Annotated in this window: 107 protein-coding genes and 1 other RNA gene (2 of these 108 running past the window's edge); 56 read left to right on the top strand and 52 right to left on the bottom strand. The window is 43.8% G+C overall.

From position 1 onward, the window contains the following. The 3 genes from rimM to rplS all read left to right on the top strand — a co-directional run. A protein-coding gene (gene rimM, locus JUE95_RS01045; RefSeq protein WP_203648550.1) for a ribosome maturation factor RimM crosses the window boundary here: on the top strand, positions 1–485 show its 3' portion. 37 nt of this gene lie to the left of the window's left edge; the window shows 485 of its 522 coding nt (coding positions 38–522); the start codon falls outside the window, past its left edge; the stop codon is at positions 483–485. Then, entirely contained in the window at positions 485–1,237 is a 753-nt protein-coding gene (trmD, locus tag JUE95_RS01040) for a tRNA (guanosine(37)-N1)-methyltransferase TrmD (RefSeq protein ID WP_203648549.1), read from the top strand. Before rimM ends, trmD begins: the two co-directional genes overlap by 1 nt. 125 nt (positions 1,238–1,362) lie before the next feature. Then, positions 1,363–1,725, top strand: coding sequence for a 50S ribosomal protein L19 (gene rplS, locus JUE95_RS01035; RefSeq protein ID WP_203648548.1), 363 nt, complete (start codon positions 1,363–1,365; stop codon positions 1,723–1,725). A 107-nt stretch (positions 1,726–1,832) separates the two neighbouring features. Here the strand turns inward: rplS and JUE95_RS01030 are convergent, their stop codons facing one another. Then, entirely contained in the window at positions 1,833–3,254 is a 1,422-nt protein-coding gene (locus JUE95_RS01030) for a C69 family dipeptidase (RefSeq protein WP_203648546.1), read from the bottom strand. Between the two features lie 169 nt (positions 3,255–3,423). Between JUE95_RS01030 and JUE95_RS01025 the strand changes: the two genes are divergently transcribed. The 3 genes from JUE95_RS01025 (at position 3,424) to glpK (ending at position 6,253) form a co-directional block, all read left to right on the top strand. Beyond that, on the top strand, positions 3,424–4,314 hold the full coding sequence (locus JUE95_RS01025; RefSeq protein WP_203648544.1) for a YitT family protein: 891 nt from the start codon (positions 3,424–3,426) through the stop codon (positions 4,312–4,314). Positions 4,315–4,379: 65 nt separating this feature from the next. Continuing rightward, a complete protein-coding gene (gene thmT, locus JUE95_RS01020) occupies positions 4,380–4,568 on the top strand; it encodes a 2-hydroxymuconate tautomerase (protein ID WP_203648542.1) in 189 nt (62 codons plus the stop codon). Between the two features lie 173 nt (positions 4,569–4,741). Then, on the top strand, positions 4,742–6,253 hold the full coding sequence (glpK, locus tag JUE95_RS01015; protein ID WP_203648540.1) for a glycerol kinase GlpK: 1,512 nt from the start codon (positions 4,742–4,744) through the stop codon (positions 6,251–6,253). Positions 6,254–6,301: 48 nt separating this feature from the next. Here glpK and JUE95_RS01010 read toward each other — a convergent pair whose 3' ends face one another. Further along, positions 6,302–8,431, bottom strand: coding sequence for a metallophosphoesterase family protein (locus JUE95_RS01010; RefSeq protein WP_203648538.1), 2,130 nt, complete (start codon positions 8,429–8,431; stop codon positions 6,302–6,304). A 106-nt stretch (positions 8,432–8,537) separates the two neighbouring features. Here JUE95_RS01010 and JUE95_RS01005 point away from each other — a divergent pair, with 106 nt between their 5' ends. Further along, a complete protein-coding gene (locus tag JUE95_RS01005) occupies positions 8,538–9,428 on the top strand; it encodes a helveticin J family class III bacteriocin (protein ID WP_203648536.1) in 891 nt (296 codons plus the stop codon). An 83-nt stretch (positions 9,429–9,511) separates the two neighbouring features. On the opposite strand, the gene JUE95_RS01000 is transcribed toward JUE95_RS01005, so the two are convergent. Continuing rightward, positions 9,512–10,321, bottom strand: a complete 810-nt coding sequence (locus tag JUE95_RS01000; RefSeq protein ID WP_203648534.1) for a Cof-type HAD-IIB family hydrolase — start codon at positions 10,319–10,321, stop codon at positions 9,512–9,514. Positions 10,322–10,470: 149 nt separating this feature from the next. Here JUE95_RS01000 and JUE95_RS00995 point away from each other — a divergent pair, with 149 nt between their 5' ends. After that, positions 10,471–11,823, top strand: coding sequence for an RsmF rRNA methyltransferase first C-terminal domain-containing protein (locus JUE95_RS00995; RefSeq protein WP_203648532.1), 1,353 nt, complete (start codon positions 10,471–10,473; stop codon positions 11,821–11,823). Between the two features lie 53 nt (positions 11,824–11,876). Here JUE95_RS00995 and fni read toward each other — a convergent pair whose 3' ends face one another. The 4 genes from fni to mvk all read right to left on the bottom strand — a co-directional run bounded on the left by fni (position 11,877) and on the right by mvk (position 16,001). Then, positions 11,877–12,917, bottom strand: coding sequence for a type 2 isopentenyl-diphosphate Delta-isomerase (gene fni, locus JUE95_RS00990; RefSeq protein WP_203648531.1), 1,041 nt, complete (start codon positions 12,915–12,917; stop codon positions 11,877–11,879). A 4-nt stretch (positions 12,918–12,921) separates the two neighbouring features. Then, entirely contained in the window at positions 12,922–13,995 is a 1,074-nt protein-coding gene (locus tag JUE95_RS00985) for a phosphomevalonate kinase (RefSeq protein WP_203648530.1), read from the bottom strand. Positions 13,996–14,067: 72 nt separating this feature from the next. After that, a complete protein-coding gene (mvaD, locus tag JUE95_RS00980) occupies positions 14,068–15,054 on the bottom strand; it encodes a diphosphomevalonate decarboxylase (protein ID WP_203648529.1) in 987 nt (328 codons plus the stop codon). Further along, on the bottom strand, positions 15,054–16,001 hold the full coding sequence (mvk, locus tag JUE95_RS00975) for a mevalonate kinase (RefSeq protein ID WP_203648528.1): 948 nt from the start codon (positions 15,999–16,001) through the stop codon (positions 15,054–15,056). The genes mvaD and mvk overlap by 1 nt, the downstream gene beginning before the upstream one ends. Before the next feature lie 325 nt (positions 16,002–16,326). Between mvk and JUE95_RS00970 the strand changes: the two genes are divergently transcribed. The 5 genes from JUE95_RS00970 (at position 16,327) to JUE95_RS00950 (ending at position 23,092) form a co-directional block, all read left to right on the top strand. Then, entirely contained in the window at positions 16,327–19,155 is a 2,829-nt protein-coding gene (locus JUE95_RS00970) for a helicase C-terminal domain-containing protein (RefSeq protein WP_203648527.1), read from the top strand. Positions 19,156–19,208: 53 nt separating this feature from the next. Continuing rightward, positions 19,209–19,715: a cell wall elongation regulator TseB-like domain-containing protein gene (locus JUE95_RS00965; RefSeq protein ID WP_203648525.1), complete on the top strand. Its 507-nt coding sequence runs from the start codon at positions 19,209–19,211 to the stop codon at positions 19,713–19,715. Positions 19,716–19,741: 26 nt separating this feature from the next. Further along, the gene (locus JUE95_RS00960; protein ID WP_203648524.1) at positions 19,742–20,929 is read left to right on the top strand and encodes a pyridoxal phosphate-dependent aminotransferase; all 1,188 of its coding nucleotides are present in this window, start codon (positions 19,742–19,744) and stop codon (positions 20,927–20,929) included. A gap of 21 nt (positions 20,930–20,950) precedes the next feature. After that, the gene (gene asnS, locus JUE95_RS00955) at positions 20,951–22,246 is read left to right on the top strand and encodes an asparagine--tRNA ligase (protein ID WP_203648523.1); all 1,296 of its coding nucleotides are present in this window, start codon (positions 20,951–20,953) and stop codon (positions 22,244–22,246) included. 120 nt (positions 22,247–22,366) lie between these two features. Further along, positions 22,367–23,092, top strand: coding sequence for a DnaD domain protein (locus tag JUE95_RS00950; protein ID WP_203648522.1), 726 nt, complete (start codon positions 22,367–22,369; stop codon positions 23,090–23,092). 94 nt (positions 23,093–23,186) lie between these two features. Here the strand turns inward: JUE95_RS00950 and JUE95_RS00945 are convergent, their stop codons facing one another. After that, positions 23,187–25,511, bottom strand: coding sequence for a transglycosylase domain-containing protein (locus JUE95_RS00945; protein WP_203648521.1), 2,325 nt, complete (start codon positions 25,509–25,511; stop codon positions 23,187–23,189). Positions 25,512–25,535: 24 nt separating this feature from the next. Then, positions 25,536–26,141, bottom strand: coding sequence for a Holliday junction resolvase RecU (recU, locus tag JUE95_RS00940; protein ID WP_268920897.1), 606 nt, complete (start codon positions 26,139–26,141; stop codon positions 25,536–25,538). 187 nt (positions 26,142–26,328) lie between these two features. On the opposite strand from recU, the gene JUE95_RS00935 reads away from it, so the two are divergent. The 6 genes from JUE95_RS00935 (at position 26,329) to JUE95_RS00910 (ending at position 31,039) form a co-directional block, all read left to right on the top strand. Beyond that, a complete protein-coding gene (locus tag JUE95_RS00935; RefSeq protein ID WP_203648519.1) occupies positions 26,329–26,898 on the top strand; it encodes an SLOG family protein in 570 nt (189 codons plus the stop codon). 53 nt (positions 26,899–26,951) lie between these two features. Next, positions 26,952–27,299: a cell division regulator GpsB gene (gene gpsB, locus JUE95_RS00930; RefSeq protein ID WP_203648517.1), complete on the top strand. Its 348-nt coding sequence runs from the start codon at positions 26,952–26,954 to the stop codon at positions 27,297–27,299. A gap of 20 nt (positions 27,300–27,319) precedes the next feature. Next, an RNA gene (gene rnpB / locus JUE95_RS00925) (RNase P RNA component class B) lies at positions 27,320–27,698 on the top strand. Positions 27,699–27,784: 86 nt separating this feature from the next. Then, entirely contained in the window at positions 27,785–28,921 is a 1,137-nt protein-coding gene (locus JUE95_RS00920) for a THUMP domain-containing class I SAM-dependent RNA methyltransferase (protein WP_203648515.1), read from the top strand. Positions 28,922–29,193: 272 nt separating this feature from the next. Beyond that, the gene (locus JUE95_RS00915) at positions 29,194–30,507 is read left to right on the top strand and encodes an ammonium transporter (RefSeq protein WP_203648513.1); all 1,314 of its coding nucleotides are present in this window, start codon (positions 29,194–29,196) and stop codon (positions 30,505–30,507) included. A 46-nt stretch (positions 30,508–30,553) separates the two neighbouring features. Beyond that, positions 30,554–31,039, top strand: coding sequence for an 8-oxo-dGTP diphosphatase (locus JUE95_RS00910; RefSeq protein WP_203648511.1), 486 nt, complete (start codon positions 30,554–30,556; stop codon positions 31,037–31,039). Here the strand turns inward: JUE95_RS00910 and JUE95_RS00905 are convergent. After that, entirely contained in the window at positions 31,010–31,678 is a 669-nt protein-coding gene (locus tag JUE95_RS00905; protein WP_203648509.1) for a CPBP family intramembrane glutamic endopeptidase, read from the bottom strand. The two genes, JUE95_RS00910 and JUE95_RS00905, sit on opposite strands and share 30 nt — an antisense overlap. Positions 31,679–31,852: 174 nt before the next feature. On the opposite strand from JUE95_RS00905, the gene JUE95_RS00900 reads away from it, so the two are divergent. Both JUE95_RS00900 and JUE95_RS00895 read left to right on the top strand, forming a co-directional pair. After that, positions 31,853–32,455: a nitroreductase family protein gene (locus JUE95_RS00900; RefSeq protein WP_203648507.1), complete on the top strand. Its 603-nt coding sequence runs from the start codon at positions 31,853–31,855 to the stop codon at positions 32,453–32,455. 201 nt (positions 32,456–32,656) lie between these two features. Further along, positions 32,657–33,769, top strand: coding sequence for an NAD(P)/FAD-dependent oxidoreductase (locus JUE95_RS00895; RefSeq protein WP_203648505.1), 1,113 nt, complete (start codon positions 32,657–32,659; stop codon positions 33,767–33,769). On the opposite strand, the gene JUE95_RS00890 is transcribed toward JUE95_RS00895, so the two are convergent. After that, a complete protein-coding gene (locus JUE95_RS00890) occupies positions 33,766–34,164 on the bottom strand; it encodes a ribonuclease HI family protein (protein ID WP_203648503.1) in 399 nt (132 codons plus the stop codon). The two genes, JUE95_RS00895 and JUE95_RS00890, sit on opposite strands and share 4 nt — an antisense overlap. 25 nt (positions 34,165–34,189) lie before the next feature. On the opposite strand from JUE95_RS00890, the gene JUE95_RS00885 reads away from it, so the two are divergent. The 7 genes from JUE95_RS00885 (at position 34,190) to JUE95_RS00855 (ending at position 42,054) form a co-directional block, all read left to right on the top strand. After that, a complete protein-coding gene (locus tag JUE95_RS00885; RefSeq protein ID WP_308440882.1) occupies positions 34,190–34,603 on the top strand; it encodes an EbsA family protein in 414 nt (137 codons plus the stop codon). 16 nt (positions 34,604–34,619) lie between these two features. Continuing rightward, positions 34,620–36,278, top strand: a complete 1,659-nt coding sequence (locus JUE95_RS00880; RefSeq protein ID WP_203648501.1) for a formate--tetrahydrofolate ligase — start codon at positions 34,620–34,622, stop codon at positions 36,276–36,278. 173 nt (positions 36,279–36,451) lie between these two features. Beyond that, a complete protein-coding gene (lspA, locus tag JUE95_RS00875) occupies positions 36,452–36,910 on the top strand; it encodes a signal peptidase II (RefSeq protein WP_203648741.1) in 459 nt (152 codons plus the stop codon). Continuing rightward, positions 36,903–37,820: an RluA family pseudouridine synthase gene (locus JUE95_RS00870; protein ID WP_203648499.1), complete on the top strand. Its 918-nt coding sequence runs from the start codon at positions 36,903–36,905 to the stop codon at positions 37,818–37,820. The genes lspA and JUE95_RS00870 overlap by 8 nt, the downstream gene beginning before the upstream one ends. A gap of 89 nt (positions 37,821–37,909) precedes the next feature. Beyond that, on the top strand, positions 37,910–38,446 hold the full coding sequence (gene pyrR, locus JUE95_RS00865) for a bifunctional pyr operon transcriptional regulator/uracil phosphoribosyltransferase PyrR (protein ID WP_203648497.1): 537 nt from the start codon (positions 37,910–37,912) through the stop codon (positions 38,444–38,446). A 28-nt stretch (positions 38,447–38,474) separates the two neighbouring features. Further along, on the top strand, positions 38,475–39,545 hold the full coding sequence (locus JUE95_RS00860) for a carbamoyl phosphate synthase small subunit (RefSeq protein WP_203648495.1): 1,071 nt from the start codon (positions 38,475–38,477) through the stop codon (positions 39,543–39,545). A gap of 4 nt (positions 39,546–39,549) precedes the next feature. After that, complete coding sequence (locus tag JUE95_RS00855) at positions 39,550–42,054, top strand: carbamoyl phosphate synthase preATP-grasp domain-containing protein (RefSeq protein ID WP_203648494.1); 2,505 nt, start codon at positions 39,550–39,552, stop codon at positions 42,052–42,054. A gap of 78 nt (positions 42,055–42,132) precedes the next feature. Here JUE95_RS00855 and JUE95_RS00850 read toward each other — a convergent pair whose 3' ends face one another. Further along, the gene (locus JUE95_RS00850) at positions 42,133–43,851 is read right to left on the bottom strand and encodes an NFACT RNA binding domain-containing protein (protein WP_203648492.1); all 1,719 of its coding nucleotides are present in this window, start codon (positions 43,849–43,851) and stop codon (positions 42,133–42,135) included. A 161-nt stretch (positions 43,852–44,012) separates the two neighbouring features. Between JUE95_RS00850 and JUE95_RS00845 the strand changes: the two genes are divergently transcribed. From JUE95_RS00845 to JUE95_RS00815, 7 genes are all read left to right on the top strand, one after another. Then, entirely contained in the window at positions 44,013–44,453 is a 441-nt protein-coding gene (locus JUE95_RS00845; protein ID WP_203648490.1) for a MarR family winged helix-turn-helix transcriptional regulator, read from the top strand. 142 nt (positions 44,454–44,595) lie between these two features. After that, entirely contained in the window at positions 44,596–45,462 is an 867-nt protein-coding gene (gene fakB / locus JUE95_RS00840; RefSeq protein WP_203648489.1) for a DegV family protein, read from the top strand. A gap of 148 nt (positions 45,463–45,610) precedes the next feature. Continuing rightward, the gene (locus tag JUE95_RS00835; RefSeq protein WP_203648488.1) at positions 45,611–47,305 is read left to right on the top strand and encodes an oleate hydratase; all 1,695 of its coding nucleotides are present in this window, start codon (positions 45,611–45,613) and stop codon (positions 47,303–47,305) included. A gap of 138 nt (positions 47,306–47,443) precedes the next feature. Next, the gene (locus tag JUE95_RS00830; RefSeq protein ID WP_203648487.1) at positions 47,444–48,169 is read left to right on the top strand and encodes an SDR family NAD(P)-dependent oxidoreductase; all 726 of its coding nucleotides are present in this window, start codon (positions 47,444–47,446) and stop codon (positions 48,167–48,169) included. 307 nt (positions 48,170–48,476) lie between these two features. After that, positions 48,477–48,797, top strand: a complete 321-nt coding sequence (locus tag JUE95_RS00825) for an LPXTG cell wall anchor domain-containing protein (RefSeq protein ID WP_203648486.1) — start codon at positions 48,477–48,479, stop codon at positions 48,795–48,797. Positions 48,798–48,931: 134 nt separating this feature from the next. Next, entirely contained in the window at positions 48,932–50,194 is a 1,263-nt protein-coding gene (locus JUE95_RS00820; RefSeq protein ID WP_203648485.1) for a hypothetical protein, read from the top strand. Positions 50,195–50,332: 138 nt separating this feature from the next. Next, on the top strand, positions 50,333–50,599 hold the full coding sequence (locus JUE95_RS00815; RefSeq protein WP_203648483.1) for a hypothetical protein: 267 nt from the start codon (positions 50,333–50,335) through the stop codon (positions 50,597–50,599). A gap of 72 nt (positions 50,600–50,671) precedes the next feature. Here the strand turns inward: JUE95_RS00815 and JUE95_RS00810 are convergent, their stop codons facing one another. Then, positions 50,672–51,193 (bottom strand): helix-turn-helix domain-containing protein, encoded by a 522-nt coding sequence (locus tag JUE95_RS00810; RefSeq protein ID WP_203648480.1) that lies wholly within the window; start codon positions 51,191–51,193, stop codon positions 50,672–50,674. A 211-nt stretch (positions 51,194–51,404) separates the two neighbouring features. On the opposite strand from JUE95_RS00810, the gene JUE95_RS00805 reads away from it, so the two are divergent. The 7 genes from JUE95_RS00805 (at position 51,405) to JUE95_RS00775 (ending at position 58,263) form a co-directional block, all read left to right on the top strand. Next, entirely contained in the window at positions 51,405–52,079 is a 675-nt protein-coding gene (locus tag JUE95_RS00805; protein WP_203648479.1) for a hypothetical protein, read from the top strand. A gap of 639 nt (positions 52,080–52,718) precedes the next feature. Continuing rightward, positions 52,719–53,936, top strand: coding sequence for an S-layer protein (locus tag JUE95_RS00800; RefSeq protein WP_203648477.1), 1,218 nt, complete (start codon positions 52,719–52,721; stop codon positions 53,934–53,936). A gap of 58 nt (positions 53,937–53,994) precedes the next feature. Then, entirely contained in the window at positions 53,995–54,768 is a 774-nt protein-coding gene (locus tag JUE95_RS00795; protein WP_203648475.1) for a hypothetical protein, read from the top strand. Between the two features lie 188 nt (positions 54,769–54,956). Further along, the gene (locus tag JUE95_RS00790; protein ID WP_203648473.1) at positions 54,957–55,628 is read left to right on the top strand and encodes a response regulator transcription factor; all 672 of its coding nucleotides are present in this window, start codon (positions 54,957–54,959) and stop codon (positions 55,626–55,628) included. Then, a complete protein-coding gene (locus JUE95_RS00785; protein WP_203648472.1) occupies positions 55,625–56,539 on the top strand; it encodes a sensor histidine kinase in 915 nt (304 codons plus the stop codon). The genes JUE95_RS00790 and JUE95_RS00785 overlap by 4 nt, the downstream gene beginning before the upstream one ends. Before the next feature lie 265 nt (positions 56,540–56,804). Next, positions 56,805–57,530 (top strand): ABC transporter ATP-binding protein, encoded by a 726-nt coding sequence (locus JUE95_RS00780; RefSeq protein ID WP_203648470.1) that lies wholly within the window; start codon positions 56,805–56,807, stop codon positions 57,528–57,530. Positions 57,531–57,561: 31 nt separating this feature from the next. After that, positions 57,562–58,263: a hypothetical protein gene (locus JUE95_RS00775; protein ID WP_203648468.1), complete on the top strand. Its 702-nt coding sequence runs from the start codon at positions 57,562–57,564 to the stop codon at positions 58,261–58,263. An 86-nt stretch (positions 58,264–58,349) separates the two neighbouring features. Here JUE95_RS00775 and JUE95_RS00770 read toward each other — a convergent pair whose 3' ends face one another. The 4 genes from JUE95_RS00770 to JUE95_RS00755 form a co-directional block, all read right to left on the bottom strand. Continuing rightward, a complete protein-coding gene (locus tag JUE95_RS00770; RefSeq protein ID WP_203648466.1) occupies positions 58,350–59,633 on the bottom strand; it encodes a sensor histidine kinase in 1,284 nt (427 codons plus the stop codon). Continuing rightward, the gene (locus tag JUE95_RS00765; protein ID WP_203648464.1) at positions 59,630–60,337 is read right to left on the bottom strand and encodes a LytR/AlgR family response regulator transcription factor; all 708 of its coding nucleotides are present in this window, start codon (positions 60,335–60,337) and stop codon (positions 59,630–59,632) included. Before JUE95_RS00765 ends, JUE95_RS00770 begins: the two co-directional genes overlap by 4 nt. 287 nt (positions 60,338–60,624) lie before the next feature. After that, on the bottom strand, positions 60,625–61,413 hold the full coding sequence (locus JUE95_RS00760) for a hypothetical protein (RefSeq protein ID WP_203648463.1): 789 nt from the start codon (positions 61,411–61,413) through the stop codon (positions 60,625–60,627). After that, complete coding sequence (locus JUE95_RS00755; protein ID WP_203648461.1) at positions 61,406–62,332, bottom strand: ABC transporter ATP-binding protein; 927 nt, start codon at positions 62,330–62,332, stop codon at positions 61,406–61,408. The genes JUE95_RS00760 and JUE95_RS00755 overlap by 8 nt, the downstream gene beginning before the upstream one ends. Positions 62,333–62,652: 320 nt before the next feature. Between JUE95_RS00755 and JUE95_RS00750 the strand changes: the two genes are divergently transcribed. Together JUE95_RS00750 and JUE95_RS00745 are read left to right on the top strand one after the other, a co-directional pair. After that, positions 62,653–63,402, top strand: coding sequence for a helix-turn-helix transcriptional regulator (locus tag JUE95_RS00750; RefSeq protein ID WP_203648460.1), 750 nt, complete (start codon positions 62,653–62,655; stop codon positions 63,400–63,402). A gap of 80 nt (positions 63,403–63,482) precedes the next feature. Further along, positions 63,483–64,055 (top strand): helix-turn-helix transcriptional regulator, encoded by a 573-nt coding sequence (locus tag JUE95_RS00745; RefSeq protein WP_203648458.1) that lies wholly within the window; start codon positions 63,483–63,485, stop codon positions 64,053–64,055. Between the two features lie 89 nt (positions 64,056–64,144). Here the strand turns inward: JUE95_RS00745 and JUE95_RS00740 are convergent, their stop codons facing one another. Continuing rightward, entirely contained in the window at positions 64,145–64,717 is a 573-nt protein-coding gene (locus JUE95_RS00740; protein WP_203648457.1) for a TMEM175 family protein, read from the bottom strand. Positions 64,718–65,077: 360 nt separating this feature from the next. On the opposite strand from JUE95_RS00740, the gene JUE95_RS00735 reads away from it, so the two are divergent. The 3 genes from JUE95_RS00735 (at position 65,078) to JUE95_RS00725 (ending at position 68,617) form a co-directional block, all read left to right on the top strand. Then, positions 65,078–65,497 carry a hypothetical protein gene (locus JUE95_RS00735; protein WP_203648455.1) on the top strand — a complete coding sequence of 140 codons (420 nt, stop codon included), beginning with the start codon at positions 65,078–65,080 and terminating at the stop codon, positions 65,495–65,497. An 890-nt stretch (positions 65,498–66,387) separates the two neighbouring features. Further along, entirely contained in the window at positions 66,388–67,152 is a 765-nt protein-coding gene (locus tag JUE95_RS00730) for a hypothetical protein (protein WP_203648454.1), read from the top strand. Positions 67,153–67,414: 262 nt separating this feature from the next. After that, complete coding sequence (locus tag JUE95_RS00725) at positions 67,415–68,617, top strand: ATP-binding protein (RefSeq protein WP_203648453.1); 1,203 nt, start codon at positions 67,415–67,417, stop codon at positions 68,615–68,617. Between the two features lie 98 nt (positions 68,618–68,715). Here the strand turns inward: JUE95_RS00725 and JUE95_RS00720 are convergent, their stop codons facing one another. Then, positions 68,716–69,000 carry a helix-turn-helix domain-containing protein gene (locus tag JUE95_RS00720; protein WP_203648452.1) on the bottom strand — a complete coding sequence of 95 codons (285 nt, stop codon included), beginning with the start codon at positions 68,998–69,000 and terminating at the stop codon, positions 68,716–68,718. A gap of 766 nt (positions 69,001–69,766) precedes the next feature. Beyond that, a complete protein-coding gene (locus JUE95_RS00715; RefSeq protein ID WP_203648451.1) occupies positions 69,767–70,522 on the bottom strand; it encodes an SDR family NAD(P)-dependent oxidoreductase in 756 nt (251 codons plus the stop codon). Between the two features lie 155 nt (positions 70,523–70,677). Here JUE95_RS00715 and JUE95_RS00710 point away from each other — a divergent pair, with 155 nt between their 5' ends. Continuing rightward, on the top strand, positions 70,678–71,256 hold the full coding sequence (locus tag JUE95_RS00710; RefSeq protein ID WP_203648450.1) for a TetR/AcrR family transcriptional regulator: 579 nt from the start codon (positions 70,678–70,680) through the stop codon (positions 71,254–71,256). 216 nt (positions 71,257–71,472) lie between these two features. Here JUE95_RS00710 and xerS read toward each other — a convergent pair whose 3' ends face one another. From xerS to JUE95_RS00695, 3 genes are all read right to left on the bottom strand, one after another. Next, positions 71,473–72,558, bottom strand: a complete 1,086-nt coding sequence (xerS, locus tag JUE95_RS00705) for a tyrosine recombinase XerS (protein WP_203648449.1) — start codon at positions 72,556–72,558, stop codon at positions 71,473–71,475. A 64-nt stretch (positions 72,559–72,622) separates the two neighbouring features. Further along, a complete protein-coding gene (locus tag JUE95_RS00700) occupies positions 72,623–74,593 on the bottom strand; it encodes a glycosyltransferase-like membrane protein (protein ID WP_203648448.1) in 1,971 nt (656 codons plus the stop codon). Positions 74,594–74,617: 24 nt separating this feature from the next. Continuing rightward, the gene (locus JUE95_RS00695) at positions 74,618–75,262 is read right to left on the bottom strand and encodes a phosphatase PAP2 family protein (protein WP_203648447.1); all 645 of its coding nucleotides are present in this window, start codon (positions 75,260–75,262) and stop codon (positions 74,618–74,620) included. Between the two features lie 391 nt (positions 75,263–75,653). Between JUE95_RS00695 and JUE95_RS00690 the strand changes: the two genes are divergently transcribed. From JUE95_RS00690 to JUE95_RS00680, 3 genes are all read left to right on the top strand, one after another. Then, positions 75,654–76,523 (top strand): bifunctional 5,10-methylenetetrahydrofolate dehydrogenase/5,10-methenyltetrahydrofolate cyclohydrolase, encoded by an 870-nt coding sequence (locus JUE95_RS00690; protein ID WP_268920896.1) that lies wholly within the window; start codon positions 75,654–75,656, stop codon positions 76,521–76,523. Between the two features lie 115 nt (positions 76,524–76,638). Next, a complete protein-coding gene (gene cls / locus JUE95_RS00685) occupies positions 76,639–78,093 on the top strand; it encodes a cardiolipin synthase (protein ID WP_203648445.1) in 1,455 nt (484 codons plus the stop codon). A gap of 162 nt (positions 78,094–78,255) precedes the next feature. Continuing rightward, positions 78,256–78,855, top strand: a complete 600-nt coding sequence (locus JUE95_RS00680; RefSeq protein ID WP_203648444.1) for a hypothetical protein — start codon at positions 78,256–78,258, stop codon at positions 78,853–78,855. 1,042 nt (positions 78,856–79,897) lie between these two features. Here JUE95_RS00680 and JUE95_RS00675 read toward each other — a convergent pair. The 6 genes from JUE95_RS00675 to parE all read right to left on the bottom strand — a co-directional run bounded on the left by JUE95_RS00675 (position 79,898) and on the right by parE (position 87,460). Continuing rightward, complete coding sequence (locus JUE95_RS00675; RefSeq protein ID WP_203648442.1) at positions 79,898–80,272, bottom strand: hypothetical protein; 375 nt, start codon at positions 80,270–80,272, stop codon at positions 79,898–79,900. An 82-nt stretch (positions 80,273–80,354) separates the two neighbouring features. After that, the gene (gene msrB, locus JUE95_RS00670) at positions 80,355–80,792 is read right to left on the bottom strand and encodes a peptide-methionine (R)-S-oxide reductase MsrB (protein ID WP_203648441.1); all 438 of its coding nucleotides are present in this window, start codon (positions 80,790–80,792) and stop codon (positions 80,355–80,357) included. A gap of 164 nt (positions 80,793–80,956) precedes the next feature. Next, complete coding sequence (locus JUE95_RS00665) at positions 80,957–81,886, bottom strand: manganese-dependent inorganic pyrophosphatase (protein WP_203648439.1); 930 nt, start codon at positions 81,884–81,886, stop codon at positions 80,957–80,959. Positions 81,887–81,936: 50 nt separating this feature from the next. Continuing rightward, the gene (locus JUE95_RS00660; RefSeq protein ID WP_203648437.1) at positions 81,937–82,896 is read right to left on the bottom strand and encodes a LysR family transcriptional regulator; all 960 of its coding nucleotides are present in this window, start codon (positions 82,894–82,896) and stop codon (positions 81,937–81,939) included. A 114-nt stretch (positions 82,897–83,010) separates the two neighbouring features. Next, the gene (gene parC / locus JUE95_RS00655) at positions 83,011–85,455 is read right to left on the bottom strand and encodes a DNA topoisomerase IV subunit A (RefSeq protein WP_203648435.1); all 2,445 of its coding nucleotides are present in this window, start codon (positions 85,453–85,455) and stop codon (positions 83,011–83,013) included. A gap of 19 nt (positions 85,456–85,474) precedes the next feature. Next, a complete protein-coding gene (gene parE / locus JUE95_RS00650; RefSeq protein ID WP_203648433.1) occupies positions 85,475–87,460 on the bottom strand; it encodes a DNA topoisomerase IV subunit B in 1,986 nt (661 codons plus the stop codon). Positions 87,461–87,581: 121 nt separating this feature from the next. On the opposite strand from parE, the gene plsY reads away from it, so the two are divergent. Both plsY and JUE95_RS00640 read left to right on the top strand, forming a co-directional pair. Then, entirely contained in the window at positions 87,582–88,232 is a 651-nt protein-coding gene (gene plsY / locus JUE95_RS00645) for a glycerol-3-phosphate 1-O-acyltransferase PlsY (RefSeq protein ID WP_203648737.1), read from the top strand. A gap of 221 nt (positions 88,233–88,453) precedes the next feature. Further along, the gene (locus tag JUE95_RS00640) at positions 88,454–89,599 is read left to right on the top strand and encodes an RNA-guided endonuclease TnpB family protein (protein WP_203648431.1); all 1,146 of its coding nucleotides are present in this window, start codon (positions 88,454–88,456) and stop codon (positions 89,597–89,599) included. 154 nt (positions 89,600–89,753) lie between these two features. On the opposite strand, the gene JUE95_RS00635 is transcribed toward JUE95_RS00640, so the two are convergent. Continuing rightward, entirely contained in the window at positions 89,754–90,635 is an 882-nt protein-coding gene (locus JUE95_RS00635) for an aldose 1-epimerase family protein (protein ID WP_203648429.1), read from the bottom strand. 184 nt (positions 90,636–90,819) lie between these two features. On the opposite strand from JUE95_RS00635, the gene JUE95_RS00630 reads away from it, so the two are divergent. After that, the gene (locus JUE95_RS00630; protein ID WP_203648427.1) at positions 90,820–91,866 is read left to right on the top strand and encodes a zinc-dependent alcohol dehydrogenase family protein; all 1,047 of its coding nucleotides are present in this window, start codon (positions 90,820–90,822) and stop codon (positions 91,864–91,866) included. Between the two features lie 73 nt (positions 91,867–91,939). Here the strand turns inward: JUE95_RS00630 and hslU are convergent, their stop codons facing one another. The 12 genes from hslU to fakB (JUE95_RS00570) all read right to left on the bottom strand — a co-directional run bounded on the left by hslU (position 91,940) and on the right by fakB (JUE95_RS00570) (position 102,887). After that, the gene (gene hslU, locus JUE95_RS00625; RefSeq protein ID WP_203648425.1) at positions 91,940–93,352 is read right to left on the bottom strand and encodes an ATP-dependent protease ATPase subunit HslU; all 1,413 of its coding nucleotides are present in this window, start codon (positions 93,350–93,352) and stop codon (positions 91,940–91,942) included. A gap of 23 nt (positions 93,353–93,375) precedes the next feature. Further along, the gene (hslV, locus tag JUE95_RS00620) at positions 93,376–93,918 is read right to left on the bottom strand and encodes an ATP-dependent protease subunit HslV (RefSeq protein WP_054655198.1); all 543 of its coding nucleotides are present in this window, start codon (positions 93,916–93,918) and stop codon (positions 93,376–93,378) included. Between the two features lie 20 nt (positions 93,919–93,938). Continuing rightward, positions 93,939–94,850 carry a tyrosine recombinase XerC gene (gene xerC / locus JUE95_RS00615; protein WP_203648423.1) on the bottom strand — a complete coding sequence of 304 codons (912 nt, stop codon included), beginning with the start codon at positions 94,848–94,850 and terminating at the stop codon, positions 93,939–93,941. Between the two features lie 90 nt (positions 94,851–94,940). Beyond that, positions 94,941–97,085: a type I DNA topoisomerase gene (gene topA / locus JUE95_RS00610; RefSeq protein ID WP_203648421.1), complete on the bottom strand. Its 2,145-nt coding sequence runs from the start codon at positions 97,083–97,085 to the stop codon at positions 94,941–94,943. A 169-nt stretch (positions 97,086–97,254) separates the two neighbouring features. After that, positions 97,255–98,139: a DNA-processing protein DprA gene (gene dprA / locus JUE95_RS00605; RefSeq protein ID WP_203648420.1), complete on the bottom strand. Its 885-nt coding sequence runs from the start codon at positions 98,137–98,139 to the stop codon at positions 97,255–97,257. A gap of 40 nt (positions 98,140–98,179) precedes the next feature. Next, on the bottom strand, positions 98,180–98,953 hold the full coding sequence (rnhB, locus tag JUE95_RS00600; protein WP_203648419.1) for a ribonuclease HII: 774 nt from the start codon (positions 98,951–98,953) through the stop codon (positions 98,180–98,182). Then, on the bottom strand, positions 98,946–99,800 hold the full coding sequence (ylqF, locus tag JUE95_RS00595; RefSeq protein ID WP_203648418.1) for a ribosome biogenesis GTPase YlqF: 855 nt from the start codon (positions 99,798–99,800) through the stop codon (positions 98,946–98,948). The genes rnhB and ylqF overlap by 8 nt, the downstream gene beginning before the upstream one ends. A 6-nt stretch (positions 99,801–99,806) precedes the next feature. Then, entirely contained in the window at positions 99,807–99,977 is a 171-nt protein-coding gene (locus JUE95_RS00590) for a hypothetical protein (protein ID WP_203648417.1), read from the bottom strand. A gap of 118 nt (positions 99,978–100,095) precedes the next feature. Beyond that, entirely contained in the window at positions 100,096–100,314 is a 219-nt protein-coding gene (locus tag JUE95_RS00585) for a YozE family protein (RefSeq protein ID WP_203648416.1), read from the bottom strand. Between the two features lie 14 nt (positions 100,315–100,328). Next, positions 100,329–100,958 (bottom strand): YpmS family protein, encoded by a 630-nt coding sequence (locus tag JUE95_RS00580; RefSeq protein WP_203648415.1) that lies wholly within the window; start codon positions 100,956–100,958, stop codon positions 100,329–100,331. 22 nt (positions 100,959–100,980) lie between these two features. Then, a complete protein-coding gene (locus tag JUE95_RS00575; RefSeq protein ID WP_203648413.1) occupies positions 100,981–101,895 on the bottom strand; it encodes a GDSL-type esterase/lipase family protein in 915 nt (304 codons plus the stop codon). Positions 101,896–102,041: 146 nt separating this feature from the next. Then, complete coding sequence (gene fakB / locus JUE95_RS00570; RefSeq protein ID WP_203648411.1) at positions 102,042–102,887, bottom strand: DegV family protein; 846 nt, start codon at positions 102,885–102,887, stop codon at positions 102,042–102,044. Positions 102,888–103,094: 207 nt separating this feature from the next. On the opposite strand from fakB (JUE95_RS00570), the gene trhA reads away from it, so the two are divergent. Continuing rightward, entirely contained in the window at positions 103,095–103,766 is a 672-nt protein-coding gene (gene trhA / locus JUE95_RS00565) for a PAQR family membrane homeostasis protein TrhA (protein WP_203648409.1), read from the top strand. Between the two features lie 71 nt (positions 103,767–103,837). Here the strand turns inward: trhA and JUE95_RS00560 are convergent, their stop codons facing one another. From JUE95_RS00560 to JUE95_RS00515, 10 genes are all read right to left on the bottom strand, one after another. Then, positions 103,838–104,485: a CBS and ACT domain-containing protein gene (locus tag JUE95_RS00560; protein WP_203648407.1), complete on the bottom strand. Its 648-nt coding sequence runs from the start codon at positions 104,483–104,485 to the stop codon at positions 103,838–103,840. A gap of 3 nt (positions 104,486–104,488) precedes the next feature. Continuing rightward, positions 104,489–105,199, bottom strand: a complete 711-nt coding sequence (locus JUE95_RS00555) for an ABC transporter ATP-binding protein (RefSeq protein WP_203648405.1) — start codon at positions 105,197–105,199, stop codon at positions 104,489–104,491. A gap of 2 nt (positions 105,200–105,201) precedes the next feature. Further along, positions 105,202–105,981, bottom strand: a complete 780-nt coding sequence (locus JUE95_RS00550) for an ABC transporter ATP-binding protein (RefSeq protein ID WP_203648403.1) — start codon at positions 105,979–105,981, stop codon at positions 105,202–105,204. Then, positions 105,978–106,937 (bottom strand): branched-chain amino acid ABC transporter permease, encoded by a 960-nt coding sequence (locus JUE95_RS00545; protein ID WP_203648735.1) that lies wholly within the window; start codon positions 106,935–106,937, stop codon positions 105,978–105,980. The genes JUE95_RS00550 and JUE95_RS00545 overlap by 4 nt, the downstream gene beginning before the upstream one ends. 9 nt (positions 106,938–106,946) lie before the next feature. Further along, positions 106,947–107,825, bottom strand: a complete 879-nt coding sequence (locus JUE95_RS00540; RefSeq protein WP_203648401.1) for a branched-chain amino acid ABC transporter permease — start codon at positions 107,823–107,825, stop codon at positions 106,947–106,949. A 103-nt stretch (positions 107,826–107,928) separates the two neighbouring features. After that, positions 107,929–109,125, bottom strand: coding sequence for an ABC transporter substrate-binding protein (locus JUE95_RS00535; protein WP_203648399.1), 1,197 nt, complete (start codon positions 109,123–109,125; stop codon positions 107,929–107,931). 789 nt (positions 109,126–109,914) lie between these two features. Then, the gene (locus tag JUE95_RS00530) at positions 109,915–110,403 is read right to left on the bottom strand and encodes a dihydrofolate reductase (RefSeq protein WP_203648398.1); all 489 of its coding nucleotides are present in this window, start codon (positions 110,401–110,403) and stop codon (positions 109,915–109,917) included. Between the two features lie 11 nt (positions 110,404–110,414). Continuing rightward, on the bottom strand, positions 110,415–111,365 hold the full coding sequence (locus JUE95_RS00525; protein WP_203648397.1) for a thymidylate synthase: 951 nt from the start codon (positions 111,363–111,365) through the stop codon (positions 110,415–110,417). A gap of 19 nt (positions 111,366–111,384) precedes the next feature. Next, a complete protein-coding gene (locus tag JUE95_RS00520; protein WP_203648396.1) occupies positions 111,385–113,268 on the bottom strand; it encodes an ABC-F family ATP-binding cassette domain-containing protein in 1,884 nt (627 codons plus the stop codon). 4 nt (positions 113,269–113,272) lie between these two features. Then, positions 113,273–114,487: a CCA tRNA nucleotidyltransferase gene (locus JUE95_RS00515; RefSeq protein ID WP_203648395.1), complete on the bottom strand. Its 1,215-nt coding sequence runs from the start codon at positions 114,485–114,487 to the stop codon at positions 113,273–113,275. Between the two features lie 215 nt (positions 114,488–114,702). On the opposite strand from JUE95_RS00515, the gene JUE95_RS00510 reads away from it, so the two are divergent. Continuing rightward, on the top strand, positions 114,703–115,343 hold the 5' portion of the coding sequence (locus JUE95_RS00510; protein ID WP_235995066.1) for a YitT family protein. It continues 205 nt past the right edge of the window; only the first 641 of its 846 coding nucleotides appear in the window; its start codon is at positions 114,703–114,705; its stop codon lies beyond the right edge, outside the window.

Below are 115,343 nucleotides of genomic sequence, written 5' to 3'. Positions count from 1 at the left end.
GAATTCGTGGTGAACTGCGGGTGATCGCTATAACCGATTTTCCTGAACAACGGTTTAAGAAGGGCAGCCAGCTGGCGCTCTTTAAAAACGAACTGGACGCTAAACCGGTTGGGACAATCACTATTAACAGTTCCCGTCAGCATAAGGGGTTCATATTAATCACCATTGCCGGCTATGACAACATTAACGACGTCCTGAAGTATAAGGGGATGACCCTGAAGGTTGCAGAAGAAAATCTGAGCGCTAACGACCTGGATGACGGTCAATACTATTACCACCAAATTATCGGCCTTAAAGTCGTGACGGAAGACGGCGAAGAACTGGGCACCATTAAAGAAATAATGGCACCAGGCGCCAACGACGTTTGGGTCGTCAAACGGCCTGATAAAGATGATCTGTTACTGCCAGTAATTGACCAAGTGGTAAAAAAGGTTGATTTGTCAGCGGGACAAGTCACGGTAGAATTAATGGAGGGGTTAGAGTAATGCGAATCGACGTTCTCAGCTTATTCCCCGAAATGTTTGGTCCGCTGCATGATTCAATCGTTGGCAAGGCCCTTGACCGGGACGAGTTAGAAGTGGAAGTTACTGATTTTCGCCAATATTCGACTGATAAACACGGTAACGTAGACGACTACCCATTTGGTGGCGGCGCAGGTATGCTGCTGCAGGCACAGCCGATTTTTGACGCGATGGCTGCCACCCAGGAAAAAGCTCAAAAATTAGGGCACGAAAAGGGCCGGGTGATTTTGACGGATCCGGCTGGTGTCCCCTTTACTCAAAAGGTCGCCGAAGACTTTGCTAGTGAAGATCATTTAACGTTTATCTGCGGTCATTACGAAGGCTATGACGAACGGATCAGAAGCCTAGTTACCGATGAAATTTCCATGGGTGATTACGTGCTGACTGGTGGCGAATTACCGGCCATGGTGATGATCGACGCCGTTTCACGGTTACTGCCTGGCGTTCTTGGTAACGAAGAATCTGCGCCCGGCGACTCGTTTTCTACCGGTTTATTAGAGTATCCGCAATACACACGTCCTGCCGATTTTCGGGGGATGAAGGTGCCCGACGTTTTGATCAGCGGCAACCACCAAAAAATCGATGAATGGCGGGAGATTCAGTCGCTGAAACGGACGCTGCTCAGAAGACCTGATCTCCTGGATCAGCTAGAATTAACCGGTGATCAGAAACGTAAATTGCGCGATATTAAAATTGATTTAGAAGATGAGCAGTAATAGGTTCAAATAACCCTTTACTCAAGTATGTAGATATGATATTCTAGTAATTGGCTGTTTAGCCACATTAACAATATTCCGCTGTCGAGATCGAGTATGAATGTTGATTGAAGGAGAGAAACAACATGCGACAAAACCAATTAATCGAAAAGATCAACCAGGATCAATTACGGACTGATATTCCTGACTTCCGCCCTGGTGACACTATCCGTGTTCACGCCAAGGTTGTTGAAGGAACTCATGAACGTATCCAATTGTTTGAAGGTGTCGTGATCAAGCGTCGCGGTACTGGTATCCAATCAATGTATACTGTTCGTAAGATTTCTAACGGTGTTGGTGTTGAACGGACTTTCCCCGTTCACTCACCACGTGTTGCCAAAGTAGAAGTTGTTCGTTACGGCCGTGTTCGTCGTGCTAAACTTTACTACATCCGTGCATTGCATGGTAAAGCAGCTCGTATCCCAGAAGCTCGTCGTCCTCGTAAGTAGTCGACAGTTTCTGTTAAAAAAACGTTCAAGTTGGCAGTTAGCCGATTTGAACGTTTTTTATTGATTAAAATGGCATCCGTCCGCGAAGACGAATGCCATTTTAAAGTTCACAGGTTTAAATCTTGCTTGTAGCGCAATGGTGAAAATGCGGTTGCCTGAGTAATGAGATTAGCCGTTAACTCACGGTACTTTTTCAACGCTAATTCAGCGTTTTTGGTACTTTCTCGTGTCAGCAGTGCGTTTAATTCGACACCACTCAAAGCCTTAGCTTTTTCATCCGTCTGCATCACCGAGCGGCCGAATTGCTGATTCAGTTCCTGTTGAGTCTGTTTTAATTGTGCGCCAAACTGCTTGTAATGCGGATCGACCAGTACGCCAGCCTGCTTAAAGACCCAGTAGGCACTGTCAGGGCTGTAGGTTCCCAGACCACGCTGATAGTCCGCTGGGGTATCGGTAATTCCGGCGTAGAAGGGAACGTAGACGCTTTGGGCGGCCACACCCATGGCCAGCCAGTGGATACCAGATAATTCCGGCTGCGGGTACTGCCGTAACTGCAAAATGTGGGATTCTTGAGTGGTTGCAAGGCTCACTGGACGGAATCGTTTCCGGTTTTCCACGCTTCCAGCACCAATTGGATCATACGGTGTTTCTTGGAAGTGAGAACTTAAGAAGGCTTTGGCGTCTTCAACCGATAATAATTTTTCAGCTTGTCGTACAAATGGCATGTGATGACTATTGGTAGTCTGTTCAACACTTGGGTTAAACATTTTTTGACCGTACCAGACTCGTGGTAGATTGTAATAGGCGTCCATTTGGCTGTTCGTCCCAAAAATCTCGCGAAAGTTAAACCCTTGCCGTTGTGGATTTAAGGCGTGTTCCCGCACGAATTCTTGAATGTGGGGATGCCACATAAAGTTTTCTGGATCATCAAAATCGATAGTTTGAATCGCCATCTGGTTAGCGATAACCGCGTAACTATCATCCGGAATGCGCTGAGCCACCCAGTAGTGTCCTGAACCAGTCTCAAAGTACCAGGCTTCCTCTCGGTCAGCAAATAAAATTCCGTTGGATTCTGAAGTCCCATAGTGGGCCACAATCGTACCCAAGCGTTTTACGCCTTCACGGGCAGATTTAACGTATGGCAGGGTTACAGTTACCATAGCCTCTTCACCAATGCCGTCCTTGACTAAGGGGTCGGCGGCCAAAACGCGGTCGTTAGCGTACGTACTTTCCGTGGCACTCATGGCCACACCGTACTGGTTAATTCCGTCTTCTTCAAATAAACCGTACTTATCGGTCCATTCGGGTGTCGCGGTATATTTGCAGGCATCCTCCGGTAATGGCATTTTAAAATCATTATCTGTGGATTCAAAGCTAGCTTCAGCCGTTGTAGCTGCTGGATGAACAATAAAGTGTTTGGGCCAGGCTGGACGTGAATCTTCGTTCCGACCGATCATCACTGAGCCATCAACTGACGCCGCCTTACCAATCAAGATACTGGTACAGGCAGAATAAGGTGTATCTGACATACGGATCCCTCCAATAATCATTGCTAAAAGCATTCTATCATAGATTAGACGCAAACATGTTATTTTGATACAGGCTTAAAACAGCAGGCAAGTTGATTAAGATAGGCAAACGCGCGAAACTATGATTAAATTACAGGTACACATCAATTTTTCTGAAAGGACTTTTTTTATGCAGGCAATTATCGACCGTAAAGATTTTGCTATTAAATGCGGCTTAATCGTTGGCTCAGCGTTTATCAACGCCATTGCACTTAATTTCTTCTTGATTCCTGGCAATATTTTTAGTGCAGGGATCAACGGAGTTTCCCAAATTTTATCAATCTTAGCCTTAAAATGGCTTCATATTCACATCAATACTGGTTGGCTGATTCTGTTATTCAACGTTCCCATTGGGATTTTGGGCTGGTTAAAAATCGGTAGAGGATTTACCGTCTACAGTTTCATTACGTCGTTTTTAACTTCTATCCTGGCAGTGCTGCTACCCATTCAGACGTTATCCCACAACCCGCTCCTTAGTGCACTATTCGGTGGTATTTTGACCGGTGTGGGGGTTGCCTACCCGCTAAAATACGGTTTTTCAACTGGCGGTATGGACATCATTGCGGTGATCCTCGAAAAGACAACTGGGAAAACGATTGGTACTTTGATGATTGCCATTAATCTGGTGATCGTTTTGGTAGCTGGAGCCCTCGTCGGCTGGGAAAATGCGATGTACACCATCATTTCGCTGTACGGAATGTCTCGGGTAGTGGATGCTATTCACACCCGGCATCAGAAATTGACCGCCTTTATTGTGACCACAAAAGCGGATGACGTCATCGAAGGCTTGAAGGCGACGCTGATTCGCGGGGTCACTATTTTACCGGCTCAGGGTGCTTACAAACGGCGTCCGGGCGCAGTTTTAATGGTGGTCATTTCCCGTTATGAATTGTACGAACTGGAACACGTCGTGAAAACCGTTGACCCGGGATCGTTCGTTAACTTAGTCAGTACGGTGGACATTGAAGGTAACTTTTACGACGAAACTGAACAATTAAGAGTCAAACAGGCACAGTCTTAGCCAACTTGCTTGAAAAAGGGAAACAGGGTATACTTTTAGCATCTTAAACAAGGGAGGCACTTCAAATGCCAATCGTAAATATTGACCTGATTGAAGGCCGTTCACAAGAACAGCTGAAAAACCTAGTTAAGGATGTTACTGATGCCGTAACCAAAAACACCGGTGCTCCTGCTGAACACGTTCACGTTATTTTGAGAGAAATGGCAAAGAACCGTTACAGTGTCGGTGGCGTTCTTAAGAGCGACGAAAAATAATCGTTAAGGGTGAACGAACCTTCGTTAACCCTTTTTTTGTCAGCGTTGTGTAACCGATTACAGTGCCGATATTATTACTGTTTTAAAGAAATTTAGTTGGCTATTTCACTGTTCTTCGGTATACTATAGAGTGATTAACTATCTTGAGAACGTAAATGAATGGAGACTTAACGATGAATGACGAACAGTATATAATGGCAATTGACGAAGGTACGACCAGTACACGTGCAATTCTATTTAACCGTGATGGTCAGATTGTGGGTCAGGCGCAACGTGAATTCACACAGCATTTTCCAAAGCCTGGCTGGGTGGAACATGACGCTAACGAGATTTGGAGTGCCGTTCAATCGGTGATTTCTGACGCTGTGATCGATGCCCACATCCAGCCTTACAAGGTTCGCGGAATCGGAATTACCAACCAACGTGAAACCACGATCGTCTGGGATAAGAATACCGGTGAACCCGTATATCACGCGGTGGTTTGGCAATCAAAGCAAACGAGTCAAATTGCTGATGAGCTGAAGGAAAAGGGTTATGCTGACTTAATTCACAAAAAGACCGGGCTGGTGATTGACTCTTACTTCTCAGCAACTAAGATTATGTGGATCTTGAAAAACGTTCCGGGCGTCCGGGAACGTGCCGAGAAGGGTGAGCTCTTATTCGGTACGATTGATACCTGGATCCTGTGGAAGCTGACTGGTGGCCGGGTACACGCTACTGACTATACCAATGCTTCGCGGACGATGCTGTTCAATATTCACGATTTAAAGTGGGATCAGGAGATTCTGGATCTATTGAACATTCCGGCTAGCTTACTGCCAGAAGTACATCCATCGTCTTACACTTACGGCTACACGGCTGGTTTTACCTTCTTCGGTCTTCAGGTACCAATCGCCGGAATTGCCGGTGACCAGCAGGCCGCATTGTTTGGTCAAACTGCCTTTGAAAAAGGGTCGGTCAAAAACACCTATGGTACAGGTGCTTTCATTGTGATGAACACGGGGACCGAACCAACCTTATCAAACAAGGGGTTATTAACCACCATTGCTTATGGGATCAACGGCGAAGTCACGTACGCCCTAGAAGGCAGTATTTTCGTGGCGGGTTCAGCAGTACAGTGGATGCGAGACGGGATGCGGCTCTTTAAGCATGCCTCAGAGTCAGAAAAAATGGCGGTTGACGCAAAAACGACAAATGACGTTTACGTCGTGCCGGCCTTTACTGGTCTTGGTGCACCATATTGGGACCAGGAAGTTCGTGGGGCGGTCTTTGGTTTGACCCGCGGTACTACTCGGGAACAGTTTGTTAGAGCAACCCTAGAAGCAATTGCTTACCAGACCCGCGATGTCGTTGATACCATGGCTGCTGATACCGGTATTGATATTAAGACACTCAGCGTTGATGGCGGAGCTGCCAACAACAACTTTCTCATGCAGTTCCAAGCCGATATTTTAAACACCCATATTCAGCGGGCAGCCATTGCCGAAACTACCGCGCTGGGTGCTTCATACCTGGCGGGGCTAGCAACGGGCTTTTGGCAGGATCTTGATGAAATCAAGCGGATGCATAAACCCAGTGAGGAATTTGATCCGCAAATGTCCGAAGAAGACCGTGAAAACTGTTATTCCGGCTGGCAAGCGGCGGTAAAAGCCACTCAACTATTTAAACCTAAAAAACAACTGTAATTCAAAAGAGCACTTTCATCAGAAATCGATGAAAATGCTCTTTTATATTTAGTATTCAAAATAGCCGCGAAAGCCGCGCCAAACTTGGTCGACTTGTTTGTTTTGATTTTGGTAGTACAGGGCATTACCCGTTAACGGTTGCCTATCGGAACGCTTGAAAATCTGCTTGAACGTTGGCCGCCTGGTATCGGTACCGTCACCGAACAGTCGATATTGCCAATTACGAATTCGACCAGCTCGATCTTGCCAGCCATAGCGCAAACGAAATAGTTGCCGCTGCTTAGGGTTGATCACCAGTACATCCCAAGCACCTAAAGTTTTGCTATCTAAGCGGTTAGATTTGCGGCGGTCGGAAATATCACTGGTGGTGGTAATCCAATTGACGCCGTCTTGCTGTGACCAGTCATCAACGTGGGTGTGACCAGACATTACGGCAATGATTTGCTGTTTGTGTTCAACCAAACTGTTATAGACCTTGGCGAAGCTGCCTTGCTGATTATTAGCAAACCAGTCATAGGTCCAAAATGGTTTAACCGCCTGTCGTTCATTGGCTGAGCGAATGGAATCGTGAGTAAAAATAATGACTTGTTCGTCAGACGCCAAGTGATCCAGGGTTTGAGTCAGCCAGGCAGCCTGCTTACTAGCGATTCTTGAACGGCTGTGACGAATATTCTGCAAAATTCCAGTCCAATGAATCCCATTTGGCTGGTCATCGTAATCACGGTCAAAATAAACGTCTGAGCGTGAATCACGAATATCAAAGGTATTGAGCATGATCAGGCTCACAGAAGTGCCAGGTACCCTATATTTGCCATAGAAGTTATGCTGGTCGGCTAACCAGCTGTTATTGAAACCGTTACGCAAATGAGTTGCCATTGGCTCCGTCATGACCTGCTCGGTACGATAACCGTTCAAATAACGTGCAAAGCCCGAATTATCGTCGTGATTACCTTGGGTGATAAAAGTGGGGACCTGATCTCCTTGGACGGCTGACACAGCATCACCAGTATCGATAATTGTACGTGCAAGTGTTTGGTTACCATCAACCAAATCGCCATTCATCACCAGGCCATCAAAATGCTGTTGGGCTGCAAAATGACTGATCATTTGAAGGTCATGAAGCGTCCGTTGACTGTGCGTGGACTGGTGGGCGTCATAGTGGGTGTCATTGATCAAGCCGACAACGATTGAATCAGGCTGTCTGAGTTGATTTAACTGTTCAGTAAGCCGTTGGAGCGCCTTAGTCTCAATCGGGTCAGATGAGCGCAGAACTGCCGTTTTAGCAGCATCGAACACCCAGGGTTCACGCAAGCGGGTGACACTTTTAGAGCCAGTGATTTCATAACCAAAGTAACGTTCAAAGTGTGGGTAGCGACTCATAAAGGGGACGTAACTGTGACGGCCGGCGTGGGTCAGCTGTAACCAGCCACGGTGTCGATCCGCTAATTTGCCAGTGTAATTCACCACCGCGTGACGGTTAAGCGCGCCCACAACGGGAGCGCTTAACTCTGGATGCTGATAAACCTTTATAGCTCGGCGACTGAAGCAAAATTGCCCGTTCATTTTGAAGAAGTTTGGGGTTTCAGAACGAACTTGTTCCGGCAATTTTAATTTTGAAGCAACGATTACGCCATACCGCTTACCAGTTTGAAGGTTGTAATAGGGTAGGAAGCCATGATCTGTTTTTAAATAGGCAATTCCCTGATTTATAAGGATATTGCTATATACAATACTCTCACCTGTATGTAGCAAATTACCACTGTTATTAGTGGCCGTCCATTCCGTGTTAGTCCTAAAGACAAGCGGCTCAGCGGCGACAAAATACTGCTGGCTACTTGAACCAGCAAATTGGGGCTGTCTCATTTTCAATGTCGTTTGAAAAAGCTTCTGATTGCTAGCTTGCCAGTTTGGATTCGTATCATGGCCATATAAAACGTGATTACTCGTCGCCACGCAAAGGTAGCCATGATCAAGGACCAACCAGTAACGGCCATCGCTTTTCAATTTACCTAAGTACGTAATAGCACGATGTGCAGGATAAATTTGTTTCCGTCGGCTTAAACGGTCAGGATGCTCACGACTGACTAAGAACCGGTCAGGAATGAACTTTCCTGTTGAAGGTATCCTCTGCCCATCAATTAAATGCGCTGTAAATGATTGTTTGCTATGTTTCATCATGGTCACCGCCATCTATTTTAAAATCTTATGATATAATCAACATAATGATTATACAGAAATTGCCTTACATTTGGCAGTTATCTGTAACGAAAAGGGAGTTTTTGAAATGCAGTCAACTTTAGCTTATGAATTCCAAGGTTTGGAAGCTCAAACGCCGGTTAACGCTTTTTGTCTTGATCATCAGACGAGCTACGCGGCCCAAACGATCAAACAAGATACCGTTATCACCAGGTGTGATTTAAAGGAAACGCAGGCTATCGCTACGGGCGATAAGATCCAGCTTCGCAACCTAGTTAACGTTCAAAGCCTATCACTAATACGCAGCGCGCCAGCGTTGAGCTTCATCGTGTGCGGTCAACCAACCGATAGTAACGGTCAACTTGGTGCCCCAGAATTATGGTGGGTATCTTTTAATGGTGACGAAAAAGATGTTCAGCCGCACATCTTTAAAATTACCCACCTGGAAAGTGCCAACATCACCGGAACGCCGCTACCAGAACCTGTGATTGGTGCGGTTTCGGCATTATCTAGCGACCGTAGCGAACTGGTCATCATGGTTCTGGACAAAGCACAGCACCTGCAGTGCAGTGTCTATAAACGAAGCCAAGTGGAGAAGTTAATTGAGCAAATGACCGAAAAGGGTGATACTGAAGTTGAGGCTGGCGATTTTAATATGATGGAAGCTGTCTACCAATCCTTTAAACCGACTGCCAAACAGCTGGATCCAGCAACGATCGGCAGCATTCAAAGTATTGCTTTTTCCAACGGCCGAGCCATTTATGCTACCAAGAGCTACGGCGAGCAGCACGCGGTCAGTAAGGGCTTCTGGCTGTTAAAGAACGGTTTTCACGACCAACCGGTTGAACAGTTGCCAGCTCATACTGAATTGACGGGAATTGCTCTTCTTGGTAAGTACGTGTATTTTGGTTTATCACAAGAATCAGACGGTAAATTTCTCAATACAATTCACCATGCAGAAAAGGCACTCTGGAATTAAATCGCTGAATACTTAAAATGTATGATAGCCTAGCATTACTTTCATTAGTAATGCTAGGCTATCATTATGCTTTAACAATTATTTTAAGCTAATTTAAGTGCTTTTGAAAGGTATTCGGCCATTCCATCCTGATCGTTATTGCAACTGGTTACGTCATCAGCAATCGCTTTTAGCTGATCCGTAGCGTTATTCATGGCAACTCCGCGGCCAGCGTATTCAATCATTTCTTTATCGTTGTGCTCGTCACCAAAAGCAATCACGTTTTTGCGGTCGATATGGTAATAGTTAGCCAACCGTTCAACGCCAACCGCCTTTTGAACGCCTTTCGCACCAATTTCCAACACGCTGTTAGGCCCGCCCCAAGGCGCAACATCAACCAAACTGCCAAACCGGTCTTCAATGTAGGTTTGAAGCCGTTTTTGCAACGGCCGGTCAACGGCAATGGTCATGCTAGTAGGATTTTGAGTTAACGTAGCCGGACTTAGTTGCTGGTCATGGGTCAAGACAGCAGGGAAGAAACCAACTTGAGTCGATTCGGTCTGGTGTGCCAGGAAAAGGTGCTTACCTTCTGCCGCAATCATTCGAATGTTAAATTCCCGCTGATGCTGCAATAAATCTAGCACGATATTCCGGTCAAACGTAAATTGATATTCAAATTGCCAATGCTGGTGGGGCATATGCCCTAGACTACCATTGAAATTAATCATTGGCGATGATAAACCCAACTGATCATAGAAGTTTTGAGAAAGCCGATTAGGGCGGCCAGTCACGATACTGACAACGTGACCAGCTTTAATAGCGGCTTTAATGGTGGCAATTGTTTTTGCCGATAACTTTGCTTCACTGTTTAACGTTGTCCCATCTAAATCAAGGGCAATTAATTTTTGAGTCAAGATTACACATCCGTTCTTGTAGATTAATAGATTAAATTTAACACATCCACTGTCTGAAGAGCAAGGAAACCTGGGCGTACAATTGACCGTACTGGTCTGAAAAGGTATACTGCTTTCAGAGAATTATTGCGAAATGAAAGGGATAGATGATGGAATTACCAGCAGCTTTTAAAACGAAATACCAACAATTACTTGGTGATCAGGCCGATGCTTTTTTTGCCAGCTTTGATCAACCAGCAAACAGCGGCTTCAGGGTCAACCCGATGCGACCAGTTCCCGATGACTTGGATCTAACTGATCCAGTACCCTATACGAAATGGGGGTATTACGGTAAAGTCAGTGGTCACACCCTCGATCATCAAAGCGGGGCCGTGTATAGCCAAGAACCCAGCGCCATGTTTGTCGGTGAGGTTGCACATCCTAGTGCCGGCATGCGCGTGCTGGATCTTTCTGCAGCCCCTGGAGGAAAAACGACCCACCTCAGCAGCTTTCTACAGCAAACTGGGTTGCTTGTCAGCAATGAAATCATGCCCAAGCGCGCGAAGGTTTTAGCCGAAAATACCGAACGCTTCGGGTTAAGTAACACGTTGGTTCTCAACGAAGATCCGGTTTCAATTGCTAAAACCTTCCCAGCATTCTTTGATCAAGTACTGGTCGATGCACCGTGTTCAGGTGAAGGCATGTTCCGTAAAGATCCCGACGCCATTAGCTACTGGTCAGCGGACTACCCAGCTGCCTGTGCCAAGCGGCAGCGAGAAATCCTCACCGAAGCAGTGAAAACACTCAAACCGGGGGGCGAACTGGTTTACTCCACCTGTACGTTTGCACCGGAAGAAGACGAACAAATGATTTCCTGGCTGCTGGAAACCTACCCGCAGTTTGAGGTTGTTCCGATTGAAAAAACGGCTGGCATTATTGACGCAAAACCGGAATGGGGCAATGGCGACCCAAGTTTAAAGGGTGCTGCCCGACTTTTCCCTCATTTAATGAGGGGCGAAGGACACTTCGTTGCCAAATTGAAACTGAATGAAGCCGTTAGCGACGTTAAGAAGTTTCACCGGCAGGCATCTAACGTTTCCCGGGATCAATCACACTTGTTTGAAGATTTTGCTGACGAATACCTTAACGTTAAGGTAGATTCGCACCAACTTATGGCGTTCGGCGATCAGTTGTATGTCATGCCGGAAGGAACACCTTCACTTAGAAAATTGAAAGTCGTTCGCCCGGGCCTGCACCTTGGCACCTTCAAAAAGAACCGCTTTGAACCAAGTTACGCCATGGCATTAGCGCTGCGTCCAGGACAGTTTAAATACGAAACGACGATTTCTGAAGATGACTGGAAACAAGTTGTCCATGGTGACACGTTTACCAGTGATAATTTACCAGTCAAAAAGGGGTGGGTTCGACTCTTTTGTAACGGCCAGCCGGTTGCTTTCGGCAAGGCAGTTAATCACACAGTTAAAAATTTCTTTCCAAAGGGATTAAGATTTAAAGCAGAATAGCTAAAAAGCGTTTTAACACCAATTAGTGTTAAAACGCTTTTTGTATACCACAATCATTCTAAAGAAATGAATCTTTGCCGTGCAAATGACTCCAACTCTGGTGAGAAGACCATGGATTGCTTACGAAGATCTTTAACCGTTTTACTGCCAGTCAGCAGCATTAACGCTTTAAAATCTTGAAGCCAATGTAACAGCCAATCCTCCGTTGATGGATAATCGGTGGTAATCAAATGATGCAGAACCTCACCAGCCATTCCAGCAATGTCAGCACCCAAAGCCAAGGCTTTGATCGCGTCTAACGGGGTTTGAATTCCGCCACTAGCGATAATCACGGGCCGAGTGGATAATTTTCGCATTTCAAGTAAGGACTCAGTCGTGGTCAAGCCCCAGTCATCAAGGTAAGCCATTTCTTTTTCTGGCCGTCGAAAGTTTTCAATCTTCGCAAAACTGGTACCGCCGCGACCGCTTAAATCGACGTATTCAACGCCGATAGCTATTAACTTCTGAACGGTCTTAGCAGTCATCCCAAAGCCGACCTCTTTGACAATCACTGGTAAATTAAGTTTGGCTACAATGGCAGCCAGTTGGTCTAACCAGTAAAATTCCCGGTCACCTTCCGGCATAATAATCTCTTGCGCAGCGTTAATGTGCACTTGCAGAGCATCTGCTGAAATCATATCCACCACTGCCTGAGCATCAGCAACGCTATGACCGGCACCGATGTTAGCAATCACCATGCCATCAGGATTATGCTGACGGACAACGGAGAAGGTATCAGCCAACTCCGGTTCTTTTAGCACAACGCTTTGCGACCCAACAGCCATTGGTAAGTGGGTGGCAGCAGCCAGCTGCGCGATTTGCGCGTTTAGCCGGCCGGTCCGCTCACTGCCGCCAGTCATAGCTTCAATCAGAATTGGATAGGCGATTTCCTGGCTCGCAAAATTAGTCGTTGGATCAACATCTGATAAACCTAATTCAGGCAAACTTTGATGCAGGATTCGAACCTGATTAAAACTGCTGGCTTCGCTGGACTGATGAAACTTTTCTGCTAGGGAAACGTGTTCGTCTTTACGATGAGACTGTTGTGAGGTCATAACATCACTCCTCTACGCGATGAACGTTGAAGTTTAATGGAATAATCTGATTTGATGCCCACTTTTGAACGAGTTGTTTTAGCTGTTTATGCGAATCAATAATCGCAATCCCGCAGTCACCGCCGCCAGCGCCGGAAGTTTTAGCGATACCGCCAAATTCTTCGGCAATGTCGCATAACTTTTTAAGCACTGGAGTCTCAATGTGAGCGTGGGTAAACTGATCCAGCTCATTCAGCAGTTTACGGTTTACCGCAATTTCAGCTTGAATGGCATGCAGATCTTGGTTTCTGAAGCCGTCGATCATCCGCTTTAAGCAAGCTTTACTGTTAGTCAAAAAATCTTGATAGGCTTGCTGACGTTTAGCTTTATTCAATGCCACCCGGTCCACGAGATGGGAGGTAGAAGCGGGCGAACCCGTCCAGCCGACCAGCAGCTTCAAATCCTTAGGCGGCGTTAATAATTCAATATCGAGTCCCGGCCAATCCATTGAGAGCATTTCAGCAAAGTTATAGTTCTTTTCAGCGAGCTTTAACCAGTCACGGTCAAAGGAATGATAGGCAATCCAGCCACCATAAACACTTGCTGCGATATCGCCTAAAGAACCGTTACCCTGAACGTGAAAGTGCGCGATTGCTGCTAACTTAAACAATTTATCGTGATTTACCGGTAAGTTGTAAAATTGGCAAAGGGCTTTGATTGTCGCCACGGTGACCGCGGCCGAAGAACCTAAACCGTATTTACGGCCATCGTCACTATCCAGATCACTTTCGACGGTTAAATGATAAATCCCAAGATCTTTGCCCAGTGTCTTAGCATAATCTTCAGTAACTTTAATCGCAGATAAAATATAGTGGAAGGGATTATCCCGATTATCAAAAACCATTTCCCCATCCTCGCGACGCCAGTAAATCGAGTTTTCCTGATACTGACTGGAAACAATACTGCCGATTTGATCAGCGGATTGAATCGTCACCGTCACGAATTGATCCAAGGCAACGATAATAGCGGGGAAACCCGTCTCCACGACGGCATATTCACCTGCAATATAGAGTTTGCCTGGGGCTTTCACAGAAATCAAAACATCATGTCCTTTCATTAGCAGGCTAGAATCTCACGCCGCTAATTCGTTAATAAAGCAATTTTTAAGTTGTTAATCTGAAATTGAAATACCCGCGCCTGGTCGGGTAATGAGTACTTGATCCTTACCAAATACCGTTTGAAAATGCGCTGCGATTCGCTTTGCATCAGCGCCTTGGCAGATAATTTTTACGTTTGGTCCAGCGTCCATTGTAAAGTAACAGGGTATGCCTTGCAAACGTAAGTCTTTAACCATGTTCATCGCTTTAATACTATCGGCATTAAAGTAGGTGAAAGTGGGGTCAGAACTGAGGGTTAAGGCATGCATCCGCATCGCATTCTGCTCGGATGTATGGCCCAGTAAGTCAAAATCCTGATTTTGAATCGCCGTTTTCACAGTCTCAAAATCGGCACGGCTAGCGGCCACCCACGCCGAATAGAATGGGCTGGTCTCAACAGCTAGGCGCATGCCCACCCGGCTGGAAACCTTTTTTTGCTTTGCCGTTAACACTAAAGCAACCACTGCAATATCCCAAGTTGGCTGTTCGTCGATTGGATAGGCGAAGGATGTCGCATCATTGTGACCTTGCTGCCAGGCAACAAAACCGCCAAAAATCGACCGGGTAGCGGAACCCGAACCGCGCCGGGCCAGTCTCGACAAATCACGGCGATTTAAATTCAGACCGGCGGCTTTACTGGCTGCGCCAGCCAAGGCGGCAAACCCTGATGCCGAAGATGCCAAACCGGCAGCGGTGGGAACAAAGTTCTGAGTAACCACTTTAGCTCGATCATCAATGTTGGCAAGATTTCGCACTAAATTTAAAAAAGTCCGCACTTTCACACTGCTGTCCGCAGACAGTTTTTCACCGTCAAAAACGACTTCATCCGCCGCCAAATCAGGTAAAAACTCCACGGAAGTTTGGGTATAAAATTCATCAAGGGTAATGGATAAACTGTCGTTTTGCGGAATGATCAGTTCATTATCTAATTTACCCCAGTATTTAACCAAGGCAATATTAGTATGTGCCTTGGCCGTAATTGGATGGTCTGCGATTACCATTATTTGGTTTCCTCACTTTTTAAAGGCTGAACCCATGATTGAGCAACTCCGTAATTAGCCAGAGCTAACCGAATCCGAGTTGCCGTTGATTCATTTGCAGCGAGGCAGATCATGCATCCGCCCATGCCGCCACCAGTTAATTTGGCGCCTAAAGCACCATTTTCACGCGCAATGGCAATCATTTCATCTAACCGTTCATGGCTGACACCAAGCCGTTTCAACTGAACTTGAGCCCGGTCAAAAACGGTTCCTAAGTCGGACAGACGATCATTAGCAAGCGCCGTTTTAGCCGCGTAGGTTAATTGGCCTAAACCCTTAATGGCCTGGTCAGCTAATTGCGGATCAGATTCACGCAACTGAGCTACTGCCTTGACCGCTAATCCAGTCTGACCATGGATACCGCTGTCGGCTACAACCAGGTAGCCATGCATATAAAACGGAATGGTCACCGGCTGCGTGCCAGCTACAAACCAGATGGGGTTCTCAGCACTGGCAGTTGCCACGTCAATTCCACTGGGGTTACCATGAATAATTATTTCGGAAATGTTAGCATCAGCCAGCAATTGTTCGTGTGATAAGGGCTGTTCCAAAAACTGGTACAGTGCCCGAATGATGGCTACCGCTGTGGCAGCTGACGAACCCATGCCGCGTTCAGCCGGCAGGTGACTGTTGATTGCTAAATCAAAACCAATATCAGCAGCATTAAAACGTTTCAGCAGTTCATCAATTAGATGATTGATCCCCGTCAGCTGCTTGGGACCTGCCTGCCGCACACCCGTGTAGTAGCGACTAACCAGCTGCTGGACACCATCTGCTCGAAAAGTTAACGTGACGTTTTCACGAACGGCAGGCAGCGGCAAAGCAATCGCAGGCTGATGGTAAACCACACTGTGTTCACCAATTAATATGATTTTTGCGTGACTGCTGCCACTAGCCGGTGTATCCACAAAAAATGCTCCCTTCAAACTCCAATTATGAATTTTCAAATGAATAATGGTCCTTTTGAATGATTACAAACACATGGTATCATACGACAAATAGGCGCTTGTTACAAGATACCGCGAGCCTGCGCCACCAAAAATCAGGTAAATTTAATTGTTTGTTAAGAATAGGCAGGATGATGGTCACCAATCAATTATTTTTTGACTTAAAACCAGAAAGTTCATACCCGCAGATGAATAAAACTCTTTCATATATAAACGCCGGCTTCCCCCTGTAAACCAAGTGTAGTATGATAAACGGAGAAAGATAATAGAGAATTTGGTGAAATTAATGGATGCAAATACAATATATGCCGTCGTCGATATTGAAACGACCGGTACTAACGTTGCTGAAGGCAACCGAATGATTCAATTTGGGTGCGTGCTGGTACAAAATGGTAAAATTATTAACCATTTCAATACAGACGTTAATCCACAAACTTCAATTCCACAATCCATTCAGGCATTAACCGGGATTACCGAAGCCCAAGTCAAACGGGCACCCCTGTTTGATGATGTCGCTGGAACTATTTACAGCTTGCTGTCTGACACGGTTTTTGTGGCACATAATGTTAATTTTGACTTTCCGTTTGTTAACGCTGAGCTAGAACGGGTAGGTTATCCAAAGCTGGATATTCAAGCAATCGATACGGTGACTTTAAGCCAGATTTTGTTGCCCACGGTGCCCAGCTATCGGCTGCACGATCTGACTTCGTATTTAAGCATTGAACATGATCATCCGCACACTGCTAACGATGATGCGTTAGTGACGGGTGAATTGCTGATCGTGCTCTTTAAGCGGATGTTGGAATTACCAATCGTCACATTACAGCAGATGGTGGCAGAGGACGCTGATTTGCCTCAGGCTACCTCTGAGGTATTCAAATGGGGACTGGAAGAAGTCCGTAAGAATCCCCGTAGCTTACCAGACTACCTGTACGTTTCTCACGGTATTGCACTGCGAAAAACACCGGTTTTGACGGCTACAGATGACCGCGAATACACGTATCCGCGCACTAAAAAGAATAAGTTAAAACGCTTCCCGAAACACTTTGAATGGCGTGCTGACCAAGCGAAAATGATGAATTTGGTTTACCGCCAATATACGGATACCGAAACGGCTAATCAGCCACTAATTGTTGAAGCACCGACTGGTACTGGAAAAACCTTAGGCTACGCATTGCCAATGGCTTATTTAGCCCAAAAATTCGATAAACAGGTGGTCATTGCCACGGACACGGTTCTGCTGCAAAATCAACTTGTTAATCAAACTATGCCGCTGCTGGAAAAAATGCTGCCTTTTGAAACTCACGCTGAAGTGGTGAAGGGCAACGCACACTATCTAGATCTGTCCCGCTTTAAAGTTTCCTTGAGCCAAGCGGATCACTCCAAGCAGACACAGTTGATCAAACTTAGATTACTGGTCTGGCTGACACAAACCGCCACCGGCGATTTAGATGAGCTGCACTTTAAAAACGAGCCGCCATACCTCGATAGTGTCTATCACCACGGAATGGCAGACTTAACGGATACCGATCCATTTTACGAAGATGACTTTCTAAGACGGCTTTACAAACGCCTAAAATACACGCGGTTTATTATTGTTAACCACGCCTTTTTGATTCGTCACGCTGACCTGTTAGGCGACGACTTCCATCAGCCCTATTTAGTGGTGGATGAAGCACAGCATTTAGCAGACTACGCCCTGAAAACTCAGCGGCAGAAGTTCGACTTTCAGGTATCGTTAGCCACTATCCGCCGGTTAATGGAACTGTTAGACCCCGAGAACGAATACGGATTAACCGCTGCCACTGAAGGCTTAACGTTGAACGATGACTTAAATACCTTTTACCGCTGGCTGATTGAATTTAGCCGTCAATTACACGCTTTAAGTGATTATCTGATTAATCACTTTAAGCCGCAGTTCGGCGGTAAATTTACTAAACCGTACAAAGAGATTGTCATTACTGAAGCTGATTGGGTTGGGTTTCTCAAGCAGCGTGAGGGTCTGTTTGAACAATTAGATATTTTAGTCGGCAAGTTTCAAGATGAGCTGGCTAAGATTACCGATTCGTTTTACCAGCAATCTAATCGCTGGCTAAAGAGTGATGAAGAACTTTTCATGCGTTTTAGTCACGCTGTCAATGCGCTAACGGATGCTTGGCAAACGCTTTCTGCAATTCGGCAGGCACCGCAGCACGAGGAGGCCGGCACTGGCAGTTATCTGTACTGGCTGACCATCAGCAACGATCTGACGCATATTATGGTAGCGTCTAATCTGATGACTGTGGAAGGCTTTCTGTCACAGCAGATCTACTCTCATTTTCAAGCACCCATGTTTACGGGTGCCACGCTGTTTTCATCTAACCGCTCTCAGTATCTGTACGATCAATTAGATTTGGATCGAAGTGCAGTTAAAATGCGCCGGTTGAAATCCGATTTTAATTTCGAAACTCAGGCAAAAATGTACATTAGTAATGACGCACCAGACATCAAAGAAGAAGATCAATACAACCAGTACGTTTCGCAAACGCTGATTAAGACACTGTCTAAAGTGAACCGGCCAACGCTGGTCCTGTTTAATTCCTTAGCCGCCATTGAAGCGGTTTACGGCAAACTGACAAGTGCCATTCATCCCAAGGAACGTCTGATACTGGCTCAAGGAATTTCTGGTTCCAAGGAAAAACTGATCAAACGGTTTATGGATGAAGATAACGCCGTGTTATTAGGTGCTGCCAGCTTCTGGGAAGGCATCGATCTGCCTCAGGATAAGCTGCAGCTGCTGATAATCGCACGCTTGCCATTTGACTCACCCGATCAGTTGGAGACTAAGGTTCAGTACGAACGGATGAAGGCCAAGGGTAAAAATCCGTTCTACAACCTATCCTTGCCTAAAGCAACGTTGAGATTGCGGCAGGGTATTGGCCGTTTGATTCGCACTCGTCAGGATTATGGCGCCGTCATTGTGCTTGACAGTCGATTGGTAACCAGACATTATGGGCAAACCATTTTGAAAACTTTACCCACCAGTTTGCCCACCATGACGGGAACCGTCCCGCAATTACTCAGCGATATGACTAAATTCTTTAAAAATCACAAAAGTATCGGCCATGGCAGCTAAGATTTTGATATAATGATGGGCAGTAACAACTGAAAGAAGGCGTGTTAAAGAACATGAGAAGGGAACATGCAAGCCGGCAGCATCTGAGTAATCGCGTTTGGCTGACCGTGCTCGGCATTGTCGTGGTTTTGCTATTGATTATTTTTGGAGGAATTCACCATGCAACCTCTCCAGTATCTAAAGCTAAAGCGCAATCAGTACAAATTGCCAAAAAATATGCCGGTCTCAAAACAACTGACGGCTTTTACTGGACCAATCTGAATCAGACTTATTACACAGTGGCCGGTAAAAATAATCAAAATCAGTCGGTGTACATCATCGTTCCCCAAAAGGGCGGCAACGTCAGGGTTTTACAGCAGTCAAACGGGATGACCCGCGATCAGGCACTCGGCCGGATCTGGTCGAAACACAACCCTAAAAAGGTGATTTCAGCTGCTCTAAGCGTGTTTAACGGCCATCCTGCCTGGGTAGTCAGCTATATGAATCAAAAGGGTCAGCTATGTTATGAAACTCTAAGCTTTAAATCTGGCAAAGTATTACAAGCAATCGAAAATATCTAGTTATTCTACTCTAGGAGGCCATTCTATTGAAGATTTCTCAGCGTGCACAACAGCTTCAGCCATCAGCTACCATGAAAGTTTCCGCTCAGGCGAAACAGATGATTGCTGACGGGATTGATGTGATTAACCTTGGAATTGGTGAACCGGACTTTGAAACGCCTAAGAACATTGAAAATGCAGCTATTGCTGCTATTAAAGCGGGTAAGGCCAGTTTCTATACACCCGCTGCCGGCATTCCGCAATTACGGACAGCAGTTGCTAAGCGAACCGTTGAAGACTATGGGCTGCAAGGCCTGACAGCTCAAAATGTCGCCATTACAACTGGTGCTAAAATGGCACTTTACAGTACGTTCCAGGCGATTCTGGATCCTGGTGACGAAGTTTTGCTGCCGGAACCATACTGGGTCAGCTATTCTGAACAGATCAAACTGGCTGGCGGCGTGCCCGTATCAGTGCCGGTCGGTGATAGTTTCAAAGCAACACCGGCAGATTTAGAAGCTAAATTAACCGATAAAACAGTGGCTTTTGTGCTGAACAGCCCTGAAAATCCAACTGGTGTGATTTATGACCAGTCAGAATTGACCGCATTGAATGACTGGACTCAAAAACATAACATTATGGTTGTTACAGATGATATTTACGGACAGCTGGTCTATAACGGCGCTGATTTCACCTCGATTGCCCAGTTATCCGATGAACTGGACCCACGAATCATTATTATTTCCGGTGGAAGTAAAACCTACTCTATGACCGGCTGGCGAATGGGTTACGTTGTGGCGGATGCTCAGCTGATCAGTAAGATCTCAGCATTCCTGTCACACGCTACTGGTAACCCGACAGCTGTCAGTCAGTACGCACTTTTAGAAGCTTTTACCGGTGATCAAAGCCAGGTTGAGGTGATGCGTAAAGCGTTTGAAGACCGACTTAACACCGTTTATCCGCTGTTAAATGATATTCCTGGATTTGCACTAAAAGTTAAACCGCAGGGCGCCTTTTACCTGTTCCCAGATATCAGTGAAGCATTAAAAATTAGCGGTATCCCAACTGCAGGTGAATTGGTGAGCCGGTTATTAACCGAAGCACACGTCGCTTTAGTAGACGGCTCCGCCTTTGGTGTTCAGAACCACGTACGTATTAGTTACGCGACTGATTTAGATTCACTGAAAAAGGCTATGGCTAGAATCAAGGCTTTCATGGTACAATTTAAAGACTAATTATTCATTGGGGGTTACATTGTGCAACAGATTAACATCATTAACGCCAAAGACCACGTTGACGAAAAAGTCAAAATTGGTGTTTGGCTAACTAACAAACGTTCTAGCGGGAAAATTTCCTTCCTGCAGTTACGGGACGGAACCGCCTTTTTCCAAGGCGTTGTGTTAAAGAATAACGTTTCAGAAGAAACCTTTGAGCTTGCAAAGGAACTCCGGCAAGAAACCAGTATGTGGATCACCGGTGTGATTCACGAGGACAGTCGTTCTAAGTTTGGTTACGAAATTGCTGTGGAAACCATTGACGTGATCGGTGAAAGTGAAGACTACCCGATCACGCCAAAGGATCACGGGATCGACTTTTTGTTGGATCACCGCCATCTCTGGCTACGTTCATCACGTCCTCACGCAACGATGGTCATTCGTAACGAAGTGATTCGCGCAACGTACGAATTTTTCAATAAGGAAGGCTTCGTTAAAATTGACGCACCAATCCTAACCGGTAGCGCACCTGAAGGTACGACTGATTTGTTCCATACGGAATACTTTGACCGTGATGCCTATTTATCACAATCTGGTCAGTTATACGAAGAAGCTGGTGCAATGGCTTTTGATAAGGTCTTTTCATTTGGACCAACTTTCCGGGCTGAAAAGTCGAAAACTCGTCGTCACTTGATCGAATTTTGGATGATTGAACCCGAAATGGCTTTCATGCACCAAGAACAAAGTTTGGAGATTCAGGAACACTACATTGCCTTCTTGGTTCAAAATGTCATCGATCACTGTAAGGACGCTTTGGAAACACTGGGTCGCGATATCGATACATTAAAGCAATATACCCAGCTGCCTTACCCACGAATCAGCTATGATGAAGCCGTTGAAATGCTTAAGCAAAACGGTTTTGACGTGGACTGGGGGGTTGACTTCGGTTCACCAGAAGAAACCTTCTTAGCTGATCAATTCAAGCAGCCAGTGTTCGTTCTGAATTATCCAAAAGCCATCAAGGCCTTCTACATGAAGGAACACCCAACGCGCAAAGACGTTGTTATCTGTGCTGACTTATTAGCACCAGAAGGTTACGGTGAAATTATTGGTGGTTCCGAAAGAGCGACCGACTACGATTACCTTTACAACCAAATCATCAAATCCGGTTTGGATCCTAAGGAATACGGTTGGTACTTAGACTTACGGAAGTACGGCAGCGTACCGCACTCTGGGTTTGGTCTCGGACTTGAACGGGCCATCACTTGGATTACCGGTGAAGACCATGTTCGGGAAGCAATTCCGTTCCCACGTCTGTTAAACCGGATCTACCCATAAACAACAAACAACGATTGACAATTATTTCCAAAGCAGAAACTTCTCCTGAGCCTAACTCGATTGGTGCGATGGGGGAGTTTCTTCACGTTTGAAGCGCATCACATGATTGGAGGGCATCATATGGACGCATTTGCGAATGCCTTAATTAAATCAGGTCAGACCACCATTGCGACATTGCTTCTGGAACACTACCGGGAGCTGGGGATGAGTAATACAGAATTCCTCATTTATCTGCAAATTAAAAGTTATAATGATCGCGGTATTAGTTTTCCTCAAACCGAAACCATTGCTAAGGCAGTTGGTTTGACTGACAATCAGATTTTTCAGGAACTGCACACAATGATTGGCAAACGGTTGATGCAGATCGACACTGTCCAGCAACCTGGCCAGCTAGCACGGGACTCGTATGATTTTACCTTACTGTACGAAAAACTAGCTCAGTACGTCAAAAAGGCTCAGACCGAAACGGTCACAAGTCAGGTTAATAATGACCGTGAAACGATTTTTAACCAGATTGAAACCGAATTTGGCCGCCCATTATCACCCATCGAACTAGAAATGATTTCCCAGTGGCTAGATGAAGACCACTATCAAGTAGGGGTCATTCGGCTAGCACTGAAAGAAGCGGTCCTCAATCAAGTTTATAACTTGAAGTATATGGACCGAATCCTCCTTAACTGGCAAAAAAAGCACCTGACAACCCCTGAACAGGTTCAGCAGGAACGAGAGCACCGTCAGCAGTCTCAGACGGCTACAAGTTCAAATAGAGCTAATAAGGGAAATAAGAAGCAAAATCATCTCCCTGATATTCCAATTTTCAAGATTGGCGAGAAACCAAAGAAATAAGTGTTATTTTTCACCGAATTGAACGTAACAAAAAGCCTGATATCAGTAAAAATACTGATATCAGGCTTTTTGCTATGCACATCCTAAGTCGTGATCACTGACTCGCTTTTGTTGAAGGCGAGTTGGCTCTCCCAGAATTAGTGTTGGCATTGTTATTTGTGTTATTATTTTGACTACTTTCATTAGAGGCTGAGTTGGTATTTTGGGTGTCATTATCGTTATCATTGCCGTTGCCACCGTTACCATTACCGCCACTAGGACGCTGTTCCGTGGAGGTACTCGAGCGTTCGCTTGAACTAGAAGGCCGTTGCGTAGTATTAGTATTCGCTTGGTTATTGCCAGTCGAATCATTAGTATTAGTACTGCTGCTATTACCATCATTCGTAGCCGTTGACGCATCACCAGGATAACCGGCAACGTAGTACTCAGTGGTGCCGTTGCGTTTGGTAGCAACAACGTCTGATGGGGCGGTCCAGTTAGTGTTGCTTGCATTTTGCTGAACGTAACCCATCTCGGAACGATAAATTTCTTGAGCGATTCTCGTCTGTGCTTCAGGAATATAATGTCCAGGCTGGAATTGCTTATCATAACCGGTCCAAATAGAAAGTGAGTAATTCTTCGTGTACCCAGTAAACCAGGAATCCATAGCCGCGTCACCCGGCACAGAAGAAGCATAATCATCAGGGTAGGCGGTGGTACCAGTTTTACCAGCTTGATACAGTCCCGAAATGTTGGCTGCCGTACCAGAACCGTTGGAACTGGTCATGACTCCCTTTAACATATCGGTGATCATAAAGGCGGTAGCTGGTGACATTGCACGGGTTCCTTTAACATTGTAGGAATGCGACTTGCCATCGGCCGTAACCACCCGATTGAGCAAATGCGGTTTGTAGTACGTCCCACCGTTAGCGAACGCAGCGTATGCAGCAGCTTCCTGTTCGGTAGAAATGTACAGTCCAATCCCGTTTTGAAGCGTTAATTTATCTTTAAAGGTCATTCCAAGGTTACCTAAGAAGTTGGTGGCACGGTTGATACCAACGGCGTCTAAAGTTCTGACCGCCGGAATGTTCCGTGATTCAACCAGCGCTTTACGCATGGTGATGGTGCCTTCATGACGGTTATCAAAGTCGTTTAGCTCTCGGTTTGAACCAGGATAGTAGTACTGCGTATCCTGTACTGGCTGATAGGTTGGGTACTTCAAATACTGAATTGCGGGACCATAATCGGCAATTGGCTTAGCTGTCGATCCACTGGAACGATCGGTCTGAACAGCTCGGTTAAGGCCGAAGGTAACGTTGCCGGTTTTACGGCCGCCCAGCATGGCGACTACTTGACCGTTATGCGGATCAACCATCGTGGCGCCCATCTGGAACTTGTTGCTTGGATAAGCCACGTAATTGTTGCTGTTAGCAATACTGTAAAGGTGCTTTTGAGCTGACATATTAAGGTTGGTGTAAACTCGCAAACCGTCTGTGTTGGTGTTATAGCCATCACTCTTTAACTCGGCATAAACTTCTTTAAGGTACGAATCAATGTATTTTTGATTGGTTAAGTTAACTGTACTTACCGGGTGAGTCTTAGCTAAACCGCTTTGAACACTCGTTGCTTTAGCAGCCGCCGCCTGATTAGGGGTAATTTCCTTATTAGAAACCATGGCATCCAGCACTTGGTCACGACGATATTTCGCGTATTGCGGGTGGTGGATTGGATCATAGGTGGTCGGCCCTTGCGGCATACCGGCTAACATTGCCAATTCCTGCAAATTCAGTTTCGACAACGATTTACCGTAGTAATAATGAGCAGCTGTCTGCATCCCGTAAACACCGTTACCCATGTAGACCTTATTAATGTAAAATTCAAGGATCTGCTGCTTACTGTACTTTTGGTCAACCTTGATAGCTAACCAGGCTTCCTGTGATTTCCGCTTTAAGGTTTGATCCGACTTAGCGGTTGAGAAAACTGACAGTTTAACCAGCTGCTGGGTCAAAGTACTACCACCTTGAAGCCCCAGTGAGGAACCCGTAAGGTTGTGAAATGCCGCGCTGACAATTCGAATCGGATCTACACCATGATTCTTGTAAAAGCGACGGTCTTCAATGGAAACCACAGCCGACTTCAGTGTTACAGGAATATTCTTTGACTTCACGTAATCACGGTTCTGTGCACCTAATCGAGAAATCACGTCGTTGTTAGAATCGTATACCTTCGTTGAGGTATCGCTTTCCAGCGCAGACTGTGAAATACTGGGTGCGCCCTGTGCATAATAGAAAAACACTACCGCACCTAATAAAATGGCAGCCAGAAATAGTACCACTGCCCACTTGATTATCCGCCATAGGGTGTGATGGTCTTTGGGACCGCGATCACGTTGCGTTCGCAGTTCCGAGCGCGTCTGAGGATTAGATTGATTGCTTGACATAAATAGACTCCTTTGGTTAAGGCGTTAGATGAGTTGATCAACCGCATCAAGGTAAGCGATGGTGGGGTTGAGCGAATACTTGATCGGAATGGCTTGTTTTTGAAAGGCAGTTAGCGGAATCGACTTTCGGCCACCTGCTTTTTCCTGCGCATCCCAGTATTTGATTAAATCAGTTGCTTTCAATAGATATAGTTGGTCAAAAGTAACAAATTTGATCAGCCCAAAACAAATTCCGCCTTGTTTTAAACAACTACGCATGTGCTCTACTTGATGCTGATGAAAGTTATCCAGCGGGAAACGGGTGGTTTCCTTAGTTTCTTTTGCATCAAAATCGATATACCGGCCACGATAAATTCCGTTATAATCAGTGGTAGAGGCTTGTCGGAAATAGGCTTCCCGAATCACCGCGGCACTGCGTTTGGGATAATCTACCTTGACGATTTGAATAGGAGTCGGCTTTTTGTGAATAACTGCAATATCGTGAGCAAGGTAATACTGATTGCTCTCGTTTATTTCCTGTTCTAACGTCATCCCGCGGCCACCATGCTTGACCAATGAAGCTTTATGGTGCATCGAGCGGTTAGCTGGCTGCGGCTGGTATTGTGTCCCATTAGGATAATGGATTGTCACTGGCTGGATCATCTCTTTTCTATAGTAAAATGTTGAAAAAAAGTGCATACCCAGTTACGGTTATTATACCAAGTTGCTTCGTGAATAAAAACTGGAATATGAAACTATTAACTTAAGTATTATGTAAGAAATTAGTTTTCACACAACACTCATGGTTGAAATGATACCACAAAAAGGAGGGATAAGAATGCAACGGGTTTGGATTACCGGTTATCGAGCCTATGAATTAGGTGTTTTCTCGGAAAAAGAACCAAAATTTTTAGTTTTGCAATACGCTTTAAAGAAAATCATTACTCAAGCTATTGATGATGGAACAACCTGGTTGATTACCGGCGGGCAAATGGGCATCGAACAGTGGGCAGCACAGGTTGGCTTAGAATTGAAAAAAGATTATCCAGAGCTGCAAGTCGCTATGATGACACCTTTTACTCATTTTGGCAGCAAATGGAAACCGGATAATCAGGCAAAGTTAGCTACCTTATTATCACAGGTCGATTTTCAGGCCAGCGTCAGCAATCACGATTATTCCTCGCCGCAACAGTTAAGAAATTACCAAGAATTCATGCTGAGCCATACGGACGGCGCAATTTTAGTATACGATGTAGACAACGAAGGCAAATCGAGGTACGATTATAATGCAATTGTTAATTGGCAGGATAAGCATGATTATCCTCTGCAGATGATTGATTTCGATCAATTGCAAGAATTTTCGTATGAATTTGCAGAAATTTCAAATAAGGGTTTCAATTCTAACTAAAATTTGATAACATCTTAAATGTTGGTGTTGAATAAATGATGAGGTGTATTTAAATGGCAACCATTAATTATAATCCAAAAGACATCCTTCAAAAAGAGTTTCGTCAGAAGATGCGGGGCTATGATCCTGCTGATGTTGACAGCTTTTTAGATAATGTGATCAAGGACTATGAAACATTTACGAAGGAAAATCAGCACCTCCAAGACGAGAACGAACGTCTGCGTGCAAAAGTTGATGAATTGACGAAGCAATTATCCGTTGGCGGCACTGCAACCGCACAGCCAAGTCAGCCAGCTACTAACGTGACTAACATGGATATTTTGAAACGTCTCTCTAACTTGGAACGTCACGTTTTCGGTTCTCAAGTAGACAGTGGTGCTAACGCATCTCACCGTCTTTAACAATTTGATAGTAACTTGTAAATCTCGGGTAATCGCGGTCGGCTTATGTCGGCTGAGGAAAGTCCATGCTCGCACAAGCTGAGATGCTTGTAGTGTTCGTGCTCGGTGAAAAAATAAGCCGGGGGACTTCGTAAGAAGTTACGGCGGGAAAACGCGCTAAGGTTTCGGCTATGCGTTAATATCCCTGAAAAGTGCCACAGCGACGATGACGTATCTGGAAACGGGTACGGTGGAACGTTGGTAAACCCCTCGAGCGGGCAACCCAAACTATGGTAGGGGAGCTTCACATCTGGAAATGAACTAAATGTGGGGGAAGAGTTTTTACTCTTGAGATAGATGATTACCGCTTTATTAGACTGTCCCTGACATCTAATAAAGTACGGAACATGGCTTACAGAGATTTACAGTTCAGGATTGGTGAGAGGTGACTCTCACCTTTTTTTATGCATTTAACTGGCCACTCACCATACAGAAAGAGGCAAAACATGGCAGAACAAAAATTTCAATTATACGCAGCAACCGCTAGCGGCTTGGAAGCACTAGCAGGTCAAGAATTACGGGATCTTGGTTATGAGGTTCGTGTCGACAACGGTCGAATCTACTTCGAAGGTGATATGCACGATATTTTGCGGGCCAATATTTGGCTGCGAACTGCAGATCGAATCAAAATTATTTTAAACACGTTTAAGGCCACTACCTTTGACGATATCTTCGACACGGTTACCGCGATGCCTTGGGATCAATGGCTGCCCATGGATGCCAAATTTCCTGTGAATGGTCGTTCTAAAAATTCTAAACTGTTTAGTGTTCCTGATATCCAAGCCGTTACCAAAAAAGCAATTGTTAATCAAATGGCTGGCGCTTACCACCGAAAAACCCGCTTCCCAGAAACAGGCGCACTATTCTCATTAGAAATCGCCTTGAATAAAGATGAAGCAACCTTAACGTTGGACACTACTGGTGACAGTTTGTTCAAACGGGGCTACCGTCAGGAAAAGGGTGAGGCACCATTAAAGGAAAACTTCGCTGCTGCATTGATCATGCTGACCAACTGGCATACTGATATGCCGTTTGTTGATCCAATGTGCGGTTCAGGTACATTACCAATAGAAGCTGCCTTAATGGCCCGCAATATTGCACCCGGAATCAACCGGCATTTCTCCTGTGAAAACTGGCATCCTGATAACCTAAAAATCTCAGATGAGCTTAAGGAAGAAGCCAGGGCCAAGCAAAACGACGATGTATTTGACATCACGGGCTGTGATATTGACGGTTCAATGATCGATATTGCTAAGCTGAATGCTAACGGCGCTGACGTTTTGCATGATATTACCTTTAAGCAGATCGCGGTCAAAGATTTTAAAACCGACAAGGAAGACGGTGTCATTATCGTCAACCCGCCATATGGTAAGCGAATGGGTGATCAAAAAAGCGTTCGCAACCTCTACGAACAAATGGGACAAGTGTTCAATCCATTGACCACCTGGTCCAAGTATATTTTGACAGCCGACCTTGAGTTTGAGACGTTCTATGGTCAAAAAGCAACTAAACGCCGTAAATTATATAACGGTGCGTTAAGAACGGATTACTTCCAATATTGGGCACGACGGGCACATAAATAAAAAGCTTCACTAAAAACAAGCGGTATGACTAATCTCGTGATTGGTCATACCCCTGTTTTTTTACCTGTAAAATATTTCAACCATCACGATGTATTAAAATCTAACACAACTACGACAATTCTCAAAAAAATTTAATCTTTCTCTCATATTGAATTCAAGCTGTTTACCAGTAAACTCTTGATTTTTTCCATCTAACATCAGGGAAATACCGCTGGAATAGTATTTTAAACCATGTTAGAATTCATAACATAATAAAAGAGAGAAGTGATTTTATGAATCTTGCTAACGTTGCATTCATGATTCTATCCAGTATTCTAGTCTTATTCATGACACCAGGTTTAGCCTTTTTCTATGGTGGCTTGGTATCAAAACGCAACGTCGTTAATACGATGCTGTCCGTCTTCATTATGACTGGTGTAGCCATTATTTTATGGATCTTAATTGGATACTCATTATCATTCGTTGGCGATCATGGTGGGGTATTTGGCAGTTGGGCACATCCGTTTATGCGTGGTTTAAACTTAAACACGCTGACCAGCACCCATATTCCAACCAGTTTGTATTCACTATTTCAAATGATGTTTGCCATCATCACGCCAGCATTATTCGTTGGGGCGGTAGTTGGCCGAATCCGGTTTAAATTTCTGCTTTCCTTCTTAGTTGTTTGGTCAATCTTTATTTATTACCCGATGGTTCACATGGTATGGAGCCCCTCAGGCATCCTCGCTAAACTTGGCACCCTAGATTTCGCGGGCGGGACAGTTGTTCACATCAACGCAGGGGTCACGGCTTTCGTACTGTCAGCCTTCCTTGGTAAACGAATCAAATTTGGTGACATTCCGCACACCCATTACAACTTACCTTGGGTCCTGCTTGGTGCCACAATTCTTTGGATCGGCTGGTACGGGTTTAACGCCGGTTCAGCTCTTGGCGTTAATAACGTGGCGGTTCAAGCAACAATAACTACCACGGTGGCAACCGCGACGGCAATGGTCGCTTGGATGTTCTTAGATATTTTTGTGAAGGGTAAACCAACGCTGGTCGGTGTTTGCACGGGGACGCTGTGCGGCTTAGTTGGCATTACACCCGGCGCTGGTTTCGTTACGATTACTGGTTCTTTCTGGATTGGCTTGATTGCAACTTGCGGCAGTTACTTCTTCGTTAATGTCCTAAAGGATCGGATCGGGGTTGATGACGCGTTAGACGCCTTCGGCTGCCATGGTGTCAGCGGTATTATCGGCAGTATTGCAACCGGTTTGTTTGCCACTAAAGCCGTCAACAATGCGGTCACAACCAACGGTGTCTTTTACGGTGGTGGCGCACACCTGTTTCTCGTCCAGTTAGCGGCTACGGCAATTACCATCGTTTTCGTGACAATCATGGGCATTATCCTGATCAAAGCACTTCAGCTTGTGATGCCAATGCGTGTTGACCGTGATGAAGAGGCACTTGGTTTGGATATCGGTGAACACGGTGAAGAAGCTGACTATACCGTTGATTTAAGTGATGACGTTGCCAAAGCCCAAAGTGATATGAAGATTTACGCAAACGAGTTTAAAGGTCAAACTGCCCGTTTACGGGAATGAGTTTCTTCCCTTATAATGGAATCATCAAAGTAAATGGGGTGGTTTCATGGGACTCGATCGCACCGAAAGAGTCGAACTGGTGAATATGTGCATGGTTTATGACACAACAACTAAGCAGGTCCTGGTGGAAGATAAAACCGATGTTGATTGGAAATTTGGTCACACTTTCCCGGGGGGACACGTTGAACCCGGCGAGCCCGTAGCCGATGCCATGATTCGTGAAGTGTTTGAGGAAACCGGCCTGCAGATCAGCCAGCTTGAATCCTGTGGCTGCGTGGAGTGGTTTGATCAGCAAGCAGGGTACCGAAAAATTGGTTTTCTGTACCGAACTAGCCACTTCTCTGGCGACCTTAAACAGGGCGATGAGGGGCACATTTTCTGGTTGCCTTTAGCCGATTTGAACGCCAAAAATACGGCTGAGAGCTTCATGGAAATGTTAGCCATTTTCACGAAGCCGACAGTCGTATCAGCTGTATCTTCAATTATGAACGGTCAGTTGCATCTAACTGCCAATCAAGAGAACGATCAGTAGATCCCAGACCGAGTGAACAATAATTCCAGGCCACAGTGACCGGCTTTTAAGGAATAGCCAGCCAAACAAGTAGCCGAGAATAGCTACCGTCACTAACTGGCCCAAAATCGTGAGAAATGACAGTGGCGGGTAGGTAGTGAGATAGCGCGGTAAATGAATCAAGGCAAATAATACCGCTTGAATGAGTAAGGCTGTCTGCTCAGAATCAACAATTTTCCTCAGCCGATTCAACAAATAGCCGCGAAACACCGTTTCCTCACAGATACCGACTACTAAGAAATCCTGCAGCAGCATCGTGGGTTTAAACGTGGCAACGATGCCAACACTGTGACGTTGAATAAACGCCATTGCCAGCATGTAAATAACGATTGCAATCAGTGTAATGTAGAGTGGTTTAAATTTTAAGTTCACCTGAAAGGGCCGTTCGATAGCGAACCGGTCCCTTTTGGTGTGAAAAATCATAAACAGGCCCACGCCCAGCCAAATAAAAAGTTTAACGGCATCCGTCAGCAGCTCCTCTGTCCAGCCGCTAGTCAGATTAAGAATTGGCACGTTAATAAAAACTTGTATTACTAACCATAAAACAAAAAAGTAGCCGTACTGACTAAGCAGCTGACGGCCGGCTCGTTGGTGAAGCATATCGTCACGTCCTTCGTGTTATTCAATGTTTCAAGTTTAGCATGTCACTCAAGTCAGAACAAACCCTGTCATTTTTCTGAATAAAAAGTAACCTTATCCTTTACTTACAAAAAGTAAGCTGTTATACTAGCACTTGTAAACAAATGACTGACACATATTGGAGGATTTTAAAACATGAAGGAACAACTTTTAAACTTAGCAAAACAACGCCGCTCAATCTACGCACTAGGCCGTAATGTGAACGCTAGTGAAGATGATATCGCAAACTTGATCAAGGAAACCATCAAGTGGGCACCAACTTCATTTAATAACCAGACCACCCGTGCCGTGATTCTTTTTGGCGACAGTCATGAAAAGCTTTGGGACATCGTGGCCAAACGCTTAAAGTCTGAAGTTCCTTCTGAAGAAGCCTATCAAAAGACTCTGCAGAAAATCAACGGTTTCAAGTCTGCATTTGGGACGGTTATGTTCTACACGGATATGGACATCGTTCACCGCTTTGAAAGCGACTTTGCACTCTACGCTGATAACTTCAATGACTGGGCTGAACAGGGCCAAGGTTACGCTCAATTTGCAGTTTGGACCGCGCTCGCCGAAAATGGCTTGGGTGCCAACCTGCAACATTACAATCCTTTGATCGATGATGAAGTCAAAGCTGCCTTCAACATTCCAGCTAACTGGCAACTGCGTGCAGAAATGGACTTTGGTTCAATCGAAGCACCAGCTGGCGATAAGGAATTCATGGCTGACGCAGACCGTTTTAAAGTACTAAAGTAAAAATAATTTAATAAGAATATGTCAAAGTCCTTTACATTTATCAACGATGTAAAGGACTTTTTGCGTATCACAGGATAAGCTGCCTGGCACTATTTTTATTTTTCAGTAAATTTTCAAAATTTTCTAGTTAAATCTTGAAAGCGATAGTATGCTAGAATTACGCTATGAAACAAAATTGATTTCAGGGGTGTGGTAAATATAATGAAGAAGAAAGTTGCAATTATTGGCGGCGGCATCGTTGGGGCAAGTGCTGCGTATTATCTCAGCAGTTTACCTGGGGGCAATCAGCTCAGCGTAACCTTGTTTGATGACGGCTCTGGTCAGGCAACAAAAGCGGCCGCCGGAATTATTTCACCATGGCTATCAAAGAGAAGAAATCAGCAATGGTATCAGTTAGCAAAGGACGGTGCCACAACGTTAATGACGCTGGCTCGCCGTGCGAACCTTTCCACTGATATCTATGACCAAACGGGAACCATCATTACCAGAACCAACGAAAAGGATCTGCACGATTTGTACGTGCTGGCCCAAGAACGCCACGAAGATGCACCTGATATGGGTGACGTTGAACTGCTAACTGCCGCTGATGTTAAGGAGCGAATCCCACTTTTAACCAATCCGCAGCCCGGAATTTACGTTAGCGGCGGTGCCAGAATTGATGGTGAAGCTTTGGTCACTAACTTGCTAAAGCAAGCTGAACGGGTCAATCTGTCGGTTAAACACGAACGCGTAAGCTTTGATAAGCAGGGTAACATTCTCTCTTCAACTGGGACGCATAAATTTGATAACGTCATTATCGCCGCTGGCCCGTGGCTGAATGAACTGCTTAAACCGTTAGGCATTAAGGCTGCAGTTCGGCCGCAAAAAGGCCAGCTGATCGAACTGGCGGTGCCCAATTACGAATCACAGGAAAACATGCCCGTCCTGATGCCCGAGGGTGAACGGGATTTCATTCCGTTTGGAAACGGCAAACTCATCGTAGGTGCAACACACGATGACGAGGCCGGGTTTAATTTAACCGCTACGCCAGAAGCTACTCAGGACTTATTGGGCAGTGCCAGACAGTTTGCTGATTACTTAACTGAAGACAGCATTACCAGGACCAAGGTCGGAACGCGCGCTTATACACCGGATTTTGCGCCGTTCTTTGGTCGGCTGAATAACTATCCTAAGTTGTTAGTTGCCAGCGGCTTAGGGGCCTCAGGATTAACTACTGGACCACTGATTGGTCGTTTACTGGCCGGAACTTTAATCTATGGTGGGACACCAGACTGGTCAAACTACGAAAAGCCGCTGACCAATTATTTAAGTTAATCAGTTTCATGTAACGCCTGTTGGGCAAGGTTATGGGCACCCTGGTTCTGCTTTTCCGGCAGCCACTGGGTGATTACCAGGTTAAATTCAGCCTGCTTGGCTAATAGCTGGTCGACTAAGCCTTGATAATGCTTGGCATAGCGCTTTTCAACGCTGTCGGCAACGATTTTTGAATCAGTGAAGTATTGAACGGTGACGTTCTTAGCCTTTCCGTTGAGAAGTTCCAGTAACGCATTAAAACCGGCTAATGCCGCGTAAAATTCCGCATGGTGATTGTCGCTATCAGGCAGGTGCGCATGTAACTGCTGCTGGTGACCAGCATGGACGATCAAAATGCCCGCTGCACTGTGCTGAGTCTCATTGTTAGTTGCTGCATCTGTGTATAATGTATACATGTTATCAAGCCTTTCGAAATGAGGTATTTCTATCATAAATCAAAAACGAAAATTTTTATATCAACCCGCGCCGCTAAGCAGCATTATCCTTTGGAGCTGGACGTTTTGCGTTTTGTTCCTCGGCTTAATTATCGGTTTAGAGGTATCGGCCAAGCTGCAATGGATTGCCTACACACTGGGAATTATCTTCCTAGTACTGACCTGGGCGCAGATTCATTATCGACATATTTACCTGGATCACGGTATCGTCCGTGTGAGCCGGGTCATTAATCACAACTGGGTCAACATCCATTTAAAGGACGTGCAGGAGCTTCACGTTTCAAAATACCGTCTGGGCTTTATTTACGGCGGTAAAATTTATCAATTCATTATGCCTTTGAATTCTACTATCGAACTGAGTAATATAATTGGTGAAACGAAGGAAGAAGCAAGTAAATAAACTGGAGGTTGTTAAATTGAACGATATTGAGATTTCACAAGCTGCAAACGAAGCCCCGATTACAGAGATTGCGGCTGATTTAGGCCTTTCCGCCGACCAAATCGAACCCTATGGGGCGGTAAAGGCAAAGATCAAACTGCCGGTAAAGGGTGATACCAAGAATTCTAAGTTAATTCTAGTGACTTCCATCAACCCGACGCCGGCTGGTGAAGGCAAATCGACGGTTACAGTCGGCCTGGGCGATGCCCTTAAACGGCAGGGCAAGAAAGTCGCAATCGCACTGAGAGAACCCTCTTTAGGTCCGGTAATGGGGATGAAGGGCGGCGCTACCGGCGGCGGTTACGCTCAAGTCGTGCCAATGGAAGACATCAACCTCCACTTTACGGGTGATATGCACGCCCTCACCGAGGCTCATGATACCCTGGCTGCGTTAATTGATAACCACATTCAGCAGGGCAATGAACTCAATATCGATCCGCGGCAGGTCATCTGGAAACGGGTTTTGGACATTAACGACCGGGCACTGCGTCAAACAGTCATCGGTTTGGGCGGCAGGACTTCCGGAGTTCCCCGTCAGGACGGCTTTGACATTACCGTCGCCAGTGAATTAATGGCGATCCTGTGTCTGAGCAAAGATTTAGCCGATTTAAAAGCTCGAATCAACCGGATCGTCATTGGCTATACCTATGATAAGAATCCCGTCACCGTAGCTGATTTAAAAGTCGGCGGTGCCATTACTTTATTATTGAAGGATGCCATCAAACCTAACCTGGTTCAAACACTAGAGCACACGCCAGCAATTATCCACGGCGGTCCATTCGCCAATATTGCTCATGGGTGCAACTCCGTATTAGCCACCCAAACGGCTTTAAAACTGGCTGATTACGTCGTTACTGAAGCCGGTTTCGGAGCCGATCTTGGCGGTGAGAAATTTATGGATATTAAAACGCCAATCTTGGGCAAAACACCGGACGCAGTGGTGATCGTGGCAACCGTTCGGGCACTGAAGTATAACGGCGGCGTCAGCAAGAACGATTTGGAAACCGAAAACTTGGAAGCCTTAGCTGCCGGTTCCGCTAACCTGAAACGGCACGTAGATAGCATGCAGCAATACGGTGTCCCAGTGGTGGTTGCAGTTAATCGGTTCACTTCCGATACGGATGCTGAAATCAATCAACTGCTGGGCTACATTAAAAACGAACTCCACGTACCGGCCTATGACACAACGGTTTGGGCAAACGGTGGCGGCGGTGCCCTTGACTTAGCTGATGCTGTGGTTGAGGCTACTAATCAGACTAGCCACTTTAAACCACTTTACCAGCAAAATGACGATGTCGTGGATAAAATGACCACTATCGTCAAGCAAATTTACGGCGGCAAAGACGTTGTGCTAGAGCCAAAGGCTAAACGCCAGTTGCGGCGGTTTGCTAAATTTGGCTGGGACAAACTACCAGTATGCATGGCGAAAACGCAGTACTCGCTTTCTGATAACGCCAAAGCGCTGGGCGCGCCAACAGGCTTTACCATCCACGTGCGGGAATTTGTGCCAAAACTGGGTGCCGGCTTTATCGTTGCCATGACAGGTAACGTCTTGACCATGCCCGGTTTGCCAAAACATCCGGCAGCTTTGGATATGGATATTGATGCTGACGGTAAGATTACTGGTCTCTTTTAAAAAACAAACAAAGCGGCAGATAACAATCAGTTTATCGGCCGCTTTTTGTTTATGACTCAGAAAATAGGTCCTTTTAAGGCCGGGATGAATTGCCTATATCCGTGCTATCGAATATAATAAGAGTTATCTAAATCATTCACATCACACGAATAAAGGGAGTTGCCAACTTGTTAATTGGGCTAAGTACAGTATTTATTATTTTATTATTTTTTATCGATCAATGGATCAAGCATACCGTTGTGGCAACGATTGCCCTGGGCGCTACGCATACCGTCCTGCCGGGAGTCTTCTCTTTAACTTATATCAGAAACGACGGCGCTGCTTGGAGTATGTTAGCCGGTCAGCAGTGGTTTTTCCTGATTATTTCGGTGGCTGCACTAGCAGTGATGATCTGGTTTTTATTCCGCTACCGTACCAATTGGCAGTATGAAATTGGTTTGGCATTCATGATTGCCGGAACCCTAGGGAACTTTTATGACCGGCTCGTTAACGGCTTCGTTGTAGATATGTTTCAGTTAGACTTTATTAACTTTCCAATCTTTAATTTTGCCGATTCTTGTTTAACGGTCGGCGTGATTTGGATCATGGTAGTTTTATTCTTGGAAGATAAATCGGAGGCACCCCATGCCTAAGAAGGTTCAGTTAGAAATTACGGATCAATCCGGTCGTCTGGACAAAGTGTTAAGTGAGATGATGCCGGACGAAAGCCGCTCACACTTAAAACAGGCTATCGAAGAAGACCGCGTCTTGGTTAATTCTCAGGTGGAAAAGCCTAAGTATAAAGTCCAACCGGGTGATCAAATCGAAGTAACGATTCCTGATCCGGTTCCATTAGACTTAGAGCCAGAAAACATTCCGTTGGACATTGTTTACGAAGATGATGACGTTATCGTGGTTAATAAACCATCGGGAATGGTGGTTCATCCTTCGCCAGGGCACCCTGATCACACCTTAGTCAACGCGCTGCTGTACCATTCACCGCTATCGACGATCAACGGGACGTACCGCCCAGGGATCGTCCACCGGATCGATAAAGATACTTCGGGTCTGCTGATGGTGGCTAAAAACGACAACGCGCATCGCTCATTGGCTGCTCAACTAAAGAATAAAACTAACTTGCGAGAGTACATTGCGCTGGTCCACGGCGTGATTAAGCAAGATACCGGCGTCATCGACGCGCCAATTGGCCGTTCACCGAAGGATCGGAAACGGCAGGCCATTGTAGCGGATGGCCGTCATGCAGTCACACATTTTAAAGTACTGGAACGTTACTTGAACTATACCTTGATTTCATGCTGGCTTGAAACGGGACGAACTCACCAAATTCGGGTGCACATGAAGTCCATCGGTCACCCCTTAGCTGGGGACCCGTTGTACGGGCCACGCAAAACCATCGCGGGCTCTGGTCAATTTCTGCACGCCAAGAAATTAGGATTCAGGCACCCGGTCACGGGCAAGCAGCTGGTGTTTGAGGCTCCGTTACCGGCAGACTTTCAGAAAGTCATCAACCGGCTTCGGGAACAGACACCTGGCTTGAAATAATATGGCTTGCAAGTATTTCCGTTCCAGCATATGGTTAGGTTATAGCAGTCTTTTGAGAACATTAGAATTAAAAAAACAGGAGGCCACTCATGGCAAAAGTAGTTGTAGATGCAATGGCAATGCAGCGTGCACTGACACGAATTACTTACGAAATTATTGAACATAATAAAGGAATCGACGGCCTAGTAATTCTTGGCATTAAGACCCGCGGTGTGTATTTGGCACAACGAATTGCCAGCCGGTTAAAACAGTTAGAAAACGCCAGTGTGCCCGTAGGTGAACTGGACGTGACTCAATACCGTGATGATATTGAACATGATAGTCAGGATACTGATCCCCAAGTCACCGTATCGAAAATCGATTTTCCAGTGACCGATAAGAAGGTCATCTTGGTGGACGACGTTTTGTATACCGGTCGGACAATTCGGGCCGCAATGAGTGCCATCATGGACCTTGGCCGGCCAAAACAGATCAATCTAGCCGTTTTAGTTGATCGCGGTCACCGTGAATTACCAATCCGTGCTGATTTTGTCGGCAAAAACATTCCAAGTTCACAGCAGGAACGGATCAAAGTATCAGTCAGTGAAATCGACGGTCACGATAGTGTCGAAATCATTGAAAGATAGCATAGTAATCAGGATTGGAATGATATAAATGGCACAACGCTTTTTAATATTGGAAGATGGTTCAATTTACCCAGGGCACGGCTTCGGTGCTGGTGCCACAACCACTGGTGAGATCGTCTTTAACACCAGTATGCTGGGCTACCAAGAAATCGTGACCAACCAAATCTACCACAATCAGATTATTGTCTTTTCTCAGCCAATCGTCGGTAGTATTGGAATTGCCCACGATGCCTATGAATCCATTCTGCCAACCGCAAAGGGCATGGTCGTTCGTGACGTCACGGACATTTCGAAGAATCGGCAACGGTCACTTTCGTTGGATCAATTTTTAAAACAGCATAATATTCCTGGTATCAGCGGCATTGATACTCGGCATTTAATTCGCCAAATTAACCAAACTGGCACCATTAAGGGCAGTATCGTAGATGTTGCTGATGACCATGCATTCGATCAGCTGCATGCTACCGTGTTGACCAGCCAGCAGGTTGCCCAAGTCGCCACGCCGCGGCCGTACCCCAACCCTAACCAAGGATACAACGTGGTTGTGATCGACTTTGGCCTGAAACACGGCATTTTACGGCAGCTGTCAAAACGGGACTGCAACGTCACCGTTTTACCTTGGGATGCCAGTGCGCAAGACGTGATCAATCTGGATCCGGACGGTGTGTTACTCTCTACCGGACCTGGATCACCACTGGATTTACCAGAGAGTGTGTTAGATATGATTCGGACAATTCAAGAACGGATTCCGCTATTTGCAATTGGTCTGGGACACGAATTATTCGCGTTGGCTAACGGCTCGGAAATTACGAAATTAAAATTATCTCACCATGGTGCTAATCACCCGATTCGCAAGGTGATCACTAACGAAATTATTTACGCCATGGAAAGTCAGGAATACGTGGTGGATCCGGATTCGGTTGACCGAGATCGGCTGATCACAACTTATCTGGATATCATCGATGGGTCGATTCAAGGACTGCGTCACCGGGATTATCCAGCATTTTCAGTTCAATTTTTCCCGGATGGTGCGCCAGGTCCTAACGATTCAGTTGACCTCTTCGATGAATTTATTGAAATCATGGGGACTCGGGAGTGATGAGATGGATACTGAAATTCAAAAAATACTCATAATTGGTGGGGGACCAACCGAGATTGGCCATGAAACCGAATTGGACGCCGCGTGTGTTCAAATCATGCAGGCGTTTAAGAAACAGGGCATCCGCTCACTGTTAATCGATAACAACCCGTTTTCCGCCTCGTTGGAAGACGTGCAGCCGACCAACATGTTCATTCAAGCGGTGACCGCGGATAATGTCCAGCGAATCATCGAAAAGGAACAGCCAGATGCGATTTTGCCCACAGTGGGTGGCGTAACTGCAATCAGCGTGATTCAGGAACTGCAGGAAAACGGTGTTTTGGCTGATAACAACGTCAAAACACTGGGTATTCCAGCTGATGCGATGATGGATATCAATAATCCAGATCGGCTCAACGACGTGATGCGCAATGTCGGCGTACCAGTGATTGCTTCGGAAACTATTGGCACGTTGGATGAAGCCGTTAACGTCGCCAACGATATTGGCTATCCGGTGATCGTTAAACCAATTGCACCGAAGATTGACACCAACCGAATGCTCTGTGAAAACGAAACTGACATGATCAGTGCCGTCTCTCGCGGACTATCATGGTCACGGTTTAAACAGTGTGTTATCGAACAAAGCATCGTCGGCTATAAGGAAATTGAACTGGTCTCAATGCGTGATACGATGGGTACTCAAGTCTTGATTGCCGGACTGGAAAACATTGATCCGATCGGGATTCACTCCGGTGATTCCATGGTCGTCACGCCAACTTTAACGTTGAGTAACGCTGAATACGAATCGTTACGAGACACCGCTTTTGCAATCAACAATCAATTTCGCTTTACCGGCGTAGTTCACACTCACTTTGCGCTGCGTGCTGACGGTGAAAGCTACTACGTCACTAAAGTCACACCGTATAATGACCGGGGAACTTCGTTAGCTGCCTGTGCCACTGGTTACCCGATTGCATACGTAGCCGCTAATTTATACTTAAACCAGAAACTGACGGATGTGCGTCTGCCAGACATTTACCATTTTCGCCAAACGGCTTTGCTGGAGCCTAGTCTGGATCACGTTGTGGTTCGAATTCCACTGTGGCCATTCGAAGATGTCAAATCCGCTGACCGGCATTTAAGTACGGTCATGAAATCAGTGGGATCAACGATTGGTATTGGTCGAAGTACTGAAGAAGCAATTTTAAAAGCATTACGATCGTCACAGTTCAGTCCGCAAGACGAATTACCATCCATGAGTGATTTAACTGACTCACAAATTATCTCACAGCTGATTCATCCCTTATCCAGTCGAATCCTCATTTTGCTGGAGGCACTACGTCGTGGCTATCAAGTCGACGAACTGAATGAATTGACGAAAATCGATCAGTTCTACTTTGTAAAATTAAAACATATCTTAGAGATCGAACAAGACATCAGAAAGCACCCAATGTCAGTAGACGCGCTGCATGAGGGGCGTTACTACGGCTTTGGGGACGGCATGATTGCCAGAATGTGGCAGACTGATATTGATAATGTCCGTCAGTTGGGACAGGATAATCACATTTCGCCAACTTATAAGGGTATTGAACCTTCAGCCGGTGAACTGTTGGGCACGCCAACTGGCTATTACAGTACTTTCGAGCTGGAAAACGAAAGCCAGCAGCTTTCAGACAAAACGGTACTGGTACTGGGACGGGGCGGTAATCAGCTGGGGCCAAATGCATCAGCCGATTATTTCACAACTGAAATGCTTAAACAACTCAGAAAATCTGGTTACCAAACAGTGATTATGAACACTAATCCCAATGCTGGTTCGTTAACTGCAACACTGACAGATAAGCAGATTATTGACCCCGTCCAGTTAGGCGACATTATGAACGTGATTGCCATTGAACATCCCGTTAAAATTTTCGTCCCTGGTAACCGACATTATCTTACACGGGAGCTGCGACGACGCGACTACTCAATATCAATTTTGCCGCCTGACCAGGAAAAACGCAGTGAGTTACTCAGTGATCACGCGAATATTGGCCTCGATCTTTTTGTAACTGAGGGTCATATTGTGCCAATATTAGCCAGTGATCTCCGTTCAGATCAGGGGATTGCCACGACCTTGGACCAGATTACTTTAATGCGCACGCCAGCATCACTGACTCCTCAGCAGTTAGACGCGATCATTGCACATGCCAAGAGCTATATTGGTGCCCATAAGCGAACTGGCATGGTTCAAATGCTATATACAACTAATGGCAAAAAAGAGCCGCAGTTTGCTGGTGTCAGACCAACCCGGCTGACAACCATCGCCTACCTGAATAAGGTAACGGGAATCAACTGGGTCCGGATGCTTGTACGTCAGGCGCTAGGCGAAATCGATGAAGAGTTGATTTCAAAGCTAGCGGTGGATATTCATTCAGACCGCCGTTCGCAGGTTCGGGGAACTTTCCCATTTAAGCAACTGCAGCTGCCTGATCAACTCGGATTAACCACCCAAGAGGTGGGGGCAAGAATAAGCTTTGAAACACTGTAAAATACGTTTAAAAATAAAAGCCATGATTTCAGCAAATACTGAAAATCATGGCTTTTATAGACTGTATATAAAAATTCTTTATTGCTTGGTGCTTAATCTCTCCACAAACTCACGGTCAGGGGTGACGAAGAGCGTTTTTTGGCCTTCATAAATCACGTAACCAGGTTTAGCGCCATTGGGTTTGCGAATTTTCTTAACCTGAACGTAGTCAACCGGTACGGAACTGGATTGACGAGCTTTAGAATAATAGGCAGCAATGGTAGCAGCTTCCACTAAAGTTTGGTCTGAAGGGTTGGCATCGTGAATAATCACGTGGGAACCCGGCATGTTTTTAACGTGCAGCCAAATATCGGTTTTAGCAGCGCTGTGCAGTGTCAGTTTTTCGTTTTGCAGGTTATTTTTCCCAACCTCAATTTTAGTGCCATCACTGGCAGCAAAGACTTCTGGTTTTGAAACCTGACGCCGTTTCTTCTTACCGCTGCGTTGATTGTGTTCGTGATCACGCAAATAGCCGCCTTGCTGCAGTTCGGCCTTAATATCGGCCAGGTCTTTAGGTGCCGCCAACTCAATCTGTGAACTGATATTTTCGAGGTAATCAATTTCGGCATTGGTCTTAGCCATCTGATCGTTAACGTAGCTCACCGAGGCCTTTAACTTATTATACTTTTTGAAATACTTCTGAGCGTTTTGTGACGGACTGATTTGATTGGATAGGCTGATCTTCAGCGGTTTCTCATCGTTATAGAAATTCGGCAGCGTGATGCTGGTCATGCCACGGGTCACCTTGGTCAAATAAGTCGTTAGCAGTTCGCCTTTAATCCGGTACTCATCCGCGTCTTCAGCTGATTTAAGCGTGGACTGCAATTTTTTTAACTTGGTCCGATTTTTCTTGAGTTCATTACGAACCACGTGAATTAAGGTACTGCCTTGCTGCTGAACCCGGTCACGTTCGGCACGGTCCTGATAGTAAAAGTCCAACATAGCGCTTAAACTATCAAACGACTTGCTGGTAACGTGTTCCTGACCGTACGGAAAGGCATTGAAGCCGGTTTTACCTTTATCGTTGGTCACTAACACCGGTTCTGGCTGATCAAACCGCTTGAAAAAGGCGCTAAAAAGATCAACCGGATCACCTGCCTGATGCAGGGCCTTAGCCAGCCCCAAAGCAGTGTCTTGGCCGAGGCCTTGATACGTATGCCGTAATTGCTGAGCGAGCACATCCTCGTTGGGGTAGTCACGGACTAACGCTTTAACTGCCTCTTTAGCGTCACTTTCAAATGGATCTGTGAGATCCTGTGCCGGCGGATTGATATAATGACCGCCTGGTAACAAGGTCCGATACCGGTTTTGGTCAGAGCCGACGTGTTTGATCGTATCCAAAATGGTACTAGAAGCCAAGTCAATCAAAATGACGTTACTGTGACGAGCCATGATTTCAATGATCAAGCGCAATGTCACTTGGTCACCCAGTTCGTTGCGACTGGTAAAATCTAGGTGAACCACCCGGTCATTGGCTGCTTGACTAATACCGGTCAAAATAGCGCCACTCAGATACTTCCGCATCATCATCGTAAAGTTGGTGGGCGTCACTGGGTTGACATAGGGGATATCAGTAATTTGAATTCGGGCAAAGGTAGGGTTTGCTGATAACAGTAACGGCAGACTCTTCCGGTTAGCCCGAATGGTTAAGATCACTTCATTATTATAGGGTTGGTTGATCTTTGAAACGCGACCGCCAACCAGCTGCTGGCTTAACTCGCCAACCATTGCGTGGGTAAATGCACCATCGAATGACATGGTCTCACTTCCTTCGTTCGTATTTTCGCACGGCTACTAGTATAACGGTGTTCACAAGCATAGTAAAGCAGATTGGAACGAATTTAAGAGTAAATAAAGACGCATTTTAAGCAAAAAGATGTATAATACAAGTAAATACTTAACGAAGGGGGACGCGTGCCTTGGAGGGAATCTTAGATAACTTAAGTTTAGCTGCGAAATCATTGCAGACTCAAACCACTAAAATTACGAAGCACTACCACGTCACGATCGCCGAGTGGCGGCTCTTACGTCAAATCGAAGATCAGGTCATCACCCAGGATGCCATGGCAGATGCCCTGCAGTTGGATACCTCGACTTTAAGCCGGCAGCTAAAAAACCTCACCAGTAAGGAGCTCGTCTCTAAAACCGCTGTGGGGAAAGATCGCCGACAATTGGAATACGCGCTGACGGCAACTGGGCACAACACGCTGCAGCATATTAATGAGGACTATGACGCCCTGATTGATGCAGTCTTTCATTACTGGCCAGAAGATGAACAGCAGATGATGAAGATTATGCTGAACCGGCTTAGCCGCAGTCTGGATCGCGCCGATAGCATCTTAAAAGAAGATCAAAAGTAAGCTCTTTCGTAACGGTTGCCGTAAACTTTAAGCAATCGTTACATTTTTGTACATGCTTGCTTTCATACCGTGTATTAGTTACAATTAATCCCAGACTTAAACAAAGGGTAAGTTAAATCGAAGAAAGAAACGGGTGTTTACCATGAAAATAGCTGTCGTCACTGATAGTACCAGCTATTTGTCAAAAGAGGACATTGAGCGCTATCAGATTCACGTCGTCCCGATCCCAGTGATCATCGACGGCCGCTCCTACAACGAAGGTGTGGATATTACCACCGAGGAATTTTGGGATAAACTGCGCTCTTCCAAATCATTTCCCAGTACCTCACAGCCACCGCTGGGTGAAATGATCCAACTGTACCAGCAATTGGGTGATGAGGGCTATGACACGATTATCAGTATTCACTTGGCCAGCACGATTTCTGGGTTTGTCAACTCACTTAAGCAGGTTAACGAAAACTTAACCAACACACATGTGGTCGTCTATGACTCACAGATTACTGTAAAGTTAATGGGTTATTTAGCGATTGAGGCTTCGAAAATGGCCGTGGCTGGTAAAACAGTTGAGGAAATCATTTCACGTTTAGACGCTGTTCGGGCGACTATCGACGAAATTTTTGTTGTTGATGACCTGCAAAACCTCGTTCGGGGGGGTCGCCTATCTAACGCTTCCGGCTTCGTCGGCAGTTTGCTGAAGATTAAACCGCTGTTGACCTTTGACGATGAAAGCCACGAGATCGTAGCGTTTGAAAAGGTTCGTTCGCGCAAGAAAGCACTACTGCGGGTTGAAGATTTATTTGCCGAAGCCGTTGAAGCTGCGGATTATCCAATTCGTGCCATTATTATTGATGGTAACGATCCTGAAGGTGCGGACAACTGGCAGAAACAAATTAAAAATAAATTTCCAGAGATTCCGATTGAACGGAGTTACTTTGGTCCCGTTATTGGCACCCATTTAGGCGAGAAATCGCTGGCACTGGCTTGGCTTATAGATACGGATAAAGCTTGATTTTTTGCAATTATAATTCAAATTGTTCTGAGGACGTCGCAAGTTTGCGGCGTCCTTTTTTCTTTGATTTCTGCAGAAAGGTTTTGTATTTGTTGGAAGCGTTTTATAATGAAGATGATCAGAAATCAAAGATCTAGGAGGTCTTCGCATGGTGAAAACAAAAGCGATTATGATTGGTGCTGGCTTAGCCAACATGGCAAGTGCGGTCTATCTGATTCAAGAAGCACACTGGTCCGGTAATCAAATCACGTTCTATTCAATTGATGACCATGGTTCAAACGACGGTGATGAGGCAAAATACGCTAAGGATGACTATTGGAATAAGAACCATCCTACTAAAAACCATGAAGGCTATATTGCCCGTGGCGGCCGGATGTTAAACTACCGAACTTACGTAGATTTGATGGACTTATTGGGCCGGATCCCTTCAGGCACTGAAACCGGCATGACTGCCGCAGCTGACACTAGGGAATTCGACGCCCGTCACCGGACTTTCGATAAGGCCCGGCTGCTGCAAGGCGGTAAGGGTATCGTTAACGGCGGTAAACTGGGTCTGAATAACAAAGACCGTTCACTGTTAACTAAACTTATCTTGATGCCCGATGACCAAGAAGAACGGCTGGATAATGTCACCATCGCGGAATATTTCAAAGATGATCCGCACATGTTCCAAACTAACTTCTGGTACATGTGGGAAACCACTTTTGCGTTCCGGATTCAAAGTTCGGCTCAAGAATTACGTCGCTACATGCACCAAATGATTTATGAATTTACGCAAATCGAACACTTAGTCGGCGTCAACCGAACCCGTTACAACCAGTACGAAAGTATCATGAAACCATTGATCAATTACCTTAAAGACCAAGGCTGCAGTTTCGTATTGAATCGACGCGTCACCGACTGGCACTTTAAGGATACCCCGCTTCAAGATGAAATCACCGTGACTGGACTGGTCATGACTAACACGGAAACCGGTGAAGAGGAAACGGTGGACGTGGACGAACAGACGGCTGTTATCTTTACTAACGGTTCAATTACCGATTCAGCTACCATGGGTGACTTCAACACTCCAGCCGAAGAAAATATGGACTATGGGGCTGCCTCAGGGCTGTGGAAGAAAGCTACGGAACACTTCTACAATCTTGGTAATCCTGATAAGTTCTTCGCGGATCGGAACGCCAGTGAGTGGAGCAGCTTTACGTTAACTACTAAGAACCATTTACTGCTAAACGAGATTACTCGGATCACCACTCAAGTACCTGGTAACGCGCTGAACTCGTTTATTTCCACTACGCCGATTACTGACCTAGGACAAAAAGACGTGAATATGTCTATCGTGGTTCACCATCAACCGCATTTCACCACGCAGAAACCGAATGAATCCGTTATTTGGGGCTACTTCTTATATCCACGGCGCTATGGTGAATTCGTAGATAAACCGTACATCAAAATGACCGGCAAGGAAATGGCTGAAGAACTCATTGGTCAGCTGTCAAAAGTTGATCCGGGTCCTGGTAATATTATGGATAAAAAGGCTGATATCATGGACAGCATTATTAACTGCATTCCAGTTTATATGCCATACGCCTCAGCACTCTTTAACAACCGGGCTAAAACGGATCGGCCAAAGGTGATTCCTGATCACAGTACGAACCTGGCGTTCACCGGTGAATTTGCTGATCAGCCATATCAAATGGTCTTCACCGAACAAAGTGCCGTTCGCTCAGGCGAAATTGCTGCCTATCATTTTACCGGCATTCCAATGAGTAAACTGGTTCATAATCCGCGTTACGATAAGGATTTAAAAACGTTGGCAAAAGCAACCAAGAAACTCTTCGCTTAGTCAATTGTAATCACTGTAAAAGGATCGAAAGCAATCATGCTTTCGATCCTTTTATTAGTCGTTTTTAAGCTGTCGCTTACCGCTGGATTGCATGTTAAACTATAGTCACGATAATTTTTCAATAAGGAGGGACTTAAAGTGTCAGATACAGTATTGATCACTGGTGCTAACAAGGGCATCGGTTTTGAAATTGCCCGCCAGCTGGGGCAAAAGGGCTGGACAATCCTGTTAGGCGCCCGGAACAAAGAACGGGGATTAGCAGCAGTTAAGCAGTTGCAAACGGAAGGTATTACCGTTGCATGGGTTCCAATCGATCTCAATGACCTGGCAACCATTCACGCGGCAGCCGATAAAATTGCTAACGTTCACCCCGAATTAAAGGTGTTAGTCAATAATGCCGGTATTCCCGGTGATATGGACGCTGAGCCGCTTGCTACCAAGACGGCAGATTTAAAAGCAACCTTAGACGTTAATGTGATTGGTAACTTTGAACTGATCAAAACGTTTACGCCAATTTTGGAGCGCAATCACGGCCGCATTATTAACATGACGATTCCAGCATCTGGCAACCGATTCTTTCATCCCTTTGCATACTGCACCAGTAAATCAGCATTGAACCAAATGACGAAAATGTTCGGCGAAAGCTTCAAATCACAGCACATCCCAGTGGAAATCTTCGGTGCGGTTCCAGGAGGTGTCTCAACCGACCTGAATAACCACATGGATAACCGCTTCATGCGTTCCGTTGAAGACGGCGCGGGTTCAGTGGTTAAATTAATTCTCGATAATCATCACCATCAGGGAAAAACAGTTATGCGGTTTGGTGGTTTGAAACTAGTTAAAAAGGTGATTACAGGACATTAGTTGTTATTAATACTGTAAAAAAGACAGGCAGATTCTTCTAATCAGCGAAGAATCAGCCTGTCTTTTACGTAATACCAAGTCAAATCTTATTCAAATGATAATTTAATAAATTAAACTATTGCGTATTGAATTAATATGGTGCATAATGGTTACAATTAGTAAGTAAGTAAAAGTATTCTATTAGCAGATGAAATGTGTTACAATAAGTCGAATTTGATTTATTATTAGTTTAGTAGGCATATAGACGGGGCGTAATCACATAAGGGAAATGCAAGGATATTCCTGTGCAAAGGGGGAGGAATTCACCATGAAAAAGGCAGTTTTACTCGTTACAATTACCACTGGGATGATGTTAACTTTAGCACCAGTTGTATCAAAGGCTGATACAACCGCTAACAGTGATTCTTCAGGAACAACCACTTATAACACTTTAGCAGACACACCAAAGGAAGTTCATATTCCAAAAGTCCACAAGGAATTCAAGTCAGAACCAACCAAGACGACCGTGAAGCAGACGTTACCTCAAACCAGTGAAAGTACTAATATAACGCTGGTCTTTACTGGGATCGCGATGTTAGGACTAGGTACGGCGTTGCCGTGGAAGTTAAGAACTAAACAAACAAATTAAACCGTTACATTATAGCTAGACAAAATACCTATCAAAGTCAGGACACAATTGGCGTAGATCACCGCGTCCTTTCCGCGATAGTTTTTTTGATGTCATCTTATAGACAATCTTTATTTAAGAAATGGTGGTTACAAATGTTCAAGAAAGTATCGCAATCAATCCGTCGCATCCCATTGCAAAATTGGCTGGTGTTGATCTTATTAGCAGTTTCAATATTCGGGTTTACGGAAAGTTCACCCATCTTTAAAACCAATCAATGGGATGACACTAACGTCAGCTTCACAATGGGCAGGGGCTGGATCAGCGGTCTCTGGCCGTACCGTGATCTGTTCGAACAACGGGGTCCAATCATGTATGCCATTTACGCATTGGCTGCTAAGATTTCGTTTAACAACTTTTTGGGCCTTTTTGTGATTGAATCAGCGTTGCTGTTTGCGGGCTTCTTTGTGTTGCTTAAATTAGCAGAATTAGCTGGCTTTAAGCAGAGTAAGTACACGGTGGCGTTCTTCGGTCTGGCATTATTCTATGGGTCAAACGTCTTTGGTTTTGGCGGTAGTCCGGAAGAACTGGTCTTTCCCTTAACTGCCTGGTTCATTTACAACGTTTTAAGGGACTTTCAACATGACCAATTCCCCAAAGTATCGACTATGCTGATCAATGGGATACTATTTTCAATTGTCTTTTGGATTAAATTCTCACTGATCGGCTATTTTGTGGGGTACTACGTGGCATATGGCCTGTACCTGTTATTCAAACGGTGCTTCAAGAATTTCTTCAAGATTCTATCGCTGTCACTGATTGGCTTTGCTATTCCCAGCGTCATCATCATTGCGGTGTTTGCTGCCGGTCATGCCTCAAACGCGCTTTTTAAAGTCTACTTTGTGACCAACCTGACAATGTACGGTAACACGATTTCTGCAGCCGGCAAATTCTTCACGATTTTCAAATCAATGGGTGGTGATCTGATCAGTCATCCGTTCACCGCTGCCATGATTGTCATCTGGCTGCTGATCCTGAGCACGCAGTTTAGGAAAAAAGCTCATGTTTTCTATATCTTCGCTTCAATGATTGGCCTGCAATTTCTGACGGTTTATCTCTCAGGTAATACCCAGTGGTATTATTTGCTCGCTGCGGTCACTTTCGTAGCAGTTCTGTTGCCTAATTCGTTAGGCTTCTTGATTAATAATTTCAATCTAAAAATCGGTAAAATCAACTTTACTCGACTAGATGTTCTGATGATTATCATCGGCTTCTTGTTATTAAACGGAGGCAATACCAATTTACGAACCGCGCTGTTTAAGGGGCAGCAAATCAATCCGGTGGCGTCCGTCAAGTTCGGTGAGTACATGCGTGAACATTATACCGGCAGTAAACCAACGCTGATCGAATATAACTGAATTGATTCAGGTTTCTTCTTACAAGCACGGACGTTACCGACAACGCGTTATTTTGAACAAACCAACTTTCCGTACAAAACGTTCCCATACTCTTATGATTCTCAGCTGAACACGATCAAGCACCGAAAAGTTCAATTTGTGGCCATTCGTTCCAACGAGCAGCGTGATTTTCGAAACCAGCTGCTGATCAAAAAGCCACAGCTATTTACACAAATTGTGTGGTACGACGTTTCCAATGCCCGCCATACCGCATATGTACCAAAGGTGCTCATGAAAAATTACCGGATGGTTAAGACGGTATACACCTCGGCGAATGGGGAGCAGATTACAGCTTTGCTTTTCCAAGTCAGATCACATCCGTTAAACTCACTGAACAGTCTCGAAAAGAAACTTGCGGGTGACTAAGTAAAAATAATCCAAAAAACCAGGTTCCCTAATAAAGGAGATCTGGCTTTTCTAATATCATGAGATAAACGCTTATTTCTTCAAGAAATCCTGTGCCCACCAGCCAAAGATAGGGCTAAATCCAAGGCTGATAAGAACAATAAGTAATTCAGAAAGATAATCGATGGACAGGGTATGATCAAAAATATAGCTGATAGCAAGCTGCAAAACAATCAACATGAGATTCATGTATACTGCAAACGTAATGGTGAACAGCCAAAAGATATAATTACCTTTGCCCCATTTGGGATGATTGCCAAAGTGAACAAATAGGTAAGAACCTATAATGCCAAACCGATGCCGTATCCGTCTTAAATAGTGTAAATCCTGCGAATCTGCCTGAAATTTTGACATAAGGTCTTGATCCCCCTTTAATAGCGTGTCCAGTGAAATGTTGTAAAGATCACTGATTTTAATAAGGGTCGGTATGTCAGGATAATTATTGCCATTTTCCCAGTTTGAAATGGCTTGCCGGGTGACGTTCAGTAATTCAGCCGCTTGCTGCTGAGTTAATCCCAATGATTTGCGTTGTGCCTTTAACTTATCCTTTAACATCCTAATCCTCATCTCTATTATTCATTCATTGATGCTATTATACTAGCAAGTAGTCGTTACAGCACGACAGGGTTTCTTGCATCCGCGTTAGATGGGGGATTCTGGTAGTTGCGGACGGTATTGATTATGCTGCGTGAAGACCATTTAAAATCCGTCATCTTGTAAAATAATGGGGCATTGGTATACTAACTTTGAAAGGGGGATTAACGAAATGAAATTAAAAAGATTAATCATCACAGGGTTTGGTCTAGCTTTAGGGTTGGCAGGCTTTGCTGGCGCCGCTAATGCTGCAACTAAAACGCCAATTATGAACGGCCCTCAAGTAATCACAAAGACAGTGAAAGTCGGTAAAGTAACCATTCCGGCTAATACACGAGTATCCGTCTCTGGTTTTACTAAGAAGGGTAACAAGCAATACGTATCGGTTGCTTTAGATAGTTTAACCTATCAGCTTAGACACGTCACAAAGGCAACCAGTATTATCGTTCGCGTTAACCATAACTTTAAGTCGTCCAAGTACACCGCAATGGATCAGTTATCAAGAATGACTAAGGGCAAAACGTTTAGCAGTGAGGCGAGTTATCATCAAGCTCCAGCCATCATGTTTACGGCCAACCAGTACGTGGAATACTTTAGTTCAGGCAATGTTAACAAGAAGCCACTTTCTTCAACTAAAGTCACCAAGGTGAGAAAAAGCGGCAATACCACTTACTTGTATGCTAAGAAAAACATGCTGAAACTACCTGATAAACGCGTTAGTAAGAAGGGTAATTATCAGTACCGCTTAACGATCCACTACAACGGTGCTAAGGAAGATGGTATTTTTCCTTATGCTAGCTACTCAGTGGGCTCGACTTATTTCTACACACCAACGGGCAAGGCCTAAGCACCATTCATCAAATCAGTTAAGTCTCTTTGTTTAGTGTCCTAACCATAGCGGTTAAGGCGTTTTTCTTCAGCCTAAAACTAGCTTTTCTTTTGGTGTTTCAAAGCTAGGGATATGAGCTCCACAATCGCGAAAAATATAACTGAGCCGAGCATTTCGTGAATGTGAGAAAGGGGGTATTTCCAAAGGTAAAGGTGTCCACTAGTAAATAAATCATAAGCACCTTTTCCAATCGTAGCCACAATTAGTAGCGCTAATATGATTGAAGAATCGAACAGAACTTCATTTAGGTACTTTTGCCACATCAATGAATCCTCCAGTTATTAATGATTTAGTCTGGTTAAGACAGTCATCCTGTACACCATGCCGGTTTTGAGTGCTTCCATAATTAACATATCATACAAAATTGTTTGGAGGAAGACGGATGTTGTCACTAATATTCATTTTTTAAACAAATACAAGCGAAAATTCATTTCCGTCTCCGTCTGAACCAAGTATGACATTGATGTAATAGTTATCTTAATAATGCACTAAGCTTGCATTTTAAGGGATCAATAATCAGAATAATAGTGTTAGAATTTAAATAACTAATCAGGGGATTTGCATTAGGCTTCGGCCAAAAAGGAGTGTATTTCGATAATGAAATCTAGTTTGAAGAAATCTTTGTATGTTGGTTTAACAGCTGCATCAATGTTTGGCGCAGCAGGCTTGGCCAGCACAACTGCCAGTGCCAAATCTGGCGCTTACATTGTTAAAACGTCCTACTTTAAGACGGCTCCAGAATCACGTAACGTTGCACCGAATGGTGATAATGCTTTGTACACCAAAGTGGGAACTTCTAAGGGTGCCCGCGTGGTTGCCTCAAAGGCTACGATGAACAAGTTATCATCTTCAAATAAGTCATCGGACTATTTCCGTGCATACGCAATCGTAACAACTAACCGCGGTTCCGTTTACTACAAGATCGTTTCATTTGATGGCAAGTACCGCGGCTGGATCTACGGCGGTAAAAATGTTGGTCGTTTCTCCGGCGGACTTCAAGCTGCTGACACCACCGAGAAGGCTGATATGCCAACTGTAACAACTGGCTACACTTTGGCTAATCCTTCTAAGTACACACTCTGGAACAACCCTCAATACACACAATATAAAGCTTCCAAGGTAAAGGGCTTCAGCAATACTGATACCTTTACAATTACCGGCGCTGAAACTAAGAGCCGTGAAGGTTGGGTATACTACCAAGTTAAGGATGACCAGAACCCATCAATCACTGGCTGGATTTACAGCTCAGGCGTCCAAGCACCACAGAGCCAGAACGCCGTGAAGATCAGCTACATTGATAAGTCCACTGGCAAAGAAGTTGGTACTGGTTCCGTACCATTTGATAAGAGTGCAACCACGGCTAACCTCACAACTGGCGCTAACTATACCAGTGTCGTTAACGGTATTCCTTCAGGCTACGTTGCTTATACCAGTGGTGCAGCATCGTTTGTTAACCAATCAGCTGCTGCTTCAGCTAAAAGCAATGATACTGTTGCCTTCTACGTTTCCAAGAACAGCGCTTCTGACGGGGCAATGATGTCAATCAGAGCTTATACGATGAACGGTGATCCGATAACTTTGACCGCTACTGACAGCACCACCCTTGATGCTGCAGGCCGCAATTACGACTTCCAAGTTGCCAAGGGACAGCCACTGTCAAGCAGTCAAGTTAGCTATATTCTTGATAGTGTCAGCCTGAAGAATCTTACTGCTCAAAATGGTCAGAAATACACGTTTGATCACGCCGATCCAGTAGATGGCAGTCAAACACAAACGGGCTTTGTTAACGTTAAGGCTTATTATCGAGCTAACTAATGCTGATCCGCATATGTGACAAGATGAAAACAGATCAACACTTAAGGAGGTCGGTGTAATGAAAAAAGTTATTGGCAGCCTGATTTTGGGAATTGCTGCAGTTGGTGTCGGCTTTGCTTCACAAAATACCACAACCGCAAAAGCTGCATACCGAACTATTAAGACTACCAGTTATGCAAGTACTACTCCGGCGTATCACGCTAAGAGTCTCACCACGTCGACGTATATGTGGAACAGTACGCATACCAAAAAGTTGCATAATTTAAAGAACTATCCGCGGACCACTTGGTACCTTCAAAAGAGTGTTAAACTCACTAATGGGAAGAAAACGGCAATTTACTATTATCTCAAGAACAAAAGTAAATCGGCCAGTGGTTACGTTTGGCATGGATATTTGGCTAAAGGGACTAACGGCAACACCGATCCTAATCCAAGTGCAACACTAGCCACCCGTACATCTAATGCAACACTGCAAAACCAAATGCGGACCTTATTCCCAGGGACAGTCCACTCAACAACGCTGGATAAATTTGCTAACGAAGACTTAACCGACTCGGTTCTTCAAGACGGTACGTTAACGCAGCAAATTCAAAAGGCCTTAAACGTGCATGACGTTTATACAATTAAGGTTAAGGGCCTTACTGCACCAGTAACGCTTGCTAAGATTAAGACTCAATTAAGTCGTAGCACCAGCGTCCGAAAGAATGAAGAAGTGATTAAGTACAATGCAGGCACTCACTTAAGCAATTTTGATAGCTGGTATATTGGTACCAACATCGTTTCATCTGCGGGAGAGGACAATCCTTTGGCTGAAGTTATTTTAGCCAAGTAAAATTGAATAGCACCAAACTTCCGTAAACTAAAGGGGCTCTGACAGCAATGTCAGAGCCCCTTTTGCAACCAGTTAATTACCGATACCTACGAAACCTAAATCTTCGAATTTAAAAACTCAGTCAAAATCACTCTTGTTTTCATCATCTTCATGCCATAAGCTTATTTTAAAGAGTAGGGGTGAACACCATGAAAACCATTCTGATCGTTGAAGATAGCAATGACATGCAGGGGTTGTTAACCAGTATGCTGTCATCAGAATACCAAGTTATTAGTGCTTATTCAGGCACTGAGGGCTTACTGCTATTTAAAAAGTATCCAGTAGCATTGATTCTGTTAGACCGCTTATTACCTGGTAAAAGCGGAGATGAGGTCCTGCAAATTATTCGACAGACGTCGCAAGTGCCGATCATCATGCTAACTGCATTAGATGATACCACAGACATTGCTGATTTACTGGTAGCTGGGGCTAATGATTACGTGACGAAACCATTTGATATTAACGTGTTAAAAGCGCGAATTATGGTACAGTTGCGACACACAGGGGCTGATGTAAATGATGAACAGCCAATCACTTATCAACAATTAACGCTGTACCCACAGGAGTTCGTAGTTAAAAAGGGGACTGCAAGCTGCCCGCTGAAGAAAAAAGAATGTGCAATCTTAACCTTGCTGTTTATGAACCCACGGCAAATTTTTACCCGAGAACAACTTTACGAACAAGTTTGGCAAACACCTTATATGGGTGATGAGAATACGATCAACGTTCACCTTAGTAATTTGCGCAATAAGTTATCTAAACTGGATCCAGACCGTGCCTATATTAAAACCATCTGGGGGATCGGGGTACGCTTAGCATGATACCATTAGCAATTATCCTGGTTATTCTACTTGCTGTTTTGGTCTATTTATTGCTGATAGTGATGGATCTCCGAACTTTGATTACCCAGTTAAAATTCATCAACCAGCACACCACGAATCAACAGTTGAAAGTCAAAACTCGCAACCCAGCGGTCGTGGCTTTGACCCAGCAAATCAATCACATGATTGCCAAACAGCAAGCCACCCATCAGCATTCAGTTCAAACCCAGCAACAGTTAGATCTGGCGATTCATAACATTTCGCATGACTTGAGGACGCCGTTAACGGTTGCCAGCGGATACTCGCAGTTGTTATTGACAAATGAAAATCTGCCGGAAACTGAGCACGGACAGGTCAGTAAGCTAAATCAAAACCTGCAGACGTTGTCGAAGCACCTTAATCTGTTATTGCTGTATAACCGACTACTAGAAAATCGGATCACGATCACCCCCAAGCAGTTAAATCTGTCAAAACTGCTGACCCAGACTTGTTTGAATTACTATGATGCATTGCAACGAAAGCAAATTATGACGGATTTAAAGATTGAGCCAAACATCATGTGGCAACTGGATGAAGAAGCAACCACCCGAATTTTGCAGAATATCCTTGGCAATATTTTGGATCATGGCTATCAAAAAGCGACCATCGAACTCAAACACGTCGATCAAGGCGTTCAGCTGACAGCAACTAATCAGTTAACGACGCCCATCAAGAACTTTGATCGGCTGCTAGACCGGTTTTACACTGAAGACCTGTCTCATCGCGAACAAAATGCCGGGTTAGGGCTTTACATTATTGCGGAACTATCACGGATGCAGGGCGGTCAAGTTAGGTTGAATACCAAGAATCTGCGATTTCAGATTCAAGTAACCTTTAAAATAGCTAATCAGCCAAAGAAGGATGGGGCGTAATAATGAATTACCCCACAATAGTTAGACCAAAAATCTAACTATTGTGGGGTAATTTTTATATCGAGTTCAAAATTAAAATCGTAAAAAAATACAGCATGGCGGGTCAATTTGACATGATTTAACAACTTATTAGTGTCATTCGTTACATCAAAGCAGTTAATCGTGGCACTCGCCAAAAAATTAAAATATTAGGAATATAGTAAACATGTTCCAAATACCCATGAGGCCTTCATCCGTTTTGGAGTAAAAAGGGGATAGTTTAATTTTGACACGGCTAAAAATCAATCACGTCACTAAGTCAATTGGCAACAGAAATATTTTGCGTATTGATAATTTACGTTTTGGAAACAATGGTATTTATGGATTAATAGGTCCTAACGGTGCCGGCAAAACGACATTGCTTAAGTGTATCTGTGGGCTACTGGTCACAAATACTGGTGACATTAGCATCGATAACTTGGTGCTAAATCGGGATACCCGCACAGACTTCCTGAAGAAAATTGGTTCGGTTTTTGCACAGTCTGATAGCCTTTTTGATCTGTCTATTAAAGAACTGCTTGACGAACACTACTTCTTCTTTGGACTTACTGCACCACAAAAATGGTCGCCAATTTTAGAAAATGTTGGCTTGAACGTATCTGAAAACCAAATGATAGGTAACTTGTCGCTGGGTATGCGCCAACGGCTATTACTAGCAGTAGCCATTTCTCATAAGCCCGAAATCTTGATTCTTGATGAACCTTTTAATGGTTTGGATCCTGACGGTGTTGTTTTAACCAAAGATCTGATCAAACAGCACTCTCAAGACAAGATTGTTATTATAACCAGCCATTCGTTCGCTGACTTAAATGGCATCATTACGGATGCTGTTGTGATGGCGGATGGGCAAACCAGCTATCTCAAAAGTATCACCGAAATTAATGGAGAATTTCCCGATGGATTAATGGGCTTTTACCACAGTTTTATTAACCGTACGGTGTCGTTAAATTAAAACCAATTATTAAGGTTAGGAGGTTCTGATAATGGAATATTTCAACTATGAGTTTTCACGTATGAAGAAGATATTACTACCCATAGGTTTAACAACTGGGGGTTTACAACTACTATTTCTATCTTTTTTTGCAATAGTGGGCAAGTTTGACACAGAAGATGGCAACAGTATGCTAACGCACTATAATGCTGTACTCGCCCTAGCAACCATTGGAACAATGTGTGTGCTGGCAATTTACGTGACTGTACTAGCTGGCCGATATTTAGTTCATGACTACGTTGGCATGAATAAAAGCAAAACATATTTACTGCCAATTAGCCGTAAGGAGCTCTTTTATACCAAAACCAAAGCATTTTCTGCATCTATAAGTTTAGCAATGGCTGTTGGGCTATTAATATCAAATCTGGCTTTTATGATTATGGATACCGTCATACCTCTAACTAGGGATCAGTCGTTTACACACATTCTCAATATTATAGTGTCAACGATTGTTTGTATTTGCTTAACGCTAGCAGTTGTCCTTTTTTCTAGTTTTATCGGCATTAAGCTTGATTCAACAGTAAAAGGCATTATAGCCAGCATTATTTTTGTGGTGTTCCTTTCAAATTTAGCTGCAATTGCACTAATGTCGTATGAATTCGTATCACTACTGATTGCAGTTGCACTAATTGTAATTGCCACCATGATCTGCATCAGTATGGGGAATGAAATTGATAAGAGTGAGGCACTTTAGTGTTTGAAGTAGCGTGTCATATTAGGTGCAGATACGCCTTTATATAAATTAAAGAAGAAGCTACCCAGAAAATAACGGGTTGCTTCTTAGTTTACGTTTAGTAAAATAATGCTTACCAGATAATTGCTTCCTTCGGTCCACTGTTTATATAACCCGTTGTATTTAGCGACAATTCGTTTGATATTTCTCGTACCAAGTCCGTCAGATTTACGTTTACGACGTGTGACGGCTTCTTCAGGATTGTAGTGATTCTTAATGTCGATCAGAAGCTTATCTTGAAATTGTTTAATAACTAAAGAAACTGCAGCATCGGTTGGATTTGGCAATCTTTTTGATGCCTCCAAGGCGTTATCAATTAAATTACCAATTAACACTGCTAGGATATCTTTATTGACGTTGATTTGCTCGGATAGAAGTACTTTGATTTCAAATTTAATATTTGCTTGCCTGGCTAATTCGTGTTTATCATTCAGCAGGTAATTCAAAATCATATCACGGGTATAGAATTTTTGACGAACATCAAGTTGATCGGTTGATTCTTGTAGATAAGCTTTAGCTTCATTAATTTGACTGTGTTCCAGAAGGCCACGAAGAACTATTAATTTATTCTTCAGATCGTGTCGAATGGAAGCTAACTTTACCTGCGACTTTTTTAAATTCGCAATATACTTCAGTTCATAGGAAAGAGACTTATTTTGCAATGTAATTTGATTTAATTTTCGAAGTTGCTTGGTGAAACTGCTATACAAGTAAAGAATACAAAGGTTCATGTAGAGAACACCCAATGCTACTAGCAGTACGAAGTAAGTTGACTGAATCGTAACATTAACCTTAGCCAGCAGAAAACTAAACAAAACAATAATGGATATTACCGGAATGGAAGTTAAGGCAACCAACGAAGGCCAACTCAAAGATTCAAGGATAAGATGATGTCGGAAAAAGATTAGCTTAAGTGCTAAAAATATCAAAATTTCAATCGTCATCGTAATACTTGTGGTGATAATGACAAACAATAGATTCTTCGCATCATATTGAGGAGATAGTAATGCATCAAAAACAGCTAGGGAAATTGATTCACTGATAAAGTTAATTGCCAATAGAATTACCATCCAGAAAAACAGATCTCTTTTGGACACATCATACTGGCTGGCAATCGTCACCATTGCGATTAGTGTCACCAGGATATTAATGAACGGTTCAATACTGTCGGATGTAAAAAATGCAGCTAGTGAAACGATACTAGCTAACCCTAAAAGGATTAAAATGCGTTTAATTGATAGCCGACTAGTTACTGACCAACTCGAAAAAAAGAAGTTGAGTAAAAAGATGTAAACCAAAAAACTCAATAATCGGATTACAGTATCGATCATAATTTACTCCTCATTTTCATAATAATTGCGTCTTTTGCAGGTGTTTTAAATTTCCGACTAATAGGTATTTTCATTGATTCAGAATCTGTCGTTAAAATAATGTGATTCGTTCCAACCTCTTTAATGTAATTAATATTTACAATGTAAGAGGTATGAACTTGTACGAAGTTATCGTTTAATTTTTGCAGTAGTTCTGGTGTCGACATAATAGTTTGAAAGGTCTGCTGTACCGTATGGATAATTACGGTACGTTTTTGTTTTTCAAAGTAAACGATTTCTGCAAATCTTAGATTATACTCAATTCGTTTATATGTGAACGAGAAATAGGTGTCATCTAAATCCAAATATTTGATGATTTTTTTGATAACTGGGAATAGTTTTTCTTTCGTTACCGGTTTTAAAATGTAGTCGAATGTTTGAACTTGGAAAACATCTTCCATGTATTCACTGAAATTAGTCAGGAAAACGATTGGCACATTTAAATCGTGCTTACGAATTTCTTTCGCAATATCGATCCCTGACGATGTTGGTAATTCAATATCAAGAATAAAGAAGTCATATTGGTTTGATTGCAACGATGAAATTAGCTTTTCTGCGGTAAAGAAAACAGATACGTCAAACAGTGTGGGATTATACGCTTCAAGCGTTCGCTCAATTTCTCCGGTCATTTCTGGAGCGTCATCACAAATTGCTACTCGAATCATCCCATCATCTCCCCAAAAAATTACTAATACTGCTGTAATTTCATGAACTCAGTCATTACGTACACTACAATAGTGTTTAACATAACCTGATAATAGTTTCTCCGTATTTATTGTGTCAAGGATAGCCAGAAAATTGCGTGAGTTTTCAAATTAGTTTAATTAGGCACGCATCTCCACATGTTACCATATATAAAAATGGTCTGATCCCCGTTGAACGCAGGAATCAGACCATTTTTTCAAATCTCTTCTTTGTAGTACTTCAACAAGGCCTCATCCGCTTCAGTCGTTTACAAGTTGCGCTTTCTAAAAGACTTTCTAAAAGATAAGAAGGCTAATACCAAACAAACAATAATGGTCCCGAATCCGGCCAAAAGCAACTGATTCATTTGACCGGATGTGTAGTGGGCAAAATAGGCAGAATCAACGTTGTTTTGAAAACTAAAATACTTCAGCCAATGCTGCTTGGTAAAAATCTCTGTCAAAATTGTAATGATCAACGGGAAAATAATGGTCGTCACCACAGCAGTAATCGTTGAAAAGAAGAGGTACATGACTAACGTTGAGATGGCAAAAATGGCACTGAGTTCTAGTAATTGAATACTTGAGGTTTGAAGTAATTTGATTAAGAAATGACCGGTGATTTTACCGAAGCCGTTCTTAAAACCGCCGGCTAGAAAGATAAACAGGTAATAGAAAATCACCTGACAAGCCGAGATCAGCAGGAAGATAACATACTTGGAAATAAAGTAGTTAAGCCGCGTCATGCCACTGCTAAGCGGATTTTGATAAATCTGTCTCGAGAATTCGAAACCAATCGTCATGATAAACAACGGCAAAATAAAGTAAATCAGTGCACTAGTTTCACTAGACATCGCTTTAACACATTGGACGCCGGTCCAGACAACTCTTTGATTAGCTGCCTGAAAATTGGAAAGGGCATCAGAGCCACCGCCGATAATACCAATTGTTGACGTCAGGATACTAATGGTCGCAACGATGATCATCAGAATTTGGGTGATGTAAAATCCCTTAGAATGAAATAAACGATACATATCAGCCCGTGCCATGTTAAGCATTTGGAGTCACCTCGTTTTCAGCGACAATTGTTTTGAAGTAGTTTTCAAGGTTAATGTGCTCACGGACGATAGTAGTGACACTGACAGTAGCGGCCACGAGCATTTCTACCAATGCCGCGTTATCCAGCGACAAATCATAGATATTCAGCGTCTGCTGATCGATGACTTTGAAATCTTCAATTCCCATCTTATTAAGCACTGTAGCTGCCAGCTGAGGCTGATCAACTTGCAGTTTGATGTATTCGCGGCTTTTAGCATCAAACTCGTCTTTAGTGAGTTCTTTAATAATCGTTCCATGATCAATAATGCCAAAGCGAGTCGCCATTTGGTAAAGTTCTTCTAGAATATGACTGGAAATGAGAATCGTCATGCCCTGAGTCTGATTGAGTTTCACCAGTAAGTTACGGAAATCAGCAATGGCAATGGGATCCAAACCGTTAATAGGTTCATCCAGAATCAAGAAGTCTGGTTTATTAAGTAGGGCGATTGCCAAACCTAACTTTTGTTTCATGCCTAACGAGAAATCCTTAAACTTCTTCTTACCGGTATCAGTAAGCCCCACGAACTTCAGCGCGTCATCAATAGCATCTTTATCGACGATGCCTTTGATTTTGCAGTAGTAAGTCAGATTCTGCCGAGCTGTTAACTGATTATTGGCAACGGGAGTCTCAATAACGCTGCCGGTTCGTTTCAGTTGTTTGGTGTAATCTTTGCCCGAGGTTGCGCCGAACAGTGTGATGTTACCTTCATTTGGATAAAGCAACTGGACAATTGTTTTTAAAATTGTCGTTTTCCCAGCACCGTTTCTACCAATTAAACCGTAAATATCACCCGGTTGAATGGTTAAATTAACGTGATTTAGAGCCCGCTGTTTGCCAAAGGTTTTGGTGATGTTTTGCAGTTGTAAGATTGCTGCCATGATTATCATCCCCTAACACTTTTAGAATAATGGCTTAATGTTAATAGATTATTAATTGAAATCTTAAATGTTTATTAATTAGTAAATAAAGTATATGTATGAAATGGCTACTTAATTGCAGTGCCTTTCGGACATGTACTAGCGTTATACTCAGATTGCCACAGAATATCTGAGAAATTAATTTTCGCTATTGTATTGTACAAATTCTGGAGTCTATCCTTGTGACTGCGCCTTTGCTAGTAACACTTGCGTGACGGCAGCAAGGCATTCTTGCTAGTATTAACTTGGTGCCTTGATTACGATTTAGGAGGAGTGAGATTTTGAGCTTTAAAGATGATGTGAAGCAATTACGGATGCAAGCCAATCTGACTCAAGAAGAATTAGCTAACCGGCTACACGTGACGCGGCAAACAGTCTCAACTTGGGAAACTGGAAAAAACATGCCCAGTTTGGAAATCTTACATACGTTAAGTCAGCTGTTTGATATCTCACTTGAAAAACTACTGTTTAACGAGGAGATTACTATGGATAAAGTTAAGAACCAGCCTTTGGCTAACCAGATCGATCATGATGTGAAATTAAAGAAACGTTACCGGAATTGGACTTACACCTTAAGCGGGTTAATATTAATCGTTATTGTTAGTATGGGAATCTTAACGTGCGGCTATTACAAAGGGGTTGCCAATATTGATCGTGTCAATCCATTTTTGTCATATAAGGTCGGCTATACAAAATTACCTGACAATAAAAAAGTTGCAGGTTATTGGACATCATGGTTTACTGACAACACTATGGGGAATGAGTGGACGAAATTGACCTTAACTACCGGACTGAATCCTGGTCTCAAACATCCCTATGTGATGGCTTATCATAAGGGCAGTTACGTAAAAGAGGCTAGGATAATACCGCGTGCGGACATTAATCACCTGTATATCAGTAATCTAAATGCGTTGACGTCATTGCTGAATAACAAAGGTAACACTGCTACTAATAACCGTAATCTCAAGCAATTCAAAACGAAGATTCACATTTCTGACACTATTCAGCAAATACATGTCAACTCTTTTTGACATCACTAAACGACCAACGACAACCGAATTTGGCTGAAATAATTTCGGCTCTGCGCTACATTATGATTGAACAGGAGGTGATGACAACGGAAATTCAAAGGCAAATTAGACTTAACCGAGAAAGATTAGGACTAACACAGGATGAGCTTGCTGCAAAGTTGTATGTGTCGAGACAAACGATTTCTAACTGGGAGACTGGGCACAGTTACCCAGATATAGAAAATCTGCTGCGGTTAAGTGTTTTATTCAATGTTTCTCTGGATGATTTACTGAAAGGAGACGTGGCGGTGATGAAACGGGAATTAAGCTACGCACGCACCAGCAAGTGGGCCTGGTTAATGACTGTCATGCTAGGACTAAGTGCGTTGTCAATTGGACCGTCAATTAAGTTTTGGGGGTGGTGGGGTTTAGTGTTACCAGTTTTACTGGTGAATGTTTCTCTGTATGCTGGCATTAAAATCGAACGCTGGAAGGGGCAACATCAACTGAAAACCTACAGTGAGATTGTTGCCTTCGAGAAGGATAAAGTCATTGATGAAAATGAACGCCATCACAACGAATTTAAAGATCAACTTGTTTTGGCTGTCACCATACTGTTATTTATTGTAGGTGCTGGAGGACTGGCTCTGCTGGGATTCTGGTTAGCTAAGTAAAGCATTAACAAAGTCATATACGTCTGAAATACAAAGACAGCAGTTCTCCTCATCATGATCAGGAGAACTGCTGTCTTTGTTATGATTGCTTATTTACTAGGTGGTGTGGGTGCGACCCGCAACAAATCAATTGAAAGCATCGCGCTAATCACCCCAACCGTTAGTAATGAGCCAATCGGCCAAATGAATGCCAAAATGATGCCGAATACGTAGCCACCGTATAATAATAACCGTGCACTGAGCTGATTAGCGACATCCCGGACAATATTAGGATTATCCCTCATTATTGAGATATCCATTAATTGAAAGGTACCTGACCACAACAACAGAACGACGAGGTAGACAACTTCAGGTAAAGTATCCGCTACGTGCTGACCCACCCAAGCGGTTGAAAAGGGCACCAGGGTTAAAGCAAATAGCCACAGTCCGTTAAGTAAGAAGGTCCGAGTCGAAATAATTTGCGCCTTATTAAAAATATTGTGATGGGAATACCACACCACGTAAATCAGGGTAAAACTGAAAATATAGGCCAGTAAAATTGGCCAATCCGTACTAAGCGCCCGTAAGCTCACGCCTTCAGGTGGGCGAAGTTCCAGCACCATAATGGTGGCTGCAATGGCGATCACCGCATCGGTAAATGCCTCTAAACGTCCTTTGTTCATAAAAATTCCCCCGTTTAAATTAATTTAAACACAAAAGCATGGTGGGGACAAACCAATAAATGGATCGTACTCATCATGTTTAACTGTAGATAAGCTAGTTGAGCTAGGAAGTCTTTTAACGTAAAAGTTTTAAAAGTAATTAAGCATGCGGGATAGATAATAAGGAGAAACATGTATTATGATGACACGTTTTTACTGTTATAAGAAGCAATTTTTAGTTGAAAAAATCAAGTATAAGTATTATTATCGACTATAAGAGAAATATAATAAAAGAACAAGCGATTTTGGTATTTTACATTTTATCAATTTATCAGACGATAATTCGAGTATTGGTTTTGAAAACAAAAGGGATGAGATACGATGAAAAAGTATATAACAATTGGTTTAATTGCACTATTAACTATCTTCGTGATTTTGATTGGATTCTCTATATTTCATAAAGCTCGATCAGCTCAAGCTCATGATTATGTACTTGTATATAATGCCTCTGGAAAAAAGATTGAACGTATTTCAACAAAAAAAGATATCACGTATTTATCAAATCATATAGGCGATGTAAGTGGGAAGCAGAATGGATTTCACAAAAAAGCGCCTGATAATTCTCAGATTGCATATCATTATGCAATGTATCAAGTTAAGCCAAAATATAAGATAGATATGTATGTATACAAAAATAGCAACAGTTTATCTCTAAAAGGTTTACCGTTTATTTCTTACGGTACCTGGCGAACTGATGATCAGTTATCAAATAAGCTGCACAATCCTAGTGATTTTAATTAATAATCTTAAAATGAAAAAATTGAGTTCGCTTTTTAACGACTTAAAGTGAAACCACAAGCCTGCTTTTCTCCTAAAACACCTATATGATATACTACTGTTGTTATCAATAATTTAGGAGACGATATTTATCGATTTTAAGTCAAGCAAAGATAATTTTGCCAATCAATTTACGCATAAAGGTCTTGCTATAGTTCATACTCTTGCAATCATTCTTCTGTTGCTGGCAATATTAACTTACTTCTCTAGGACTACGCGGGGAGTTTCAAATGCATTAATGACAGTCAGCTTCTTCATATGGGAAGATTTATTTACTTCTCGGCTCTGTAAAACTAAGTTGCCTTTGTTGTTATGCATACTTATAGGCACGATACTGGCACTACTATTCATCTTGATTATCGAGATTGTCTTGCACTTGATAGTGGGCAATTAGTTAATCTCAAAAACCAGCATTTACCACGCCTATTCACATTAAACACAAAGTGGCGTATCGGTTGATGGTTTTGGCGGTAACAACTTAATTTTAGCGCAACAAACCAACTAAATACGGTGTAATGAGAAGTCAGGTATTTCACTACTGGTGAATGCTTGGCTTTTTATATCTGGATCGCGAGGGTTGTTTGATTTAACATAACTGAAAATTAGGCTGCAAGACATTCAAATTTTAAAAAGATAGAGGGGGCAAATCTTGAAGGATGCTTTGCGCTTCAGCATCGTCGAATTATGTAGATAGCACAATTTAGTATGCTTATTTGGAGGTTTAAGTTTCTTTAGAAGTAATCATAGATACGGTTACATTAAACTTAGGTGTCACAACCAGCAAAATATTATCCTTAATTCATTCAGATAGTATAATTTAAGCGAATTAACATAACAAAGAGGACATGACTAATATGAAAAAATGGTTAAAAATTTGTGCCGGTGCATTTGCGCTAACACTGGGAGTTACTGCTGGAGCTGGCTTAACGACGCAAACAGCAAATGCGAGTGCAGCCTATCGGACGATTCAGACGAAAACCTACTACGGTAATGTCTATCATGCTGTAAGTAAAACTAAATCCGTTTACATGTGGAATAGTACCCACACTAAGAAGTTGCATAATTTAAAGAATTACCCCAAGACAACTTGGTATGTGCAGAAGAGTGTTAAGCTGACCAATGGCAAAACAACAGCGGTTTATTACTATGTCCAAAATCATAATAAAACGGTTAGTGGCTACGTTTGGCATGGTTATTTAACTAAAGGTTTTAACTCAGCTTACCCTAATACCAAGCCGACTGCTCAAAGTCTCGCTCAGGATGCCGCTTTCACTCATCAGATTGCAACCCTGTTTCCACAAGCCTATGAGTCTACAGCTTTAAATACTTACGCCAAGAACGTCAATATCCATGATATTAATGCTTATCAGGCTACTGTTGGGATTCAGAAGGATCTCAATGTTAAAGATGTCTATATTCTAAATGTGAAAGGTGTAAGCCGACCAGCAACACTTTCAAAGATTAAGACTCAGTTTGGTAAAGACACTCAGGTTTGGAAGAATGATAAGCTTGTGACCTATAATGCCGCTGATCACTTAAATGATTTTAAGGGTGGTTATGTTGGATCATATATGCTTTCCAGCACCGGCGTTTATCTGACAATTATCTTAGCAAAGTAAGATTGAATGGTACTAAATGTGTGAGGCATTAGATTGCTAGCCCGGTGACATTATTCGCTATTTACCGGAAGAAAATGACAATTAACGTGCAAAAGTCGACAAAAGCCAGATTCCCTTTTCTAAAGAGACCTGGCTTTTGTCATTACATTGCAATATGAAGTATGATTCATATTTTGAACTATTTTTATAAAATATGAAGTATATTTCATATTTTATGGAAAATCCTAATAATATGAAGTATACTTCAAATTGAGGTGATACCATGATTGAACGACCGGAATATTTAGAACAGTTAATTAGGTTGAAAGATAACGATATGATTAAAGTGATCACCGGTGTCAGAAGGTCTGGCAAGTCTGTATTACTCATGTTGTATCGTGATTATTTGTTAGCCCAGGGAATTATAGACGAAAACATTATCTATTATAATTTTGAAAGTTTAGAAGTTCTCAATGTTAGGGACGCAGATCAGTTGAGAGATTTGCTAATGAGTAAATTAAAAAAAGGCGTCCATCAATATGTGATGTTAGATGAAATTCAAATGGTTGCGGAATGGCAACAGATCGTGAACGCTATTAGGGTGAGTTATGATTGTGATATTGTCATTACTGGCTCAAACGCCAAAATGCTGTCTGGTGAACTGGCTACTTTACTTAGCGGTAGGTATGTTGAAATTAGAATCTATCCGTTTTCGTTTAAAGAATATCTTGCTGCAATTGGTGTTGATAAGGACTCTAAGCAAGTTCCCAAGGCTTTTGACAACTTCGAACGATTTGGGGGGTTCCCAGCAGTGGTATTGAGTGGTCAAACAATAAAAGATACCATGCTTCAAGGAATATCAGATTCCATTATTTTGAACGATGTGGCCACACGAGCGAACATTCGAGATGTGGAAACTCTGAAAGCTCTAATCAGCTTTCTAACTGATAATATCGGCCAGCTTGTTAATCTGACGAAGATTGCAAACACCTTGAAGAGTGAAGGTATCAACACCAACGTTCATACGTTAGAAAATTATTTGACTGCACTTGAGAACGCGTTTCTATTCTACCGAGTTCGACAATATAATATTAGGGGCAGAGCGTACTTAAAGACCTCTGGCAAGTACTTTATAGTGGATCCTGGCTTGAGACGCATTGGCATCAGTAGGCGTCCCGGCAATTTTGCGGGGCAATTAGAAAATATTGTGTATATCGAACTGTTACGGCGTGGTTATGCTGTAGATGTGGGAAAGATTGATCAGCAAGAGATCGATTTTGTTGCGAGAAAAAGTGAAGATCTCAGATATATTCAAGTTACCTACGAATTACCGCAAAATACTCATGAGATAGATAACTTACTGAAAATTACTGATAACTACAAGAAAACGCTGATTACACAGCAATACTATCCTGATATTAAGATGATTGATGGGGTTGAGGTTGTTAATGTAATCGACTGGTTGTTAGAAGATGAGCGTTATTGAATCGGGTATGGACAAGCATAAAAGTATCTAGAATGGTGCAAAAACCAGACTTCCTTTTCTAATAGGGAAACCTGGTTTTTTTGAATTTCACATTGTTCTTAAGAAACCGGACTAAATTGAATTGTTAACCGTTGATTAGTTGCCTGGGCAATCTCAGATAATAGTTTAGTTGAGGCATTCATTGAGCCATTCTCAATTCTAGCAATAGTCGATTGAGGTTTACCAATTAGACTAGCAAAATCACGTTGACTCATCCCCATATTTTCTCGTAGCTCACGTACTTTAACCGCAACCTCTAAGTTAATATTTTCTTGCTCAACGAGTTTTGCAAACTCAGGATTGTTTTTGCTTCTTTCAGCAACATATTCATCAATTTTACTCATTGCTTATCCTCCTTATCAAAATACTGGCTTCGTCGATTTCGAGCAATCCGCTTTTCGCTTTCTGGGATTCTATATCCATATGATAGCCTATTTGCTATCAAGAAAACAAAATTTCTGCCTCCCGTTTCTTTTCCACAAGGGAGGGATCGAACAAACATACTTCACTAAAATAATACCGGAATTTTGTTTAGCCCTAAAATATAAAAGTATTCAAAATAGGGATAATAAAAGTGAATTTTTTTGTCTTTATTTTTACAAACAAAAGCACCTAAATCTCTTAAATTTGGGCTGTAGCTTTTAGTTGACAATTTGTTTACTCGAAGTGATAATGAACGATAAGTGGAAATGAGTGCGCCACGTTCCCCCGCGGGTGGGTTATCCTAGCGTTTGCTGCATGGGGCCGAATCCATGATTGCGCTCTTTTTTTGAAATGAAACGAGTGTGAATTCTTTGTCCAACGATCGTGAAATGAGATTAGAGCTAGCTTTCGAAGGAAAGCGTAATTCTAGAAAACTTATTTTAGGGTTAAGAAGGGTAGATCGAGAACCAACGCCAATAGTGTTTGCTCCGGTCACTTTCTTTGTGACCAAGAATAAGTATTTTGATTATGTCCATTCCCGACGAATTAAGATCACTGATTTTCAGTGGATAGATCAAAAAAGTAATCTGACCATCATGGTTAGGTTATTTTTTTTGATGATTAGCATGCCTATTAATTTGAGATTCCTTTTTAGTTTAGTAACATTTAGCGGTGAATATCGTTAAATTACAAATATTTCTCCAAAGCTTTTCTAGCACGTTTTGCATTGTACTTCCGGTGATTTAACTTCACTATTTTTCCTTGATCATCAAAGAATTGACCGGTAGTATGCTGATATTTATCCGCACTAGCAATGATCTCAGCAATTGGGACAGATTCATTGGTTAGGTTCTTAGTCCACGGCAATAAGTCAGACTTCACACCCCCTGGAAAGAGGGCATTAACTTTAATACCTTTAGGCTGTAACTCATCCGCTAATAGATTGACTAACAGCATTTTATGGGTCAAGAGCCATAAGCTACGGTCTAACATGTTTTTTTGACGTTCATAGATTGGGCCAATCTTGATTGCAAGTGGCATTCCCGTAATGATATAAATACGAGCATCATCGGACGCAGCAAGTTCATTTTCCAAATTGTGAGTCAGCCAGTAATGACTTCTGAGATTTAAGTTGATGTTACTGGTTTTAGTTTGTGGAATGTTTCCAGCACTGTTCACTAGTACGTCTAAATGATCATGTTGTTCTCTGAAAGCCGTGGCAACTGCTTGATTTTGTTGTGGATCAGTTAAATCACCAAGAAGATAGGACACGTTTTTATGATGCGTCATCATTTGAATTTCATTTACCGCAGCTTTTGCACGTTGTTCATTGCGACCAATAATGATGACAGTAGCCTTGTTAAACGCAAAGCTTTTAGCGATAGCTTTACCAACACCAGAAGTACCGCCAGAAATTAAAACAATTTTATTTTGAGTTAGCATAATAGAATTCCCCTTAATTGATTTGCACTTATGTTCAAATATGGACATCTGTGTAAATGATGATACAATGAGTTGAAACATCACAACAAGGGCTAATCGTTCGGTTTTGTCCAGTGTTGGACAGCCTGAAAAAATTGTCCAAGGGGGATATGTAAATGAAGCTAACGCAAAAACAAACAGCAACACGCAGTGCTCAACGAGTATTGCTGTCCTTTACGCAGGCAATGAAAACGTTACTCAGTAGAACCGCCTTCGAAAAAATTACAGTGAACGAACTATGCGACACAGCAGACTATCCACGTTCAACTTTCTATAATTATTTTGAAGATAAATACGACCTATTGGCGTATTGTTGGTCGTTGATAGTTGATGATATTGGGTTGAATGAAGTGAAAAATATGGATGAAAATCAAATTCTCATTGAATGCTTTGATCGCTTATATCGGTTAATCAACCAGAATAATGCTTATCTGCAAACGGTACTAAAACATAACTCTGATGGCTTCTTAAAAGGGAGTTTGCACGAATATATGGTGACTATTGCTCACGATATTTTCACGGATTCATTTGTCGATAAACATATCATTCCAGTTGATTTATTGATTGAGCATTGTTTTTCAACTATTATGATCGTTTTGGACTGGATTTTCGTCAAACACAATTCTGTAACCCTCAAGGTAGCACATCAATATTTAGCAATTCTCTATGGTATACAGGGTTTTAAAGCCAATTAATTTAGTGATGATTGTTAAACAACATCACCACAAAAATTATTATATTATCAAAAACGACACATGAAATCTTGTCCATACTGCAAAAGTTACCGCCGAAAGAGATGACATTTTGTCTAGCTCCTGAATGGAAAGAATCGCAAAAATATTCTAGATGAAATTAAGAAAAGCCAGGTTTCCTCAAAAAAGGAAATCTGGCTTTTACTTATCAATAATATTTTACTTATTATTATGCAACTGATTCAACGCCTCACGCTGTTGCGTATCAATAATATGGGTATAAAGCCCCGTAGCCGACGTTGAGCTTTGGCCCAACTGAGTGGCTACCAAATGCTCATTTTTAGTCTCCAGATACAATTTAGATGCTAGGGTATGCCGCAGCTTATGCGGCGTGATCCGCACATGGTTGAAGGCAGTTGAATACTTAGCCACTAACAACTCAACCGTCGCTGGTGTAATTCGGCGGGGCTCAGCAGAGCTCTTAGTAAGAAACAGTGCTGGTGTTGACGCAGTGGCGTGATAACGTGACTTACGGATGCGCACGTAGCTCGCAATATAGGGCAGCACCCATCGAGCAATTGGCACCGAATCCCACTTACCACCTTTACGTCTAACGGTTACATTGGCTGTTTTCAGACTGAGGTGACCAACATCCATGTTCGTCAGCTCAGAGACCCGAATACCCGTTCCCAGCATCAACGCGTTAATAGCCACATCCCGTTCCCGGTCACGCTGATAATAGCGCAGCCGTTTGGCATCCAGCTGCTGACCATACTCATCCTGGATGAAGTTCAAGTAGGCTTTATCCTGATCACCTAACATCAGCTGATCTTTAATGTGGCTTGCACGGGTGGCATAGGTTTCATTATCTTGTACCAAGGAAATCTTTTTCATCACGTTGCGGTAAAAATAGGGTTCGCCGTCACTATTTTCCGATTCTGCAGTTAGAAAACGGAACAGTGCTGATAGGGCGTTTAAGGACCGGTTAACTGTGCGGTGGGATAACGCGCCTTGCGGATGTTGAGAAGTTTGTTTACCGCGGTTTAACAAATACGATTTGTATAGCTCAACATCTTGTTTTTTCAGGTGTTCAAGCTCTTTTAAACCAATTTGTTTAACCGACTTAGCAGGGGACACGCCAGCTTCAATCAGCCATTCAAAGAACCGTTTAAATTCGTTTAGATACTGATACAAGGTGGCCGGTGATAAAGGCACAGCAGATTTAGCTAAATAGTAGTCACCAACGTAATCTGGCAGCTGGGCGACTAGTTTTTCATTGTGGGCAACATAGGTGGCTTGATCCACGTTACAATCCTCCTTTAAAGTTAAAGAACATACGTTCTAATTGTACCATGAATGCCATCAAGAATCACTTAGCACGGGAAAAGGTATAAACGAAAGACCAGTATGGGTACTTATGCTGATCGATTTCCAGCGGATAAGGGGCTAAGCGGTATGACATTGTCTTCGTAATCAGGACAGACTGTGACCGCTGCAAATCATTTCTGAGCTGAATTCGATACATGCCTTCTGGCAAAGTCCGTTTCAGTGTGAGGGCATTATACGTTCGCTTTAGTTCGTAATGCTGATGAGTCTGTTCGTTGATTAATACACCACTAAACTCAGCAGCTGGGTTCAAAGAAACGTCGAAGTGCCGTGCGGTGTGATTCAGCTTAACTTGCTGGCTCAACGTGTCATAGGGATGGATCTTAGTTTTTTTAGCGTCAAATTGCAGGGACAACTGACTCTGCTGTTCAGCAACATAATGGCCTCTAGCACTATAAAGCGTCGGCGCAGTCACAAATGCAGCTAAAGCCACTACTATGGCACCTAAAGTAAACCAGCCCTCTCGTTTCGTCCGCTGCCGGATTCGTCGTTCGGATTCAAGCGCCAAACTCGGAATGGAGCAGAGGATCCCCAGCAACGGAATCATAACCTGGCCATAACGGCTTTCGGTTTCCCATAAAAGGGTGTGAAAGGCAAGATAGCCTAAAGCAGTCAAAATAGTGAGCATAATCCGTGGATCATCCGTGGATTGAAAGCGTCTTTTCCACAATCTCAGGCAGCGGAAAAAGGTTTCAGCGTAGAGTAGGGTAAAACCGATTCGCATGACGATCATACCGATTGCTGAAAGCTGCAGTTCAAATTTCTGATAGAGCTTCGGCGCGGCAATAAAACCACCGGAATAGGCATTTGGCATAAAGGAAACGTTTAGCAGAATGCTGGCCTTCACAAACCAGCGCTTAATGATACCCCGGGGGCCTAATTGCTCCAGCCGCTCCGGTAAGGCCTTTTTCAAGTATTCTTGTTTAGCCTGCTTACCCTGAATCGAACTGAGAGTCTGAACATCGCTAAAACTATACCTGCCGGTAGTTCTGGGGTTATAGCTCATCCAAATCCAGTGTGCGGTTGGAAAGGCATACTCATTATTATTTTTGAAATGACCAGCTGACTTTAGCCCGGCAGCCGTTGGAACTGCTAAAACAAAGCCTAGAACAATAAGAATCAGCGGCATTTTGATCATTTTTAACTGCTGACGATTTTTAATCAGTAACCAGATACCGACTAGCGAGACAGCCACCAGTAAAACAATTAGGTTTGGTTTAACCACTTCGCCGACAATCACTGACAGCACTAAACCAATACCCGTCACGATTTTCTTAGTCCGATTAAACGACGACCAGCCAATTAAGACGTTAAATACGATTGCTAAACAAAGCAGTGTGGGCAAGTCGGAATAGAAAACCTGTAAGTAATAAGTATACGCAAACGGACTAACCAAAAAGAACATTGCTGCTAATAAAGCGGCACCGTACTGGTGGCTTAAACGCCGAACCGAACGTAAAATAGCAAAAATAAAGATATCAAGCAAAATAAAGGATAATAAATGGATGCCCCAGTAAGTATCCATATGAAGGAAGTTCATCAGTTTAAGCCAATAGCTCAGTAAAACAGTTAGTGAAACGTTGTTGGGGAACCGCCAAAAATATAGCGAATCGTTCCAGCTCAGGTTACCGTGGCTAAGCTGTTCAGCTTGGACAAGTACCCGGAATGGATCGTGGTAAACAGAGGTTGGTAGGAAACGAAGGACCAGTAACTGAACGATCATAATCGCAATAAAAATCAAGGTTATAATCCTTGTCACCGTTTTTTCGGATAACGATGCGTCCCATTTAAGGTAAAGCGGTTTTAAATACCAGATTGTTAAACAGCCAATCAAAACCAAACAGGTCGCTTTGATGTCGAAGGGCCGCAGCAGGTTTGAAATGATTCCGATGATCATCGCAAAGCCTAATATTAAAGCTAAAATCGATGTAATACTTACTTTCTTAATTCGCATGGTGTAGTGTACTCCTAATAATCATTATTCTTGTTGATTTGGTATGACTCGGCCAAATGCCAGTCGAAGAATCCCCCACCAGCCCAAAGCTAAACATAGGCCGGCTAATACATCACTTGGATAGTGAACAAATAAATAAATGCGGTCGAACCCCATCAGTGCCAGCCAACTAAGGCTGATCAATCCCAGCAGGTATCGCCAGAAGGCTTGTCTGCATAGCGGGACGACGATCAACAGCAACACCAGTACCATGGTCGCTGTGGAAGTAGTGTGCCCGCTGGGAAAGCTATAACCGCCTTGTACCGCTAGCTTATGAATCGGTCGTGCGCGCAGCATGATCGTTTTAAAAATGGCGGTAAGAATGTTAACACCAACCTGGGCGGTCAGTACCCAGCCAGCAGCAAAGTGGTGATGGTGCAGCCAAAGACCCGCCGCGATACCTAAACAAACGATGACGTTAGCTGTTGGTGTTCCTAAAAGAGCAAACCATTTAAAAAAGGCAGTCCGACTCGGTTCTCGAACGGTTACACTCATTTGCTGCAATCCCTGGTCAAAATGTGTCACCCAACTGGCATGGAGATGGACACCGATTGCTAAAATCAAAAAGCTCAGCCAGGCAAATAGTATTATTAACCACCAATAGCGGTTGGCTTGCTGCCGTATTCGCATAGTATCAATTACCTCCGTATTAAAAATCTACCGCCTTATTTATAGTCCTATGCGGGGCCAGATTTTTCAACCATTAACCACTCATAAAATTAAGGTAAAATAATCCACAAAAGTGCCGAAATAGTTTATAATTTGCAGAATGCAGCTAACGAATAGCTTAATCTTAGCCTAAAATTTGTAAAAATTGACAGACTGCATATGAAAATTAACATTCTTTTCCAAATATTAAAGAAATTTTAGTGTGATAACAGATAAATTTCATGAAAAATCAGTTATAATACGAATATTAAAGCTATGAATTATTATAAAGTTCTTATTTTAAACAAAATGCTTTATTTTAATCATAAGAGAGACTATATTTACCGTAGAATCCGAAAGGGTGGAGAACAGATTGATTATTGATGGTAAAGGATTATCCAATCAGATGGACAGCAGCATGAAAGCCGAAGTTCAAGCCCTGCATAAAGTGGGCATCGAACCAAAATTAGTGGTCATTATTGTAGGCCACGATCCGGCTAGTCAAATTTACGTCCGAAACAAGCACCGTAAGGCCATTAAGCTTGGCATCACTTCAATCATCGAGCGCCGGCCAGAAGACTTCACGCAGGCTGAGTTGTTGGCGCTAATTGACCAGTATAACCAAGATGACACCGTTCATGGTATCTTGGTGCAATTACCATTACCAAAACAGATCGAAGAAAACGCGATTATCCGTGCTATTGCCATCGAAAAAGACGTGGACGGTTTTAGTCCTGAAAACGTCGGTAAACTCTTCAACAATAGTCATGAACACTATCCGGTATCATGCACGCCTAAGGGGATCATGACGATGCTTGCACATTACAATATCGACCCAGCCGGTCAGCATGCCGTAATTGTCGGTGACTCCAACATTGTTGGCAGGCCAATGGGGGCACTACTGTTAAATGCCGGTGCCACTGTATCTTATACGCACATTCTCACGCAGGATTTATCATCTTTCACCCGCACAGCAGATATTTTGATTGTCGCCACCGGTGTCGCTCACTTGATTAAGGCAGGTGACATCAAACCAGGTGCCACCGTTATTGATGTCGGTATGGACCGTGATGAAAACGGCAAGCTGGTGGGGGACGTTGATTACGATCACGCTAAGGATGTGGCTGGTGCCATTACACCCGTTCCAGGCGGGGTTGGCCCAATGACGATCACGTCATTAATGCAGCAGACACTTGAGCTGGCTAAGATTGCTAATCACCGAACGCTTGAAACTGTTAGATAACTGTTAATCATATGAAAGTAAAATAACGTCTAGTTTTCGTTGTCATAAAGTTACCCCTGTTTTCTTACCCATTTTTGCGGTAATGTAAATGTATCATGTAAGTGGGGGACAACGTATGAACTGGACGCTATTTTATTTAGTTATTTTCTTGATTTTTACCTTAAACACCATTGCAGCAATTTTTACGGTATTCCGTGAACGCCGAGATATTGCTGCCACGTGGGCATGGTTACTAGTGTTAAACTTACTGCCGATTATTGGGTTCTTAATATACGCTTTCTTTGGCCGTAAACTAACCCACCAGCAATTAAATAAGGTTCAGCGACAGCCTAACACGGAGTTAACGGAGGCGCTGTCGCAGCAACAATCGTCGTTGCCACCGTATTCGGCAGGAGATACACATCAGGAGTCATCCGTTAAAAATATGATTCGTTTGTTTCAAAACATTGATCATTCTTTCGTTACCTTGAATAATCAGACAGAAATCTTTACGGACGGACCAACACTATTTAAAAATATTCAACAGGAAATTTTGAACGCTCAGCACGTTGTTTACGTTGAATTCTACACTTTCTACAACGATCAGCTAGGCCGAGATATGCTTAGTACATTGGCTGCCAAAGCACAAGATGGGGTTATCGTGCGTGTGCTATATGATTCATGGGGATCAATGGGAACTAAACGGGAATTCTTCGATCCATTGCGCGAAGCCGGTGGGTTTGCTGAACCCTTCTTGGGGATTCACTCTAACTGGCGCGATTTCCGACTGAACTTTCGTAACCACCGTAAAATTGTCGCAATTGATGGCTGGACCGGCTACATTGGCGGATTCAACATTGGTGACCAATACGTTGATCGATCCAAAAAGTTTGGTCATTGGCGTGATACTCACCTGAAAGTAACCGGCGATGCCGCACTTGGTCTGCAAGAACACTTTATTAGTGATTGGAATGCGACGGTTCCAGAAAATGAGCTGGAACGGACAATGAAGCATTTTCCCAAGGCTAACGATGAAATTGGTAAAACGATGATGCAAATCGTCGTCAGCGGTCCAGATTCCGATTTAGAACAAATTAAATTAGGCTATCTGCGCATGATCAACAGTGCCCGAAAACGGCTTTTTATTCAATCGCCGTACTTAATTCCGGATGATAGTGTGCTCAACGCTTTGAGAAGTGCAATTTTATCGGGAGTTGACGTTCGAATCATGGTACCGCATATGCCTGACCATCCATTTGTCTATCGTGCTACTCAATATTATGCGAGACTGCTGGCTGAAGACGGCGCAAAGATTTACTTCTACGAAAATGGCTTTATCCACGCTAAAGTGGTCATGATCGATGATGCAATTTCATCGGTGGGTTCAGCTAACTTAGACTTCCGTAGCTTTAAATTGAATTTTGAGGCTAATGCTTTCATTTATGATTTCAAGGTTGCTCAAGAACTTCGAGATATTTTCGAAGCTGATATGAAAGAAAGTACGTTAGTAACCGCTGAAGACTTCCGTAACATGTCATTATGGCTACGATTCAAACAGGCCGTTTCGCGGTTGCTTTCACCAATACTATAATTTATTAAGATAAACGTAAGCCGGCCAAATCGAGGTCGGCTTATTTGATTTGCAATTGCACAGCTGTCATAATGCCAAAAGTTTAAATAACCTAAGCTTATTGCAACGTCACTCAACAATCAGCTTGATTGTGACCCCATACAGAAATGGAGCCGTAAATTAATGTTAACCCATGGTATACCAGAATTTTCAGACGATTTGAACCTGACACAAGCAACGCTTTTAGTTCGAGATTTCTACCAAACTCACCGTGATCCTGATGAAGTATTTGATATCAATCAATTAACAGAGCCCCAGCTCAAAGAATTAGCAATGACTGCCGATGTTCCAATGGAATTAATTAAAACGCTGCTGTACATTGAAGATTTAGAGACCGCAGCTGACTCAATCGACTTTGGTCACTTTCAAAACCTTGGTCATTTGAAAAATGATATTTCACCGCAAGCGCTAGTTGACTTAGGTGATACAGAAGTAGGGCTTGAGAATGGGCAAATTTCCAAGTTGTTGGCAGATTCGTTAGATAATATTGAATTATCAATCTACTATGCGTACCAGTTACTGCACAATCGTACGGGGGTGCAATTTGATCAAATCGTATTAGACAATGAGCAGGACCAGAATCACGTGGTCATTGAAATTAGTGCCAATTCCTTTAAATATAACGTTGAAAATATGACAGCTGTTTATCAGGTTAATTTAGAGCAACATCTTTTCAATGCAATTTCGAAGGTAAGGTACTGGCATCAGGTTTATTCATCCTAATCAGTCAGTAGGGTGCACAAAATTCTCAAAGCTTGTCGGATAGTCAATGGGCTATCAATGAAGCTTTGAGAATTTTTGCTTCTTTAATGCAAGCAGGCTTGAATCCTGCTCGGTGCATAACGGAAATATAAATATGATGATAGAGCAGGCTAAATTAGTAAACTTAATAAAATATAGGTTTTATTAAGTTTACTTAAAAACAGTCATCAGCCCTTCCCCTAGCACCAGTTATGTTCTGAGGGGAGTTGAACCAGGTAAAATCGCTGTAAAACCGGTAATTTATAGCAGAAATTGATAATTAGAACGTAAAAACGTCCTAAAATACTTAGCAAACAGCGTTATTTAGCAATTAAATGCTCAGAATTAACGCATTTAAAGATCTTAGAGTTTAAAGATCTTAGAGATCGCAGAGTCGCAGATTACGCGTTATGTAGCTATACATGATCAACTTTGAAGCTCAATATTGGACTAACTGAACGAAGTCTAAGTAAACTAGCTAGTAAACGGAACAATGTCACACAAATTAGGCGTTCAATAAATTATTCCGTAACAAATAGCTAGTTTTAAGCTGCTATTAAGCAGCAAACATCCAGTATGATGAAATCCATGCTACTTAAATTAATTAAACTAAACTCGTCTAAATAGCTGAACTGGTATTTACAAAAAGAAGAATCTCAATACTCAGATAAATCACATAGGGAATTATCGGCGTTCATAGGACACACGTTCGTTATTTTTGATGTGTAGTTGTACGAATGATGTTTCTAGATGCGCCATTTAATTTAACGTTTTGATCTCTCAGTCGATTTGAACTCGTTCAGACTAAATGATGTCAATTAATAAAGCGGGGGAGTATTTTTAGCAAAAATAATTGCTATTCTTTTGTTTTCTCACTCTACTTTACATAATATATATTATTCAAAGTAGTGATTTAAACAAATCATAGCTTCAATTAGCATCCATCTATCTGCCAGCTCCTTACGCTTACCCTTATTTGTTGTTCAAGTTATTTATAGCAAAAATAAAAAGCACCGCACACATGCTAGCGCTCTTTAGAATTAGCAGAATTCTTTTTTTCAAAGCGATTATTAAACCAGATTGCCATGAGACCCGATACAGTTCCAATGACGCAAACGATTAATAATGCTCCCGTAGCCATGCCCGAATACTTTCTAACCGCATTAAACATCATTGCAACAAACATCGCTACGGCTAAAATATTGACAAACGTCAGTATAATTTTCTCAGTTCCGTTATGCTTTGCTAAATATAGTGAAATCGCATAAACACCAATATAGCTCGCAACGCTCACTAGAACCTGGTACGATAACTGATGTCTGCTCACAGCTGCAATGACCGTGATTAAGCACAGCCCAATTGCGGTGATCCAAGACGTTATAGCAGTTTTTCTGTACACGGCAAACACTCCCTAAACTAAGTATCGGTATATAAACCCATTATCGTTGATTTTCAGGGATTTGCAACCGTTTCACATATGGTTATGCCTCGAATAACGTTTTATACTGTCCATAGCCCGCTTGTTCCAATTGATTTGCTGGAATAAATTTTAATGCAGCGCTGTTGATACAGTATCTTAAACCGCCAGCATCTTTAGGACCATCAGTAAAAACATGGCCTAAATGTGATGCTGAATCGCTTGAACGCACTTCAGTCCGGTACATACCGTGTGAAGTATCCAAATGACGTTTAACTGACTTCTTTTCAATTGGTTTAGTAAATGACGGCCAGCCACAGCCAGCATCATATTTATCCAGTGAACTAAACAACGGTTCACCGCTGACAATGTCAACGTAGATGCCAGGTTGGTCAAATTGATCGTATTCACCGCTAAATGGTGCTTCCGTAGCAGCATTTTGTGTCACTTCATATGCGGTATGAGATAACTGTTTACGTAACTCCTGATCGTTCTTTTCCATAATTTAATTTATCAACTCCTTGACTATTCAATCATAATAGATTGTGTGCAATTGATTAATCCCATTATATCAACTAACAGCAGAATAACAACCAATTTGATTTTAAGCGCAAAAAAACAGCCCAAGTATAAGTAATTGGACTGTTTTTAACTTACTATTGTTAATTAAGCTTCAAAAGCTTCTTGCAATGGCGGTACCACTTGCTTCTTACGTGATACGACACCTGGCAAGTTTGCCCGATCGTCTTTCAACGTCGTATTAAAGGCCTTTTCAACGATGTCTTTTGGTTCACCAACAACGAATAATTCGGAGTTGCTGTCCAAAACGTTAGTTGCTAAGACTAAGAACAAATCATAGCCCTCTTTAGCAGCTTCGTCGTTCATAGCCTTCTTAATACCGTCTTCACGACTGATAACATCGTTCAAATCAACGGTGTTGATCTGGTCGATACGAATACTCTTGCCACCCATAGTAAATGACTTGGCATCGCCTGATACTAATTCAGCATCGGACTTAGCTGATAAGTTAGTACCAGCCTTCAGCATTTCAATACCGTAGCTCTCGTAATCAATGTCAGCAATTTCAGCTAAGGCTTTAACCGCTTCACGATCTTTATCAGTTGTGGTTGGCGACTTGAGTAACAAGGTGTCAGAAATGATGGCTGACAGCATCAAACCAGCTAATTGCGCTGGAATATCAATTTTGTTTTCAGCAAACAAGTTGGTAATAATGGTGCTGACACAGCCAACTGGTTCGGCATGGTAATACAGTGGTGCTGCCGTGTTGAAACCGTTGATTCGGTGATGGTCAACTACGTGAGTAACCGTAACTTTATCAATATCATCGGCTGATTGCTGTGGTTCGTTGTGGTCAACTAACATCACTTTGTCGACTTCGTTTGAAACCGTCTTGACGACCCGTGGTGCGGCCACGCCAAAGTGCTTCAAAACAAAGCTAGTTTCCATGTTAGGTTCGCCAAGGGCAACAGCCTCAACATCGTACCCTAATTTGGTTTGTAAATATGCGTATGCCATTGCGGCAACAATAGCATCAGTATCTGGACTCTTGTGTCCAAAAACGAGTTCTTTTGACATAAACTTATCGCTCCTCGTATCAATTATGTTTTTACATACTAATCATACTATTAATTTTGTTGAATTTCTTGTAAACGTGCCAAATAATCTTTAGTTTTAAGATATTGGTCAAACTGAGCTAAGAAATGACCGATACGTGGGATCTTATCCTTGCCACTGCGGAAGACAAACGCCAATTCAAAGCGAATGTTGGGTTCAAAACGGGCAGTCCAAGTATCAGGCTGTTCACCCTGCCCAACCACAAATGAGTTAGGCAGTGCCGTGTAAGCACCCGTCTGATCAGAGAACCGCAGCAACTGACTAGGTGTTGTAAATTGGGCAACACTTACTGGCAGGTCAACCATAGCATTCTTAAAGGATTCACGCATCACGTGGTTCAAGTAATACTCAACTGGATAAGTGACCCACGGTTTGTTAGGTGTGTCCGCAAACTTGATCCGTTTCTTCTTGCTGAGTTTCTCGTCATGGTGAATAAAGAGTAAGTCATCGCTAATGATTCGTTTAGATTCGTATGGCTTCCAGTTCTTAATGGATTCATCTGGTAAGTACATAATAGCCAAGTCGATCTGGTTATTTTCTAACTTGTCCCAGATTTCCTTACGTGTCAGCATGTGCAGCGTAATTTTTACGTCCGGGTTTTCCCGATAAGACTGAATGACAAAGTCTTCAAATACGCTGTCTTCAACCGATGCCAGCATTCCGATGTTGATATCCCCCTGCGTGGCACTAGTTGACTGCTGAATCTCATCAGTAGCGTCGTTTAAAACGCCGTAAATCTTATGCGTCGCATCCAGCATGGTATACCCTGCGTCAGTCAACCGAAGTTTTTTACCAACGGAATAGAATAACCGGGCACCAACCGTGCGTTCCAGCTTCTTAATCTGCTGCGTTAAAGCCGGTTGCGTAATCCCTAAAATCTGTGCCGCCTGGGTGTAATTCATGGTCTCAGATAATTGTAAAAAATAAGTTAGTGTTTTAGATGAAAAAATACTTTCTTGCTTGCTTTTCATGTGGGAGCCTCCTAAATAGGTTGTCCTTAATGTTTTATTATCAAAACTATAATAACCATCTTTGACCAAATACGCAATTATTGTAATCCGAAAATAACTAAATACTAATAAAAATTAAGACAATGTTAAAATAGTTGGCTTATTCCGCAACACTTCCGGAATTCCTTCCGATTCTGTATCAATTACAAATGAGCCGTTCGAGTAGCGATTATTCATTGGGTGTTCAGCCGGTAAAATATCGTGATGCCGTCTTCTATCAGTGATGACTTCAAGTGGTGATGACGCATCAGCTAATTTTAAGAAGTCGACTACTTCATGCGGCTTAGACTTTAGGGCATGAAGCACTTGAACCCCTTTCCGTGCACGACTGGTGACTGGTAGATCACTAGCCGGCATCTTCTTAAAGGCCCCACGCTGTGTAATCAGCGCAACCGTATCTTCATCGTTAACCAACTGCAGATCAACAACCGAATCATCATCCCCAAGATTCATAGAACGAACCCCAGTAGTCCGGGCACCGTTAACCGAAACTTCGGCTAAATCGTAACGTAGAGCCAGCCCCAAACGAGACATCAGTAACACTGAAGCCTTAGCCGGTTTCGGCAAATAAGTCACGTTAACAACTTTAGCACCGTCTGACTTCAGCTTTTCAAACACTTTTGCGCTGGATTTATAAGTCCGCCCCGGTAACAGGCTCTCAAACGCTGTCCGCTTGATGTAACCATCATCAGTGGCAATTAGGAATTCACCAGGTGCTTTAAGCGAATCAAACGCGTAAGTGGCAATGATCTCCTCATCGTCGGCAAGCCCAATGGTTTGCGAAATATGCTCCCCCGTGTCCTTCCAACGGGCATCGGTGATTTCGTGAACCGGCCGGTAAATTAAATTACCCTTATTGGTGAACATGAAGAGATGATCCAAGGTACTGAGCTTTTCAGTGAAAATTGGGTAATCTTCCTCTTTCAGTCCGTTATCTTCCGGATCAGAAGCGTTGTACGAACGCACTCCGCTGCGCTTCAGATAGCCGTCACGACTGACCATGACAACCACGTCTTCGTCAGGAACCATGACTTCCGTAGAAATTTTTAGCGGTGTAATTTCAGCCTGAATTTCAGTTCGCCGATCATTACGGTACTGCTTGTTGATTTCTCGTAATTCTTTTCGTAACACTTTGTTTAATGTCTTAGGATCAGCCAGAATTTCTTTATAGTTCGCGATATTCTTGGCTAATTCAGCAGCTTCTTTTTCCAAGGCTGTCACGTCGGTATTAGTTAACCGGTAAAGTTGCAAAGCAACAATGGCGTCCGCCTGTTCTTCGGAGAAGTCATAGGTAGATACCAAATTGTCACGAGCATCTTTTCGATTCTTGCTTGCCCGAATAGTGGCAATCACTTGATCCAAGATGGAAAGTGCTTTAATCAGCCCTTCCACAATGTGCTGCCGTTTTTCAGCCTTATTCAAGTCAAACTTAGTCCGGCGGGAAATCACGTCTTGCTGGTGTTCAAGGTAAGCTGACAGAACGGTCTTCAAGCCAACGTGCTCCGGTCGCATATGGTTAATAGCCACCATGTTGAAATTATAGGTAACTTGCAAATCAGTATTCTTAAACAAATAGTTCAAAATACCGTTAGCATCCACGTCACGCTTAAGTTCAATGGCAATGGAAAGACCATCGCGGTCAGATTCATCACGAACTTCGGAAATACCATCAACTTTTTTCATTAATCGCAGTTCGTCAATTCGCTTGACTAGATTAGCTTTATTAACTTCATAAGGAATTTCACTGACCCGGATCAGCTGCTTATTGCCCCGTAATTCCTCGATGGCAGTCCGTGACCGAACCACAACCCGACCACGGCCGGTTTCGTAAGCCTTCTTAATGCCGTCCAAGCCTTGCAGAATACCGCCAGTTGGAAAATCAGGGCCTTTAACAAACCGCATTAACTGCTCTAGATCAGCCTTCGGGTGGTCCAGCAAATAAATCAATGCATCAATGACTTCACCTAAATTATGCGGTGGAATATCAGTGGCATAACCAGCTGAAATTCCGGTCGCACCGTTTACCAGCAAGTTCGGAAACTTTGCTGGTAAAACCGTTGGCTCATATTCAGTGTCATCAAAGTTCAGCACCATATCAACGGTTTCTTTATCGATGTCACGGAGCATTTCACCCGCAATTTTACTGAGTCGAGCTTCCGTGTAACGCATGGCTGCAGGCGGATCACCGTCCATAGAACCGTTGTTACCGTGCATTTCAATTAATGGTTCACGAACCTTCCAGTCCTGACTCATTCGGTTCAGGGCTTCATAGATCGAACTATCACCGTGGGGGTGAAAGTTACCCATGACGTTACCCACAGCCTTAGCGGATTTTCGGAACGGCTTATCATAAGTGTTGCCGTCCTTATTCATCGCAAATAAGATCCGTCGTTGAACGGGCTTCAACCCATCACGAATATCTGGGAGTGCCCGTTCTTGGATAATTGATTTTGAATAGCGACCAAAGCGGTCACTCATAACTTCTTCTAATGTGAGCTCTTGAATCTTAGTTCCCGCCACTCAAAGGACTCCTTTCATACTATTTCGTTGAAGTCGACTCATGATGCGCTTCATTAGCCAGGGTATTATCGAGGATGCTGCCTTCTTCTTCCATGGTGAACGCAACGTTTTCTTCGATCCACTTACGTCTTGGCTCAACTTTATCGCCCATTAAGGTCGTGACCCGGCGTTCTGCTAAAGCAGAGTCATCAATCCGAACGCGAACCAGCGTCCGAACTTCCGGATTCATGGTCGTTTCCCAAAGTTGCTCAGCATCCATTTCGCCAAGCCCCTTGAACCGTTGTAATTTATAACCCTTCAAATTCTTCGTCTTGGTGGCCAGCTCTTCATCGGTCCAAGCATATTCATCTACCTGCTTCTTACCGCTGCCCTTTTGAATCATGTAAAGCGGTGGCAGTGCAATGTAGACGCGACCGGCATCAATCATTGGCCGCATATACTTGTAGAAGAAGGTTAACAGCAAAATCTGAATATGGGCACCATCATCATCGGCATCGGTCATAATGATGATCTTGTCGTAATTGGCATCTTCAATGTTGAACTCAGAACCCACACCAGCACCAATCGTATAGATCATGGCGTTTAACTCTTCGTTCTTCATAACGTCTTCCAGCTTGGCTTTTTCAGTGTTCAAAACCTTGCCACGTAACGGCAGGATAGCTTGAAATTTACGGTTTCTGCCTTGTTTAGCCGAACCACCGGCAGAATCACCTTCGACCAGGAACAGTTCGTTTTTGTCAGCGTTTTTGGATTGTGCGGGCGTCAGCTTACCTGACAGCAGCCGTTCCTTACGCTTGTGTTTCTTCCCGGAACGGGTTTCATCCCGGGCTTTACGGGCGGCTTCACGAGCCGTTCTGGCACGCAGTGATTTGTGAACCAGCATCTGCGCGAATTCACCGTTTTCCATCAAATAGTAGCCCAGCTGTTCACTGACCACGTTATCAACAATGGCACGGGCTTCTGGCGTCCCTAGTTTTTCCTTCGTTTGACCCTCAAACTGCAGGATCTCTTCTGGTACCCGCAGCGAAATGACTGCTGAGAGCCCTTCACGCACATCAGACCCGTCTAGATTCTTATCTTTTTCCTTCAGCAAACCCACTTTACGGGCATATTCGTTGAAAGCTTTAGTCCAAGCACTGCGCATCCCGGCTTCGTGAGTTCCGCCATCAGGTGTCCGAACGTTGTTAACAAAGGATAGCAAATTTTCTGAATAGCCGTCGTTGTATTGCGCAGCCACTTCAACTTCTACACCCTGTTTACTGCCATCAAAGTACATGACGTCACCAAGCGTTTCCTTATCTTCGTTCAGGTAAGCAACGAACTCTTTGATCCCGTCTTTGAAATGGTAAACTTCTTCGCGTTCCTGATTTTGCCGTTTGTCAGTTAGAGTGATCTTGACGCCTTTCAATAGAAACGCAGATTCACGTAAACGTTCAGCCAAGGTATTAAAATTGAAAACAGTGGTTGTAAAGATTGAACTATCTGGTTTGAAATGAATCTTCGTTCCGGTTGGCTTGCGGGTATTGCCCTTTTTAATCAAAGTCGTAATCGGGTGGCCGCCATCTTTGAACTGCTGCTCGTACATCTTACCGTCACGAACAATATTCACGGTAAGTTCAGAAGAAAGCGCGTTTACCACGCTAGCCCCAACACCGTGCAGCCCGCCAGAGGTTTTATACCCGCCTTGGCCAAACTTACCGCCGGCATGCAGGACCGTCAAAATGACTTCCGGCGTTGGTTTGCCAGATGAGTGCATCCCAACGGGCATCCCACGTCCATGGTCAGTGACAGTAATACTGTTATCAGCTTCAATGACAACGGTGATCTCATCCCCATAACCAGCTAAGGCTTCATCGACCGCGTTATCAACGATTTCATAAACTAAATGGTGCAATCCACGGGTGTCTGTCGAACCAATGTACATCCCTGGCCGTTTTCGAACAGCCTCAAGTCCTTCTAGAACCTGGATCGATGAATCATCATAAGTTGCTTTTTTTCTCGGCACCAAAAAGACCCCTTTCAACTTTATTTATACTTTTTACTTTGAATTCATGATAACGATAAAATTATTCTGTCAAGCGGGAGGAAACATGCTAAAATATTAGCCGTGACACGTCATCATGACAATGGAGGAATGGAACTTGAAACTCGCACTTTTATTAATAATTGCCTACCTCTTAGGCGCGATTCCAAACGGCGTCTGGATCGGTAAAGGCTTCTTTCACACCGATATCCGAAAAGCTGGTTCAGGCAACATCGGTACGACTAATACCTACCGGGTGTTAGGTCCCGTTGCCGGCACCGCCGTTTTAATCTTAGATCTAGCAAAGGGAACGGTTGCAACGCTTCTACCAGTATGGTTCCTTCATATTAGCCCGCATTCACCCATGCTCTTAGTCTTTGGCTTCATGGCTATTCTGGGCCACACCATCTCGATTTTTGATCATTTTAAGGGTGGTAAAGCCGTTGCAACCAGTGCGGGAATGTTACTCGCTTACAATCCGTTGCTTTTTGTGATTGCTGCAACTTGTTTTGTCAGCCTTATCTATTTAACCAGCATGGTAAGCCTTGCGTCAATGGTTAGTTTTACGATCATCACAATTTTATGCTTCATAATTCAGGATTGGTACCTGTCGGCATTAGCGGTCTGCTTGACCATCTTTGTTTTTTGGCGTCACCGGTCAAACATTAAGCGCATCAAAGACGGTACGGAAAACCTGGTGAATTTTGGTCTGGGAAGTAAACGGCGAAAACGTCAAAAATCTCATCAAGATTAATCGCTGTACGCATCACAAGTACTATCATATAAGTAAAAATAGAGATATGTCAAAATAATTTTTTGACATATCTCTATTTTTTGAATTTGGGCAAAGAAACACGTTCTTTTAAGGACGTGATGAATTGCCTTTTTCTGACATTATTTGTTGGCAATCGATTGGGAATATCGTATAATGGGAACATACGTTTGACAACGATAAAATCAAAGGATGTTTCCGTGATGACACTAAAAGCGATTAAAACCCGCATCTATCCCACGCCTATGCAGCAAGAGAAGATTATTGCAAACTTCGGTTACTGCCGTTTCGTTTGGAATCATCTGCTCGACATGCAGAAACAGCGCTATGCCAATGGTGGCAGTTATGTTAATGAGTTTGGTATGAACTACATTATTAAGTGTTTGAAAAAAGAATACCCGTTTCTCAAAGCAGCGGAATCAACTTCATTGCTGCATGTGAGTCGCGACTTGCATCACGCCTATCAAAAACTGTTCAAAGAACACAGAGGGTTTCCGAGGTTCAAATCACGTAAGTATCCCAAACAGAGTTATCAATGTAACGCCGTTAGTCACAATATTCAGGTGATCGATCAGCATCATCTTAAGCTGCCTAAGTTGGGACGTTTAAGATTTAGAGCTGGACGACAACCAGTTGGCAAAATTAAAAACGTCACGATTCGGCTCTCCGCTACCGGTAAATTCTATGCCATTATTCTGGTTGATACTGATATTAAGACATTAAACAGTACTAGTAAGGCCATTGGTATTGATGTGGGCGTCGCTGATCTCATGATTACTTCGGATGGTATTAAATATCCCACTGTCCGATTTGATAAACGACTCAGTCAAAGGAAACGTTACTGGGAAAAACGGTTGGCGAGACGTCGTCATCAGGCCCAAGCAGCAATTGCTTGGGATCACCACAATAAAGTAATTGAGCCACGGGAGCTGATAGATTTCAAAAATTATCAAAAAGCTAGACACATGGTCGCTAAATATAATGAAAAGATTGCCAATCAACGGGATAATTATCTGCATAACGCCACTAAAGAACTGGTTAAACATTACGATGTGATTAAGATTGAAGATTTGAAAGCCAAAAATCTGATGAAAAATCATAAGCTCGCCCGAGCAATTGCCAACCAGTCATGGCGGAAACTTCGTGTCATGCTGGAATATAAGTGTGCGTGGTATGGAAAACAGCTGGTCACTGTTAATCCGCGCAAAACTTCCCAGCTTTGTTCCAATTGTGGCTATGATGATGGTAAGCACACCTTAGATATTCGCCGGTGGAGGTGTCCAAATTGTGGTATCAACCACGACAGGGATATCAATGCCGCGACTAATATCTTGCAGGCTACCGCATAGTATTCAGACTGACTGGCACGGAACGTGCCTTAGTAAATAGCCGTAACCTCTGTGCACCATTCCATGAATGCTGTGTAAGTCAGCGGTGTTCCTAGAAGCTCGTTACTTTAGTGACGAGTAGTTCACGACATAGCTCTACTTTTTTGTTTAAATTTTAGAAAAAGCGAACCTGAAAACCAGCGTTAAATGATTTTTTAGGCCCAGCGTTATGGATACTCATCTTATGGGCAAAATCACCGTCGCTGTCAACGCTGTCAGCAATCCCCCACCATGGTTCTAGGCAAACAAACGGCGCTTTCTTTGGGTATGGCGACCAGATACCGACGTACGGCGCATTTTGCAAAGTCAGCGCTACACCGTGATCGTTCAACTGAGTACTTAGCATCAAAGTCGTTTCAACGTGATCCAAATCCAGAATCAATGCATCCTGATCAAACAGATCATGATCAAGCACCATTGGGGTACTCAAATTCAACGTTTTCTCGTGCTTAACGTCGTTGTAAGGCCCTACCAACGGAATCTGCTGATAAGCTTTTTTAGGAGCAACAGTGATGAAATAATCACTAAAGTCACCGTTACCTGGCTCTAGCGGAACGTTAAAGGCTGGATGCCCACCGATTGAAAATGGTAACGTGACGTCGTTGCTAGGGTTAGTTACCGTGTAGTGAACCGATAAAGTGTGCCCTTCAAGGGTGAAAGTGACTTGTAACGTAAAATCAAAGGGAAACTTCTCCTTGGTTTCCTCCGTGGCTTCTAATTGGAAAATAGCGTGGTCATCTTCGTGTTCGATCACCATGAAATCCATGTCCCGGGCAAACCCGTGCTGCGTCATATGATAGGTCTGACCGTTAACCGTATACTGGTCATCCTTTAAACGGCCAACGATTGGAAACAAAACTGGTGCGTGACGGCCCCAAAACTTAGGATCTGCCTGCCACATGTATTCAATCTGGTCATCAGCACTTTTGACACTGGTCAATTCGGCACCATGTTCATTTAACTTAACTTGTAAATCATCATTTTTAAGTTCAATCACTGTAAAAACCCCATTTCTGATCAGTCTTCAAGATTAGTATAGACCATTAGTTAACCGCTTTCAACTGCTGGATTCAGTTTACTTAATTCGGTTATGAATGCAAATGCATCACCTTGCGAACTGTCATAAACGTGGCTACAATAAAACTAACTTGAAAGAGATTCTTTCACAAGAGGCGATAATCATGACAACTGCTGTTTCTAATTTACCAACCACCATGCGTGCTTGGGCGGTTACCCAGCCCGACCCCATCGATGGTGAAAAAAGTCCGTTAGAGTTTACAACCAAACCGGTACCGACACCAAAACGCGGTGAAGTTTTAGTCCGGGTATTGACCTGTGGTGTCTGCCACACTGATTTACACGTGTCTGAGGGCGATTTGCCAGTGCATCAAGAACACGTTACCCCCGGTCACGAAATCGTCGGTGAGGTGGTCGCAATTGGACCTGACGCCCACCGTTTTGAACTTGGTGACCGCATTGGTGTGCCGTGGCTGCGCTGGACCTGCGGGGTTTGTCAATACTGCCGTTCCGGCCGCGAGAACCTTTGCCCTAATTCAAAGTATACCGGCTGGGATCACGATGGCGGTTACGCGGAATACACCACGGTTCCTGAGGGCTTCGCTTACCGGATTCCTGAACGCTTTGCTTCAGAAACGGCTTCCCCACTATTGTGTGCCGGTATTATTGGCTACCGGGCATTTCGTCGGGCCAACATTCCAGCTGGTGGCCGGCTTGGACTCTATGGTTTTGGCGGTTCAGCTCATATCACCGCACAGCTAGCCATTGATCAAGGCATCGAAGTTCACGTGCTGACGCGGGGCAAGGACGCTCAAAAGTTTGCTTTGTCACTGGGTGCCAAATCAGCCGCTGGTGCCTATGATCTGCCACCCGTTAAACTGGATTCCTCGATCATCTTTGCGCCAGTTGGTGACATTGTCCCAAAGGCACTGGAAGGTTTAGCACCCGGTGGTACGCTAGCATTAGCCGGTATTCACCTGACTGACATCCCGTCCTTAAATTACCAGGATCACATCTTCCACGAGAAGAATTTAACCAGTGTTGAGTCCAACACCCGCCACGATGGCGAACAGTTCCTGAAACTGGCAGACCGGCTGGACATTCATCCTGAAACCACGCCGTACGCCTTTGATAAAGCGGATGAAGCTTTGCGCTACGTTAAAAAAGGCGATATTCGCGGGGCTTGCGTTTTGAAGATCGGTGAAGATTAAGCTCAATAGTTAAAATTAATCAAAAACGTCTAATTACCCAAAATGGTAATTAGACGTTTTTAGTTTGCCGTCATTAAAGAATATAACGTGACAGATCCTTGTTTTTAACAATGTTGCCGATTTTATCATTGACGTAGCTTTCGGTAATGGTAATATCACCCATCTGCATATCCGGCCCCTCGTAAAGCAAGTCTTCCAGCAGTTTTTCAAGCACGGTATGCAGTCGACGAGCACCAATATTTTGGTTCTCGTGGTTCAGCTGATAAGCCAGCTCCGCGATGCGGTTAATCGCTTCAATGGTGAAGGTCACCTTGATGTTATCCGTGCCGATCAACGCAATGTATTGCTTAACTAAAGCGTTATTGGGTTCAGTCAGGATCTTAACGAAGTCTTCCTGGCTTAATTCATCCAGCTCAACCCGGATTGGGAACCGGCCTTGCAACTCAGCAATCAAATCGCTTGGTTTGCTTTCAGCAAAGGCACCGGCGGCAATAAACAGGATGTGATCGGTGTTAATGGCACCGTACTTCGTCTGTACTTGGGTGCCTTCAACGATTGGTAAAATGTCACGCTGAACACCCTCACGGGAAACTTCACCACTGTTTTTATCAGACTTTGAAGTGATCTTATCGATTTCATCGATGAAGATAATACCAGTATCTTGTGCCCGTTGAATGGCATCGTGGTTAATATCAGCATTATTAACCAGCTCTTCGGATTCTTCCTTAATCAAGATCTCACGAGCTTCTGAAACGGGCACCGTCCGCTTGATACGCTTTTTAGGCATCATTTGGCCTAACGTCGAACTTAAATCAATACCCATTTGGTTCATCATCGGGTTATTGCCAGCCATAGCTTGTTGCGGATCATCCATTTCAATTTCAACTTCGGAGTTTTCCAGCAAACCGTGAGCCAATTGGTCGGAAACTGACATACGCTGGTTCTTAATTTCGTCAGTGACTTCTTCCTTAGGTTCTTCAGCGGTTGGCATATCACCCTTTTGCATTTGAGAAAACATGTTCATCAGGTTAGAAAAGTCAGCCTGTTGGTTTTGCTTCGGTTTTTTGCCAGGTACCAATAATTTGACTAACCGATTATTAGCACGTTTCGTGGCTTCAGCACGGACGTTTTCGAACTGGTTATCCTTTTCCATTTTGACGGAAACGTCAACCAGGTTACGAACCATGGATTCCACGTCACCGCCAACGTAACCGACTTCGGTAAACTTGGTAGCTTCAACCTTAACGAATGGTGCTTTCACAATTTTAGCTAAACGACGTGCCAATTCAGTTTTACCAACCCCAGTGGGGCCAATCATGAGCATGTTTTTAGGCGTAATTTCATCTTGCATGTCCTTTGACAGCTGCATACGGCGGTAACGGTTCCGTAAAGCAATCGCAATCGACTTTTTAGCAGCGTCTTGGCCAATAATGTACTGGTCAAGAAGAGAAACGATTTCGCGTGGTGTTTTTGTAATTGGATCCAATCAAATCCCTGCTTTCTGTTGGGTTATAATTCTTCGGAAATGATGTTGTGGTTTGTAAAAATGTCGATGTCACCGGCAATACCAATGGCCGTTTCGGCAATTTCTTTAGCACTCATGTCTTTAGCATGGTGGTGCAGCGCAGTTGCGGCGGCTTGGGCGAAATTACCACCGGAACCGATGGCTAAAATGTCATCATCTGGGGCAATCACTTCACCGGAACCAGAAACCAGCAGCATATCCTTATCATTCATGACAATCAGCAGTGCTTCCAGTTTTTGTAAATTTTGGTCTGAACGCCAATCCTGAGCGAGTTCAACGGCAGCCCGTTCAAGGTTACCGGAAAATTCGTTCAGCCGAGCTTCAAATTTTTCTTCGAGTTTAAAGGCGTCAGCCACACTACCGGCAAAGCCAACGACTACCTTATCGTTGTAGATTCGGCGGACCTTATGTGCGGTACCCTTCATAATCACTTTTTCACCCATTGTAACTTGACCGTCTCCGGCCATGGCATTGTGCCCATTATGACGCACGGCAACGATGGTAGTTGCCTCAAATTTTACTGGCATTGTGTTAACCCCTGCTTTCTTTAATCATGTGTAGCACGCGGAAAATAACGACGATAATCACGCTGAAGCTGCGACTTGGTCACGTGGGTGTAAATTTGAGTCGTGGATAAGCTGCTGTGACCCAAAAGTTCCTGAACGGTTCGCAAGTCAGCACCGTGATTCAGTAAGTGAGTGGCAAACGTGTGCCGCAGCATATGCGGATGAATATCACCCGTTAAAGTACTGCGGTCGATCATTTGATTCAAAACGTATTCCACCCCGGTTGCGGTGATTGGATCACCATAATGGTTGATGAAGACCACATCATGTTCCTTGTGGTACTGCGCCATCAATGGTGCTCGAGTCACCTTCAGGTAAGTCTGGAGCGCATTCTTAGCGTAATTGCCAAAGGGAACGTAGCGCTCCTTATTACCCTTCCCATGAATCAGCATTAGCTGACCGTCAAAATCGACGGCGTTTAACGTCAACCCACAGAGCTCGCTGACCCGGATACCGGTGGCGTAAAGGACTTCGAGAATGGCGGAATCTCGCTTTGCTAACAGCGGATCCGGATTCTCACTAGCGGCCTTAAACAGCGCCGTCATTTCCTTTTCGTAGAAAAATCGGGGTAATGGATGTGGCCGTTTCTTTAACGTCACGTAGGCAAACGGATTAACCTTCACTTGATCGTCGCGGATCAAAAAATCGTAAAACGACCGTAAACTGGAGATCTTACGTGCAATTGTGGTACGTGCCTTGTGCTCGTCGTAAAGCTGACTAAGGTATACCTGAACGTCTAACTTTGACACCGACAGCAGATCCGTGTTACCACCGGTCTGGTCCAAAAACGCTTGAAACGCTGCCAGGTCTTCACGGTAGGCTTTAACAGTCTCAGGTGAATACTGCCGTTCACTTTCCAGGTAGGTGATAAACAATTCAACTGGTGTTGCCATGTTAACCGCCTCCATGATGGTAATTTAACAAAAAACCAACCCCGATGCAATACATTTGGTCAAGGTTGGTCAAACTTAATATTCTCGTAATTATTTTTGAACGGGTTCTTCGTAATCGCCATTCGGGCAAATCACTTGTACGCCGCCTTTGATCTTCTTTTCAACTAAGAAGTGACCATCCTTAGGACAATCACGGCCAACCGGCTTATCCCAGGTGACAAAATCACAGTCAGGATAACGGGAACAACCGTAGAACAGACGATTCTTCTTGGACTTTCGTTCAATCACTTGGCCTTCATGACACTTCGGACAAACCACACCGATTTCTTTAACAATTGGCTTGGTATTCCGACAATCTGGGAACCGGGAGCAGGCGTAGAACTTGCCGTAACGGCCCATTTTAATCACCATTGGCGCACCGCAGATATCGCAGTCAAACCCAGCGGGTTCGTCTTTGATTTGAATCTTTTCGATCGTATCTTGAGCGTGACTGACTTCCTTAGAAAATGGCTTGTAGAAGGTATCAACGACCTTTACCCAGTCTTGATTACCTTCTTCAATCCCATCAAGCTGCTTTTCCAAATCGGCCGTAAAATTGATATCGACAACGTCTGGGAAATAATCCTGAATAATGGTATTGACGATCTCGCCTAGTTCGGTCGGTTCAAACCGACGGCCCACCAATTTAACGTAGTAACGCCGTTGAATGGTATCTAGTGTTGGTGCATAGGTTGATGGCCGGCCAACACCGTTTTCTTCCAACGCTTTGATCAAGTTGGCTTCAGAATAGCGAGCCGGTGGCTGAGTAAAGTGTTGTGCCGGATCAGTTTTAGATAAGGTTAATTGGTCGCCTTCGTTAAGGTCAGGCAGCAAATTATCCTTTTCCTTACCGTCCTTGTAGATCTTTAAGAAACCGTCAAACTTCAGCTTGGAGCCGTTAGCCCGGAACGTCACGCCATTTTGTTCAATTGTGACTGCCATGGTGTCCATGACGGCATTGGTCATTTGACTGGCCATGAACCGGTTCCAGATCAAGGAGTAGAGCTTGTATTGATCATTAGTCAAATACTGCTTCAAGTCAGCTGGTGTCCGGTAAACGGATGATGGCCGAATGGCTTCATGGGCATCCTGAGCGCCTTCTGGCAGCTTTCCCTTGATTGGCTTCGTAGCGGCATACTCTGCCCCATACTTTTCGTGGATGAAGGAAGAAGCTTCGTGCTTAGCAATAACCGAGATTCGAGTGGAATCGGTCCGCATATAGGTAATCAGCCCTTGAGAGCCTTCCTTACCAATATTGATGCCTTCATACAGCTGCTGAGCAGCCATCATGGTCTTACGCGTTCTAAAGTTCAGCTTCTTGTTAGCTTCCTGTTGCATTGCCGAAGTCGTAAATGGCGGCTGCGGTGTCCGTTTACGTTCCTTACGGGTGACCTTAGTGATGTTAAATGGCTTATCGCGGTCTAACTTCGCTAACACCTTTTGAACTTCATCGTTATCCGGCAAATCGTGCTTCTTACCGTCGATGCCCCAGAAACTAGCAGCAAATTTAGAGCGTTTCAGCTTAAATTCAGAATCAATCGTCCAGTATTCTTCGGGAACGAAGGCTTTGATTTCATTTTCGCGATCAATGATCAGCTTCAACGCAATCGATTGCACCCGACCGGCAGACAGACCCTTTTTAACTTTTTTCCATAACAGCGGTGAAATGGAATAACCCACTAAACGGTCGAGAATCCGCCGTGCTTGCTGGGCATCCACCAGGTCCATATCAATGGTCCGCGGTGTTTTAAACGCATCCTTAACGGCGTCTTTAGTGATTTCGTTAAAGACCACCCGGTTCTTTTCCTTTGGGTCTAAGTTCAGTAGATGTGATAAATGCCAAGCAATGGATTCGCCTTCACGGTCCGGGTCAGCTGCTAGGTAGACTTGTTTGGCCTTTTTAGCTTCGGAACGTAATTCCTTGATAACGTCGCCCTTACCACGAATCGAGATGTAATGCGGATCATAGTCATGGTCAACATCCACACCCATTTTACTTTTTGGTAAATCACGGACATGGCCTAAACTAGCCATTACTTTATAAGTACGGCCAAGATATTTTTCAATGGTTTTCGCTTTAGCAGGTGATTCAACAATCACAAGTTTTTTACGTGGTTTTCTTCTTTTAGTTTTTGCAGTTTTAGTTTTTGTGGCTTTTGCTTTAGTTGCTTTTGCTTTTTCAGTTGTTGCTGCCATCTAATTACCCCTTCTAATGAGTTTTAAATATTTAATGATACGAGATTACTAAATCTTTCACATCATATTTCATAAAAATTAGATTGTCAACTGAAAACCAATTCAAAAACTACTATATTATATGCCAAATGGATGTCGTTTTCGCTGAGTACACACAGGTGAATGCTGGTTATTTAGTCGTTAAATTCGGGTATTCATCCAAAATATCCGTTGCGGTCAAAACCGCTTTAGCACCAGCTTGAATCAGCCGGTTACACCCGTCGGAATACGGGTCATCGATTCGGCCGGGAATGGCCATCACGTCCCGATTATTTTGCAGTGCCAAACTGGCCGTAATCAGACTACCAGATTTTTCTTGTGCCTGTACCACCAAGGTAGCCTGACTTAATCCCGCAATCAGCCGATTACGCTCCACAAACCGGTACCGTTTACCGACCGCGTCCAGTGGATACTCTGATATCACCAGTTCGTGCTGTGACATGTACTGCTGTAACTTTTGACTGCTAGCAGGATAACTCAAATTAAGGCCGGTTGCAATCACCCCAATGGTATGCCCGTGATGACGAAGCGCCAGTCGGTGACTAAGACTGTCCACTCCAGCTGCCAATCCCGAAACAACTACTAATTGATGGTCAACAATTTCCGGTAGGATACCCGCCAAAACCGTTTCGGCATAGGCGTGGGACTTTCGGCTGCCAACCACGCTCAGCAGCCGTGGTGCGTTTAGTAAGTCTAAATTGCCCTGGTAAAACAAAACTACCGGTGGCAGCCAGCTTTCTTTAAGCAGCAGCGGGTATTGTGTATCAAAAAAAGTCAGGTAGCGCGACTCCTGTTCATGTCGTGCCAATGCCTGACTTACTTTATCACTCATAAACCCCTGTTCAAATTTTTGTCGGTGCTGGGGTAAGACACCCGCAATTTCACTGATTTGAGCCGGCAGTAAATTTCTTAACTGCCCCGGATGAGCAGCCAGCCATTGCGTTACCAAATACTCGCCCTTCAGTCCAATACCAGGAGTTAAATGCAACCGGAGTAAAAATTGATTCAAATTCACGTTAATCACCTCATGGTTAGTTTCAGCAAACTACGGTGATTTAGTTGAAATAGTTTGAAACCGGCGCAAAAGTCCGTCGGTGAATTTTAGAAGGCCCTAAATCGGCTAGTCCCTGCAAATGCGCCTTGGTGCCATAGCCGGCATTATGTGAAAATTCGTAGCCCGGATAAAGCACATCGTAACTTTGCATGAGGTGGTCCCGGAAAACTTTAGCGACAATGCTGGCCGCGCCGATGGACACGCTTTTGGCATCTCCATGAATCAGCTTCAATTGCGGAATTTCACTATCGATCTGCATGGCATCGATCAGCAGCTGATCAGGCTGCACCCGTAACTGATTAACCGCCTCCAGCATGGCTACCCGGGTAGCTTGATAGATATTTAATTGATCAATTTGCTGTGCAGAAGCCATGCCGATCCCCACTGCAATCGCCTGATTCAAGATCTGCGGGTATAAAAATTCTCTTTGATGATCTGAAAGCTGCTTGGAATCATTGACTTCTATGACGTCAAAATTATCTGGCAGGATGACAGCACAGCTGACTACTGGACCTGCCAGCGGGCCGCGGCCCACTTCATCAATCCCCGCAATGAATTGGTGCCCCTGCTGTTTAAATTGGCGTTCATAAAAAAAGCGCTGCTCAAAAGCGCGCTTTTCGGTTAATAACTTAGCTAATCGATGCTGTGTGGTGGCCATCAATTTCTGGACTCCCGCACGCGGATCATCGGCATATTGCGCAAACAGCGAATCATTTGCATCAGTCACCTGATCAAATAATTGTTTCAGTTCACGAATGGAAGGTGATTTAGTCATCAGCCTCACCGTCCGTTTGATTGAGCGTATAACGCCCTAATTTACCTTTACGAATATCTAAAATCAAGCGGTCAGAAGCCCGTTCATAGTCGTCCTTCATCCCAAACTGTTTGGTTAACTTTAAAAGTAAATCAACGTCTGATAAGTCAAAATCATCGCTGGTCAGTTTATAGCGTTCCTGCAGTGCCTTAGGATAATATTTCCGGAAGAACTTGAGTGCGTAAAGTGCCACATCATCGCTAGCAAAACGCTGGTCTTTAATGGCTCCAGTCAGCGCTAATGCCTGACCAGTTACCTCGTCATCAAATTTTGGCCACAAAATTCCCGGGGTATCCAGCAGCTGCAGTTTTGAAGATGACCGCAGCCACTGCTGACCCTTAGTAACACCAGGACGGTCGCCTACCTGAGCGGCTCGTTTGTTCACCAGCCGGTTTAAAAGGGTCGACTTCCCGACGTTGGGAATCCCGACAGTAATTGCCCGGATTGGCCGTTCCTTCAGCCCCTTTTGCTGCTCATTATTTAATTTATCCGCTAAAATAGACTGTGAAATCCGCGTCACTGTTTTGGTCGTAATGTTAGCCTTAGAATCCACGGCAATGGCTGGTAACCCTTGCGTCTTAAATTGCTTGATCCAATTAGTGGTCTGTTCCGGATCCGCCAGATCACTCTTAGTCAAAATAACCAAATGCGGTTTTTCTTTAATGATTCGTTCAATTTCCGGGTTTCGTGACGATTGCGGAATTCGGGCATCCACCAGCTCAAACACGATATCTACCACATGTAAATTTTCTTCCAACTGGCGGATGGCCTTCGCCATGTGGCCAGGAAACCATTGAATAGTTGCCATTGATTATCACTCCCCTTTGAACTTGAATCGATACTTAATGAACAGCCTTGGCTGCTTAGACTGCTTGGAATGTGTCACTTGTTCTTCATATTCGCTTAAGTAATTGGCAGCCTCGCGGTCACCGCTTTGTGCACGCTCAACTAGCTCTCGCATCGCGGCGGCGCGAACCATAGACATCGCCCAGCCACGACCAAATAAGCGTTTATAAAGATTTTTGTTGGATTCAAACTGCATTGTTATAATGCGCCTTTCATTTAGTGATTAAATTTAATTATCTATCCCGCTACTAGCTTTCCTAGTCCTGTTCCAAGTACATTTGCCAGGCCTGATCAAATACCGTCATCGATGGCAAATAACTGGCGTTTTCCTCTAAATACTTGGATAAAGCATCGAAATGCGTTTCCTGTTTAGGAAAAGACTGATCATAAAAAGCATTATTGGCAAACTCAGCCACTGGTTCATAATCTTCAGGATTACGCTGGGTCATCAAAAATTGGTAGAAGCTCTGTCTCATTAATGATCACTCCTCTATGATTTCGGCTTTGGCACCAGCACCTTGAACTCAAAATGACCAGCACCGTTCATATCGATTTTTTCTGCGCGATACTGGACGCCGTTCGTTCTAAACTGCTGTAAATTCATCGTAATGGTTTTCTGATGGACATCCAATTCAATCCACTTAGGTAAATTATACTGTGCTTTAATATAACTTAAAACGGCACTGACGGGAACGTTTAATTGTCCCACAGCCAATTTCTTGGCTTTTAACTGAACGTTGCCATTAGCCAAAACCGTTGGTGTCAGCGATAAGCCAAAGTGAACGGGCAACCCCAATAACTGAGTCTGGCCCGTCAGTACGGCATCATCGTGAACTTCAAACTGGTAGTCGACTTTTTGATTGCTTTCATTTTGAAACTGATTCAAGTAATAAGCAGCCATCGCGTTTAGCTGCTTTTTGTTCAGATTAACGTTGAAGTTAGCAGCTGACGCAGGCGCACTGGTTTGTACAGCGTTATCTTTCGGTGCTGAAAATAGTTTGATTCCCACGGTGCCAATACCCAGCAATAAAATAGCAATCAAAGCTATAAAGGCCCATTTCCAAGGGTTGACCTGCTTCTTTTTGGCTACTGTGTGTGCTTGACGACTTTCTGTGTTCAAAACATCACCTCAAAATCTCTCATTATCTCTTATGCCAATTAACATTATTTTGAATCTCGTTACCTAACTTAGTCGCCATCACATTATAACCCTTTTTGTTGGGATGAAAATGATCTTCCGTTGACAAGTAGGCGTTCTTTTCGCTTTTATTCTGTGTCTGCAGCAGTTTTTCAACCTTGCTTGGATCCACAAAATCCTCGTCATTTTGCTGGTTTTCAGTCCGTAATTTAGCTTGCGCGCTGGCCGTTTGGTACTGGCCGTGAGAAAGTGTCGAATTGACGTTCACAAAGTGGGTCTGCGACTGACTTTCTGCCACTTGCCGGTTAATTTGATTCCACTGATTGACGGCAGAACTGATCATCGTGGCATTGGTAAAGTAAACGTACACTGGATTATAGATGCCAAACAAGTAAATCTGAGCATGCGGATTCACTTCACGAACATCGGCGATCAACTGAGTCAATTTTTGCTGATACTTAGTTTTTAGCGGTGCCATTTTTTGTGCCATTTGGGCGTTGCTATTGACCATAATATTCTTCTCTAAAGACTGCAGTAAATCGTTACCGCCAGCGGTCAGCGCAATGACGTCAGCCCGTCGCAGCGAACGGCGGAGCTTTTTATTGGTTTGCACCCGCCGGTCGATCTGGTCACTGCGTTCGCCACCGATCCCGAAATTAGCGGTCCTAGGTTTCACGTAGTAATCCCGTTTCAATTGCTGCTTCAAGATTGGCAGATACCCTTGGTGATCATTGTCATAACCAATTCCCTGTGTCAAAGAATCACCCACGCCAACGACTCTGACCGTCTTCAATATGATTGGTTTCCGCTGTTGAGTAGTGTCTTCAGGATCAGATTGATGCTGCAGCCAAAGCCACCCGCCACCGATCACGATAATCACTATCAGCAACCAAGAGAACCATTTTAAAAATCGACGCATGTCAAAACCCCTTTACAAATGTGTATCTGCCACGTACAGTCAAGTAAACTAATAAATGAGATGGTCATCTGGGCCATCTCATTTATTCTAATACGGTTACACACCGTTATCGTGCTAAGTTTTATTTAAGTTTCTGTTACTAAATGCTAATCATCAAAATAATAAACTAGCGCAAAGGCGCCTGGTCCACCATGAGTAGCAATGATTGGGACTGTTTCACGCACTAAAATATCAAGGTTCGGAAACATCGGCTGGATCCGTTTAACGAGCTTATCCACCATCTCTTCGGCATGGACGTGTGAAATACCGATAGCTTTCATATTCGGCGTATTCTTCATTTGCTCCAATACTTTATCGTAAAACTTGTCGATAGCTTTCATGCCACGACCCTTGGTCCGGATGTTCAACTGACCTTGGCCCACTTGCAGCACGATTTTAATGTTCAGCATTGACGAAATTGCACCCGTCATACGGTTAATTCGACCGCCTTTAACCAGGTTCTGCAACGTCATGACACCCATGTATAATCGCGTATTGGCTGAAACTTTCTTAGTGGCAGCAACGATTTCGTCCACCGACGCACCCTTTTCAGCAAGCTTAGCAGCTTCGATACATTGAAAGGCCAGTGCCCGATCAGTGGTACCGCTATCCACTACGGTAACGTCTGATTTAGTGATCGTAGCCGCTTGTTCTGCCGTATGTACCGTACCGCTAATGGCTTCCAGCATGTTTAAGCACACGATAGGGCTACCATCGGCGCCCAGTTCATCAAAGACCTTGATAAAGTCACCCAGCGGTGGCTGACTGGTCTTTGGAAAGGCCTTGGAATGCTCCATTTTATCGATAAATTCTTCATTGGTGATGGTATGACGCTCAACGTAAACCACATCATCGATCATGACCGTTAACGGTACGATGGTAATGTGGTATTTTTCAACCTCTTCATCTGTTAATCCAGCTGAAGAATCAGTTACTATTTTGACAGTTGCCATGATTGATTATAACCACGCTTTCTTCCCCATTGTTGGTATTTTCATGCTACAATTAATTTCAGCGCATGAAAACGATTCGATAATAGTATAGCAGATGAGCCATCACGTAACAAGGCGCTAAAGCGCTTGCTAACGGCTTATTTTAAAGAATATGAACGGACCGCACATGCCGATTCATTCAATCATTTTCACAAGGAGGACCCTTCCATGATTCAATCCAAACACCTAAAATCTAAAACCAAGCCTGATACTTCCAAAAGGTATCAGATCATCAATGAAGTGCTTAATTCGGTGACCCACGGTATTGGCGTGGGCCTGAGCATTGCCGGCTTAGTCCTGTTGATCATTCGCGGTGTTCACGAAGGCGGTGCAATGCGGATAACGGCGTATAGTATTTACGGATCGATCCTGGTTCTCTTCTACTTAGCTTCCACACTATTTCATAGTCTTTATTTCACCCGCGCCAGCCACCTGTTCCAAATTTTTGATCACTGTGCCATTTACTTACTTATTGCGGGCACCTATACCCCTTATTGTCTAGTGGTAATTAAAGGTACCTTGGGCTGGGTGATTTTCGGTGTTATTTGGGCCATGGCGATACTGGGAATCGTCTATAAATGCCTCTGGCTAGGGAAGTTTCAAAAACTCTCCACCGTCATCTACGTGGTGATGGGCTGGTTTTGCGTTCTCGGATTCAAGCAGCTGTTCTTGGGGCTGGGAGTCTACGGATTCACGCTGCTGGTTTTAGGCGGTGTTGCCTTCACCGTGGGTGCAATCATTTACAGTTTTAAGGGCATCAAGTTTGGCCACGTCATTTGGCACTTGTTTGTCCTACTGGGAACGATCTTAATGTATTTCTCAATTTTGCTGTATGCCTGATCACTTACACTAAAAGTCAAAAGGCCGGTAAATTCCTGAAAGTTGGAATTTACCGGCCCTTTTATTTTAACTTAATCAACCCTTTGATTAGTCACTAAGCGAACAGCATAGCCCGCCGCTTCTAACGCCTGTTTCACCGCAGCACTATCGGTTTTATCCACGTGCATTTCAATCATGATTGGCCCCAGATTACGAGTCACCATCAATGTTTGAATATTGAAATGATTGTCAGCCATAATCTTGCCAATTTCGTAAATGACACCCGTTCGGTCATGTTCAATCATGACTTGTACCACCGTGGCATCTACGAAGTAGTCAGTGATATCCAAGAAACCGTCCAAGATGTCATTGGTCGTAATAATGCCTACCACCTGCCGACCGTCCATAACCGGCAATACACCAATATCATGGTGCCGCATAGTGGAAATAGCATCCTCCAGTTGAGCGTCTTTGGAAATGGTCTTCACTTCTTTTTCCATAATGTCGCTCACCGTCATTTTATTGAATAGATAGTTGACCTCGTAGATCGATAAGCTAGTCGCTTTTGACGGTGATGCTTCACGAACCGTTCCTTCCGTCACGATACCTACTAGCCGGTCACCATCGATAACTGGTAACCGGTGAATCTGATGATCCTTCATCACGTTAACGGCCACGTTGACCTTAGTATCTGGGGATACCGTGATGACCTTATCCGTCATATAATCCGCAACACTCATAGTCTAACCTCCTAAATATGCTTTTTGTACGTCTTTATTAGCCAGCAGTTCCTGACCAGTTCCGGTCATTTTGATCTTGCCACTGGCCAGCACGTAGCCACGGTCAGCAATCGACAGGGCTTTTTTAGCGTTTTGTTCGATGAGCAGCACCGTTGTGCCCTGCTCTTTAATCGCTTTTACAATGTCAAAAATTTCGTTAATGAAAATCGGCGCCAATCCCATTGATGGTTCATCCAGCAATAATAATTTGGGTTTCGACATCAGGGCCCGCCCCATGGCTAACATCTGCTGTTCACCGCCGGATAACGTGGCCGCATCTTGATTAATGCGTTCCTTAAGTACCGGGAACCGTTTATACACGATTTCAAAACTGCTGGCAATTTCACTGCGATTGTTTTGCAAGAAGGCCCCCATTTGGAGGTTTTCCCGTACTGACATACCAGGAAAGATATGACGGCCTTCAGGCACCTGGGAAATACCGGCAGCTACGATCTTCGGTGCCTTTTTCTTTTGGATCTCTTGACCTTCATAGGTAATGGCACCGCCAACCGGTTTAAGCAGTCCTGAGATTGTTTTCAAAATGGTGGTTTTACCGGCACCGTTGGCACCGATCAAGGAAACAATTTCACCTTCATTGATGTCAAAACTGACACCTTTAACCGCGTTGATCACGCCGTAATTCACGGCCAGATCCTTTACTTCTAGCATTGCCATTTCTATGCCTCCTCACCCAAATATGCCTTGATGACAGCATCATTTTGCTGAATTTCAGTTGGTGTACCTTCCGCCAATAATGAACCGTGATCCAAAACGTAGATCCGTGACGCTAGGTTCATGACCAGTGACATATCATGTTCAATCAAAAGCACTGTAATGTGGAAATCCCGCTGCACCTGACGAATAAGCCGGGTTAAATCTGCCGTTTCTTCCGGGTTCATCCCGGCTGCGGGTTCATCCAGAAACAGGATTTTCGGTTTCATGGCTAAACTCCGCACGATTTCCAAACGTCTTTGAATGCCGTATGGCAGGTTCTTAGCCAGTTGATCCACGTCATCTTGCAGACCAAAGATTTTCAAGAGCTCGATTGCATCTTGACGGATGCGCGCTTCCGTTTTATAGAATTTAGGAGAACGAAAAACCGATTGTAAAAAGCCCTCTTTGTAGTTTGCCGTCATGGCAATCAGTACGTTATCTAATACGGTCAGTTCTTTGAACAGCCGAATATTTTGGAAGGTCCTGCCCATTCCCAAATTAGCGATTTTGTAGGTTTTCATTCCGTTGAGCGGGATGAGACCGTCATTACTACGGAAGGTAATCGAACCGGAACTAGGTACGATGACGCCGGTCAGCAAGTTGAACAAGGTCGTCTTACCCGCACCATTTGGCCCAATCAAAGCGACTAATTCGTCATCGTTGAGGTGCATATCCACATCAGAGACAGCAGTTAGACCACCAAAGTTTTTTACCAGATCTTCAACGTTTAGCAAAGTTGTCATGATTTTGCACCCACCTTCTTATTCTTACGATTGAAGAGCCGCTTGAATGACAGTTCTTTAGAACCCATGATGCCTGATGGCTTAAAGATCATGATCAGGATCAATACCAGTGCGTAAATCACCATTCGCAGCGCACCAAAGTTTTGCAGTGCGGCGTCCACCACACCCAGGATAGTAGCGGCCACGAAGGTCCCCGTAATGCTGCCAACACCGCCAAGGACCACGATGATCAAAATCGCAATTGATTCCATGATGTTGAAGTTGCTGGGCGCGATGGTTTGCAGGTAAGATGCCTGCATGGATCCCGCGACAGCAGCAGTGGCAGCCCCCAAAACAAAGGCGGCCAATTTCCATTTAAACACGTTGATGCCCATAGATTCGGCAGCAATTTCATCTTCTCGAACCGCTAAGGCTGCCCGGCCACCGCGACTATGAATAAAGTTCACGATAATAATCGTGGTTACACAGACCATGATATAAACCACCGGCCAAGTAGCGAATTGGGGAATGTTAAACATCCCTGAAGGGCCATTGGTGATCTTCAGATTATTAATGATGATCCGAATGATTTCAGCGGCTCCCATGGTCGCAATTGCCAGATAGTCACCGCGAAGCCGCAGCGTTGGGAACCCAACGATCAGTGCGGCGATGATTGCGACAATCACCCCCACAATGATTGAGAGGTAAAAAGCGCCAGCGGTTGGGGTTTTACTGATCATGATTGCAGTAGCGTAAGCCCCCACTGCCATAAAGCCGGCGTGACCCAGGGAAAACTGACCCGCGAAGCCGATAACCAGGTTCAGCCCCACTGCCAGAATAATATTAATGCCAATGGTGACCACCATGTTTTCCAGAAATGAATCGATGACCCCAACCAAAATCAGGGCGTTCATCAAATAAAAGCCAGCGACCATCAGAATGAGCCAGCAAATATTGTATTTCAAGTTTGCTTTCAAAATCATCACCTAAACCTTTTCTTTGACGTTTTTACCGAAGATTCCTGATGGCAGAACCAGCAGGATAATGATCAAGACCAGGTAAACCGCGGCGTCCTTGTAGGCAGATAGGCCAACGGATTGAACAGCCGTTTCCAGCAACCCAATTAAGAAACCACCTAGAGAAGCTCCCGGAACAGAACCGATACCACCGACAACAGCGGCAACAAAGGCTTTGATCCCAGGTGTCATCCCCATCAGCGGATCGATGGAATTGTAATACAACCCGATCAGCACGCCGGCGGCACCGGCCATGGATGAGCCTAATGCGAAGGTAAAGGAAATCGTTCGGTTAATGTTGATCCCCACCAGCTCAGCGGCGTCAGGATCAACGGAAACGGCCCGCATTGCCCGGCCCATCTTGGTTTTCTTAATAATCAATTGCAACAGGATCATCAGTAAACAAGCAGTAACTAAAATTAAAATCTGAATATTTGAAACCCGTACACCCCAAAGGTTGAAGTTCACCTGTTTGATAACCTGGGGGAAATCACGGGTGTCGGCACCATAAAGGTAGGACATGCCGTTTTCCAGAAAATACGAAACCCCAATGGCAGTAATTAGTGCTGTGATTCGAGGCGCATGCCGTAATGGCCGGTAAGCGAAGTATTCAATCACCACTCCAGCTACGGCACAGACGAGCATGGCAGATAACAGGGCGAAAATAAAATTAAAATGCCAAAAGTTGATCGTGTAATAACCCCAGAATGCCCCCAGCATGTAGATGTCACCATGGGCGAAGTTGATCAGTTTGATAATCCCGTAAACCATGGTGTAGCCCAGCGCCAGCAACGCGTAGATACTGCCCAGCGAAAGACCGTTTATCAATTGTTGAAAGAGTGTTGTCAAGGTGTCACCCTCCTTTATGTAGTTGAGCTCCAACTCGGAGACCCTCGTCAGCAGACGACGTGGTCTGTTCACGAGAGCCCCCAAACGGGAAGCTCATTGATGCTTACTTGATTTGAGTTGAACCAACGACTTTACCATTGTTCAAGTGTTCAACTGCAATTGGCTTGTCGGCGTCATGGTTACCGTCGATGGAAATCTTACCAGTCACACCATCGAAGTTCTTGATGTTAGCCAATCCCTTAGTGATCTTTACGGAGTTAGCTGATTTTTGGCTTTCAATGGCTTGTTTGATCATGTATGTTGAATCGTATGCCAATGCTGAGAAAGTTGGTGCATCAGTGTGGTAACGTGCTTTGTAGGCCTTCAAAAACTTCGCAGCGGTTGGGTTCTTCTGAGCAACCGTTTGTGAAAATGGCGTGGTGTAGTAAATATTTGAGGCGTTCTTGGCACCGGCAATTTGAACCAGTTTAGCATCAGCCATTCCATCAGAACCAACAATTGGGACGTTCAAACCGATTTGACGGGCTTGCTTGATGATCAAACCGATTTCTGAGTAGTAACCTGGCGCGTAGATTGCGTCAACTTTCTTATTCTTAAACGAAGTCAAGATGGCGTTGAAATCTTTGTCGCCAGCTGAGAAGTATTGGGTATCAACGACTTTACCTTTGAACTGCTTCTTAAATGACTTGGCTAGTCCAGTTCCGTAATCGGTTGAGTTATCACCAAGCACGGCAACCCGTTTAGCCTTCAAATTGTTGTAGATGAATTTGGCACCGGTACCGCCTTGGAAGTTATTTTGGTAACATGCCCGGAAGACGTATGGCTGAACTTTGCCATTCTTTTGCAGCGTGAAGTTAGGATCAGTTGCGGATGGGCTCAAAGCTGGTACCTTAGCTTTCGTTTCATTTGGGATGGCCGCGGTACCGGCGTTCGTAGTCGCCGTCCCGATAATGGCGTTGACCTTATCGTTATTCGCCAGTTGTGCGGCAACGGATGCGGATGTGCTGGTTGACGTCTTGTTATCTTTGATGATCAACTTGATCTTCTTCTTTTTACCGTCGACGTTAATACCGCCTTTACCGTTGATCTCACTAGTTGCCATCTGAATGCCTTGCTTCATCTGGTTCCCGTAGCCACCAGCAGCACCAGAGAGTTCCAAGTTGACTCCAATCTTAACGGTATTACCAGTCTGGTCATTTCCTTGACTAGATGTTTTAGCGGTTGAACAGCCGGCAAAGATCGCGGCTGACATAGCAATAGCGGCGATTCCTGTAATGCGTTTAATCATACTTTTCTTCATAAGTTTCTCCTACTTTCCTCATGTAATATGTGTGATGTATGTATGATGCGGCTTGCCTGACGAGCTTCCCTCCCCGTGTCAAAGCAATAAAAAAACCTCATTCAATTTAATGAATGAGGTCTAAAGTCAGAATTTAATCATCAAGCCCTCATCATTAAAAACGCACTAATAAGGGCTCAACTTAATTTAATTAGTAGATTAACTACTAGCTAATAGTTGCGTCCTTGGTTTTTAATAATAAGACTAAATTCTGACGAGCAGAGGTTACGTTAAATTGTTGAACAGTTGAATTTTTCATGTGATGTAACCTCCTGTCAGAATTTTTGGGACTTGTTGAATGCAATAACTATAATTGAAAACTCAGAATTCGTCAACAATTATTTAATGCTTTTCATTACATTATCAGATGTTTATTAATAATAATATTAAATAAATACCGCTATAGCAGAGTTTTTAGGCAGTCGACTTCAATAAAATATTTTTTAATATTCGTTCAGAAAATTCAAAGAATATTATTCTGAGATTTTGCTAAACTATTCAAACATTAATCAAATCAAACAAGTTGTGACATAAGTTTATATCGACAAGAATTTAATCTAACCTCTTGGCTAAAACACATCTTAAAATTTACTTTAGTTCATTACTTGAATATGGCCTTAGCCTGTTCCACAACTCAGATTCCAGCCATATAACACCAAAGAACGCCATCCCGATAAAACCCATCGGAATAGCGTTCTTTGGTATTATATTCTGGAATCTAGCGAGTTGTGTCACACCCTTTGATAGTTTTTAGCGTCGCTGCCAGCGCTCAAAAATTAAGCCATAGGGGTTTTTCTCGTCAGGTTCATGAGTAGACGATTCCACCAGTTCAAACTGGCGGTAATCAATCTCAGGCATGTAAGTATCTGCTTTGAAGGTGTGCTGTACACGCGTTCGCAACAGAGTATCAACATACGGCAGCAAGCTTTTAAAGACCCGTGCGCCACCGCTGATCATCACCGTTTCATCAGGGTGAGCACGTTCGTACGCCACCACTTCAGCGGCACTGTGCAGCACTTCTACACCACTAGGATAATCGGTAGCTGTCCGAGTTGTCAGCACGATGTTTTTACGGTGCGGCAATGGCTTCTTGTAGCTGGCAAACGTCCGGCTGCCAGAAATCAAAGTATTGCCAATGGTGTGCTGCTTGAAAAACGCCATATCAGCTGGTAAATGCCATGGCAGTGTCCCTTTGTGGCCGATTGCGTGCTGCTGATCTTCCGCCCAAATAAATATCATGAGATCACCCCTTAAACTGCGACTGGCGCCTTAATAGCTGGTGCCGGATGGTAATTGGTCACGCTAATATCATCCATGTCATAGTCAAAGATACTGGACTTGTCAGGGTTCAGGACCAATTGCGGTGCTTGCGCAGGGGTTCGTGAAAGCTGAGTCTTCACCTGTTCAATGTGATTACTGTAAATGTGGGCATCGCCAAAGGTGTGTACAAAATCGCCGGGTTCTAGGCCAACTTCTTTAGCAATCAAATTTGTCAGCAAAGCATAACTGGCAATGTTAAACGGTACCCCGAGGAAAATGTCAGCAGACCGCTGGTATAATTGGCAGCTCAGCTTACCATCATTGACGTAAAACTGGAACATGGTGTGGCAAGGTGGAATCGCCATGCCAGGCACATCTTCCGGATTCCAAGCTGAAACGATCATACGCCGCGAATCAGGATGGGTCCTTAAAGTGTCCAAAACGTTGCTGATTTGGTCGATGGTGTCACCCTTACTCGTTTTCCACGCCCGCCATTGGGCGCCGTAGACGTTGCCTAAAGAGCCGTATTTAGCCGCAAAATCATCGTCTTCAACGATTCGTTTGCAAAAGGCCTTCTTTTGTTCCTTGTACACCTTGTTGAAGTCTTCATCAACTAGTGAACGACGACCGAAATCAGTCATATCCGGACCGTGATAATCGTTTGATTCGGCAAATTTCTTAAACGCCCATTCATCCCAGATGTGGTTGTGATGTTTTAATAAAAACTGAATGTTCGTATCACCATGCAAGAACCAAAGCAGTTCGCTTTTAATGAGGCCAAAGGGTACTTTTTTAGTCGTGAGTAACGGAAATCCTTGGCTAAGATCAAAACGCATTTGATAACCAAAGACGCTGATGGTTCCCGTCCCCGTCCGATCAGATTTGCGATGGCCGTTCTCCAAAACATAGCGTTCCATATTTAAATACGCGTCTTCAAGCATGAGCAACCTCTCCTATTCCTTAGTCAACGTACTGGCTTAAATAATCCCACCGGGCCATTTTTTCGTCCAGTTGATGGTCCGTTGCTTCAAAATCAGATTGTAATGTAGCTAATTTATCATAATTATCGCCGTTTTGGGTCATCTTTGACTGCAAATCGGCTTTTTTCTTTTCTAGCGCGTCAATTTCATCTTCGATTCCATCCCACTCTAATTGTTCCTTGTAAGTGAGCTTAGTCTTTTCCTGTTTAGCTGGTGCAACGGGTTCCGACTTCGGTTTGGGAGCTGCCTTCTTGCTGCTCGACTGCGTCTTCTTCTGACCGGCTAAGTAGTCGGTAAATAACCCGCTGTAACGCTCAATTTTGCCGTTACCATCAAAAATCAGTAGCTTATCTGCCACCTTGTCCAAGAAATAACGGTCATGAGAGACGGTAATAACGGTACCGTTAAAATGATTAACGTAATCTTCCAGTACCGTTAGTGTGGAAATATCCAAATCATTGGTCGGTTCATCCAAGAACAGAACATTGGGCTGTTCCATCAATAATTTCAGTAGGTACAGCCGCCGTTTTTCACCGCCGGAGAGTTTACGAATCAAAGTCCCGTGCATAAACCGTGGAAACAGGAATTGCTCCAGCAGTTCTGAAACTGAAATTGAATGACCGCTTTTATCAGTGACGTTATTACCAACCTCGCTAAGGTAGTTAATAATTCGCTTATCGTCTGGAATTGGTTCTGTCCGTTGCGTGTAATAGGCCATCTTAACCGTTTCACCAATTGTAATAGTCCCTGAGTCAAGCGGCAGCCGTTGTGCCATGACGTTTAAGAGAGACGATTTACCGGCGCCATTTTCACCAGAGATCCCGATTCGGTCCCCGGCTTGAATCAGCAGGTTGAAGTCCTTTAAAATTACGTGATCATCTAATTTTAAGTTAGCATCTTTGAGCTCAATCACCTGCTTGCCCAGTCGTGCCTGACCCAAATCAATGGAAACGTCCTGTTCAGTAGGTGTATTGCCCATATTTTCTTTGAGATCATTAAACCGGTTGATCCGTGCCTGCTGTTTGGTCGAACGGGCGTGAGCACCAGCCTTCATCCAAGCCAGTTCCTGCTTGTAGAGCTGTTGCTGCTTGTGATCAGCATTGGCTTCTTGTTCCACTCGTTCAGCTTTTTGGCCAACGTAGTCCTGGTAATTGCCGTCATAGTGAAATAAGCGGCCAAAAGACAGTTCCCAAATATGGTTAGCCACTTGATCCAAGAAGTAACGGTCATGGGTAACGACCAGTAAAGCACCCTTATAGTTCGCTAAGTATTTCTCCAGCCAATCAATGGAATCAAAGTCCAAGTGGTTGGTGGGTTCATCCAGTAACAACAGATCTGGCGCCTGAATCAAGACCTGTGCTAGGCCAACCCGCTTCCGCTGACCGCCGGATAAGGTGCCCATTTGCTGGTTTAAATCACTAATGTGCAGCTGCGTCAAAATGGTTTTAACGTCGCTTTCAGCGTTCCAAGCGTCAGCTTCGTTCATTTGTGCTTCGGCATCCATGTACTGCTGCTGTTTCTTCTTATCTGCCGGATCGTCGCTGTACGCCGCTAGGGTATCTTCGTAACGGCGGATAATTTTAAACACCTTTTGCGAACCAGAAAAGACGGCATCCATAATGGTCTGCTCGTCGTTGAATTCTGGTTCTTGTTTCAAATAAGCAATGGAGTAGTCATTGGGGGTAATAATGTCACCCGAATATTGCGCCAGCCCAGCTAACGTATTTAATAAGCTGGTTTTGCCACTACCATTGGTCCCAATTAAACCAATTCGATCATTTTCGTTAATAATGAAATCGACCTTATCAAACAGCGTCTTTTCGCCGTATGTTCGAGTCAATCCTTCTGCTCTTAATGTTTGCATTTGGTCACGCTTTCTCGTTTAAATATTTAATTGCTGCATTCAGCAGTTCCTGGTTTTGATTATTCAATTTACCCTCAACCACCTGACGTTCCAGAAAATTGAGTGCCTGTCCTAGCTGCGGTCCGGGTTTAACACCGGCTGCCATTAGATCCTGACCAGTAATCAGCAACGCCTTCTTAGCATGAATCTGTAAACTGTCATACCGGGCTAACAGAGTAGCCGTTTCGTAGGATGACTGCCCCAACTTGCCAGCAACTTCGTTAGCAATCTTCAGCAAATTGCTCCCCGTCTGATAGAGCAACCAAGCGTCTACCTCATTGGTTGAAATAGCCCGAACTGCTTTGGCAGCTACTTGCACATCATCTATCAGCTGGTTAGCTGACTTCCAGTCTTTCAGCAATTGGTTAATCTGTTTGCTAGATAAGTCAAAGACTGAAGCCAGTAACGTCCAGACAGCCGTCTCGTCACTTAAGCCGCTTGTCAGCTCGGCACGCAACTGGTTAAGCTGCTCTTTGTAGGGCTCAAAGTCCGGACAATATTGGTATAACCCCGTCTCCATAAAGACGTCAAGTCCCATGGCCGGCCACTGACCTAACAGCATTTTAACGAATTCCACGTGAATCCGTTCCACGGCAATTTTGGTCAGCAAACTGCCATGGTGTTCAATACCAGCAACCGTTTCTGGGTCAATCTTAAAGTTTAACTGACTGGCAAAGCGAACTGCCCGCATCATACGCAAGGCATCTTCATTAAAGCGTTTTTCAGGGTTGCCTACCGCACGGATCCGATGATTTTTTAAGTCCGTTAACCCGTCAAAATAATCAATGATCGTCCCATCAGTTTTCAGGGCCAAAGCATTGATCGTAAAATCCCTGCGGTTCAAATCCTCTTTCAAAGATCTGACGAACTTAACCGAATCTGGTCTGCGATAATCCTGATAACCCGACTCCGTTCTAAAAGTTGTGGTTTCATACCCGGTGCCGTGATCAAGAATCATGACGGTCCCGTGTTCAATTCCAGTATCAACCGTTCGTTTAAACAACGATTTCACTTCTTCAGGGTAGGCACTTGTAGCAATGTCGACGTCGTGAATTGGCAAGCCTAATAGGGTGTCACGAACCGAACCACCGACATAGTAAGCTTCATACCCGGCGGCTTCAATGGTGTCAATGATTGGCTGTGCTTTTATAAATTCTTCCGGTAGTGTTTCAATTTTCATTTTGATCGACCCTTTTATCTGAGTTATGCTTCAACTTCTATTTTTCAGTCTATTCAAGTTTACCAGATATCCCTACCATAACCAACTACACTTCAATTGAATATGCTATGATAATTGAGGAATATCACTACACGTATAAAAGGAAAATATTAATTTTAGGGGGGATTAGCTTGGCTAACAATGTTGAGGAAAAAATTCGCTTCGTTGATCTGCTGATGATCACCGTGGGCTGTGCTGCTTACGCCTTCGCGCTGGTCATGTTTAACATTGCCAATCAGCTGGCAGATGGCGGTATTAGTGGTGTGACACTGATTCTAAAGGGGTTATTCAACTTTAACCCGGCCTACTCCACTATTTTGATCAACATACCACTGATTTTATTCGGCTATCGCTTTTTAGGCCGCCGAGCCATTATTTACACGTTGTATGGCACCATTATGCTATCCGTGTTTCTGTGGGTTTGGCAGCGTGTGCCACTGAGTATCGATCTGCACCACGACCTGTTTTTGGCCGCAATGGCAGCTGGAATCACCGGGGGTGCCGGTAGCGGTTTGCTGTACCGGTTTGGCGGCACCACCGGCGGAACGGATATCATTGCCCGGATTTTCGAACGCTACCGTGGCATTCCCATGGGACAAACTCTACTATGGTTAGATATCTTAGTCCTCTGCTTCTCACTGGTTTACATTGATATTCGGCACATGGCTTATACCATACTTTATTCATACGTCTTTTCACGACTAGTCAACTTCATTCTTAGCGGAACTTATGCTGCCAAAGGTGTCCTGATTGTCAGTTCAAAATCGCAGAAAATTGTCGACCAAGTGATGACAGTGATGGAGCGTGGTGTGAGTAT

Source organism: Secundilactobacillus yichangensis, from assembly GCF_016861565.1.
GTDB lineage: Bacteria > Bacillota > Bacilli > Lactobacillales > Lactobacillaceae > Secundilactobacillus > Secundilactobacillus yichangensis.
The sequence above is the reverse complement of the archived record's forward strand: the minus strand, read 5'-3'. Positions and strand labels throughout refer to the sequence as shown.

Coding starts and splice junctions, on each gene's coding strand:
- JUE95_RS00970 (WP_203648527.1), top strand. CDS start 16,327: ATGGATGCAAATACAATATATGCCGTCGTCGATATTGAAACGACCGGT.
- JUE95_RS00770 (WP_203648466.1), bottom strand. CDS start 59,633: ATGATCGATACTGTAATCCGATTATTGAGTTTTTTGGTTTACATCTTT.
- JUE95_RS00805 (WP_203648479.1), top strand. CDS start 51,405: ATGAAATTAAAAAGATTAATCATCACAGGGTTTGGTCTAGCTTTAGGG.
- ylqF (WP_203648418.1), bottom strand. CDS start 99,800: ATGGCAACTATTCAATGGTTTCCTGGCCACATGGCGAAGGCCATCCGC.
- xerC (WP_203648423.1), bottom strand. CDS start 94,850: ATGGCAACACCAGTTGAATTGTTTATCACCTACCTGGAAAGTGAACGG.
- JUE95_RS00560 (WP_203648407.1), bottom strand. CDS start 104,485: ATGAGTGTTGCGGATTATATGACGGATAAGGTCATCACGGTATCCCCA.
- JUE95_RS01025 (WP_203648544.1), top strand. CDS start 3,424: ATGCAGGCAATTATCGACCGTAAAGATTTTGCTATTAAATGCGGCTTA.
- JUE95_RS00760 (WP_203648463.1), bottom strand. CDS start 61,413: ATGCTTAACATGGCACGGGCTGATATGTATCGTTTATTTCATTCTAAG.
- JUE95_RS00590 (WP_203648417.1), bottom strand. CDS start 99,977: ATGTCTATGGTTCGCGCCGCCGCGATGCGAGAGCTAGTTGAGCGTGCA.
- JUE95_RS00720 (WP_203648452.1), bottom strand. CDS start 69,000: ATGAGTAAAATTGATGAATATGTTGCTGAAAGAAGCAAAAACAATCCT.
- JUE95_RS00820 (WP_203648485.1), top strand. CDS start 48,932: ATGTTCAAGAAAGTATCGCAATCAATCCGTCGCATCCCATTGCAAAAT.
- msrB (WP_203648441.1), bottom strand. CDS start 80,792: ATGGAAAAGAACGATCAGGAGTTACGTAAACAGTTATCTCATACCGCA.
- JUE95_RS00755 (WP_203648461.1), bottom strand. CDS start 62,332: ATGGCAGCAATCTTACAACTGCAAAACATCACCAAAACCTTTGGCAAA.
- JUE95_RS01030 (WP_203648546.1), bottom strand. CDS start 3,254: ATGTCAGATACACCTTATTCTGCCTGTACCAGTATCTTGATTGGTAAG.
- JUE95_RS00585 (WP_203648416.1), bottom strand. CDS start 100,314: ATGAGACAGAGCTTCTACCAATTTTTGATGACCCAGCGTAATCCTGAA.
- JUE95_RS00640 (WP_203648431.1), top strand. CDS start 88,454: ATGACACTAAAAGCGATTAAAACCCGCATCTATCCCACGCCTATGCAG.
- JUE95_RS00785 (WP_203648472.1), top strand. CDS start 55,625: ATGATACCATTAGCAATTATCCTGGTTATTCTACTTGCTGTTTTGGTC.
- plsY (WP_203648737.1), top strand. CDS start 87,582: ATGGAGGAATGGAACTTGAAACTCGCACTTTTATTAATAATTGCCTAC.
- JUE95_RS00825 (WP_203648486.1), top strand. CDS start 48,477: ATGAAAAAGGCAGTTTTACTCGTTACAATTACCACTGGGATGATGTTA.
- JUE95_RS00710 (WP_203648450.1), top strand. CDS start 70,678: ATGAAGCTAACGCAAAAACAAACAGCAACACGCAGTGCTCAACGAGTA.
- JUE95_RS00790 (WP_203648473.1), top strand. CDS start 54,957: ATGAAAACCATTCTGATCGTTGAAGATAGCAATGACATGCAGGGGTTG.
- JUE95_RS00715 (WP_203648451.1), bottom strand. CDS start 70,522: ATGCTAACTCAAAATAAAATTGTTTTAATTTCTGGCGGTACTTCTGGT.
- JUE95_RS00835 (WP_203648488.1), top strand. CDS start 45,611: ATGGTGAAAACAAAAGCGATTATGATTGGTGCTGGCTTAGCCAACATG.
- gpsB (WP_203648517.1), top strand. CDS start 26,952: ATGGCAACCATTAATTATAATCCAAAAGACATCCTTCAAAAAGAGTTT.
- JUE95_RS00855 (WP_203648494.1), top strand. CDS start 39,550: ATGGATACTGAAATTCAAAAAATACTCATAATTGGTGGGGGACCAACC.
- pyrR (WP_203648497.1), top strand. CDS start 37,910: ATGGCAAAAGTAGTTGTAGATGCAATGGCAATGCAGCGTGCACTGACA.
- JUE95_RS00555 (WP_203648405.1), bottom strand. CDS start 105,199: ATGGCAATGCTAGAAGTAAAGGATCTGGCCGTGAATTACGGCGTGATC.
- JUE95_RS00910 (WP_203648511.1), top strand. CDS start 30,554: ATGGGACTCGATCGCACCGAAAGAGTCGAACTGGTGAATATGTGCATG.
- JUE95_RS00870 (WP_203648499.1), top strand. CDS start 36,903: ATGCCTAAGAAGGTTCAGTTAGAAATTACGGATCAATCCGGTCGTCTG.
- JUE95_RS00665 (WP_203648439.1), bottom strand. CDS start 81,886: ATGTCAAAAGAACTCGTTTTTGGACACAAGAGTCCAGATACTGATGCT.
- JUE95_RS00795 (WP_203648475.1), top strand. CDS start 53,995: ATGAAAAAAGTTATTGGCAGCCTGATTTTGGGAATTGCTGCAGTTGGT.
- JUE95_RS00700 (WP_203648448.1), bottom strand. CDS start 74,593: ATGCGAATTAAGAAAGTAAGTATTACATCGATTTTAGCTTTAATATTA.
- JUE95_RS00630 (WP_203648427.1), top strand. CDS start 90,820: ATGACAACTGCTGTTTCTAATTTACCAACCACCATGCGTGCTTGGGCG.
- JUE95_RS00915 (WP_203648513.1), top strand. CDS start 29,194: ATGAATCTTGCTAACGTTGCATTCATGATTCTATCCAGTATTCTAGTC.
- JUE95_RS00530 (WP_203648398.1), bottom strand. CDS start 110,403: ATGATATTTATTTGGGCGGAAGATCAGCAGCACGCAATCGGCCACAAA.
- rnhB (WP_203648419.1), bottom strand. CDS start 98,953: ATGACTAAATCACCTTCCATTCGTGAACTGAAACAATTATTTGATCAG.
- JUE95_RS00850 (WP_203648492.1), bottom strand. CDS start 43,851: ATGTCATTCGATGGTGCATTTACCCACGCAATGGTTGGCGAGTTAAGC.
- JUE95_RS00800 (WP_203648477.1), top strand. CDS start 52,719: ATGAAATCTAGTTTGAAGAAATCTTTGTATGTTGGTTTAACAGCTGCA.
- trmD (WP_203648549.1), top strand. CDS start 485: ATGCGAATCGACGTTCTCAGCTTATTCCCCGAAATGTTTGGTCCGCTG.
- JUE95_RS00935 (WP_203648519.1), top strand. CDS start 26,329: ATGCAACGGGTTTGGATTACCGGTTATCGAGCCTATGAATTAGGTGTT.
- JUE95_RS00725 (WP_203648453.1), top strand. CDS start 67,415: ATGATTGAACGACCGGAATATTTAGAACAGTTAATTAGGTTGAAAGAT.
- JUE95_RS00695 (WP_203648447.1), bottom strand. CDS start 75,262: ATGCGAATACGGCAGCAAGCCAACCGCTATTGGTGGTTAATAATACTA.
- JUE95_RS00765 (WP_203648464.1), bottom strand. CDS start 60,337: ATGATTCGAGTAGCAATTTGTGATGACGCTCCAGAAATGACCGGAGAA.
- rplS (WP_203648548.1), top strand. CDS start 1,363: ATGCGACAAAACCAATTAATCGAAAAGATCAACCAGGATCAATTACGG.
- JUE95_RS00895 (WP_203648505.1), top strand. CDS start 32,657: ATGAAGAAGAAAGTTGCAATTATTGGCGGCGGCATCGTTGGGGCAAGT.
- topA (WP_203648421.1), bottom strand. CDS start 97,085: ATGGCAGCAACAACTGAAAAAGCAAAAGCAACTAAAGCAAAAGCCACA.
- JUE95_RS00890 (WP_203648503.1), bottom strand. CDS start 34,164: ATGTATACATTATACACAGATGCAGCAACTAACAATGAGACTCAGCAC.
- JUE95_RS01005 (WP_203648536.1), top strand. CDS start 8,538: ATGCAGTCAACTTTAGCTTATGAATTCCAAGGTTTGGAAGCTCAAACG.
- JUE95_RS00660 (WP_203648437.1), bottom strand. CDS start 82,896: ATGAAAAGCAAGCAAGAAAGTATTTTTTCATCTAAAACACTAACTTAT.
- glpK (WP_203648540.1), top strand. CDS start 4,742: ATGAATGACGAACAGTATATAATGGCAATTGACGAAGGTACGACCAGT.
- JUE95_RS00550 (WP_203648403.1), bottom strand. CDS start 105,981: ATGACAACTTTGCTAAACGTTGAAGATCTGGTAAAAAACTTTGGTGGT.
- fni (WP_203648531.1), bottom strand. CDS start 12,917: ATGACCTCACAACAGTCTCATCGTAAAGACGAACACGTTTCCCTAGCA.
- JUE95_RS00995 (WP_203648532.1), top strand. CDS start 10,471: ATGGAATTACCAGCAGCTTTTAAAACGAAATACCAACAATTACTTGGT.
- JUE95_RS00810 (WP_203648480.1), bottom strand. CDS start 51,193: ATGTTAAAGGATAAGTTAAAGGCACAACGCAAATCATTGGGATTAACT.
- JUE95_RS00535 (WP_203648399.1), bottom strand. CDS start 109,125: ATGAAGAAAAGTATGATTAAACGCATTACAGGAATCGCCGCTATTGCT.
- trhA (WP_203648409.1), top strand. CDS start 103,095: ATGATTCAATCCAAACACCTAAAATCTAAAACCAAGCCTGATACTTCC.
- JUE95_RS00575 (WP_203648413.1), bottom strand. CDS start 101,895: ATGCGTCGATTTTTAAAATGGTTCTCTTGGTTGCTGATAGTGATTATC.
- JUE95_RS00965 (WP_203648525.1), top strand. CDS start 19,209: ATGAGAAGGGAACATGCAAGCCGGCAGCATCTGAGTAATCGCGTTTGG.
- JUE95_RS00745 (WP_203648458.1), top strand. CDS start 63,483: ATGACAACGGAAATTCAAAGGCAAATTAGACTTAACCGAGAAAGATTA.
- JUE95_RS00515 (WP_203648395.1), bottom strand. CDS start 114,487: ATGAAAATTGAAACACTACCGGAAGAATTTATAAAAGCACAGCCAATC.
- JUE95_RS00775 (WP_203648468.1), top strand. CDS start 57,562: ATGGAATATTTCAACTATGAGTTTTCACGTATGAAGAAGATATTACTA.
- JUE95_RS00740 (WP_203648457.1), bottom strand. CDS start 64,717: ATGAACAAAGGACGTTTAGAGGCATTTACCGATGCGGTGATCGCCATT.
- JUE95_RS00920 (WP_203648515.1), top strand. CDS start 27,785: ATGGCAGAACAAAAATTTCAATTATACGCAGCAACCGCTAGCGGCTTG.
- JUE95_RS00900 (WP_203648507.1), top strand. CDS start 31,853: ATGAAGGAACAACTTTTAAACTTAGCAAAACAACGCCGCTCAATCTAC.
- JUE95_RS00525 (WP_203648397.1), bottom strand. CDS start 111,365: ATGCTTGAAGACGCGTATTTAAATATGGAACGCTATGTTTTGGAGAAC.
- mvaD (WP_203648529.1), bottom strand. CDS start 15,054: ATGGTAATCGCAGACCATCCAATTACGGCCAAGGCACATACTAATATT.
- JUE95_RS00945 (WP_203648521.1), bottom strand. CDS start 25,511: ATGTCAAGCAATCAATCTAATCCTCAGACGCGCTCGGAACTGCGAACG.
- JUE95_RS01010 (WP_203648538.1), bottom strand. CDS start 8,431: ATGATGAAACATAGCAAACAATCATTTACAGCGCATTTAATTGATGGG.
- JUE95_RS00950 (WP_203648522.1), top strand. CDS start 22,367: ATGGACGCATTTGCGAATGCCTTAATTAAATCAGGTCAGACCACCATT.
- JUE95_RS00860 (WP_203648495.1), top strand. CDS start 38,475: ATGGCACAACGCTTTTTAATATTGGAAGATGGTTCAATTTACCCAGGG.
- cls (WP_203648445.1), top strand. CDS start 76,639: ATGAACTGGACGCTATTTTATTTAGTTATTTTCTTGATTTTTACCTTA.
- JUE95_RS00905 (WP_203648509.1), bottom strand. CDS start 31,678: ATGCTTCACCAACGAGCCGGCCGTCAGCTGCTTAGTCAGTACGGCTAC.
- JUE95_RS00520 (WP_203648396.1), bottom strand. CDS start 113,268: ATGCAAACATTAAGAGCAGAAGGATTGACTCGAACATACGGCGAAAAG.
- hslV (WP_054655198.1), bottom strand. CDS start 93,918: ATGCCAGTAAAATTTGAGGCAACTACCATCGTTGCCGTGCGTCATAAT.
- fakB (WP_203648489.1), top strand. CDS start 44,596: ATGAAAATAGCTGTCGTCACTGATAGTACCAGCTATTTGTCAAAAGAG.
- fakB (WP_203648411.1), bottom strand. CDS start 102,887: ATGGCAACTGTCAAAATAGTAACTGATTCTTCAGCTGGATTAACAGAT.
- JUE95_RS00730 (WP_203648454.1), top strand. CDS start 66,388: ATGAAAAAATGGTTAAAAATTTGTGCCGGTGCATTTGCGCTAACACTG.
- JUE95_RS00680 (WP_203648444.1), top strand. CDS start 78,256: ATGTTAACCCATGGTATACCAGAATTTTCAGACGATTTGAACCTGACA.
- JUE95_RS00735 (WP_203648455.1), top strand. CDS start 65,078: ATGAAAAAGTATATAACAATTGGTTTAATTGCACTATTAACTATCTTC.
- thmT (WP_203648542.1), top strand. CDS start 4,380: ATGCCAATCGTAAATATTGACCTGATTGAAGGCCGTTCACAAGAACAG.